Annotated in this window: 101 protein-coding genes, 4 tRNA genes, 2 rRNA genes and 3 pseudogenes (1 of these 110 only partly in view); 38 read left to right on the top strand and 72 right to left on the bottom strand. The window is 60.6% G+C overall.

From position 1 onward, the window contains the following. The 4 genes from fabD to ACZ89E_RS00555 form a co-directional block, all read right to left on the bottom strand. On the bottom strand, positions 1-931 hold the 5' portion of the coding sequence (gene fabD / locus ACZ89E_RS00570; RefSeq protein ID WP_476254632.1) for an ACP S-malonyltransferase. It extends 8 nt beyond the left edge of the window; only the first 931 of its 939 coding nucleotides appear in the window; the start codon lies at positions 929-931; its stop codon lies off the left edge, out of view. Between the two features lie 125 nt (positions 932-1056). Then, on the bottom strand, positions 1057-2067 hold the full coding sequence (plsX, locus tag ACZ89E_RS00565; protein WP_476254631.1) for a phosphate acyltransferase PlsX: 1011 nt from the start codon (positions 2065-2067) through the stop codon (positions 1057-1059). Positions 2068-2071: 4 nt separating this feature from the next. After that, positions 2072-2254, bottom strand: a complete 183-nt coding sequence (gene rpmF, locus ACZ89E_RS00560) for a 50S ribosomal protein L32 (RefSeq protein WP_008152339.1) — start codon at positions 2252-2254, stop codon at positions 2072-2074. 13 nt (positions 2255-2267) lie between these two features. Further along, complete coding sequence (locus ACZ89E_RS00555) at positions 2268-2795, bottom strand: YceD family protein (RefSeq protein WP_004371317.1); 528 nt, start codon at positions 2793-2795, stop codon at positions 2268-2270. A gap of 105 nt (positions 2796-2900) precedes the next feature. Between ACZ89E_RS00555 and ACZ89E_RS00550 the strand changes: the two genes are divergently transcribed. After that, entirely contained in the window at positions 2901-3479 is a 579-nt protein-coding gene (locus ACZ89E_RS00550) for a Maf family protein (RefSeq protein ID WP_149659991.1), read from the top strand. Between the two features lie 48 nt (positions 3480-3527). Here the strand turns inward: ACZ89E_RS00550 and sppA are convergent. From sppA to rluC, 3 genes and pseudogenes are all read right to left on the bottom strand, one after another. Next, a pseudogene (gene sppA / locus ACZ89E_RS00545) lies at positions 3528-4518 on the bottom strand (signal peptide peptidase SppA). Positions 4519-4542: 24 nt separating this feature from the next. Further along, positions 4543-5202, bottom strand: a complete 660-nt coding sequence (locus ACZ89E_RS00540) for an HAD-IA family hydrolase (protein ID WP_476254630.1) — start codon at positions 5200-5202, stop codon at positions 4543-4545. Then, complete coding sequence (rluC, locus tag ACZ89E_RS00535; protein ID WP_054051763.1) at positions 5189-6151, bottom strand: 23S rRNA pseudouridine(955/2504/2580) synthase RluC; 963 nt, start codon at positions 6149-6151, stop codon at positions 5189-5191. Before rluC ends, ACZ89E_RS00540 begins: the two co-directional genes overlap by 14 nt. A 699-nt stretch (positions 6152-6850) precedes the next feature. Between rluC and rne the strand changes: the two genes are divergently transcribed. After that, a complete protein-coding gene (gene rne / locus ACZ89E_RS00530; RefSeq protein WP_476254629.1) occupies positions 6851-10114 on the top strand; it encodes a ribonuclease E in 3264 nt (1087 codons plus the stop codon). 185 nt (positions 10115-10299) lie between these two features. Here the strand turns inward: rne and ACZ89E_RS00525 are convergent, their stop codons facing one another. From ACZ89E_RS00525 to ACZ89E_RS00470, 12 genes are all read right to left on the bottom strand, one after another. Then, positions 10300-10890 (bottom strand): nucleotidyltransferase family protein, encoded by a 591-nt coding sequence (locus tag ACZ89E_RS00525; RefSeq protein ID WP_476254628.1) that lies wholly within the window; start codon positions 10888-10890, stop codon positions 10300-10302. Continuing rightward, a complete protein-coding gene (locus ACZ89E_RS00520; protein ID WP_149659985.1) occupies positions 10887-11870 on the bottom strand; it encodes an XdhC family protein in 984 nt (327 codons plus the stop codon). The genes ACZ89E_RS00525 and ACZ89E_RS00520 overlap by 4 nt, the downstream gene beginning before the upstream one ends. After that, entirely contained in the window at positions 11870-14191 is a 2322-nt protein-coding gene (locus ACZ89E_RS00515) for a xanthine dehydrogenase family protein molybdopterin-binding subunit (protein WP_463258173.1), read from the bottom strand. Before ACZ89E_RS00515 ends, ACZ89E_RS00520 begins: the two co-directional genes overlap by 1 nt. After that, positions 14188-14658, bottom strand: a complete 471-nt coding sequence (locus ACZ89E_RS00510) for a (2Fe-2S)-binding protein (RefSeq protein WP_149659983.1) — start codon at positions 14656-14658, stop codon at positions 14188-14190. The genes ACZ89E_RS00515 and ACZ89E_RS00510 overlap by 4 nt, the downstream gene beginning before the upstream one ends. A gap of 305 nt (positions 14659-14963) precedes the next feature. After that, positions 14964-15983: a UDP-N-acetylmuramate dehydrogenase gene (gene murB, locus ACZ89E_RS00505; RefSeq protein ID WP_476254627.1), complete on the bottom strand. Its 1020-nt coding sequence runs from the start codon at positions 15981-15983 to the stop codon at positions 14964-14966. Next, entirely contained in the window at positions 15980-16444 is a 465-nt protein-coding gene (locus tag ACZ89E_RS00500) for a low molecular weight protein-tyrosine-phosphatase (RefSeq protein ID WP_149659981.1), read from the bottom strand. Before ACZ89E_RS00500 ends, murB begins: the two co-directional genes overlap by 4 nt. Then, positions 16444-17208: a 3-deoxy-manno-octulosonate cytidylyltransferase gene (kdsB, locus tag ACZ89E_RS00495; protein ID WP_476254626.1), complete on the bottom strand. Its 765-nt coding sequence runs from the start codon at positions 17206-17208 to the stop codon at positions 16444-16446. Before kdsB ends, ACZ89E_RS00500 begins: the two co-directional genes overlap by 1 nt. After that, complete coding sequence (locus ACZ89E_RS00490) at positions 17205-17390, bottom strand: Trm112 family protein (RefSeq protein ID WP_007945752.1); 186 nt, start codon at positions 17388-17390, stop codon at positions 17205-17207. The genes kdsB and ACZ89E_RS00490 overlap by 4 nt, the downstream gene beginning before the upstream one ends. Positions 17391-17414: 24 nt before the next feature. Beyond that, the gene (gene lpxK, locus ACZ89E_RS00485) at positions 17415-18425 is read right to left on the bottom strand and encodes a tetraacyldisaccharide 4'-kinase (RefSeq protein WP_476254625.1); all 1011 of its coding nucleotides are present in this window, start codon (positions 18423-18425) and stop codon (positions 17415-17417) included. Then, a complete protein-coding gene (locus ACZ89E_RS00480; protein WP_133838401.1) occupies positions 18425-18853 on the bottom strand; it encodes an ExbD/TolR family protein in 429 nt (142 codons plus the stop codon). Before ACZ89E_RS00480 ends, lpxK begins: the two co-directional genes overlap by 1 nt. Next, on the bottom strand, positions 18850-19488 hold the full coding sequence (locus tag ACZ89E_RS00475; RefSeq protein WP_178129169.1) for a MotA/TolQ/ExbB proton channel family protein: 639 nt from the start codon (positions 19486-19488) through the stop codon (positions 18850-18852). Before ACZ89E_RS00475 ends, ACZ89E_RS00480 begins: the two co-directional genes overlap by 4 nt. An 86-nt stretch (positions 19489-19574) precedes the next feature. Further along, positions 19575-21809, bottom strand: a complete 2235-nt coding sequence (locus tag ACZ89E_RS00470) for a DNA internalization-related competence protein ComEC/Rec2 (RefSeq protein WP_476254624.1) — start codon at positions 21807-21809, stop codon at positions 19575-19577. 136 nt (positions 21810-21945) lie between these two features. Here ACZ89E_RS00470 and ACZ89E_RS00465 point away from each other — a divergent pair, with 136 nt between their 5' ends. Continuing rightward, positions 21946-22461: a DUF2062 domain-containing protein gene (locus ACZ89E_RS00465; RefSeq protein ID WP_149659977.1), complete on the top strand. Its 516-nt coding sequence runs from the start codon at positions 21946-21948 to the stop codon at positions 22459-22461. A gap of 168 nt (positions 22462-22629) precedes the next feature. Here the strand turns inward: ACZ89E_RS00465 and ACZ89E_RS00460 are convergent, their stop codons facing one another. The 4 genes from ACZ89E_RS00460 to ACZ89E_RS00445 all read right to left on the bottom strand — a co-directional run bounded on the left by ACZ89E_RS00460 (position 22630) and on the right by ACZ89E_RS00445 (position 25797). Beyond that, positions 22630-23409, bottom strand: coding sequence for an ABC transporter permease (locus ACZ89E_RS00460; protein ID WP_123407003.1), 780 nt, complete (start codon positions 23407-23409; stop codon positions 22630-22632). After that, a complete protein-coding gene (locus ACZ89E_RS00455) occupies positions 23406-24338 on the bottom strand; it encodes an ABC transporter ATP-binding protein (RefSeq protein ID WP_149659976.1) in 933 nt (310 codons plus the stop codon). The genes ACZ89E_RS00460 and ACZ89E_RS00455 overlap by 4 nt, the downstream gene beginning before the upstream one ends. A gap of 132 nt (positions 24339-24470) precedes the next feature. After that, positions 24471-25094 carry a glutathione S-transferase family protein gene (locus ACZ89E_RS00450; protein ID WP_463258180.1) on the bottom strand — a complete coding sequence of 208 codons (624 nt, stop codon included), beginning with the start codon at positions 25092-25094 and terminating at the stop codon, positions 24471-24473. A gap of 43 nt (positions 25095-25137) precedes the next feature. Further along, entirely contained in the window at positions 25138-25797 is a 660-nt protein-coding gene (locus ACZ89E_RS00445) for a transglutaminase-like domain-containing protein (RefSeq protein ID WP_476254623.1), read from the bottom strand. Between the two features lie 249 nt (positions 25798-26046). Between ACZ89E_RS00445 and ACZ89E_RS00440 the strand changes: the two genes are divergently transcribed. Together ACZ89E_RS00440 and ACZ89E_RS00435 are read left to right on the top strand one after the other, a co-directional pair. Continuing rightward, the gene (locus ACZ89E_RS00440; RefSeq protein WP_463258182.1) at positions 26047-28494 is read left to right on the top strand and encodes an acyl-CoA dehydrogenase; all 2448 of its coding nucleotides are present in this window, start codon (positions 26047-26049) and stop codon (positions 28492-28494) included. Positions 28495-28559: 65 nt separating this feature from the next. Further along, entirely contained in the window at positions 28560-28967 is a 408-nt protein-coding gene (locus ACZ89E_RS00435) for a PA2817 family protein (RefSeq protein WP_149659972.1), read from the top strand. A 148-nt stretch (positions 28968-29115) separates the two neighbouring features. Here the strand turns inward: ACZ89E_RS00435 and ACZ89E_RS00430 are convergent, their stop codons facing one another. Next, positions 29116-30114 (bottom strand): LysR family transcriptional regulator, encoded by a 999-nt coding sequence (locus tag ACZ89E_RS00430; RefSeq protein WP_476254622.1) that lies wholly within the window; start codon positions 30112-30114, stop codon positions 29116-29118. Between the two features lie 90 nt (positions 30115-30204). Between ACZ89E_RS00430 and ACZ89E_RS00425 the strand changes: the two genes are divergently transcribed. The 4 genes from ACZ89E_RS00425 (at position 30205) to ACZ89E_RS00410 (ending at position 34279) form a co-directional block, all read left to right on the top strand. Then, a complete protein-coding gene (locus tag ACZ89E_RS00425) occupies positions 30205-30831 on the top strand; it encodes an alanyl-tRNA editing protein (RefSeq protein ID WP_149659969.1) in 627 nt (208 codons plus the stop codon). A 92-nt stretch (positions 30832-30923) separates the two neighbouring features. Further along, entirely contained in the window at positions 30924-31694 is a 771-nt protein-coding gene (locus ACZ89E_RS00420; RefSeq protein WP_149659968.1) for a 2OG-Fe(II) oxygenase, read from the top strand. 1 nt (position 31695) lies between these two features. Continuing rightward, positions 31696-32334, top strand: a complete 639-nt coding sequence (locus tag ACZ89E_RS00415) for a LysE family translocator (protein WP_463258184.1) — start codon at positions 31696-31698, stop codon at positions 32332-32334. A 196-nt stretch (positions 32335-32530) separates the two neighbouring features. After that, a complete protein-coding gene (locus ACZ89E_RS00410) occupies positions 32531-34279 on the top strand; it encodes a dipeptidase (protein WP_476254621.1) in 1749 nt (582 codons plus the stop codon). A 106-nt stretch (positions 34280-34385) separates the two neighbouring features. On the opposite strand, the gene ACZ89E_RS00405 is transcribed toward ACZ89E_RS00410, so the two are convergent. From ACZ89E_RS00405 to ACZ89E_RS00390, 4 genes are all read right to left on the bottom strand, one after another. Next, positions 34386-34461 (bottom strand) — tRNA-Gly (locus ACZ89E_RS00405). 3 nt (positions 34462-34464) lie between these two features. Then, positions 34465-34540: transfer RNA gene (locus ACZ89E_RS00400), tRNA-Glu, on the bottom strand. A gap of 105 nt (positions 34541-34645) precedes the next feature. Beyond that, a tRNA-Gly gene (locus tag ACZ89E_RS00395) sits at positions 34646-34721 on the bottom strand. A 3-nt stretch (positions 34722-34724) separates the two neighbouring features. After that, positions 34725-34800, bottom strand: a tRNA-Glu gene (locus ACZ89E_RS00390). A 393-nt stretch (positions 34801-35193) separates the two neighbouring features. On the opposite strand from ACZ89E_RS00390, the gene ACZ89E_RS00385 reads away from it, so the two are divergent. Continuing rightward, entirely contained in the window at positions 35194-35952 is a 759-nt protein-coding gene (locus tag ACZ89E_RS00385; RefSeq protein ID WP_476254620.1) for a hypothetical protein, read from the top strand. A 694-nt stretch (positions 35953-36646) separates the two neighbouring features. Here the strand turns inward: ACZ89E_RS00385 and ACZ89E_RS00380 are convergent. From ACZ89E_RS00380 to ACZ89E_RS00365, 4 genes and pseudogenes are all read right to left on the bottom strand, one after another. Next, a complete protein-coding gene (locus tag ACZ89E_RS00380; RefSeq protein WP_372242353.1) occupies positions 36647-37351 on the bottom strand; it encodes a methyl-accepting chemotaxis protein in 705 nt (234 codons plus the stop codon). Positions 37352-37555: 204 nt separating this feature from the next. Beyond that, positions 37556-37732: pseudogene (locus ACZ89E_RS00375) on the bottom strand (HAMP domain-containing protein); the annotation flags it as partial. 990 nt (positions 37733-38722) lie between these two features. Beyond that, a complete protein-coding gene (locus ACZ89E_RS00370; RefSeq protein ID WP_476254619.1) occupies positions 38723-40126 on the bottom strand; it encodes an aminotransferase-like domain-containing protein in 1404 nt (467 codons plus the stop codon). Positions 40127-40311: 185 nt separating this feature from the next. Further along, on the bottom strand, positions 40312-41073 hold the full coding sequence (locus tag ACZ89E_RS00365) for an SDR family oxidoreductase (RefSeq protein WP_123407028.1): 762 nt from the start codon (positions 41071-41073) through the stop codon (positions 40312-40314). Between the two features lie 236 nt (positions 41074-41309). On the opposite strand from ACZ89E_RS00365, the gene ACZ89E_RS00360 reads away from it, so the two are divergent. Beyond that, positions 41310-42314, top strand: a complete 1005-nt coding sequence (locus ACZ89E_RS00360; protein WP_149659962.1) for an NADP-dependent oxidoreductase — start codon at positions 41310-41312, stop codon at positions 42312-42314. Between the two features lie 78 nt (positions 42315-42392). On the opposite strand, the gene pyrF is transcribed toward ACZ89E_RS00360, so the two are convergent. Beyond that, a complete protein-coding gene (pyrF, locus tag ACZ89E_RS00355) occupies positions 42393-43091 on the bottom strand; it encodes an orotidine-5'-phosphate decarboxylase (protein WP_166656078.1) in 699 nt (232 codons plus the stop codon). A 293-nt stretch (positions 43092-43384) separates the two neighbouring features. Here pyrF and ACZ89E_RS00350 point away from each other — a divergent pair, with 293 nt between their 5' ends. The 3 genes from ACZ89E_RS00350 (at position 43385) to xopAW (ending at position 45959) form a co-directional block, all read left to right on the top strand. Beyond that, complete coding sequence (locus ACZ89E_RS00350) at positions 43385-44143, top strand: response regulator (RefSeq protein ID WP_133840472.1); 759 nt, start codon at positions 43385-43387, stop codon at positions 44141-44143. Beyond that, complete coding sequence (locus tag ACZ89E_RS00345; protein ID WP_149659961.1) at positions 44143-45192, top strand: sensor histidine kinase; 1050 nt, start codon at positions 44143-44145, stop codon at positions 45190-45192. The genes ACZ89E_RS00350 and ACZ89E_RS00345 overlap by 1 nt, the downstream gene beginning before the upstream one ends. Positions 45193-45323: 131 nt before the next feature. Further along, a complete protein-coding gene (xopAW, locus tag ACZ89E_RS00340; RefSeq protein WP_476254618.1) occupies positions 45324-45959 on the top strand; it encodes a XopAW family type III secretion system calcium-binding effector in 636 nt (211 codons plus the stop codon). 302 nt (positions 45960-46261) lie between these two features. Here xopAW and ACZ89E_RS00335 read toward each other — a convergent pair whose 3' ends face one another. The 9 genes from ACZ89E_RS00335 to ACZ89E_RS00295 form a co-directional block, all read right to left on the bottom strand. Continuing rightward, positions 46262-47314: an AI-2E family transporter gene (locus ACZ89E_RS00335; protein ID WP_149659959.1), complete on the bottom strand. Its 1053-nt coding sequence runs from the start codon at positions 47312-47314 to the stop codon at positions 46262-46264. Positions 47315-47383: 69 nt separating this feature from the next. Then, positions 47384-48202, bottom strand: coding sequence for a DUF4892 domain-containing protein (locus ACZ89E_RS00330; protein WP_149659958.1), 819 nt, complete (start codon positions 48200-48202; stop codon positions 47384-47386). Positions 48203-48317: 115 nt separating this feature from the next. Next, the gene (locus tag ACZ89E_RS00325; RefSeq protein WP_149659957.1) at positions 48318-49172 is read right to left on the bottom strand and encodes an alpha/beta hydrolase; all 855 of its coding nucleotides are present in this window, start codon (positions 49170-49172) and stop codon (positions 48318-48320) included. Beyond that, entirely contained in the window at positions 49169-49975 is an 807-nt protein-coding gene (locus tag ACZ89E_RS00320; RefSeq protein WP_149659956.1) for an alpha/beta fold hydrolase, read from the bottom strand. Before ACZ89E_RS00320 ends, ACZ89E_RS00325 begins: the two co-directional genes overlap by 4 nt. Positions 49976-50160: 185 nt before the next feature. Continuing rightward, the gene (locus ACZ89E_RS00315) at positions 50161-50604 is read right to left on the bottom strand and encodes a hotdog fold thioesterase (protein ID WP_476254617.1); all 444 of its coding nucleotides are present in this window, start codon (positions 50602-50604) and stop codon (positions 50161-50163) included. Positions 50605-50636: 32 nt separating this feature from the next. Next, complete coding sequence (locus tag ACZ89E_RS00310; RefSeq protein ID WP_476254616.1) at positions 50637-52304, bottom strand: AMP-binding protein; 1668 nt, start codon at positions 52302-52304, stop codon at positions 50637-50639. A gap of 183 nt (positions 52305-52487) precedes the next feature. Next, positions 52488-52940, bottom strand: a complete 453-nt coding sequence (sixA, locus tag ACZ89E_RS00305) for a phosphohistidine phosphatase SixA (RefSeq protein ID WP_133840463.1) — start codon at positions 52938-52940, stop codon at positions 52488-52490. After that, the gene (locus ACZ89E_RS00300; protein WP_123510001.1) at positions 52937-53284 is read right to left on the bottom strand and encodes a DUF4389 domain-containing protein; all 348 of its coding nucleotides are present in this window, start codon (positions 53282-53284) and stop codon (positions 52937-52939) included. Before ACZ89E_RS00300 ends, sixA begins: the two co-directional genes overlap by 4 nt. A 29-nt stretch (positions 53285-53313) precedes the next feature. Further along, the gene (locus ACZ89E_RS00295) at positions 53314-54339 is read right to left on the bottom strand and encodes an NAD(P)H-dependent glycerol-3-phosphate dehydrogenase (protein ID WP_149662114.1); all 1026 of its coding nucleotides are present in this window, start codon (positions 54337-54339) and stop codon (positions 53314-53316) included. 196 nt (positions 54340-54535) lie between these two features. Between ACZ89E_RS00295 and ACZ89E_RS00290 the strand changes: the two genes are divergently transcribed. From ACZ89E_RS00290 to ACZ89E_RS00265, 6 genes are all read left to right on the top strand, one after another. Further along, positions 54536-56659: a TonB-dependent receptor plug domain-containing protein gene (locus tag ACZ89E_RS00290; RefSeq protein ID WP_476254615.1), complete on the top strand. Its 2124-nt coding sequence runs from the start codon at positions 54536-54538 to the stop codon at positions 56657-56659. Continuing rightward, complete coding sequence (locus ACZ89E_RS00285) at positions 56660-57589, top strand: ABC transporter substrate-binding protein (RefSeq protein ID WP_463258195.1); 930 nt, start codon at positions 56660-56662, stop codon at positions 57587-57589. After that, complete coding sequence (locus ACZ89E_RS00280) at positions 57586-59490, top strand: ATP-binding protein (protein ID WP_149662111.1); 1905 nt, start codon at positions 57586-57588, stop codon at positions 59488-59490. The genes ACZ89E_RS00285 and ACZ89E_RS00280 overlap by 4 nt, the downstream gene beginning before the upstream one ends. A 248-nt stretch (positions 59491-59738) precedes the next feature. Then, positions 59739-60254 (top strand): 3-hydroxyacyl-[acyl-carrier-protein] dehydratase FabA, encoded by a 516-nt coding sequence (gene fabA, locus ACZ89E_RS00275; RefSeq protein WP_042560484.1) that lies wholly within the window; start codon positions 59739-59741, stop codon positions 60252-60254. Between the two features lie 11 nt (positions 60255-60265). Continuing rightward, entirely contained in the window at positions 60266-61486 is a 1221-nt protein-coding gene (fabB, locus tag ACZ89E_RS00270; protein ID WP_476254614.1) for a beta-ketoacyl-ACP synthase I, read from the top strand. A gap of 331 nt (positions 61487-61817) precedes the next feature. Beyond that, positions 61818-62012, top strand: a complete 195-nt coding sequence (locus ACZ89E_RS00265) for a hypothetical protein (protein WP_133840456.1) — start codon at positions 61818-61820, stop codon at positions 62010-62012. Between the two features lie 71 nt (positions 62013-62083). On the opposite strand, the gene ACZ89E_RS00260 is transcribed toward ACZ89E_RS00265, so the two are convergent. From ACZ89E_RS00260 to ACZ89E_RS00230, 7 genes are all read right to left on the bottom strand, one after another. Continuing rightward, positions 62084-62626 (bottom strand): DUF2058 domain-containing protein, encoded by a 543-nt coding sequence (locus ACZ89E_RS00260; protein ID WP_149662109.1) that lies wholly within the window; start codon positions 62624-62626, stop codon positions 62084-62086. A gap of 28 nt (positions 62627-62654) precedes the next feature. Then, complete coding sequence (mazG, locus tag ACZ89E_RS00255; protein ID WP_463258198.1) at positions 62655-63488, bottom strand: nucleoside triphosphate pyrophosphohydrolase; 834 nt, start codon at positions 63486-63488, stop codon at positions 62655-62657. A gap of 153 nt (positions 63489-63641) precedes the next feature. Beyond that, a complete protein-coding gene (gene relA, locus ACZ89E_RS00250) occupies positions 63642-65885 on the bottom strand; it encodes a GTP diphosphokinase (protein ID WP_463258199.1) in 2244 nt (747 codons plus the stop codon). Between the two features lie 125 nt (positions 65886-66010). Then, positions 66011-67363 carry a 23S rRNA (uracil(1939)-C(5))-methyltransferase RlmD gene (rlmD, locus tag ACZ89E_RS00245; protein ID WP_476254613.1) on the bottom strand — a complete coding sequence of 451 codons (1353 nt, stop codon included), beginning with the start codon at positions 67361-67363 and terminating at the stop codon, positions 66011-66013. Next, positions 67363-68265, bottom strand: a complete 903-nt coding sequence (gene cysM / locus ACZ89E_RS00240; RefSeq protein WP_149662105.1) for a cysteine synthase CysM — start codon at positions 68263-68265, stop codon at positions 67363-67365. The genes rlmD and cysM overlap by 1 nt, the downstream gene beginning before the upstream one ends. Positions 68266-68511: 246 nt before the next feature. Beyond that, positions 68512-69948 (bottom strand): histidine kinase sensor domain-containing protein, encoded by a 1437-nt coding sequence (locus ACZ89E_RS00235; protein WP_476254612.1) that lies wholly within the window; start codon positions 69946-69948, stop codon positions 68512-68514. After that, complete coding sequence (locus tag ACZ89E_RS00230; RefSeq protein ID WP_476254611.1) at positions 69935-70657, bottom strand: response regulator transcription factor; 723 nt, start codon at positions 70655-70657, stop codon at positions 69935-69937. Before ACZ89E_RS00230 ends, ACZ89E_RS00235 begins: the two co-directional genes overlap by 14 nt. 215 nt (positions 70658-70872) lie before the next feature. Between ACZ89E_RS00230 and ACZ89E_RS00225 the strand changes: the two genes are divergently transcribed. Both ACZ89E_RS00225 and ACZ89E_RS00220 read left to right on the top strand, forming a co-directional pair. Next, positions 70873-73623 (top strand): response regulator, encoded by a 2751-nt coding sequence (locus tag ACZ89E_RS00225; RefSeq protein ID WP_476254610.1) that lies wholly within the window; start codon positions 70873-70875, stop codon positions 73621-73623. A gap of 63 nt (positions 73624-73686) precedes the next feature. Next, positions 73687-74676 carry a 2-hydroxyacid dehydrogenase gene (locus tag ACZ89E_RS00220; RefSeq protein ID WP_476254609.1) on the top strand — a complete coding sequence of 330 codons (990 nt, stop codon included), beginning with the start codon at positions 73687-73689 and terminating at the stop codon, positions 74674-74676. Between the two features lie 6 nt (positions 74677-74682). Here ACZ89E_RS00220 and ACZ89E_RS00215 read toward each other — a convergent pair whose 3' ends face one another. Further along, the gene (locus tag ACZ89E_RS00215) at positions 74683-75126 is read right to left on the bottom strand and encodes a hypothetical protein (protein ID WP_463258206.1); all 444 of its coding nucleotides are present in this window, start codon (positions 75124-75126) and stop codon (positions 74683-74685) included. A 134-nt stretch (positions 75127-75260) separates the two neighbouring features. Between ACZ89E_RS00215 and ACZ89E_RS00210 the strand changes: the two genes are divergently transcribed. Both ACZ89E_RS00210 and ACZ89E_RS00205 read left to right on the top strand, forming a co-directional pair. Then, complete coding sequence (locus tag ACZ89E_RS00210; RefSeq protein ID WP_149662099.1) at positions 75261-75695, top strand: hypothetical protein; 435 nt, start codon at positions 75261-75263, stop codon at positions 75693-75695. After that, the gene (locus ACZ89E_RS00205; protein WP_476254608.1) at positions 75695-76099 is read left to right on the top strand and encodes an META domain-containing protein; all 405 of its coding nucleotides are present in this window, start codon (positions 75695-75697) and stop codon (positions 76097-76099) included. Before ACZ89E_RS00210 ends, ACZ89E_RS00205 begins: the two co-directional genes overlap by 1 nt. A gap of 133 nt (positions 76100-76232) precedes the next feature. On the opposite strand, the gene ACZ89E_RS00200 is transcribed toward ACZ89E_RS00205, so the two are convergent. Beyond that, a complete protein-coding gene (locus ACZ89E_RS00200; protein ID WP_149662097.1) occupies positions 76233-76700 on the bottom strand; it encodes a TlpA family protein disulfide reductase in 468 nt (155 codons plus the stop codon). A gap of 114 nt (positions 76701-76814) precedes the next feature. Between ACZ89E_RS00200 and arsC the strand changes: the two genes are divergently transcribed. The 3 genes from arsC to ACZ89E_RS00185 are packed head-to-tail and all read left to right on the top strand — an operon-like array spanning position 76815 to position 78188. After that, a complete protein-coding gene (arsC, locus tag ACZ89E_RS00195) occupies positions 76815-77168 on the top strand; it encodes an arsenate reductase (glutaredoxin) (RefSeq protein ID WP_149662096.1) in 354 nt (117 codons plus the stop codon). Beyond that, a complete protein-coding gene (wrbA, locus tag ACZ89E_RS00190; protein WP_133840441.1) occupies positions 77165-77761 on the top strand; it encodes an NAD(P)H:quinone oxidoreductase in 597 nt (198 codons plus the stop codon). The genes arsC and wrbA overlap by 4 nt, the downstream gene beginning before the upstream one ends. 1 nt (position 77762) lies before the next feature. Further along, the gene (locus ACZ89E_RS00185) at positions 77763-78188 is read left to right on the top strand and encodes a DUF2069 domain-containing protein (protein WP_149662095.1); all 426 of its coding nucleotides are present in this window, start codon (positions 77763-77765) and stop codon (positions 78186-78188) included. A 121-nt stretch (positions 78189-78309) separates the two neighbouring features. Here ACZ89E_RS00185 and ACZ89E_RS00180 read toward each other — a convergent pair whose 3' ends face one another. Further along, positions 78310-78984 (bottom strand): DNA-3-methyladenine glycosylase I, encoded by a 675-nt coding sequence (locus ACZ89E_RS00180; RefSeq protein ID WP_123407098.1) that lies wholly within the window; start codon positions 78982-78984, stop codon positions 78310-78312. Positions 78985-79167: 183 nt separating this feature from the next. Continuing rightward, the gene (gene ttcA, locus ACZ89E_RS00175) at positions 79168-79992 is read right to left on the bottom strand and encodes a tRNA 2-thiocytidine(32) synthetase TtcA (RefSeq protein ID WP_463258208.1); all 825 of its coding nucleotides are present in this window, start codon (positions 79990-79992) and stop codon (positions 79168-79170) included. A gap of 361 nt (positions 79993-80353) precedes the next feature. Here ttcA and ACZ89E_RS00170 point away from each other — a divergent pair, with 361 nt between their 5' ends. Together ACZ89E_RS00170 and ACZ89E_RS00165 are read left to right on the top strand one after the other, a co-directional pair. Beyond that, positions 80354-80956 carry a Yip1 family protein gene (locus ACZ89E_RS00170; protein ID WP_133840438.1) on the top strand — a complete coding sequence of 201 codons (603 nt, stop codon included), beginning with the start codon at positions 80354-80356 and terminating at the stop codon, positions 80954-80956. 141 nt (positions 80957-81097) lie between these two features. Further along, positions 81098-81592, top strand: coding sequence for a SprT family zinc-dependent metalloprotease (locus ACZ89E_RS00165; RefSeq protein ID WP_008074985.1), 495 nt, complete (start codon positions 81098-81100; stop codon positions 81590-81592). A gap of 113 nt (positions 81593-81705) precedes the next feature. Here the strand turns inward: ACZ89E_RS00165 and ACZ89E_RS00160 are convergent. Beyond that, positions 81706-82896 (bottom strand): annotated as a pseudogene (locus ACZ89E_RS00160) (CaiB/BaiF CoA transferase family protein). A 144-nt stretch (positions 82897-83040) separates the two neighbouring features. Continuing rightward, the gene (locus ACZ89E_RS00155; RefSeq protein WP_476254607.1) at positions 83041-84375 is read right to left on the bottom strand and encodes a dicarboxylate/amino acid:cation symporter; all 1335 of its coding nucleotides are present in this window, start codon (positions 84373-84375) and stop codon (positions 83041-83043) included. A 340-nt stretch (positions 84376-84715) separates the two neighbouring features. On the opposite strand from ACZ89E_RS00155, the gene ACZ89E_RS00150 reads away from it, so the two are divergent. Further along, positions 84716-85714: an AraC family transcriptional regulator gene (locus ACZ89E_RS00150; RefSeq protein ID WP_149662091.1), complete on the top strand. Its 999-nt coding sequence runs from the start codon at positions 84716-84718 to the stop codon at positions 85712-85714. A 119-nt stretch (positions 85715-85833) separates the two neighbouring features. On the opposite strand, the gene ACZ89E_RS00145 is transcribed toward ACZ89E_RS00150, so the two are convergent. The 3 genes from ACZ89E_RS00145 to ACZ89E_RS00135 form a co-directional block, all read right to left on the bottom strand. Further along, on the bottom strand, positions 85834-87180 hold the full coding sequence (locus tag ACZ89E_RS00145; RefSeq protein ID WP_476254606.1) for an ATP-binding protein: 1347 nt from the start codon (positions 87178-87180) through the stop codon (positions 85834-85836). Continuing rightward, entirely contained in the window at positions 87177-87854 is a 678-nt protein-coding gene (locus ACZ89E_RS00140; protein ID WP_033055248.1) for a response regulator, read from the bottom strand. The genes ACZ89E_RS00145 and ACZ89E_RS00140 overlap by 4 nt, the downstream gene beginning before the upstream one ends. Before the next feature lie 120 nt (positions 87855-87974). Beyond that, a complete protein-coding gene (locus ACZ89E_RS00135; protein WP_149662089.1) occupies positions 87975-88577 on the bottom strand; it encodes an outer membrane beta-barrel protein in 603 nt (200 codons plus the stop codon). A gap of 146 nt (positions 88578-88723) precedes the next feature. Here ACZ89E_RS00135 and ACZ89E_RS00130 point away from each other — a divergent pair, with 146 nt between their 5' ends. Then, the gene (locus ACZ89E_RS00130; RefSeq protein ID WP_476254605.1) at positions 88724-89515 is read left to right on the top strand and encodes a dienelactone hydrolase family protein; all 792 of its coding nucleotides are present in this window, start codon (positions 88724-88726) and stop codon (positions 89513-89515) included. A 179-nt stretch (positions 89516-89694) separates the two neighbouring features. Beyond that, a complete protein-coding gene (locus ACZ89E_RS00125) occupies positions 89695-90420 on the top strand; it encodes a 4'-phosphopantetheinyl transferase family protein (protein ID WP_476257002.1) in 726 nt (241 codons plus the stop codon). 55 nt (positions 90421-90475) lie between these two features. On the opposite strand, the gene ACZ89E_RS00120 is transcribed toward ACZ89E_RS00125, so the two are convergent. Beyond that, the gene (locus ACZ89E_RS00120) at positions 90476-92086 is read right to left on the bottom strand and encodes an ATP-binding protein (RefSeq protein ID WP_149662086.1); all 1611 of its coding nucleotides are present in this window, start codon (positions 92084-92086) and stop codon (positions 90476-90478) included. Beyond that, complete coding sequence (locus ACZ89E_RS00115; RefSeq protein WP_149662085.1) at positions 92083-92796, bottom strand: response regulator; 714 nt, start codon at positions 92794-92796, stop codon at positions 92083-92085. Before ACZ89E_RS00115 ends, ACZ89E_RS00120 begins: the two co-directional genes overlap by 4 nt. 733 nt (positions 92797-93529) lie before the next feature. On the opposite strand from ACZ89E_RS00115, the gene ACZ89E_RS00110 reads away from it, so the two are divergent. Further along, positions 93530-96424 carry a ribonucleoside-diphosphate reductase subunit alpha gene (locus ACZ89E_RS00110; protein WP_476254604.1) on the top strand — a complete coding sequence of 965 codons (2895 nt, stop codon included), beginning with the start codon at positions 93530-93532 and terminating at the stop codon, positions 96422-96424. A 292-nt stretch (positions 96425-96716) separates the two neighbouring features. Here the strand turns inward: ACZ89E_RS00110 and flgE are convergent, their stop codons facing one another. From flgE to ACZ89E_RS00080, 6 genes are all read right to left on the bottom strand, one after another. Then, positions 96717-98057: a flagellar hook protein FlgE gene (gene flgE / locus ACZ89E_RS00105; protein ID WP_476254603.1), complete on the bottom strand. Its 1341-nt coding sequence runs from the start codon at positions 98055-98057 to the stop codon at positions 96717-96719. 31 nt (positions 98058-98088) lie between these two features. Further along, complete coding sequence (gene flgD / locus ACZ89E_RS00100) at positions 98089-98817, bottom strand: flagellar hook assembly protein FlgD (RefSeq protein WP_149662082.1); 729 nt, start codon at positions 98815-98817, stop codon at positions 98089-98091. A 15-nt stretch (positions 98818-98832) separates the two neighbouring features. After that, positions 98833-99276 (bottom strand): flagellar basal body rod protein FlgC, encoded by a 444-nt coding sequence (gene flgC, locus ACZ89E_RS00095; RefSeq protein ID WP_074879168.1) that lies wholly within the window; start codon positions 99274-99276, stop codon positions 98833-98835. 3 nt (positions 99277-99279) lie between these two features. Beyond that, a complete protein-coding gene (flgB, locus tag ACZ89E_RS00090) occupies positions 99280-99687 on the bottom strand; it encodes a flagellar basal body rod protein FlgB (protein ID WP_133840424.1) in 408 nt (135 codons plus the stop codon). A 347-nt stretch (positions 99688-100034) separates the two neighbouring features. After that, positions 100035-100862 (bottom strand): protein-glutamate O-methyltransferase CheR, encoded by an 828-nt coding sequence (gene cheR, locus ACZ89E_RS00085; protein ID WP_133840423.1) that lies wholly within the window; start codon positions 100860-100862, stop codon positions 100035-100037. 46 nt (positions 100863-100908) lie between these two features. Beyond that, on the bottom strand, positions 100909-101841 hold the full coding sequence (locus ACZ89E_RS00080) for a chemotaxis protein CheV (protein WP_123516618.1): 933 nt from the start codon (positions 101839-101841) through the stop codon (positions 100909-100911). Positions 101842-101926: 85 nt separating this feature from the next. Here ACZ89E_RS00080 and flgA point away from each other — a divergent pair, with 85 nt between their 5' ends. From flgA to ACZ89E_RS00060, 4 genes are all read left to right on the top strand, one after another. Beyond that, entirely contained in the window at positions 101927-102688 is a 762-nt protein-coding gene (gene flgA, locus ACZ89E_RS00075; RefSeq protein ID WP_149662267.1) for a flagellar basal body P-ring formation chaperone FlgA, read from the top strand. Between the two features lie 150 nt (positions 102689-102838). Next, positions 102839-103165 (top strand): flagellar biosynthesis anti-sigma factor FlgM, encoded by a 327-nt coding sequence (flgM, locus tag ACZ89E_RS00070; protein WP_476254602.1) that lies wholly within the window; start codon positions 102839-102841, stop codon positions 103163-103165. A 49-nt stretch (positions 103166-103214) separates the two neighbouring features. After that, the gene (locus ACZ89E_RS00065) at positions 103215-103682 is read left to right on the top strand and encodes a flagella synthesis protein FlgN (protein WP_149662260.1); all 468 of its coding nucleotides are present in this window, start codon (positions 103215-103217) and stop codon (positions 103680-103682) included. A 90-nt stretch (positions 103683-103772) separates the two neighbouring features. Continuing rightward, entirely contained in the window at positions 103773-104519 is a 747-nt protein-coding gene (locus ACZ89E_RS00060) for a flagellar brake protein (RefSeq protein WP_149662261.1), read from the top strand. Positions 104520-104586: 67 nt separating this feature from the next. Here ACZ89E_RS00060 and ACZ89E_RS00055 read toward each other — a convergent pair whose 3' ends face one another. The 4 genes from ACZ89E_RS00055 to ACZ89E_RS00040 all read right to left on the bottom strand — a co-directional run bounded on the left by ACZ89E_RS00055 (position 104587) and on the right by ACZ89E_RS00040 (position 109791). Continuing rightward, positions 104587-105972: an MFS transporter gene (locus ACZ89E_RS00055; protein WP_463258219.1), complete on the bottom strand. Its 1386-nt coding sequence runs from the start codon at positions 105970-105972 to the stop codon at positions 104587-104589. Positions 105973-106041: 69 nt separating this feature from the next. After that, positions 106042-107283 carry a glutamine synthetase family protein gene (locus ACZ89E_RS00050; RefSeq protein WP_178129318.1) on the bottom strand — a complete coding sequence of 414 codons (1242 nt, stop codon included), beginning with the start codon at positions 107281-107283 and terminating at the stop codon, positions 106042-106044. Between the two features lie 217 nt (positions 107284-107500). Then, positions 107501-108190, bottom strand: coding sequence for a sensor histidine kinase (locus tag ACZ89E_RS00045; protein WP_149662264.1), 690 nt, complete (start codon positions 108188-108190; stop codon positions 107501-107503). Then, positions 108187-109791: a tetratricopeptide repeat-containing response regulator gene (locus tag ACZ89E_RS00040; RefSeq protein WP_149662265.1), complete on the bottom strand. Its 1605-nt coding sequence runs from the start codon at positions 109789-109791 to the stop codon at positions 108187-108189. The genes ACZ89E_RS00045 and ACZ89E_RS00040 overlap by 4 nt, the downstream gene beginning before the upstream one ends. Positions 109792-110070: 279 nt before the next feature. Here ACZ89E_RS00040 and ACZ89E_RS00035 point away from each other — a divergent pair, with 279 nt between their 5' ends. Then, positions 110071-111435, top strand: coding sequence for a lysozyme inhibitor LprI family protein (locus tag ACZ89E_RS00035; protein WP_476254601.1), 1365 nt, complete (start codon positions 110071-110073; stop codon positions 111433-111435). 128 nt (positions 111436-111563) lie between these two features. Here the strand turns inward: ACZ89E_RS00035 and rrf are convergent. Both rrf and ACZ89E_RS00025 read right to left on the bottom strand, forming a co-directional pair. Next, a 5S ribosomal RNA gene (rrf, locus tag ACZ89E_RS00030) occupies positions 111564-111679 on the bottom strand. 153 nt (positions 111680-111832) lie between these two features. Next, positions 111833-114724: ribosomal RNA gene (locus ACZ89E_RS00025) — 23S ribosomal RNA — on the bottom strand. Positions 114725-114760 lie beyond the last annotated feature (36 nt).

Raw genomic sequence — 114760 nt, 5'->3', positions numbered from 1 at the left:
GCGCCGCGCGAGCGGCAGCGAAAGCGTCTGGGGTATTGAGGTTGGATGTCGCCACGCCTTCGGCGCAGCGTTTGTTCAGGCCGGCAAGCACCTTGCCCGGGCCGCACTCGACCAGTTGGGTCGCGCCCTTGGCCGCCAGTGCCTGGACCGATTCGACCCAGCGCACAGGCTTGTAGAGCTGCTCAAGCAGATCGCGCTTGAGGGTCTCCAGATCAGCCGGCACATTGGCGCTGACGTTCTGCACCACCGGGATCTGCGGGGCCTGCCAGTCAATGGCAGCGATGGACTCGGCAAAGCGCTCGGCCGCCGGACGCATCAGTTCGCAGTGGGACGGCACGCTGACCGGCAACGGCATGGCGCGCTTGGCACCACGGGCCTTGCAGCCTTCAATGGCACGTTCGACCGCCGCCTTGGCACCGGCGATCACCACTTGGCCAGGGGAGTTGAAGTTGACCGCACTGACCACTTCGCCTTGCGCTGCTTCGGCACAAGCCGCCAGCACATCGGCATCTTCCAGACCGAGGATAGCGGCCATGCCGCCCTGCCCGGCCGGAACGGCTTCCTGCATCAGCTTGCCACGGGTTTCGACCAGTTTCACCGCGTCGGCCAGGCTCAGGCTGCCCGCCGCCACCAGGGCGCTGTACTCGCCCAGGCTGTGACCGGCCACATAAGCCGGACGCGCGCCGCCTTGCGCCAGCCACAGACGCCACAAGGCGATCGAGGCGGTCAGAATGGCCGGCTGGGTTTTATCGGTTTGATTGAGTTGCTCTTCCGGCCCTTGCTGGGTCAGTGCCCACAGGTAGTAACCCAGAGCATCGGAAGCTTCTTTGAATGTTTCGAGGACCACTGGATGTTGCGCGCCCAACTCGGCCAGCATGCCGAGGGACTGCGAACCCTGTCCTGGAAAGACGAATGCGAGGGAAGCAGACATGTAACAAGCCCCTAATGATCTTGTCGTCGGAGAATTGACGTCCCGCTAGAGGGACACAAGAAACTGACAGTTGGATGGCCAATTGAACTGAGCGGTCACATTTAAGCATTGTCCGACGAAAACGCCTAAGGCAACAAATCCTCCAGACGACCGTGAAGCCGCTCAGGAAGATTTTCCTGGATCTCGATCAGGGCACGCTGGATCGCACTCTGGAAACCCTGCACACCGGCCGAACCGTGGCTTTTCACCACAATCCCCTGCAAGCCGAGAAAGCTCGCGCCGTTGTGCCGCGCCGGGGCCAGGTCCGCTTGCAAGCGCTTCATCAGCGGCAGCGCCAAGGCCCCCACCATGCGTGAGGCGACGCTTTTCTTGAACAAGGCCTCGATGCGCCCGGCGATCATGGTCGCCAGGCCTTCGCTGGACTTGAGCAGGATATTGCCGACAAAACCGTCACACACCACCACATCCGCCTCGCCCCGGTACAAACCGTCACCTTCGACAAAACCGATGTAGTTGATGCCCCGGGCGTTCTGCAACAAGGTCGCCGCCAGCTTGACCTGCTGGTTGCCCTTGATGTCTTCGGTACCGATGTTCAGCAGCGCTACTCGCGGGCGAACCACGCCGAGGGTTTCCGCCGCCACCGAGCCCATGATCGCGAACTGCAACAAGTGCTCGGCACTGCAATCGACGTTGGCACCGAGGTCGAGCAACTGGCAATAGCCCTTCTGGGTCGGAATGGCCGCGATCATCGCCGGACGATCAATGCCCGGCAACGTCTTGAGTACAAACCGCGACAACGCCATCAGCGCCCCGGTGTTGCCGGCGCTGACACAGGCCTGGACCTTGCCATCGCGCAACAACTCAAGGGCCACGCGCATTGACGAATCAGGCTTGCCGCGCAGGGCCTGGGCAGGCTTTTCGTCCATGTTGATGACTTCGGACGCCGGCGTAATCGACAGGCGCGCGCGATCCACAGCCGAATGGCCGGAGAGCAGCTCTTCCAAAAGGGTAGGTTGACCGACGAGGGTCAGGTGCAGCGAGGGTGTAGCAGACAGGCAAGCAAGGCTGGCCTGAACAATGCTGCGGGGACCGAAGTCCCCGCCCATTGCGTCAATCGCGATGACTTGAGCAGACAAGTGATTACTCGTCAGCGCCCTTGTCGATCACTTTACGGCCACGGTATACGCCTTCTGGCGATACGTGGTGACGCAGGTGAATTTCACCGGTGGTTTTTTCTACAGACAGAGTGCTCGCCGTCAGGGCGTCGTGCGAACGACGCATGTCACGGGCAGAGCGGGATTTTTTGTTCTGCTGAACAGCCATAATTGATTAACTCCTAAACGTTTGGGTCACGCTTTAACTGCGCCAATACACTGAACGGGTTGGACCGCGTTACCTCGTCCTCGCTCGGTTCGGGCTCATCGAGACCCGCCGGCTGCTGGCATTCTTCCGGATGATGAGCAGGCACAATGGGCAAGGCGAGCAAAAGCTCCTCCTCGATCAGTGACTGCAGATCCAATGGATCTTCGCCCAGTTCCAGCACGTCATAACCTTTCGGCAACGACTGGGTATTCGCACCCTCTTTCACCACAGCATAACTGCATTCGCTGTGGATCGGCAGGGTGACCAGCTCAAGACAACGCTGGCAAACCATTTTGACTTCGGTGTCGATAAAACTGTGGATTACCACAGACTTACGTTCATCTCGTTCAAAAACGAATTTAGCCTGCACCGTACCGACAGTGTCGGAAAGCGGGTCGCAGAGTCTCTCCAAATCGGCCAGCAGCAGTTCACCTTGAAGGGTGGTGCCACGATCAGCCAATTTGCGCGGGTCAACGTGAGGTGGAATCGGGTCATTCAACATAGGCGCAGCATTATAGGGATGCACCCAGCCATGTCAAAGGAAATTCAGCCCTGTCCGTCACTTGGAAGCCTCGCTAGAATTCGCCCCTGCCTTTTGGAGATGCCCATGCTGCCTTTATTACTCGCTTCAAGCTCGGTCTATCGCCGGGAATTGCTGGCCCGATTGCAGCTTGAGTTTACCTGCCGCTCGCCGGATATCGATGAAAGCCATCGCCCGGACGAGTCCGCGATTAATCTGGTCAAGCGCCTCGCCGAAGAGAAAGCCCGGGCACTGGCCGACAGCCACCCCGCGCATCTGATCATCGGTTCCGATCAGGTCGCGGTGCTCGGCGAGCGCATTATCGGCAAACCCCACACATTCGAAAAGGCCCGGGAACAATTGCTCGCTTCCAGCGGCGCCAGCGTGACCTTTCTGACCGGCCTGGCCGTGCTTAATAGCCAGACCGGTCACTGTCAGGTCGATTGCGTGCCCTTCACCGTGCACATGCGCACACTCGACCCGGCGCGCATTGAACGCTACCTGCACGCAGAACAGCCCTACGACTGCGCTGGCAGCTTCAAGGCCGAAGGTTTGGGGGTGAGCCTGTTTCAACGCACCGAAGGCCCTGACGCCACCAGCCTGATCGGCCTGCCGCTGATTCGCTTGATTGATATGTTGTTGGCCGAGGGCGTGCAAATCCCCTGAGCACAAAAAACCGGCCACGAAGGCCGGTTTTTTTATGCCGCAGCTGATTCAGCGCAACGACGGACCATGAAACCCCATCCACATCGCCAATTGTTCGGCCACGCTGGCGCCGAGCTTCTTCGAGAAGCGATCAAACGTCGATTCCTGAATGGTGAAGTCCACCAACTCTTTCTCGCCAATCACATCCCGGGCGACCGAGCTGGCATTGCCCAGGCCATCGATCAAGCCCAGCGGCAGCGCTTGCTCACCGGACCAGACCAGCCCGGAGAACAACTCCGGATGCTCTTTATCCTTGAGCCGATCGCCACGCCCTTTCTTCACGCTGTTGATGAACTGCTGGTGCGTAGTATCGAGCACGCCCTGCCAGAACTGAGTTTCCTCAGGCTTCTGCGGCTGGAACGGATCGAGGAACGACTTGTGTTCACCCGAGGTGTAGGTGCGACGTTCGACGCCGAGCTTCTCCATCGTCCCGACAAAGCCGTAGCCGGCCGCCGTCACACCGATGGAACCCACCAGGCTCGCCTTGTCGGCGTAGATCTGATCGGCCGCGCTGGCGATGTAATAAGCGCCGGAAGCGCCCAGGTCCGAAATCACGGCGTACACCTTGGTATCCGGATGCAAACCGCGCAGACGCTTGATTTCGTCGTACACGTAACCCGACTGCACCGGACTGCCGCCCGGGCTGTTGATGCGCAGGATCACGCCCTTGACCTTGGTGTCTTCAAAGGCTGCACGCAGACTGCCGACGATGTTGTCGGCGCTGGCAGACTCCTTGTCGGCGATCACGCCAATTGACGTCGATCAACGCGGTGTAGTTGGAACCGCGGGTCGCGCTTTTTTCCATGTCCATTAACGGCGTGAACAGCAGCAGCGCCGCAAACAGGTACACGAAGGTCAGCAGCTTGAAGAAAATCCCCCAGCGGCGCGAGCGGCGCTGTTCCTGCACGCTTGCCAGCAAGGTCTTTTCCAGCAGCTTCCAGCTCTTCTCTTCACCGCCATCCGCGCTTGCCTTGGCAGGCGCTTTCCATTCGTCGGTCATGCCATCTACCCCAGCAAAATCGTATTAAGCCTGACGAAGCCAGGCATGCAATTCGGAAAAACGATCAATGGACAGCCGCGGCCCGAACAGCTTCAGCGCCTCGATGGATTGGGCGCCGTAACTCACGGCAACCGAATCCATACCGGCGTTGCGCGCCATTTGCAGGTCAAAGGACGAATCCCCGACCATCAACGCCTGCTGCGCCGAAACGCCGCAATGCGCGAGGATCTCTTCCAGCATCAGAGGATGAGGCTTGCTGGCAGTTTCATCGGCGGCACGGGTGATATCGAAATAGTCTTCCCAGCCGTGCGCCTGGAGCACTCGATCCAGCCCACGACGGGCCTTGCCGGTCGCGACCGCCAGGTGATAACCCTCGTCACGAAAGGCGGCCATCGACTCGACAACACCTTCGAACAACGGCGAAGGCACGGCTTCGGCCGCGATGTAGTGATCGGCATAGTGCTGACGGAACGCTATCAGCTCGTCATCGCCGATCTGCGGGTACAACGTGCGAATCGCCTCGGGCAAGCCCAGGCCGATAATGCCTTTGACGGCAAAGTCGTCGCACAATTGAAAACCGGAGCGCTCGGACGCGACATGCATCGCCTCGACAATCCGACCAATGGAATCGGCCAGCGTGCCATCCCAATCAAAAATCAGCAGCTTGTAATCAGAGGGGTGCACTCAGGCGCTCCACGGTCTTGGCCCACATCTCGTCCACTGGCGCCTGCAACTTCAGCTCGCCGCCATCTGGCAACGGCACGGTCAGCATGTAGGCGTGGAGGAACAGGCGTTTGCCGCCCAGGTCACGAATTTCCTTGCTGAAATCGTCATCGCCGTACTTGGTGTCGCCAGCGATGCAGTGCCCGGCGTGCAACGTATGGACACGGATCTGGTGTGTCCGGCCGGTGATCGGCTTGGCTTCGATCAGGGTGGCAAAGTCGCCGAAACGGCGCAGGACCTTGAACACGGTCACAGACTCCTTGCCCTCCTCCTCGTCGACCTCGACCATTCGCTCGCCGGAGCGCAGGTTGCTCTTGCCCAGCGATGCACGGACCTGCTTGATCGAGGCCGCCCAGTTGCCGCGGACCAGCGCCATGTAGCGCTTGTCAACGCCATCGCCGCGCAATGCCGTGTGCAAGTGACGCAACATGCTGCGCTTCTTGGCGATCATCAGCAGGCCGGAGGTGTCACGGTCGAGCCGGTGAACCAGTTCGAGCTCCTTGCAATCGGGACGCAACTGACGAAAGGCTTCGATTACCCCGTAGGTCAAGCCGCTGCCGCCGTGAACCGCGATGCCGCAAGGCTTGTTGATCACGATCAACGCCTTGTCCTCGAAGATAATCGAGGCTTCGAGGCGCTGGAGCAGGCCTTGTGCCAGCGGTACCGGCTCGTCGCGCTCAGGCACGCGAACCGGCGGCACGCGCACGATATCGCCCGCCTGCAGCTTGTATTCGGGCTTGATCCGGCCTTTGTTCACTCGCACTTCGCCTTTGCGCAAAATGCGGTAAATCAAGGTCTTGGGCACGCCTTTGAGCCGAGCGAGAAGGAAGTTATCAATACGTTGGCCGGCATATTCCGGCGAGACCTCCAGCAGTTGTACGGCTGGGGTCGAAGGGGCTGTAGTCGTCATGGCGCGGATGATAACAATTTTTTATGGAATTGAAGCACTTAATCATTGCTGCTATAGTCGCGAACGCCGCCAAAAGCGGCCTGGACAGCGGACTAACGGTCAAAAACCGGCCCTGACCAACGCAATTCACCAGGACGCGAGGCCGTCCTACGGGGCTTTCGCTACGTAACGGTGGAGTTTGCAGGTGTTACGAGCGCAGGTGACATGAGGCCTGAATCAAGCCGCAAAGCAGAGTTTTCACTCGCCTTGCTCGCCAATATTCATGGCCAGTTCACAAAGTGCAGTCAGCTGCGAATGACCCCGAGCGAACGCTTCGGAAACAACGCCTAAATTAGCCATGATGCGTGACCTCCCCTTTCGGAGCTCACGGTAAATGCCAACCCGCTGCGGATTCTGCGCGCGGCAGCACCCGAATTATCAGGGATACGTGTAGGGTGGAGATGCACAACCGCTGGACTGTGTAGCAATAGGCTTTATCAAGACGCTTCATCTCGTCCACAGCCGCTGGTTGATTCCTCCTCCTGACTGAGTGCTTAGTAGCCACAGCAAGCAGGACGCGTACGTCGCGACGCCGGCCCACATTGGTCGCCATCGCTAGACACTGGAGTGTCCAACCACTCCTGACGCACCTGACACCGACCGTGAGAAGTCGTGTGTGCCGAACGCCGTTTCCGGCAGCCCGGAAACCGACGGTACTACATGAAAAGAATGCTGATTAACGCAACTCAACCCGAAGAGTTGCGTGTTGCACTGGTAGATGGCCAACGCCTCTACGACCTGGACATCGAATCCGGTGCACGCGAGCAGAAGAAGGCCAACATCTATAAAGGCCGGATTACTCGCATCGAACCAAGCCTAGAGGCTGCCTTTGTCGATTTCGGCTCCGAGCGCCACGGCTTCCTGCCCCTCAAAGAAATCTCCCGCGAATACTTCAAGAAAGCCCCCGAAGGCCGCGTCAACATCAAGGACGTCCTGACCGAAGGCCAGGAAGTCATCGTTCAGGTCGAAAAAGAAGAACGTGGCAACAAGGGCGCAGCCCTGACCACCTTCATCAGCCTGGCCGGTCGCTATCTCGTTCTGATGCCGAACAACCCGCGTGCCGGCGGTATCTCCCGTCGCATCGAAGGTGAAGAGCGCAACGAACTGCGTGAAGCCCTGAACGGCCTGGTTGCCCCGGCCGACATGGGTCTGATCGTGCGCACTGCCGGCCTGGGCCGCAGCAGCGAAGAAATGCAGTGGGACCTCGATTACCTGCTGCAACTGTGGACCGCTATCAAAGAAGCCTCGCTGGATCGCTCCGCGCCATTCCTGATCTACCAGGAAAGCAACGTGATCATCCGCGCCATCCGCGATTACCTGCGCCAGGACATCGGCGAAGTGCTGATCGACAGCGTTGAAGCCCAGGACGAAGCCCTGACCTTCATCCGCCAGGTGATGCCGCAGTACGCCAGCAAGATCAAGCTGTACGAAGACAGCGTTCCGCTGTTCAACCGTTTCCAGATCGAAAGCCAGATCGAGACCGCTTTCCAGCGCGTCGTCGAACTGCCTTCCGGCGGCTCCATCGTCATCGATCCGACCGAAGCCCTGGTGTCCATCGACATCAACTCGGCGCGCGCCACCAAAGGCAGCGACATCGAAGAAACCGCCCTGCAGACCAACCTTGAAGCCGCCGAAGAAATCGCCCGTCAGTTGCGCTTGCGCGACATCGGCGGCCTGATCGTCATCGACTTCATCGACATGACCCCTGCCAAGAACCAGCGCGCCGTGGAAGAGAAAGTCCGCGAATGCCTGGAAGCCGACCGCGCTCGCGTGCAAGTCGGTCGCATCTCGCGCTTCGGCCTGCTGGAAATGTCCCGTCAGCGCCTGCGTCCATCGCTGGGCGAAAGCAGCGGCATCGTTTGCCCGCGTTGCAACGGCACCGGCATCATCCGTGACGTTGAATCGCTGTCCCTGGCAATCCTGCGCCTGATCGAAGAAGAAGCCCTGAAAGACCGCACCGCCGAAGTTCGCGCCCAAGTGCCGATCCCGGTGGCCGCGTTCCTGCTCAACGAAAAACGCAACTCGATCACCAAGATCGAACTGCGCACCCGTGCCCGCATCGTCATTCTGCCGAACGACCACCTCGAAACGCCGCACTTCGAAGTTCAGCGTCTGCGTGATGACAGCCCGGAAGCCCACATCAACCAGTCCAGCTACGAAATCGCTGCTGCCGCTGCCGAAGTGGAAGAAGTCCAGCCCGCCGCTGCGACCCGCACCCTGGTTCGCCAGGAAGCCGCGGTCAAGACTGCACCGGCCCGCGCCAACGCTCCGGTCCCGACCGAAGTCGTCGCTGCCGCGCCTGTTGCAGCACCGGTTGCCGTGCCAGAGCCAAGCCTGTTCAAAGGCCTGGTGAAGTCGCTGGTCAGCCTGTTCGCGACCAAGGAAGAGCCTGCCGCTCCGGTTGTGGTTGAAAAACCAGCAGCCACCGAGCGTCCGGCCCGTAACGAAGAGCGTCGCAACGGTCGTCAGCAGAGCCGCAACCGTAACGGTCGCCGCGATGAAGAACGCAAGCCTCGTGAGGAACGTGCACCGCGTGAAGAACGCGCACCACGTGAGCCACGCGAAGAGCGTCAGCCACGCGAAGCCCGTGAAGAGACCACCGCTCCGGTCGTCGCTCGCGAAGAACGCGCACCACGCGCTCCTCGTGAAGAACGTGCACCGCGCGCTCCACGTGAAGACCGCAAGCCACGTGGCGACCGCGAAGAGCGTCCGGTACGTGAACTGCGTGAACCACTGGATGCCGCGCCTGCTGCGCCAGCCGCTGCCGCTGCCGTCGCTGCGACCGCTGAAGAGCGTCCAGCCCGTCAGCCACGCGAAGAACGCGCGCCACGCCCACCGCGTGAAGAGCGTCAACCACGTGCCGAGCAGGCTGCAGCCGCTGCCTCTGAAGAAGAAGTGCTGACCGGCGAAGAGCAACTGCAGGAAGAAGGGCAGGAAGGCGCCGAAGGCGATCGTCCACGCCGCCGCTCCCGTGGCCAGCGTCGTCGCAGCAACCGTCGCGAGCGTCAACGCGATGCCAACGGCAACGTGATCGAAGGTTCGGAAGAATCCGAGTCCGCCGAAGGCGAAGCCAACGAAACCAGCGAAGCACCAAGCGCTGCCGATCTGGCCGCCGGCCTGGCTGTTACCGCAGCCGTTGCCAGTACCGTGATCAGTGCTCCTGCCGAAGCCCAGGCTCACGAGCAAGCCGAACGCGCCACTGCTGCCGTGCAGGAAACTGCACCGGTAGAAGCGCCGGTCGTTGAAGCGACTACCCCGGTAGAAGCAACAACCGCTCCGGAAGTTGAAGTAGCGCCGGTTCGCGAAGCACAGCCTGAAGTTCAAGCTGCTGCCGAGCCTGCTTACGTTGCCGAGCCTGTGGTTGTCGCTGAATCGGTTGCCGAAACGTCGAGCGAAACCGTGACCGAAGCCGTTCGCGAAGTGCGTGAAGAGCAAACCGCGTTCAACTGGGTTGCCGAGCCGGTAGCCGCCGAGCCAGTCGTCGAAGCGCCAGCGCCAGTCGCTGAAGCCCCGGTCGCTGAAGCGAAGGTCTTCGAGCCAGTGGTTGCCACCGCCGAGCCTGCCCCGGTCGTCGAAGCCCCTGTTGCCGCCGAAGTGGCTGCACCGGTGGTCGAAGCCGCCCCTGTCAGCGCCCTGACCGAAAATGGCCGCGCGCCGAACGACCCGCGTGAAGTGCGTCGCCGCAAGCGTGAAGCCGAGCGTCTGCAGAAAGAAGCCGAACTGGCTGCCGCTGCTGCTCCGGCTGTCGCCGAGCCAGCACCGGTTGTTGCCGAAGTCGTCGAGGCAGCTCCTGCCCCGGTCGCTGAAGCCGCTGCCGAGCCGGTTGAATCCGTGATCGACGAAGCACCTCGCTCCGTTCAGGACGCGGTACAGCAACACGAACAAGCCCTGGAAAAAGAGCACGAGCCTAAACCCCTCGTCTGATTCCATCGGCCACTAAAAAGCCCCGCCTGGTGATCCAGGCGGGGCTTTTTTTATGCTGATTGCTTACCAGATTGCCGATCATTCCCACGCTCCGCGTGGGAATGCCTCTACGGACGCTCCGCGTTCGGCTTTGGATGGGACGCAGTGCGTCCCGGGCTGCATTCCCACGCAGAGCGTGGGAACGATCATCCAAACACTAACTTCTCAGGCACATCCACATCCCACAGCACACCGGGATCATCCACCGCGACTTCAACCACCCTGGCCTGCGCAAACAACGGCTTGGCCCCGCGATCACCGGCCAACGCCATCAATCCCGGCCCAAAGCGCCGGCCAAACCCCACCGGATGCCCAAACTCGCCCTCATGCACCGGCACGCTGATGCAATCCTCGGCAATCCCCGCCAGCACTTGCTCGATGCTCGACGGCAGGATAAACGGCATGTCCCCCAGCACAATCAACCAGCCACCCAGTTGCGCACAGGCCGCCACTCCAGCGGCAATGCTGTCGCCCATACCCGTGGACTCGATCAGCACAATCTCGAAGCCGTAAGCCTGAGCCATGCGAATCACCTGCGGGCGATCTGCGGTGGTCACCAGTACACGCCTCTCAAGGCTGACAGGCAGATTCACCAACACCTGCTCGATCACCGAACGCACAGCGCCATCGCGACCGGCACAGTCGGCCAGCAACTTGTCCTTTTCAGCCCCGGCGACCTGGCGAAACCGACTGCCCTGCCCCGCTGCCAGCACGATGACACCGATGGGCTCGCTCATACGCCCTCCCGCAACGGCTTCTTCTGCTTGAGTTCGACGCCGTTCTTGATCGCCACGATTTCGGCCAGCAGCGACAAGGCGATTTCCGCCGGGGTGTGGCTGCCGATGTGCAGGCCGATCGGGCCGTGCAGCCGCTCGATGGCCTGTTCTGACAAGCCTAGCTGAGCCAGGTTGTCCCGGCGCTTCAGGCTGTTGACCCGCGAACCCAGTGCGCCGACATAGAACGCCCTTGAATCCAGGGCGGTGAGCAGCGCCATGTCGTCCAGCCGTGGATCGTGGGTCAGGGCGACGATGGCGGTGCGTTCGTCGGTCTGAATGGCCAACACGGCGTCGTCGGGCATGCCCGGCACGAAACGACCGTGCTGTTCCTCCCAGCCGTAGACGAACTCGGTGCGCGGATCGCAGATCAGCACTTCGAAATCCAGCAGCCGCGCCATTTCCGCGACATAGCGCGACAGTTGCCCGGCGCCGATCAGCAACAAGCGCCAACGCGGACCGTAAATCGCGCGCAAGGTGCTGCCGTCAAAACTCAGCACGTCGGTCTTGTTCGCCGGCTGCAACACCACTTCACCGCTCGCCAGATCCAGCGAACGAGCGACGATTTCATGGGCTTCGCAGCGGGCCAGTAACTCGGCGACCCATGCCGGATCGCCGACGCGCTCTTCGGTCAGACGCAGTGTTCCGCCACACGGCAAACCAAACCGCGCCGCCTCCTCACGGGTAACGCCATAGGTGATCAACTGCACGGGCGGCCCGTCGGCCGGGATGCGGCCGTCGTGCAACCGGGCAATCAAATCGTCCTCGACACAACCGCCCGACACCGAGCCGATCACCACGCCGTCTTCACGCAAGGCCAACATGGCGCCAGGCGCCCGGGGCGCGGTGCCCCAGGTCTGGACCACGCTGTACAACACCACCCGCTGACCGGCGCGGCGCCATTCGAGCACGCTGCGCAAGACGTTCAGATCGACGCTGTCCATCAGGCGTCAGCCTTCTGCCAACCCTGCAACTGATAGCGAACCGGCAGGCTGCGGATGCGTTTGCCGGTGGCGGCAAAGATCGCGTTGCACAGCGCCGGCGCAATCGGCGGCACGCCCGGCTCACCGACCCCGCCCAACGGCACGTCGCCCGGTGGCGTGACCAGATGCACCGCAACTTCCTTCGGCGCCAGGGACATGCGCGCCACTTCGTACATGTGGAAGTTGTCCTGCTGGACCTTGCCGTCCTTGAAGCTGATTTCGCCAAGTACCGCGTTGCCCAGGCCCATGACGCAGGCGCCTTCGAACTGCGAACGAATGCGTTCGGGATTGATCTGCGGACCGCAATCCACGGCGATGTCAGCCTTGTGCACGATCAGGGTGCCGTCGTCTTTGACTTCGACCTCAATCACCGCCGCCACATAGGTGACGAAGCTGTAATGCACCGCCAATCCCAGGCCTCGACCCTTGGGCAGCGTGCGCCCCCAACCGGCAGCCTTGGCGGCGGTTTCGAGCACCGTGCGCAGCCGTGCGGTGTCGATCGGATAACGCTCGGGGGATTCGCCGTAGTTCCACTCTTCACTCAAAGTGCGCGGATCGATCTGACGGTCCGGGCCGAGCAATTTGATCTGGTACTTCAGCGGATCCTGCTTGGCCTTGTGGGCCAATTCATCAACGAAGGTCTGAATCGCGAAGCCGTGGGGAATGTTCGACACCGAGCGATACCAGCCGACCCGGGTGTGCACCGTCGCTTCGGGGTTTTCCAGGCGCACGTTGGGAATCGCGTAGGCCATGTTGGTGAAGCCCATGCCCAACTCGAACGCGGCCTCGTGGTTCATGCCCGGGGCGAACAACGCGGTGATGCTTGGCGCCACGGTGCGGTGCAACCAGCCGGAGGGCATGCCGTCCTTGTCGAGGCTGGCCTTCAGGTACTCGGCGGACACGGTGTGGAAGTACGAGCAATGGATGTCGTCTTCACGGGTCCATTGCACGCGCACGGCCTTGCCGGGGAATTCCTTGGCGAGGATCGCTGCTTCGACGACGAAATCCGGCTTCGATTTACGCCCGAAACCACCGCCCAACAAGGTGACATTGAAGGTGACGTTATCGAACGGCAGGCCGAGGCGTTCGCCAATCCTCTCGCGGGTGACTTGCGGTGCCTGGCTTGGCGCCCAGGCTTCGCACACGCCGTCTTTAAAGCGGGCGATGGCGACCATCGGCTCCATCGGCGCCTGGGCCAGGTGCGGCAGATAGTAGGACGCTTCGAGGGTGCTGCCAGCGCCGGCCAGGGCCTTGTCGATGTCTCCGGTATTGCGCACCACTTTGCCCGGTTTGAGCGAGGCGGCTTCCAGCTCCTTGCGATAGGCGACCGAGTCGTAACTGGCATTGGGGCCGTCGTCCCACTCGATTTTCAAGGCTTCGCGGCCCTTGATCGCGGCCCAGGTGTTGCTGGCGACCACGGCCACACCGCCCAATGGCTGGAACTCCGAGGGCAGCGGACGGCTTTCAATCTGCAAGACCTTGATCACACCAGGGACCTTCAGCGCCGCGCTGTCATCCACGGACTTGACCTTGCCGCCATATACCGCCGGACGGGCAATCGTGGCGTAGAGCATGCCGTCGAAATGCACATCGGCGCCGTAGATCGCACGACCGTTGACGATGTCGGCACCGTCGATGGCGCGTACGCCTTCCTTGCCGATGTAGCGAAATTCCGACGGTTGCTTGAGTCGCAGGCTGTCACGGGCCGGCACCGCCAGCGCACCGGCCGCGGCGGCCAATTCGCCATAACCGAGTTCGCGTTTAGTGGGTTGGTGAATGACCTTGTGCAACTGCGCATGGCATTCGCCAACCGGGACTTTCCACTGCTCGGCGGCGGCCTGTTCCAGCATGGTCCGCGCGGCAGCACCGCAGCGGCGCATCGGCTCGTACCAGTGACGCATGCTGCGCGAGCCGTCGGTGTCCTGGTTGCCGAAGCGCACTTCATCACCCGGCGCCTGTTGCACCTTGACCAGCGCCCAATCGGCGTCCAGTTCATCGGCCACCACCATGCTCAGACTGGTGCGCACGCCCTGGCCCATTTCCGACCGGTTGCACACCACAGTCACCGTGCCATCAGCGGCGATGCTGACGTAGACCTTCGGATCATCGATCCAGCCGTTGGGCATGCCGTCGGCGCCGAATTTCTTCGGCTTGTCTTCAGCGAAAGCATCCTGCCAGCCCCAACTGGCGGCGAGTACCAGCGCACTGGTGGCGCCGACGCCTTTGAGAAAGCCGCGACGGCTGAGGTTGCTCAGGGCGAAATCATTCGGGAGCTGGCTCATGCCTTGGCCTCCTTCAGATGAGTGGAGGCCTGACGAATGGCGGTCTTGATGCGGTTGTAGGTGCCGCAGCGGCAAATATTGCCGACCATCGCTTCTTCGATCTGCTCATCGCTGGGGTTGGGGTTGGTCTTGAGCAATGCCGTGGCCGACATGATCTGCCCGCCCTGGCAGAAACCGCACTGGGCCACGGCGGTGTCGAGCCAGGCTTGCTGGACGATTTGCCCGACCGGGTCGGCGTGCAGGTTGTCGATGGTGCGCACGTCCTGGCCCACGACCGAGCCAATCGGCGTGATGCAACTGCGCGCAGGCAAGCCGTCGATATGGATGGTGCAGGCACCGCACAGGCCCATGCCGCAGCCGAATTTGGTGCCGTTGTAACCGGCCACGTCGCGGATTGCCCAGAGCAGCGGCATATCCTCGGTCACATCGAGTGGATGGTCTTGGCCATTGAGTTTCAGGGTAATCATGGGCACGCCCGCATAGTGTCAGGGTTATGGGGTCGAGCAATCTGCCGCCGGGGGTTGGCGGTGGGTTCACGCAGATCGGCTCAGGCTAATGGGCTCTCTTATGCAGACGGTAGTGTCTGCATCGGGCCTTTGGTGGAGCAAATGCTTGCATCGTTAGGGGGCTAAGTTAACCCAGCATTAACAAAAAAGCCCTGCTGAGACAGGGCTTTTTTAGCTGCAGGTTTTAAGCTGCAAGCTTCAAGTCGAAGCAGAGCAGCACACGCTATTAGGATTGTAGCTTGCGGCTTGAAGCTTGAAGCTTGCCGCTAATAGCGGTTCGGCTCCATTTCCAGCTCGACGCGGAATCGTTGCCAAATGTCGGCCTGGATCCGTTGCGCCAGCGCCAGCAGTTGCAGGCCGGTCGCGCCGCCGTAGTTGACCAGCACCAGCGCCTGCAATTTATGCACGCCGGCATCAGCCTCGCGGAAACCTTTCCAACCGGCCTTCTCGATCAGCCAGCCCGCCGCCAGTTTCATCTGCCCGTCCGGTTGTGCGTAGGCCACCAGATCCGGGTATTCCACCTTGAGCCGGGTCACCAGCGCCGCCGGCACCAACGGGTTTTTGAAGAAGCTGCCGGCATTGCCGAGCACCGCCGGGTCCGGGAGCTTTTCGCCGCGGATGCTGCAAATCGCTTGGCTGACATCGGTTGGTGTCGGGTGGTCGATGCCTTGCTCGGTCAGGCGCTGACGCACCGGGCCGTATTCCAGATGCAGGTGCGCGGTGCGGTTCAGGGTGAACCGGACCCGCAGAATCAACCAACGCCCCGGCTGCTGTTTGAACAGGCTGTCGCGGTAGGCGAAGTTGCATTCTTGCAGGGTGAAGTCGCGCAGCTCGCCGGTCTGGCGATCGAGCGCAGTGAGGCCGGCGAACACGTCCTTGATCTCGACGCCGTAGGCGCCGATGTTCTGCATCGGTGCCGCGCCCACGGTGCCGGGGATCAGGCTGAGGTTCTCCAGCCCCGACAATCCCTGGGCCAAGGTGTGTTGCACAAACGGATGCCAAGGCTCGCCGGCCTCGGCTTCGATCACCACCTGGCTGCCGTCATCGCTGAGTACGCGAATGCCACGGGTGGCCATGCGCAGCACCAAGGCCTGGATATCCGCGGTCAGCAGCAAGTTGCTGCCACCGCCGATCACCAACAGCGGCAGGGCGTTCGAAGCGGCATAGGCCAGGGCTTCACGCACTTCGGCGTCGCTGTGGGCTTCGGCAAACCGCTGTGCCCGCACATCCACGCCAAAACTGTTGAACGGCTTGAGGGAAACCCCGGATTGGACCAGCAAACTCATAACCGCCCCTTCAGCTCGACCACCAGTAAATCACTGGCGCGCTCGATCAAATCCAATACTTGCTCGAAGCCCTGGTCGCCGTCGTAGTACGGGTCCGGCACCTCGTCGATCTCAGAGGCATAACGACGCAGGAACAGGTCCAGTTCGGCCTTGCCCTTGGCCGGTTGCAGGGCCTTGAGGTTGCGCAGGTTGCTGTTGTCCATCGCCAGGATCAGGTCGTACGTGGCGAAATCCGCACGGCTGACTTGCTGGGCGCGCTGGGCTGACAGGTCATAGCCGCGCAGTTTGGCCGCGGCCTGGCTGCGCTTGTCCGGGGCCTTGCCGACGTGCCAGTCACCGGTGCCGGCGGAGGCCACTTCGACTTGATCGGCCAGCCCGGCCTCGCGCAGCTTGTGCCGCAGCACCCCTTCAGCCGTGGGCGAACGGCAGATGTTGCCCAGGCAGACGAACAGAACCCGCATCAGGCCTCCAGCAGGCGACGAACGCGCTCAAGGTCTTCGACGGTGTCAACGCCGTGGGGCGGTGCAATCAACGCGTCGGCGACGTGAATCCGCACGCCGTGCCACAGGGCACGCAGTTGTTCCAGGGATTCGGTGTTTTCCAGCCAGCACGGGCCCCAGCTGACAAAGTCATGCAGGAAACCGGCGCGGTAGGCATAGATGCCAATGTGGCGGCGATACGGCACGCCTTCGGGCAGGTGCTCGCGGCTTTTGGCCAGTGCATCCCGGGCCCACGGCAAGGTGGCGCGACTGAAGGTCAGCGCCAGGCCATTGAGGTCGCTGACCACTTTGACCACGTTGGGATTGAACAGGCTTTCCACGTCTTCGATCGGCTCGGCCAACGTGGCCATGCGCGCTTCGGTGTGGGCAGCGAGGTTGGCGGCAACCTGATCGATCACGCTCGGCGGGATCAGCGGTTCGTCACCCTGGACATTGACCACGATCGCATCGGGGCCCAGGCCCAGTTTCGTCGCGACTTCGGCCAGACGGTCGGTGCCGGAATTGTGGTCTTCGCGGGTCAGCACCACTTCGGCGCCAAACCCCTTGCAGGCCTCGACGATGCGCGCATCGTCCGTCGCCACCACCACCCGTTGGGCGCTGCTTTTGCTCGCCTGTTCCCAGACGTGCTGGATCATCGGCTTGCCAGCGATCAGCAGCAGCGGTTTGCCCGGCAAACGGGTGGAGGCGTATCGCGATGGAATGACAACGGTAAAGGCTGTGGTCATTTATCCAGGCGCTCGTCGGTGGTCAGGGTGCGGGCTTCGGTTTCGAGCATCACCGGGATGCCGTCGCGAATCGGGTAGGCCAGGCCAGCGCCCTTGCTGATCAGTTCGGTCTTGTCGGCGCTGAGCTTGAGCGGGCCTTTGCAGACCGGGCAAGCGAGGATGTCGAGCAATTTGGTGTCCATGAGCATTCCCTGGATAAAACGGTTTTAAGGCAAAAGACGAGCCGGCAACAGGCGCATCAGCTGCGTATCGAACCAGGCCACGAAGGCCGGCGATGGCACAGCATCGACCGCCAGGTACCACCAATCGGCGGCGGCAAAGGCACGGCACTTCACCGCATCCTTTTCGGTCATCACCAACGGCAATGACGGTGTGAAATTCAAGGCCTGCACGCTGTACTCGGCGTGGTCGGCAAATGCGTGGGGTATTGGCCGCCAGTGTAGCGTTTCGAGGGTGGTGAAGAAACGCTGGGGATTGCCGATTCCGGCCACGGCGTGCAGGGCCTGGCCTTGGGCAAAGTGATCCAGTGGCTTGCGTTCGCCGCTTTTCAGATTGAGCAGCGCGGTGGGTTTTAGCTGGAAGGCAAAACCGTCGTCGCGATCAGTGGCGGCGCCGTTGTACAACACCGCGTCGACGCTTTGCAGGCGTTCGATCGGCTCACGCAACGGCCCGGCGGGCAGGCAGCGCTTGTTGCCCAGGCCACGGGCGGCGTCGATCAGCACCAGCTCGAGGTCGCGGGCCAATCGATAATGCTGCATGCCGTCGTCGGACAGGATCAGATCCAGCGGTTCACTGGCGAGCAAGGCTTTGACGGCGCTGCTGCGATCCGGGTCGATCATCAACGGCACACCGGTGCGCTGGACGATCAGCAAAGGCTCATCACCGGCGATGTCGGCACCTTGATCGGCCTCGACCCGCCATGGCAGTTGCGGCGGTTTGGCCCCGTACCCACGGCTGACCACGCCGACCCTCAATCCGTGGCGCTGGCAATGTTCGATCATCCACAGAATCAGCGGCGTCTTACCCGTACCGCCGACGGTGATATTACCCACGACGATCAGCGGCACCGGCGGCTGGTAAATCTCACCCTCGCCCGCCAGAAAACGCTTGCGCTTGCCCGTGACCACGCGCCGATACAGCCATTCCAGCGGCTGCAACAGCTTCAGGGCCGGATGACCGGCATACCACGCGGCGAGCAAACGATCGGACATGGCCATCAGGGCGCGGGCGCCGCCTCGACCGTAGTCATGCGCAAGTGGCTGAAACCGAGCTTGCCGGCGGCGTCCATGGCAGTGATAACGGATTGATGCTGGGTCTTGCCGTCGGCACTGATGGACAGCGGCAGGTTGGTGTCGCCGTTGGATTCTTTCTGCATCGCGTCCATCAGGCTGGCCAGGTCATTCTTCGGCAACAACTGATTGTTGACCGAAAACACGCCCTCGGCGCTGATGGCGACATCCAGTTGCTTGACCTGCTGGTCTTCAGCCGGCGAACCGCTGACCGCTTCCGGCAGTTCGACACGCAACTGGGTTTCCCGGGTAAAGGTGGTGGTCACCACGAAAAACAGCAGCAGGACAAACACCACGTCGATCAGCGACACGAGATTGATGTCTATGTTTTCCCGTTGCTTGCGGCGGAATTTCACGCTTTTTTGCCCTCGGACAGGTCCACGTCACGGTCGCCCTGCACCACTTCAACCAGCTTGATCGCTTCCTGCTCCATCTCCACCACCAGCTCATCGATGCGCCGTTGCAGGAACCGGTGGAAAAAGACCGACGGGATACCGACGATCAGGCCCGAAGCCGTGGTGATCAAGGCCTTGGAAATACCGCCGGCCAGCACGGCGGCGTTGGTGGTCATGCCCGTGCCCATGAACGAACTGAAGATATCGATCATGCCCAGCACCGTCCCCAGCAACCCGAGCAATGGGGCCATGGCGGCGATGGTGCCCAGCGCATTGATGTAGCGTTCCAGCTCGTGGATGACCCGGGCGGCAGCTTCTTCAATGCACTCTTTCATGATCTCGCGACCATGCTTGGAGTTGGCCAGGCCGGCGGCGAGGATTTCGCCCAGCGGCGAGTTGGCGCGCAGTTCCTTGAGCTTTTCTTTATTGAGTTGTTTGTCTTTGATCCAGACCCAGACCTGCCCGAGCAAATGCTCCGGGGTCACACGGCTGGCGCGCAGGGTCCACAGGCGTTCGGCAACGATCGCCATGGCCACGATGGAACTCAGGATGATCGGAATCATCATCCATCCGCCGGATTTAACCAATTCCCACACAGTGACAGTCCCCTCGAAAAAGTGCGCCACTCTAACATAGGGGGTCGGCGCACCGAAGACCGGGATGTCGCATCCCGTCTGGCGGGTCATTTGTTCATCGCCGGCGCATCGCGCCAGAAGCGCCGTTGTTGACGCATCGTTCGCGGGGGCTCGAAGTTTCCCAGCAGCAGACGGACGGCTCCATGCTCGACGCTGTCGTAGATGCGCAGGCCACGCTTGCGATAGCGCGCCATCACCGTGGGATGGGGGTGGCCGAAGGAATTGCCGTGACCTCGGGAAATCAGCACGGCGTTGGGTTGCAGTGCGCTGAGCAGCACCATGGAGGAGGAACTGCGGCTGCCGTGGTGCGGCGCCGCCAACCAATCGGTGGGCTGCGCCAAAGGGCTGTCGAGCAATGCCCGTTCGGCGTGGGTGTCGATATCACCGGTCAGCAGCAAGCGTTCGCCATGGGCTTCGATCTGCAGGACACAGGACTTCTGATTGCTCTCGCTGGCCGAGGACCATTGCCAGAGCTGAAACGTCACGCCATCCCAGGTCCATTGCCGGCCGCTCTCGCAGCCTTCGGCTTGTAATTCGACGGGCAGCGCCAATGGATCGCCACTGATCACCCGCGTGACTGGCAGCCCTTCGTTGATTGCACGAGCGCCGCCAGCATGGTCGGCGTCGGCATGACTGATCAACATCACGTCGAGGCCGCGTATGCCCAGTTTGCGTAATGACGGCAGTACCACGCGCTCGCCAAGGTCGAAATCACCGAAACGCGGGCCGGCGTCATACAGCAGCGTGTGCTGGCGAGTGCGCACAAGGATTGCCAGGCCCTGGCCGACATCCAGTTGCCAGATCTCGGCCAGGCCTTCGGGCACTTCCTCGCGCGGCGGGAAGACCAGCAGCAACAGCATCGGCCAACCCAACGGACGCAATGGCACGCCTCGGGGCATCAATAATAGAAAGGCGCCCAATACGCCGATGGCTCCGACCCATAACGGCACCGCCACCGGCACCCACGCGGGCAACTGATTCGCCATCAACGCCAGCCCCTTGAACAGCAAGTCGATCAGACCACCCGCCAGCCACAGCAACCCTTCCCCCACGTAGGGCACCGACAACAGCAAGGTCCCGAGCAACGCTGGCGGCAACACCAGCAGACTGATCCACGGCACCGCCAGCAGATTGACCAGCGGCCCGCTGACACTTATCGGTAATCCCAGCACCAGCAGCACCGGACAGAGGCCGATCGCGATCAACCATTGGGCGCGGGTCCAGGTTTGCCACCAGCGCCAGGGGCCGAGCCGGCCGCCAAAGGTAAAAATCAGCACCGCCACAGCGGCAAAGGACAACCAGAAACCCGGCTGTAGACTCGCCAGCGGATCCAGCAACAGAACGCCATCGAGCGCCAGCAACAGCGGCCACCAGGCACCTAGATGGCGAAAACGCAGGCGCCACAACAGCACCAGACCGATCATCACGCAGGCCCGTCGCACCGGCACTTCGAACCCGGCCAGCAGTCCGTAACCGAGGGCTGCCCCAAACGCCAGCCCACAGGCCCACGGCAGCCAGGGCCAGCGTCCGGGCCACAGGCCATAACGGGCCAGCCCGGCGATCAGCAAATATACGGAGCCAGCGAGCAAACCGATGTGTTGCCCGGAAATCACCAACAGGTGCACGGTGCCGGTGTCTTGCAACACCTGCCAGTCCTCGCGGCTCAACCCGGCGCCATCGCCCAGCACCAACGCCGCCAATGCCCCCGCTCGCCCTTGGGCATCGACACTGAGCAAACGCTGGCGGATACCGTCGCGCCAGGCCCAGCGGGCAGGTGAAAGGCGTTGGCCATCCTTGACCGTGCCAGTGGCGCCGATGCCCTGAGCCAGCAGCCAGGCGTCGTAGTCGAAGGCATGGGGATTGAGCAGCCCGGTCGGGCGCTTCAACTTCACCGCCAGGCGCCAGCGCTCGCCGCTGTTGACCGGCGGCCCGTCGTACCAGGCCAGGCGCATCAGCGACGGCACCTTGCCGTGTCGCGAGCGCGCGTCCGCCAATTCGAAACGCACGACCGCTTCATTGTTTTGCGGCAATCCGGTTATCCGACCTTCAACCCAGCGGGTTTCGCCGTCCAGTCCCGCCGACAATCGATCATTCAGTGCCAACTGCGCCTGACCACAGGCCCAACTGAAACCGAACAGGAAAAACGCCAACGGATACGTGCGAAACGGCAGCAGCATCAACGCCACCACCGGCAGCAACAGCCAAAACCAGACCGGCGGTAAAACCGGTAAAAAACGCAGCGCCAGCAACCCGAGCGCCAGCGCCACCATCCCTGTGCGCATAAGCCCGTCCTTGAGAGTCCCTTTTCAAGGCATAGCCGGTTGATCGCACGGCCGTCGTTATCAATTGTCACAAAGTCTGAATAGGCCACTCATAGAATCCAGACATACTTGCCGCCTTAACCGACCGAGAAGCCTTATGCCCCGGCGCTTATTCAAACGCTACATGCCAGACCCGACCAGCATCAGGGAACACAAATCCTTACGCTTTCTCGGCACGCTGCTGCATGACCCCAACCTCTGGCACCTCAATCGTCATTCGGTGGCCCGGGCGATGGCGGTCGGCCTGTTCGCAGCGTTCCTGCCGATTCCCCTGCAAATGCTATTGGCCGCGATCCTCGCGATCATGGTTCGCGGCAATATGCCGATTGCGGTCAGCCTGGTCTGGCTGACCAACCCGATCACCATGCCTGCGGTGTTTTTCTGCACGTACCAGACCGGTGCGTGGCTGATGGATGTGCCCGCCCGGCATCTGCCCGATGAGTTGACCTGGGAGTGGATCAGCAGCCAGCTCTCGACATTGTGGCAACCGTTTTTGCTCGGGTCGGTGGTGACGGGGTTGGTGCTGGGCGCCCTCGCCTATTGCCTGACGATGATGTATTGGCGGTGGTGGGTGGGACGGCAGTGGGCGCGGCGCAGGAAAAACCGGATGTGAGAATGCAAAACGGCCTCCGCTTGGGAGGCCGTTCTTTTTGTGGTGTCTGGACGGGCGCCTTCGCGGGCAAGCCGCGCTCCTACAGGGTTGCGTCGTTCGCGTATCGGCAAACGACACAAAACCTGCAGGAGCGAGGCTTGCCCGCGAAAGCCGCGACGCAGTCCTGGATCAGGTCCGCATCCCGCGCCCACTCACCAGCAACCGCGCACAACCGATGTACAAGGCCACGGTCGCGACCAGCATGAAGGTGATCGCCACGCTGATCTTGATGTCCGAAACACCGAGGATGCCGTAACGGAAGGCGTTGACCATGTGCAGCACCGGGTTGGCCAGGGACACGGTCTGCCAGAACGGCGGCAGCAAGGAGATCGAGTAGAACACCCCGCCCAGATACGTCAGTGGCGTGAGCACGAAAGTCGGGATGATAGAAATGTCATCGAAGTTGCGCGCAAACACCGCGTTGATAAAGCCCAGCAGCGAAAAGATCGTTGCGGTCAGTACCACCACCAGGATGGTCACGCCCAGGTGATGCACCTGCAAATCGGTGAAAAACAGCGACAGGATGGTCACGATAATCCCGACCATCAACCCGCGCAGTACGCCGCCCAGGGTGTAGCCGATCAGAATCGTGTGCGGCGACACCGGCGACACCATCAATTCCTCGATGGAGCGCTGGAACTTGCTGCCGAAGAAACTCGACACCACGTTGCCGTAGGAGTTGGTGATCACCGACATCATGATCAGCCCCGGCACGATGTACTCCATGTAGGTGAAGCCACCCATGCCGCCAATCTGCTTGCCGATCAGGTTACCGAAGATCACGAAGTACAGAACCATAGTGATCGCTGGCGGCAGCAAGGTCTGCGGCCAGATCCGGGTGAAGCGCTTTACCTCGCGGTAAACGATGGTATTGAGGGCAACGAGGTTGGGTTGCAGCTCGGAACTCATACCGCCACCTTCGACAGATTTTTCTCCACCAGGGACACGAACAACTCCTCAAGGCGATTGGTTTTGTTACGCAGGCTCAGCACTTCGATGTTCTGCTGCGCCAACTGGGTGAACAGCGCGGTGATGCCCATGGCTTTGTCGACCTGGACTTCCAGGGTATGACCGTCGAGCAGTTTGGTCGGGTAGCCGAGCAACTGCGGGACCACATTCAGGGTGTTCTTGATGTCGAGCAGGAAGGTTTCCACATGCAGCTGGCCAAGCAACTGCTTCATGCTGGTGTTCTCGACGATGGTGCCGTGGTCGATGATCCCGATGTTGCGACACAACTGCTCAGCCTCTTCCAGGTAATGGGTGGTGAGGATGATGGTGATGCCTTTCTGGTTAAGCTCGGTGAGGAAGGTCCACATCGAGCGACGCAATTCGATGTCCACCCCCGCCGTCGGTTCGTCGAGGATCAGCAGGCGCGGCTCGTGAACCAGGGCGCGGGCGATCATCAAGCGACGTTTCATGCCGCCAGACAGCGAACGCGACGGCACATCGCGTTTGTCCCACAGGCCCAGTTGCGTCAGGTATTGCTCGGCGCGTTCCTTGGCGATTTTCGGCGGGATGCCGTAGTAACCGGCCTGGGTCACGACGATGTCGAAAGTCTTTTCGAACTGGTTGAAGTTGAATTCCTGGGGCACCACGCCGATGGAGCGCTTGAGTTGCGCAGGATTCTTGTCCAGGTCGTGACCGAAGATATTCACCGTGCCCGTGGTCTTGTTCACCAGGGTCGAGAGAATGCCGATGGTCGTGGATTTGCCGGCGCCGTTAGGGCCGAGCAAGGCGAAAAAGTCACCTTCGGCGACGTCCAGATCGATACCACTCAAGGCCTGGAAACCGTTGCCGTAGGTTTTGGTTAGCTGCCGGATGGACAGAGCGGAACTCATATCGGGATACGCACCAAGAAGGGAGGAAAGGAATAAATAAGGGCGGGCGGCGATCAATACAACCACGGCGCACGAGCGCAATGGTGCTTGTCGCCGCCACACAAGTACAGTCAAGTGTGTCGATAGTGAGTATTAAGTCAACGCGGTCATGACGGCTTTCTGATACGCCGGGCGCTGTTTCAATCGTGCATACCAGGCTTCCAGATTCGGCTGTGGCGCCCGCTCGATCGGCATCTCGAACCAGGCATAAATGAAGCTGCCGAGGGGAATGTCGCCCATGCCGATTTCATCGCCGGACAGGTAGGGCTTGGCAGCCAGCGCCTGATCGGCCATCGCTAGCAGATCGTTGCATTCCTTGATCGCCGCGTTGATGGCGGACCAGTCCTGCTGCTCTTTCGGCGTGCGCAACACGCCCCAGAACACAGTGCGGAACGGGCCGGCGAAGCTCGACGTGGTCCAGTCCATCCATTTATCGGCGGATGCCCGGGCCTGGATATCTTGCGGATACCAGTGCGTTTCGTTGGCATGCCGCGCCATCAGGTAACGCACGATGGCGTTGGATTCCCACAGCACGAAACCGTCGTCCTGGATCACCGGCACCCGGCCATTGGGGTTCATCGCCCGGTACTGCGGCGTGTCCACCACACCGAACGCACCGCCGGCATCGATGGCTTCATAGGCCAGGCCAAGTTCCTCGGCGGCCCACAGTGGCTTCCTGACATTCGACGAGTTTTTCCGACCCCAGATCTTCAGCATGACCGCCTCTTTATGGATGAATGCGCTGGCAGCATACGCCGGATCAGGCGCGACTCAAATCACTCTGCATGTCCCCCAACAGCACCGGCAGTTGTTCGCCGAAGAGGTGCGGGTAGCACTTTTCCAGGTGCGCGAAAAAGAACGCTTCGGGCACATCAGGGAACTGGCCATGGTCCACCAGGTATTCCATCAACGGCGCGCCGTCGCGGTTGAAGGGATGGAAAACGCTGTCGTTGATGCCATCGAATTCCAGCGGCGCCACATTGAACAACTCGCACAATCCTTGATTGAACGCCGGCGTGGCTTTGACCCAGCGTCCGTTCAGGTACAGCTCGGTATAACCGTGCATGGCGAACACGTCGCTCTTAAGCAGTTCGAGCAGGCGCGGGGTCGACAGGTGATTACGCACGTCCGCCAGGCCAATGCGCGCCGGGATCCCGCAATGCCGGGCGCACCCGGCCAGCAACGTGGCCTTGGGCACGCAATAACTTTCGCCGGTCGCCAAGGCGTAACTGCCGCGCAAGGTGTCTGGGTCGCGGCTGAACGTGTAGGGGTTGTAGCGCACGGCCTCGCGCACGGCGTAATAGAGGCTGATCGCCTGCTCGCGCGGATCGCGACTGGCACCGCGATGTTTTTCAGCGAACTCCACCACCGCAGGGTGGTCACTATCGATGAAGCGGCCGGGACGCAGATACTCGTGCATGAGGTCGATCTCCTGGGGGAGCCTCGAGTCTAACGACACCTTCAGCACAGAGATAACGACGATTCGGCCAAACATGGGCGCTTTGCCGCTCACCTTGCGAACGATTTCCGAGGCCGGTTGCCAACAGGTCTTACAAAACCCATCCAAGGTTTCCCACGATTTCAATCACATTGCTCTGACCACCCGAAATGGCGGATGCCGTCTAAGCTCTGAACGTTGGTTTTGCCCTGGTTTCACGGAGGATTAAATATGCTGTTGTTGTGGATACTGGTTCTGATCGTCGGCATCGCCTATTTGGCCCACCGCCGCATCTCCCCGCTGCCGGCCTTGTGCATCGTTGCGGTCTATGTCGTTGCGATGGGCGCCTTCAGCCATGCACCGGGCTGGCTGCTGCTGGTGCTCTGGGTGCTGATCGCCGCCGTTGCGGCACCGCTATTGCTGCCTGACCTGCGCCGCAAATACTTCAGCGCGCCGCTGTTCAGCTGGTTCCAGAAAACCCTGCCGCCGATGTCGCAAACCGAGCGCGACGCCATCGATGCCGGCACGGTCTGGTGGGACGGTGAGCTGTTCAGCGGCCGTCCGGACTGGGACAAATTGCTGTCCTATCCCAAAGCGCAACTGAGCGAAGAGGAACAGGCCTTTATCGATGGCCCGACCGAAGAACTCTGCGCCATGGTCAGCGACTGGCAGATCGGCCAGGACATGGACCTGCCGCCGGAAGCCTGGGCCCATATCAAGGAAAACGGCTTCTTTGCGCTGATCATTCCCAAGGAATTCGGTGGCAAAGGCTTCTCCGCCTACGCCCACTCCCAGGTGGCGATGAAACTGGCGACCCGCAGCGGCGACCTCGCCTCCACCGTGATGGTGCCCAACTCCCTCGGCCCTGCCGAACTGCTGCTGCATTACGGCACCGACGAACAGCGCAACCATTACCTGCCGCGACTGGCTCGCGGCGATGACATTCCGTGTTTCGCCTTGACCGGTCCGCTGGCCGGCTCCGACGCCGGAGCGATGCCCGACACCGGGGTAATCTGCAAAGGCGAATGGGAAGGCCAGGAAACCCTGGGCCTGCGCCTGAACTGGGAAAAGCGCTACATCACGCTCGGCCCGGTGGCCACCCTGCTCGGCCTCGCGTTCAAGGCCTACGACCCGGATCATCTGCTAGGTGACAAGGAAGACCTGGGCATCAGCCTGGCGCTGATTCCGACTGACACCGCCGGCGTTGAAATCGGCCGCCGTCACCTGCCCCTCGGCGCCGCGTTCATGAACGGCCCGAACTCGGGCAAGGATGTGTTCATTCCCTTGGACTTCCTCATCGGTGGCCAGGAAATGCTCGGCAAAGGCTGGATGATGCTGATGAACTGCCTGTCGGTGGGGCGTTCGATTTCCCTGCCGGCGGTGGGCACGGGCGCGGCGAAGTTCACCAGCCTGGTGACCGGCCAATATGCCCAGGTGCGTGAGCAATTCAATGTGCCGCTGTCTGCCTTCGAAGGCATTCAGGAAGCCATGGCCCGTATCGGCGGTAACGCCTGGATGATGGACGCCGCGCGCATGCTCACCGCCAACGCGGTGGACCTGGGCGAGAAGCCGTCGGTGCTGTCGGCGATTCTCAAGTATCACCTGACCGAACGCGGCCGCGAGTGCATCAGCCACGCCATGGATGTGCATGGCGGCAAGGCGATCATCATGGGGCCGAACAACTACCTGGGTCGCAGCTGGAATGGCGCGCCGATCTTCATCACCGTAGAAGGCGCGAACATCCTTTCGCGCAACCTGATGATCTTCGGCCAGGGCGCGATTCGCTGCCATCCGTTCGTCCTCAAAGAAATGGCCCTCGCCGGCCGTGAAGACAAGGATCAAGCGCTTACCGAGTTCGATGGCCTGCTGCTCAAACACATCGGTTTTGCGGTGAGCAACGCCGCCAGCACCCTGGTGCTGAACCTCGGTTTCGGTCATTTCGAACGGGCGCCGGGCAACTCCCTTAGCCAAGGTTACTTCCGCGCCCTCAACCGTCAGGCCGCCGCCTTCGCCATGCTCGCTGACTTGAGCATGATGCTGCTCGGTGGCGAACTGAAACGTCGCGAACGCCTGTCGGCACGCCTGGGGGATGTGCTCAGCAACATGTATCTCGCCTCCGCTGCACTCAAGCGTTATCACGACCTCGATTCGCCAGACCATATGGCGCCGCTGTTTATCTGGGCCATGGAAGAAAGCCTGGGCCAGTCCGAGCGCGCATTGGATGAACTGCTGAGCAACTTCCCGAACAAGGTGTTGGGTTGCCTGCTGCGGGTGATCGTGTTCCCGTTCGGTCGTCGGCACAAAGGACCATCGGACAAACTTGGCGCCGAAGTGGCAGCGGTTATCGGCCGGGCCAAGGGTGATCCGACCCTCGAAGAGTTGCTCGGCGGTTGCTACCGTCCGCAATCCGCCGATGACGCCGTCGGTGCCCTGCAACACGCCTGCAACCTGTTGAGCGCGGCGCAACCGTTGCAGAAAAAACTGCACGTGGCGCTCAAGAGTGGCCAGGTCAAACCGGCTGCCGGGGAGCACGCCATCGATGCGGCACTGGAAGCCGGGGTTTTGCAACCGGGCGAGGCGCAGTCCCTGCGTGACGCCGAAGTGGCGCGACGCAAGGTGATCGATGTCGATGATTTCGACAAGGATGAACTGGCGCTGGCCGACGGAAAGGTCCGCTGATCCTGTAAAAACAGGCGTGGGAGCTTTATACTCCCGCGCCCGTTTTGCTCTTGAGGACTTATCTCGTGTCCAATGTCGTTGCCGATCATCTCGTCTTGCTGGACCACTTGCGCAGCATCCTGGTCGCCGTAGGTGAGGCCGAACAGGTTCCCGAAGAAAGCCATGCCTTGTTCCTGGAGCGCTTCGACGAATTGCGTGCGTTGCTGCCGGTCGATCCGATCGAAAGCCAGTACCTGGGCCAGGACATTCTTTGCCAGGTCATCACCCGCTACCCGCAAATCGCCCACTTGGTGCCGCGCGACCTGCTGTGGTACTTCGCCGGCGACTGCCTGCACTACATGCCTGATGATGAAATCGAGTTGTATCAGGCGCTGGAAGAACGTCGTTTCGAAGCGGAACAGAACGACGAACCGTTCGACTGGAACCAGGAAAAGCAGCTGCTGGCGATGTCGCAGGACGACAGCAAGCACTGATCCCGGATCAGGAACGCAAAAGGCCCGCATGGTGATTCATGCGGGCCTTTTTTTGTGGCATTTGTGAGGACGCCTTCGCGGGCAAGCCTCGCTCCTGCACGGGACCGCGTTCTCCTGTAGAAGCGAGGCTTGCCCGCGAAGAGGCCCGTCAAAGCAACCCATCACTCTCCGGCAACTCATACTCCGCCGCGACCGTGTTCAAGGCACCCGGTTTACCCGGCTTGCTCAAGGTTGGCTCCTTCTCCAGACACTCCACCAGATAATCGATAAACACCCGCAGCTTGGGCGGCAAGTAGCGCGTCGGTGAATGCAGCAACCACGCACCGCCATGGTAGGACGCCAGAAACGTCCAGTCCGGCAACACCTGCACGATCAACCCCTGCTCCAGCGCATACCGGGCGGTGAAGTACGGCAAGCTGCCAATCCCGATGTGCTGCAACACCGCGCCCAGTCGCACGCCAGTGTGATTGGCCGCGTAACGCCCGCGCACGCCGACAGTCACGGCTTTGCTGCCTTTCTTGAATTTCCAGCGTGCATCGCTCGGGGTTTCGCCCAGGTAGATGCAACTGTGATTGAGCAAGTCGTGGGGATGGGCCGGCGTTCCGTGTTCGGCCAGGTATTGCGGGGTTGCGCAGAGCAAGTGGTCGATGGTCAGCAACTGTCGCCCGACCAGTCCTGCGGGCGGGCAATTGGTAATGCGGATCGCCAGGTCGACGTTGTCATCGATCAAATCCACCTGCCGGTCTTCGAGCAGCAACTCCACATCCAATTTGGGATAACGCCGCAGAAATTCCGGCATATGCGGGTGAATCACAAATCGGCCCACGGCCTTGGGCACGCTGACCCGCACCAGTCCTTCGGCCTCGTGGGTGAACTGGCCGCTGATTTCCATCACCGACTTGGCCGCGCTGACCATCTCCTGGCAACGCTTGAACACCTCTTCGCCACCATCGCTCAGGCGCAGCTTGCGCGTGGTGCGTTGCAGCAAGCGGGTGGCCAGGGCTTTTTCCAGGCGCGAGATGCTGCGGCTGACCGCCGAGGGCGATGAACCCAGCTGACGTGCCGCTTCGGAAAAGCTGCCGGTCTCGACAACCTTGACGAAAATCGCCATCTCACCCAAAAGCGGCAGCGGTAGATTTATGCTCACAGCGCAACAGTCCTTTGATGATTGAACGGATTATCACGCAATTCCACGCTTCATATAATAAAAATAGAAACTTTAATAAGGGCATGGAATATGACGCTTCGCCTCTTTTTCCATAGTGATGACCTCAAGGCCAATGTGGAAGTCCTGGATTGCACGCCCCACGAGCATGAATTCGCGGTCGTTTTGCGCGCCACACTGTTCCACCCCCAGGGCGGTGGACAGCCTTGTGATACCGGCTGGATCGGTGAAAGCCAGGTACTGCGGGTCGTCCAGGATCCAGACCGGATCGTCCATTACGTCGACCACCCGGTACAACCCGGCATGACACAGATCCGGGTCGATGAACAACGCCGCCAATTCAATACCCGCATGCACTCTGCCGGACACCTGATCGGCCACTTTGTTCAGGTCCTGGGCTGGATGCCGATCAAGGCCCACCATTGGCCGGGCGAAGGCCGTGTGCAGTTCAAACCGGCGGATTCGGCTGAAGAGATCGAGGCCCAGCCCCTTCAGGACGGTATCGCGCAGTGGATCGCCGATGACCTGCCGCGCCTGACCTCGCTGCGCGAAGGCGCCCGGGAAATCGGCTTCGGCGAACTGCCGGCCTACGGCTGTGGCGGCACCCATGTACGTAGCCTGAAGGATTTAGGCACGGTCACGATCGACTCCCTTTCACTGAAAAAGGGCACGCTTTCGGTCCACTACCACGTGGATTGAGCTTGTTGGCGATGTCGGCACCTTCATCGCCTGACGCCGGGGGAGCGTGCATTCGCAGGCTCCGTTGACTAATCGATAGATGGACCTAAACCATGATGCTTGACGTCGAGCGTCTCGATGAGACGTGCATAAAAAAACTGGCCAACGAAGAAGTCCTCGCCATTCGCGTCAAAGGCTTCTTGCCTCAACCGCTGGCGGTGCAGATTGGCGACAAGATCCTTGCGCCGGGCTTTGAGGGTTACATCAACGCGCCGAGCATCGGTCGCATCGGCATGGCGTTTTACGAAGCGGAAAACCAGCCGCTGCTGATCGAAGACTATTTCGAACGCGCCACCAGCAACATCGAGGAACTGCGCAATCGCTGTGCGCCCTACTCGTCCCCGGTCGACACCCTGCGCTGCATGCTCGACGAGTCCTGGCCGGCGGGTGCACATCTGGAGAATCTTTACGGACGCAAAATGTATGTGGGCCTGTCCCGGGTGGTGAAACCCGGCGTGTGCTTTCTCGCCCATCACGACATTTTTGCCAAGGACGCCCCGGACAGTTTTCAGGCCCGCAGCCTGGAGGCGCAGTTCGCCTGCAATGTCTACCTGAACATGCCCGCCGAGGGCGGCGCGTTGCAGATGTGGGACCACGACATTTCCCCCGACCGGTTCGACGAAATGCGTGGCGACAGCTACGGCATCGACCCGGCCCTGCTTGGCCCTCCGACCCTGGAAATTCGCCCTGATCCGGGGGATTTCATCATGTTCAATTCGCGCTGCATGCACTCGGTGACCCCGGGCGTGGCCGATCCGCGCTTGAGCCTTTCGTTCTTTGTCGGTTATCGCGGCAATGCTTCACCCCTGACTTTCTGGAGTTGAAATGCTTTCCAATTACCTGGGCGAGTTTCTGGCGCTGGCGACCATCCACTTTCTGGCCGTAGTCGCACCCGGACCGGACTTCGCCGTGACCATTCGCCAGAGCGTACGCTTCGGTCGACTGGTGGGCATCTGTACCGCGCTGGGCATCGGCGCGGGCATTTCCGTGCACGTGCTTTACACCTTGCTCGGCGTCGGCGCGTTGATGCACACCACGCCATGGCTGCTGACGGTGGCCAAGGTCGTGGGCGGTGCCTACATTCTGTACCTCGGCGTCAGCCTGCTGCGCAGCAAACCCAAGACCGCCCTGGAAGGCGACAAAGTCGCGGACGAGCCGATGGTGGAACAGACCTTGTTGAAGGCGTTTACCACCGGTTTCCTGACTAACGCGACCAACCCGAAAGCCACGCTGTTTTTCCTGGCGATCTTCACCACCATCATCAGCGCCACGACACCGCTACAGATCCAGGCGCTGTATGGCGTGTGGATGTGCTTCGTCAACGCGCTGTGGTTTGTGATCGTCGCGTTGTTCTTTTCCAGTGCCCGGATTCGGCTGCTGTTCATGCGCATGGGGCACTGGTTCGAACGCACCATGGGGGTGATTCTGATCCTGTTCGCCGGGCGCCTGATCCTGTCGATGTAACCCCGCGCCCCTGCAAAAGGCCCGCTCAGTCAGACTGGCGGGCCTTTTGCATTTCTGCGTCGCTTTTGCCGTTCTGTGCGACAGTTCCCACTTCAGGGGCTCCCCTGTCACTCCCTCGCGGTGTTAGTTTGGAAACCTTTCTGATTATTCGATCAGATATTTCCCACTCACAACCTGCGAAGGAATGCCCCCAGCAATGGATTTTTCTCTCAAGCAACTGGCCGCGACCACCCTGATTCTGGCGAGCCTTTCGTCGTTCACCACACTGGCCCAGGCCAACATCACCCCGCAACAGAGCGCGACCCTTCTCAAGTCTTTCAGTGAAACTTCGGTCACGGATTTCAGGCAGTTCCTGGGTGGCGTGGCCAAGAGCGACCTGGCGAAGACCGCCAACCTCGGCCCGGCCATCAGCGCCTTCCTCGACAACAAAACCCTTTCTGCCGAACAGCAAAACGAGATCACTCGCCTGCTGGGGATTTATGCGCGGGTGAAATACGGCAGCGCGGCCACCGAGACCCTGCGTGAACTGGTGGCAATTCCGACCTTCCAGGTTGAAGGCGTCGCCCAGCACGACAATCCTGAATTCATCAAGATCGCCGACAAGATCAAGAGCCTGGCCCAGGCCTTCAACCTGAATTTCCGCAACATCGATAATCGCGTCTATGAAATCTCCCTCGAAGGCAGCGGCGATGAAGTCGTGGGCATTCACGCCCATGCCGACGTGGTGCCCGTGACGCCGGAGAACTGGGTCCTGAAGGACGGCACCAAACTCGATCCGTTCAAAGTCACCCTGATCGGCGACCGCATGTATGGCCGGGGTACCGAGGATGACAAGAACGGCATCGTGGTGGCGATGTACGCGATGAAGGTCATCAAGGAAGAAAAGCTGCCGCTGGCCAGGAATTTCAAGCTGCTAGTGGACACCACCGAAGAAACCACCGGCGACGCCATTCCTTATTACTTCGAACACAACCCGACGCCCAACTACAACCTGGCGCTGGATGGCGGCTACCCGGTGGTGATTGCCGAGAAAGGCTACGGCACCGTCATGGCCAAGTTCGCCGTACGCAAGGGCGAAGGTAAAGGCGCCGAAATCATCTCGATGACCGGCGGCATGGCCACTAACCAGATTCCATCGGCTTCCGTTGCGACCCTGGTCACTGACAAACCCGCCGAACTGGCCGCCAGCCTGCAGAAGGCCGGGGCTGATTATGCCAAGCGCAACAGCGGCAACGGCGGCAACTTCGAAGTGAACGCCAAGGTCGACGGCAAGAACGTCAAGCTGACGGTCACCGGCGTTTCTGCCCACTCCTCCGAGCCCGAATCCGGTGTGAACCCGGTGGCCAGGATGCTCGACTTCATCCATAGCCTGGATGGCAAAGTCGCGCTCAAGCACAACCACATCACCGACGCCGCCCGCTATGCCGCCGACAACTGGGGCCTGGATTACCTGGGTGGCAAATTGGGCGTTGGCTTCTCCGATGCCTTCATGGGTCCGCTGACCACGTCCCTGACCTTTGTCGGAATGGATGACAAAACCTTCAAGCTCGCCGTCAACCTGCGTGTACCGAAGGGCGAGTCCCCGGAAGCGCTCAAGGCAAAAATTGCTGAAAAGATTGGTGCCTGGAGCAAGAAAACCCACGTAGCGGCGACCTTCGACTACTCGATCGCCGAGCCGATGTACCGCAATCCTGAGGGTGAATGGGTCAAGGCGTTGTTGGCGGTGTCCACGGAAAACCTGGGCATGGAACACAAGTTCGGCTCCTCTGCCGGCGCCACTTCGGTCCATGAACTGCCCAATGGCGTGCAATTCGGCCTGGCCCGACCCGAGGTCAAGTACACCGGCCACACCGACAACGAGTTCAAGACTGTCGACCAGTTCCTGCTGGACCTGCAGATCGTGACCGAGATGATGGGCCGCGTCGGGCAGTTGCCGAAGCTCTGATGCACTTTTGGACCCGCTGCTGTGGCGGGTCCGACTTCTGGAGCTTTCAGCAAAAAACGCACAAACAAAAACGCCGCTCATTGCTGAGCGGCGTTTTTGTTGAATATGGAGCGGGAAACGAGACTCGAACTCGCGACCCCGACCTTGGCAAGGTCGTGCTCTACCAACTGAGCTATTCCCGCAAATGGCGTCCCCTAGGGGACTCGAACCCCTGTTACCGCCGTGAAAGGGCGGTGTCCTAGGCCACTAGACGAAGGGGACACGCTAACTGAAACACATGGTGTGTATTCCAGTGCCCAAATCCGCATCCGAAGATGTCGGTTCTGGTTTCACTCAGCCCTGCCCGAAAGCAACGCTGTTTAAAATTGGAGCGGGAAACGAGACTCGAACTCGCGACCCCGACCTTGGCAAGGTCGTGCTCTACCAACTGAGCTATTCCCGCATATGGCGTCCCCTAGGGGACTCGAACCCCTGTTACCGCCGTGAAAGGGCGGTGTCCTAGGCCACTAGACGAAGGGGACACACGTACAACATTCACTCCCTACCGCGTTTCGCTGTGTGCTTTACGCTGTAAGTGGCGCGCATTCTATGGATGGATTGATGGGTCGTCAACCCCCTGATATAAATTTATTTAAATCAATGACTTCGCCGTGCTTTTGGAGGCGAATCGGGGTTTTCCGTCGCCCGCCGTTTGACGCCTATATTCTGGCACCCGCCAAGGCGCTATAGTCCACCCACTCAACGAATGATGGCAATGTGCACTGCGCACGCTATTACTTATATAAGCAGGATGACTGCCGATATAAGTAGAGTCGTGGCCGATTCAACTCGTCGAGCGGCCCTATGCGCTCCCACGCCAAGCCACTACACTCGCACGCGAACCCTATAAAGAGGTCTTACCGGTGACACCACTCATGATCACCCTGCTAGTCGTAGCCGGGATCGCACTATTGATCGCCATTGGCTACATGAACCATGTGGTGGAAAACAATAAGCTGGAAAAGGCCCGTACCAAGGTCGAACTCAACGACCGCCTGCGTCGCTGCGGCGAAATCACCGAGACCTTCCCCGGCCAGTTGATGACACCCGCGCTCAAGCTGTTGTTGACTCGCCTGGAGCTGAACGTCTGCCAGCGCCTGCTGCACCTTGATAAAACCAATGCCACGGCCAAGGCTCGCATCGCCGAACTGAACACCCTGGTCGCCCAGGGCGAATCGATCCCGGTCAACAACCCGCTGGCACCGATCCAGACCGAAGCCAAGGCCAAGGATGTGCGCTTCTTGCTCGAAGCCTTGCACGGCCAGATCACCCGCGCCGCACAGGACGGCTTCCTGCCGACCAACGAAGCCAAGCGCTGGATCCGCGAAGTCCGCCACATCCTGGTCCTGCTGCACATCGAGTTCTTCAACAACCTCGGCCAGCACTCCCTGCAACAAAACCAGCCTGGCCAGGCCCGCCTGGCATTCGAACGCGGCGTGCAATACCTGCGCAAGCAACAGGAACCGCAGCTCTACGCCGAACAACTCGAATACCTGGAAAAACTCCTGGCCCGCGCCAACGCCCAAGTCATGGACCAGACCGCCCCGGCTGAAGGCGAAGTCAACCAATTGACCGAAGGGTTGAAAGACGTCGAGGCTGATGCCGACTGGAAAAAGAAAGCGATTTACGACTGATCGAACCAGTCAGGGAAGAAAGCCACCAGGAGGTGGCTTTTTTTTGCTTTGGATTTGGTGGGGGGAAGATCCAAAGATCGCAGCCTTCGGCGGCGTCTACGGGGATTGGTACATCCGATGGTAATGGGGTGGCTGTCAGGCCGCCTTCGCGGGCAAGCCTTGCTCCTACAGGGCTTGGTACATCCGATGGTAATGGGTCGGCTGTCAGGCCGCCTTCGCGGGCAAGCCTCGCTCCTACAGGGCTTGGTACATCCGACGGTAATGGGTCGGCTGTCAGGCCGTCTTCGCGGGCAAGCCTTGCTCCTACAAAAAGCAGAAGCAGAGCGGTGTACACCGCCCGCTTTTCACCACTCATTAGGCCGAGCGTTAGCTCGCCTGCTTTTGATCTTGCTCTACCCGCCCCTTCGGGAGGCCGAGTGGAGGTTCTGCGTAGTGGGCAGCCCGGCATGGATGCCGGGCTAGCCGCCCCCGGCCATGGATGGCCGATGGCGGCGGGCCCACGGAGCAGGACCGGAGCGAGGGAACGCCGAGCCTCAGCGAGGGGCCGGACGCTGGGGCGAGACCTTTTGGTTCCTTTTGGGGCGTTTGCCAAAAGGGACTCGCCGTAAGGGCGAAACCATAAGTGGCCGTTACCGCAGAAATGGATATGTACACAACAACCACCAAGAACCTGGTCGACCCAAAGGTCGCCAAGTCAAAGCCGAAAGTGCCCAACCATCCCCTTGAGCTCGATCCCCAACTGCGCCAACTCAATACTGGAAGCCGCATTCCCCTGCATCGCCAACGAAGACTGATCCGCACTGGCCCGAATACTCGTCACACTGCGATTAATCTCCTCAGCCACCGAACTCTGCTCCTCAGCCGCCGCCGCAATCTGCTGATTCATCTGCTGAATCAACGACACCGCCGCCGCAATACTCCCCAGCGCACTCTCAGTCTGCAACGCATCACTCACCGCCAGCTTCACCAACTCACCACTGTTCTGAATCTGCTGCACCGACGACTGCGCCGCCGAGCGCAAGGCACTGACCAGCCGCTCAATCTCCTCAGTCGATTGCTGAGTCCGCTTGGCCAACGCCCGCACCTCATCAGCCACCACCGCAAACCCCCTGCCCTGCTCACCCGCCCGCGCCGCTTCGATAGCTGCGTTGAGCGCCAACAAATTAGTCTGCTCAGCCACGCTTTTGATCACGCTAAGCACCGTGCCAATGTTCTGGATCTCCGCACTCAAGCTCTCGATGCTGGAACTGGCCGAAGTCGCCGAATCCGCCAACTGCTCGATCCGCGCCATGCTCTGGCGCACCACCTGTTGCCCGCTCTCGACCTTGTCGTCCGCCGTCTGCGCCGCCGTAGCGGCCTCTTCGGCATTGCGCGCCACGTCATGCACCGTGGCGGTCATCTGATTCATCGCCGTGGCGACTTGCTCGGTTTCTTCCTTCTGGCTGCTGACTTCCAGGTTGGTCTGCTCAGTCACCGCCGACAGCGACTGCGCGGAACTGGCCAACTGCTCGATGCCCGCCTGCAAACCACTGACAATACTGCTCAGACCTGCACCCATCTGTTGCATCGCCAGCATCAACTGGCCGATTTCATCACGACGGGTCACTTCCACCGTCGCACTCAAATCACCCGCCGCAATCTGCTGGGCCACACGGATCACACTGCGCAACGGCGCCACGATCAACCGAGTAATCACCCACGCCGCGATCAACCCGACCAACAACGCCAGCGCCGAAGAGCCAATGATCAACAGCGAATTCTTTTTCAGTTCGGCCTGCATCGCCCCGTCTTCGGCCCCATAGGCCTGGTCCACACGCTCCACCACTTGGCCGGCCCGCTGGTGCAGTTGTTCGTAGACGGTTTTTTCCTGGGCCAGCAGCCCGGTGTATTCGGCGAGCTTCTCGCTGAAACTGGCGATATGGCCGGTCACTTCATTGAGGACGGTCTGGTAGCCCTCATCCTTGACCGTGGTTTTCAGCTGTTCGGCCTGGGTCAGAGCCTGATCGGCCTGCTCGATCTTGCCCTTGCCGGCGCTGTCGTCGTCACCCTTGCGACTCTGGTCGAGGCGCACGCGGGCCTCGTTCATGGCCTGCAACATCAACCGCGAGACCTGGCTGACCTGATTGGCCTGTTCGATGAATTGTGCGCCGTCCTTGCCCTCGGACTCTTTCAAGCCATAGGCGCCGTCGTCGGCGAGGCCGGCTTGCAGCACGTCGAGGTTATTGGCCACGCTGGACACCGACCAACTGGCCATTTCCAGGGCCAGGTCCTTGGCCTGGGTCAGCGAGACAAATTCGTCAAAGGCCTTGCGGTAGGCGCCAAGCGACTGCTCGACATCGTTCATGACCGGCACGTTGGCCGCCGATTGCGCCTTCAACTGAGTTGACAGGGCAATCAGCCCATCAACCCCCTGGCGCAGGGCATCGGCGGTTTTCGGGTTGCCATGCAAGGCGTATTCCTGCTCCAGCAAACGCACTTTGAGCAAGCCGCTGTTGAGCGACGACATTTGCTTGAGCCCGTCGAAGCGATGACTGATGGTTTGCAGGGACCATACGCCAATGGCTGCCACCAAGGCAGTCAACAACAGCACCAGGACAAACCCGATGCCCAGTTTCTTTGCCATACCGAGGTTGGCAAAACGTCCTTGCACGGCCGAAATCATTGCTCGTAGTCCCCTGCCATAGTCTGTAGATGGAGATTCGCAACGGGCCTGTGCCAGCACAAGTCTCTGGCGTCGGAATAATGGCAAAAAGCTACGCCCACGTCGTTTTCAGAACGCTTTAGGTCGATCCGAAGCGGTGGCCTGGAAAAACCGCCGGGCTCGTGGATCGCAGGCATATGCCACATTGATCCGCTGCCAGTCATGGGCCGCACCGGTCGGGCTGAAGGCCGTCGGGGAAGACAGCAGCACGCCAAAACGTCGTGCCTGTGCCCGCAGCTGAGCGTAGTCGCACATTGGCGATCGCGCCCAGATGAACAAGCCACCGCAAGGCTTGCCGAACACCTCCCATTCGGCGTCTTCAAGCAGCTGCAATGCTGCCGTCCTGTCCACGCTCAGGCGCTGACGCTGGCGCTGTACCAGCTTGCGATAGGCGCCGGTGGCCAACAGACTGGCCAGCACCGACTCGCAGAACCGTGATCCGCCCATGCTGCTGATCATCTTGACCTCGGCCAGCCGTGCAATGAGCCCGGCGCTGGCCACCACAAACCCCACACGCAATGAGCTGCTGAGGGTTTTCGAGAAACTGCCGACGTAAATCACCCGGCCCTCGTCATCCAGCGCGGCGAGGCGCGTGCCGGGCCCCTTGTGCATATCGGCATACACGTCGTCTTCGATCACCAGCACATCATAAACCTTGCTCAGGTGCAGGACCTGCTGCGCCACCTCCGGTGTCACGCAGCTTCCCGTGGGGTTGTGGTGGTAGCTGTTGATAAACAGCGCACGCGGGCGGTGCTGGATCAACAAATGCTCCAGCACCTGCGTGTCGGGACCTTGCGCGGTACGTGGCACCTCAAGCATGCGCAGCCCGTGCAACCTGAGCAGATCGAACAGCTGAGAAAACCCGGGGCTTTCCACCACCACGCAATCGCCTGGCTTTAGCAGCGTGCGCACGATCAGGTCCAGCCCCTGACTGGCGCCGGTCGTGGTCAGGACGCGACTTTCGTGCGCCTCGATATTGAGTGCTTTGAGGCGTTTGAGGATCTGCTGGCGCAAGGCGAGCAAGCCCAGCGGCGTGCTGTAGTTGAACAGGCCGGCCATGTCGGTGCGGGCCACCTGGCGGATCGCGTAGCTGAGGTCGTCCGTCTCGCGCCAGCTTTCGGGCAAACCGCCACACCCCAGCATCAATTCACCCGACGGGTTCTCGGCGAGCCCCATGTGCATCGACTCCGCGCCTTCGAACCGGGGTAGATCACGCGCATCGGACACCACCGGTGCCGACGCGGCGACAAAGAACCCTGAACCGGGACGTGATGCCAGAACCCCCTGGGCCACCAGGCGTTCACAGGCTTCAACGACACTGGACTGACTGAGTAGATTGAGCCTCGCGATGTGCCGCACGGAAGGCAAGCGCGTCTCGGGCGGCACTTCGCCTTGACGGATCCAGCTCACCATTGCGTCGACGATTTGCTGTACGACCGGCACCATTGCCTGTCGGTCAATTCTCAATTCCATGAGCAAGCAAACTCCTGTCCATTTTGCTGCGCGCAGTTAATCACAGGAGCGCACGCCAGGCTGTGCGACAACGCCGACAAAACCGGCGGTTCTAACCATTTGAAACACATTCCCCGGCGCGGTCACGGAACCCTAAAAAAACCCCGCAAACGTGCGGGTCTTTTCCTACAAGGACGTTCCGGATTTCAAAAGGCGGTGACCCCGCCATCCACCGCCAGGGAATGCCCGGTAGTGAAGGCTGCACCGTCACTGCACAGGTACAACACCGCGCTGGCGATTTCCTCGACCTTGCCGATGCGACCGACCGGGTGCATCGCATTGGCGAACTCAGCCTTCTTCGGGTCGGCCTCATAGGCACGACGGAACATGTCGGTGTCGATCACCGCCGGGCACACCGCATTCACGCGGATCTTTTTCTTCGCGTATTCGATGGCGGCGGATTTGGTCAGGCCGATCACCGCGTGCTTGGAGGCGGCGTAGATGCTCATCTTCGGTGCCGCGCCAAGACCGGCCACCGACGCGGTGTTGACGATCGCACCGCCGCCCTGGGCCAACAGCAGCGGCAACTGATACTTCATGCACAGCCAGACGCCTTTGACGTTGACGCCCATGATCGCGTCGAACTCATCCATCGTGCCGTCGGGCAGTTTGCCTTTTTCGATTTCGATGCCGGCGTTGTTGAAGGCATAGTCGAGACGGCCGTAGGTATTGATCACCTCGTCCATCAGATGTTTTACCTCGCTCTCGACGGTGACGTTGCAACGCACGAAAGTCGCTTCGCCCCCCGCTGTACGAATCAGCGCCACGGTGCCCTCGCCCCCCGCCGTGTCCAGATCGGCGACCACCACCTTCAAGCCTTCGGCCGCAAAGGCCTGGGCGGTGGCGCGGCCAATGCCATTGGCTGCACCGGTCACAACAGCCACCTGGCCGGAAAACGTCATGCTCATTGTTATGTCCTCGAAGAGAAGGATGCGGGGGATCGCGTGTTTGCAGTCTAGCCACGGCACCTTGCGCACGGCAGCACTATCAGAAGGCCGGTTAAGTGCCCATGCGTCACAGTGATAGAGGCGCCCGACTCACTATCACTGCACTGGATCGGCGTGCATTCGCCGCATCAGCCAACCTTGCGGCATCTGCCCTGAGGGTCTATCAACAAAGCTTCCATTCAGCTTGAGTGCCTGTCATGACTACCCAGACCAATCGCCAATTTCTGCTCGCCAAACGCCCGGTGGGTCCGGCGACCCGCGAAACGTTCACCTATCAAGAAGTACCGGTCGGCGAACCGGCGGCGGGTCAGATCCTGGTCAAGAACGAATTCCTGTCCCTGGATCCGGCCATGCGTGGCTGGATGAACGAGGGCAAGTCCTACATCCCGCCGGTCGGCCTCGGTGAAGTCATGCGCGCTTTGGGCGTAGGCAAAGTCGTCGCATCGAACAATCCGGGATTCGCGGTCGGGGACTACGTCAACGGTGCCCTGGGGGTGCAGGATTATTTCGTCGGCGAGCCACGAGGTTTCTACAAGGTCGATCCAAAACTGGCGCCACTGCCGCGCTACTTGTCCGCACTGGGCATGACCGGGATGACCGCTTACTTCGCCCTGCTCGACGTGGGCGCACCGAAGGCCGGTGACACCGTGGTGTTGTCCGGCGCGGCTGGCGCGGTGGGCAGCATTGCCGGGCAGATTGCCAAGATCAAAGGCTGCCGCGTGATCGGCATCGCCGGCGGCGTGGACAAGTGCAAATTCCTGATCGATGAACTGGGCTTCGATGGCGTCATCGACTACAAAAACGAAGACGTGCTGGCCGGGCTCAAGCGCGAATGCCCGAAAGGCGTGGACGTGTATTTCGATAACGTCGGCGGCGATATCCTCGACGCGGTGTTGAGTCGCCTGGCCCTGAAGGCGCGGGTGGTGATCTGCGGCGCGATCAGCCAGTACAACAACAAGGAAGCGGTCAAAGGCCCGGCCAACTACCTGTCGCTGCTGGTCAATCGCGCGCGGATGGAAGGCTTTGTGGTGATGGACTACGCCGCGCAATTCGCCGCTGCCGGGCAGGAAATGGCCGGCTGGATGGCCAAGGGGCAGTTGCAGAGTCGCGAAGATATCGTCGAAGGACTGGAGACGTTCCCGGAGACGCTGATGAAATTGTTCAGCGGCGAGAATTTCGGGAAGTTGGTGTTGAAGGTTTAACGCGGTAGATCAACAGATCGCAGCCTTCGGCAGCGCCTACAGGGGGATCGCATTTCCCTGTAGGCGCCTGCGTTCGTATTAGGCGATTTCGGCTACCACAGCCGCCAACGCCTTGGCCGGATCCGCCGCCTGGCTGATCGGACGGCCGATCACCAGATAGTCGGAACCGGCGTCCAGCGCCTGACGCGGGGTCAGGATGCGGCGTTGATCGTCCTGGGCGCTGCCCGCCGGACGAATGCCCGGGGTTACCAGTTGCAGCGACGGGTGCGCCGTTTTCAAGGCCTGGGCTTCAAGGGCCGAACACACCAGGCCGTCCATCCCGGCTTTTTCCGCCAATGCGGCCAGGCGCAGCACTTGCTCCTGGGGCTCGATGTCCAGACCAATGCCCGCCAGATCTTCACGTTCCATGCTGGTCAGCACGGTCACGCCAATCAATAACGGCTTGGGGCCGGTGCGCTGGTCGAGCACTTCACGGCACGCCGCCATCATGCGCAGGCCACCGGAACAGTGCACGTTGACCATCCACACGCCCATTTCCGCCGCAGCCTTGACGGCCATGGCGGTGGTGTTCGGAATGTCGTGGAACTTGAGGTCCAGGAACACTTCGAAACCCTTGTCACGCAGGGTGCCGACGATTTCCGCGGCGCAACTGGTGAACAGTTCCTTGCCGACTTTGACCCGGCACAGTTTCGGGTCCAACTGGTCGGCCAGCTTCAGTGCGGCGTCACGGGTGGGGAAATCCAGGGCGACGATGATAGGAGTCTGGCAGACGGACATGTGCGGGCTCTCAGGCAGGACGAAATCGGCGCGCATTGTAGCGGAACCAGCGCCGCTGCGGGACCCGATGATCGGTAAATCGTCCCGCAACCTCCAGCAAGCCTAGCCTGCGCGGCAATTGTGTCGAGCCCGATACACACAAGACACGCCCCCAACAAAGGTCGACGCTACCCTCGGCAGCCGCAACACGCCCTTACAGCACTTCCCGCCTTCGGGCCGGACGCCTATGCTGAAGCCACAACCTCGCAGCCCATCTTTGTGGTTGGCAGCCTACCTGGCAGATGAACCCACGCATGCACAGCACTCAAGCCCCTGTGAACGACGATCAAAAAGCGCCCGGCGATGACAAACGCTGGAGCATTCGCGCCCTGATCGTCGACGATGACGTCCCGATCCGCGAACTGATGATCGACTACCTGGCCCGGTTCAATATCCACGCCAGCGGCGTCACCGATGGCGCCGCGATGCGCCTGGCGCTGCAGGCGGAACATTTCGACGTGGTGGTGCTCGACCTGATGCTGCCCGGCGAAGACGGTTTGTCCCTGTGCCGCTGGCTGCGCGCCGAGTCGGACATCCCGATCCTGATGCTCACCGCGCGCTGCGAACCCACCGACCGGATCATCGGCCTGGAATTGGGCGCCGACGACTACATGGCCAAGCCGTTCGAGCCACGGGAACTGGTGGCGCGGATTCAGACAATTCTGCGGCGGGTGCGCGACGATCGCACCGAACAGCGGGCGAACATTCGCTTCGACAACTGGCGCCTGAACAGTGTGTTGCGCCAGTTGATCGCCGCCGATGGGCTGGTGGTGCCGCTGTCCAATGCGGAATTCCGCCTGCTTTGGGTGTTTATCGAACGTCCGCGCCGGGTGCTCAGCCGTGAACAGTTGCTGGATGCCGCCCGGGGTCGCTCGATCGAAGCCTTTGATCGCAGCATCGACCTGCTGGTATCGCGCCTGCGCCAGAAACTCGGGGACGATCCGAAAAACCCGCAGTTGATCAAAACCGTGCGCGGTGAGGGTTACCTGTTCGACGCCCGGGACATCGGCTGATGCGGGCGCGCTTCGATACGCTGTTCGGCCGCCTGTTTGGCGTGCTGCTGATCGCGATCATCCTGGCGCACCTGTTGGCGTTTTTCTGGTTTCACCATTACGGCCCGCCTCCCCCGCCACCGCCGCCAGGGTTTTCCGAGGACTTTGACGGGCGGCGTCCGCCGATGGACCCGCGCTTCGCCAATCGACCGCCGCGACCATGGTTCGGCGGGCCGTTGGTGCCGCTGACCTTTCAGTTTGTCTCGCTGATCATCGCCGCCTGGTACGGCGCCAAACTGCTGAGCCGGCCGATCCAGCGCCTGAGCGATGCTGCCGAGCGCTTGAGCGAAAACCTCGACAGCCCGCCGCTGGACGAGTCCGGGCCACGGGAAGCGCGGCAAGCGGCCCATACGTTCAATAAGATGCAGCGCCGGATTATCGAACAAGTGCAGCAGCGCTCGCGGATGCTCGGCGCAGTGTCCCACGACCTGCGCACGCCACTGTCGCGCCTCAAGCTGCGCCTGGAGCAGATCGACGACCACAAACTGCAAGGCCAGATGCGTCAGGATCTGGACGACATGATTCACATGCTCGACGCCACGCTCACCTACCTGCACGAACATCGCACCAGTGAAGCCCCGCAATGGATGGACGTGCAGGCGCTGGTGGAATCCCTGAGTGAAAACGCCCAGGACCAGGGCGCCAACGTCCAGGCCAGCGGGCATTGCGCGCCGCTGCAAGTGCAGCCGATGGCCTTGCGCTCGTGCATCAACAACCTGATCGACAATGCCCTGCGTTATGCCGGGGAAGCCCTGATTACCCTGGAAGACAGCCGAGGACATCTGGTGATCCGGGTGATCGATCACGGGCCGGGGATTGCGGCGGACAAGCGTGAAGCGGTGTTCGAACCGTTCTTCCGGCTGGAGGGTTCGCGCAACCGTAACTCCGGCGGGGTTGGCCTGGGCATGACCATTGCCCGGGAGGCTGCGGAGCGCCTGGGTGGGCGGTTGAGCCTGGAAGAGACGCCTGGTGGTGGTCTCACGGCGGTCATTAACCTGCCGCGCGTTTGAAAAGATCGGTCGGTCGCTGAAACCCTCTGTGTACCAATCGGTACAAACGCCACATACCCACGACAACTTGCCCCTTGAGAGCTGCATAAGCCGGTGCACTCACCGGTTTTCCGTCCAAAGGAGTGAGCCCAATGATCGGTAGCGTCAGCAGCAACTACACGAGCTATACCAGCACGAGCACCAGCAGCACGACGGCCAACGCCGCCCGCCGTGCGCAATTCCAGAAAGAGCTGTTCACCAAGCTCGACAGCAATGGCGATGGCTCTGTGAGCCAGGACGAGCTGAAAACCGCCCAGGCGGATAAACCCGACAATCGCCTGTTGGCGGACCTGAGCAAGCACTTCACCGACCTCGACAGCGATGACAACGGCAGCCTGAGCAGCGAGGAAATGGCCGCGATGGCCCCACCCGCACCGCCTCAGGGCCAGGCACCGAATACCGACCTGGCCGACGCGTTGCTGGGCGCCCTGGACGCCGACGGCGACGGCAACCTCAGCACCGATGAACTGAGCAACGGCCTGAGCGCCGCCGGCAGCACGGCCGACAGCAAGGAAATCTTCACGGCCCTGGACAAAAACGAGGACGGCACCGTCAGCAGCGACGAACTCAAAGCGGCCCTGCAGGCGGGTCGCGAGCAAAACAGCGACAGCGCCACCGTCCATTCGAACGTCAGCGAAGCCATCAACAAAATGATCGCCAACCTGACCAAGCAATATTCGCTCGATAACGTGGCGAGCACCGGTAAGTACTTGAACCTCTCGACCTGACCCAAAAGCTTCGCGGGCAAGTCGGATCGCAGCACCGCTCTCTCCTACAGGGTTTGCGTCAGGTCGCGATGTTCGAGCGACGCGGACCTGTAGGAGCAAGGCTTGCCCGCGAAGAGGCCATCACAGCCACAAAAAAACCCACTGACCTTCACAGGTTCAGTGGGCTTTGAAGATCAAAAGATCGCAGCCTTCGGCAGCTCCAGGGTTTGCGTCAGGTCGCGATGTTCGAACGACGCGGACCTGTAGGAGCGAGCGGTGCGGCGATCCGACTTGCCCGCGAAGAGGCCATCACAGACACAAAATCAGCGTCGGTCTTCGACGCGCGCCTGGCTTTTGCTCCAGTCAGTCAACAGGCTGTACGCCACCGCCAACAATGTCGGCCCGATGAACAACCCGATAAACCCGAACGCAATCAACCCGCCAAACACCCCCAGCAGCACGATCACCAACGGCAGGTTCCCGCCGCGGCTGATCAGGTACGGTTTCAGTACGTTGTCCACGCCGCTGATGATGAACGTGCCCCAGATGCCGAGGAACACCGCCATCCCGTATTCACCCTTCCACGCCAGCCACGCCGTGGCCGGGATCCAGATCAGTGGTGGGCCCATCGGAATCAGGCTCAACATGAACGTCACGATCCCCAGCACCAGCGCCCCGGGCACCCCGGCAATCAGGAAGCCGATCAACGCCAGGACTGCCTGGGCTGCCGCTGTGCCGATCACGCCATTGACCACTCTTTGCACAGTGCCGGCGACAAGTTCGATGTAATACCCGGCGCGGTCACCGATCAGGCGTGACAGCAAGCTATGGACAAACGCCGCCAATCGCGGCCCGTCCCGGTAGAAAAAGAACACAAAGACAATGCTCAACGTCAGTTCGAGAATGCCGCCGCCGATCTGCGCACTGCGCGCCAGCAACCAGTTGCCGACCTGCCCGAGATAAGGCTTGATCGCCAGCATCATCGCTGCGCCCTGCTCGTCAATGCTGTTCCAGATTCCCACCAGCCGCTCACCGACCAAGGGAATGCTGCCCAGCCAGACCGGTGCTTCCGGCAGGCCATCGACCTGCACATCCTTGATGAACACCGTGGCATCGCGCACGTGATCCGCCAGGTTGAAACCCAGCCACACCAATGGCACCGCCACCAGCAACATCCAGCCCAGGGTCAGCAAGGCCGCCGCCAGGGATTCTCGCCCGTTGAGCCAACGGGTCAGCAAGCGCATCAGCGGCCAACTGGCAAACGCCAGCACCGCGCCCCAGAACAGAGCCGACCAGAACGGCGCCATCACCCAGAAGCTCGCGCCAAACAGCACCAGGAGCAGAATCTGCACCAATAGCCGATCGTTATTGATCATCGAAATCTCGAAAAAAGTCAGACAGCCAAAGAGTAGGCGAACGTGAGGATCACGTTCGCCTGATGCAGCTTATCGCAACAGTTCGACGTGCAGGCCAGAGCCATCGACACTGCCGGTTTCCATGCGCGCCGCCCGCACGCCCTGGGCGATCAGCGCCTGGCGCCAGGCTTCGGCCTTGGCCCCGGAAACACTGACCCGCAACGTGGTGTCGAGGTTCAGGCCACGGGAAATCAAGCGCAGCCAGGTGTCATCGGGATCGGCATTCAGTTTCGGGAAGTCGAGCTCGCCGGTGCTTTTGAGCTGGCGCAGCAACGTTGCAGAGGTGGGCAACAAATCCCCCAGCGGCGCCGCCGATTCAAACTGTTCGACGTGCAGGTACGCTTTGCGATTGCCCCGGGTGATGCTGTAGAGCGCCACCAGCGAATTGTCCTTGGGGGCCGCCAGCCGCAACAGCAGATACGCCTGTTGCTCGTCCGCGCCATAGAGCTTGGAGTTGCCAAAGACTTCATTGGCCCACAGGCTGCTTTCGCCGCAATCCCGGGCCTGGCACCAGAACAGCAGTTCCGCGCCCTGCTTCTGCAAGGCTTCGCGGGCGACGGTAAAGGCTTCGGTGGAGGCATGCTCCGGCGGCAATTCGTAAGTTACCGAAGTGGTTTGCCCTCGGGCGCTGACCTGACCATCGAAGCGCAACTGACCGCTGATCTTGCGAATCGAGCCCAGCGGATAGATCCGCTCAAGCTCCATCGGCGGGCGATAGTCGACGATCTGCGCATCGGCCAGGCGCGGCACGATCGGCAGGTCCTGGCTGCCCGGAACATCGGCTGCAAATAACATCGGACTGAAACAACACAATGCCAACAGGCTGAGTGAACGCTTAGGCAGGCTCATTGGATAAGCATGGCCTGGGCGACCGCGAGGCCATTCGGGGTCGCTGCGGTGTAGAGATCGATCATGGTTGTCTCCCTTTTCAACCCGCCCAGCCTCGGCAGTTGCCCGTCGCAAGTCAAGGAACGGCGAAGAACCGATTGAAACAGTCTGCGACAAGATCGGCGCCAGGCTCGTCATTCAGGTGCAAATGATGGCCACCTGGCAGCTGTTCTCGGCTAAAGGGTAGACGCTCCAGCAACTCCGGATGTTTGGCGAGCATGCCGTCGGCCGCCACCACCAGCCGCGTAGGACAAGTGATGCGCTGCACGAAGGCCATCGCCTGTTCCTGGGTCAGGCGCAGCGGCGACGGTAGCGTCAGGCGGCTGTCGGTACGCCAGGTGTAGCCGCCCGGCACCGGCATCAGGCCCCGTTGCGCCAGCAGTTCGGCGGCTTCGCGACTGACCGCCACCAGGCCTTTCATCCGGGCTTCGACAGCGCGATCAAGGGTGGTGTAGACCGGTTTGCGCTTCTCCCGCAGATCCAGTTGCGCTTGCAGGGCCATGCCCATGCGTTCGGCAGCGTTTTCGCCTTTGTCTGTAGGAGGAATGACGCCATCGATCAGGGCCAGATGGGTGACACGCTCCGGCATCGACCCGGCGACGATCAACGAAGCGATCGCGCCCATGGAGTGGCCCAGCAGCGCAAATTTCTTGAGTCCAAGCTGTTCGGCGACTTGCAGTACATCGTGGGCGTAATCCCACATCGCGTAGCCAGCGCCTATCGGCCGATGCCCGGAGTGACCGTGGCCGGCCATGTCCAGGGCAATAATCCGCAAGCCTTTGAGCCTGGGTGCCAACCGGGCAAAGCTGTTGGCGTTGTCCAGCCAGCCGTGCAAGGCGATCACCGGCAAGCCATCCTCGGGCCCCGACAAGTGCGCCGCCAACTCGATGTGCGGCAGGCTCAGACGCACTTCTTCGACGACGCTGCTCATGCGCAATCCTGCTGGCGGCGACCTTCCCAGCGGCTGAACAGGTTCTTCAGCAACGTGGCGGTGTCCTGGGGACGTTCGAGGGGAAACATGTGGCCGCCAGGCATGGTCAAGGACTCGCCGAACGGCATACGCCCGACGGAGCTGGCGTGATGGCGCATGACCACGCGGCTGTTATTGCCGCGCACCACCGCCAGCGGCACTTTCAACTGCCGGGCGCGGCCGGGGCTGGTGTGGGGTACGCCGCGGTAGATGCTGATTTCCGTGGCGGGGTCGAAGCGCAGGCGCAGCTTGTCGCCGACTTTGTGCAAACCGTGTTGCAGGTAGGCGTCGAAGCATTCCGGGTCGAAACCGCGAAACAGGGTTTTGCCGGCGAAATAGCGGCGGGCGCTGTCCAGGTCGGCGAACTCTTCACGCCGGCCCAGGGTGCGCCCGGCGGGCGTCAGGCGATCAATGAAACCGAAACGCTTGGCAGCGAGGATCACCCATTGATCGGCGCGGGTCAGCACCGGCGAATCGAGCATCACCACCCCGCGATACAACTCGGGGCAACGCAGCGCCGCGTGCAAGTGCAGCACACCGCCGAAGGAATGGCCGACGCCCCAGACCGGTTCCGGCTGTCGCTTCAGGTGATGGATCAACTCGTCCACCAGGTTGCGCCAGTTGTCATCGGCCGGGAAACGCGGGTCATGGGCGTGCTGCTCCAGATGCGTCACCTGATATTCAGGTGCCAACGCCGCGAACAACTTGCCGTAGGTCCCCGAAGGAAAGCCATTGGCGTGGGCGAAAAAGATCTGCTGCGACATACCGGTCAATCCATGGGCGAGAAACGTGGGGTTGATTGTCCGTAAGACAGTGGACTACAGCAATGACCGTAACTGACAGGAATGATGACAGTCTGGCCATGGCTATGGTCAATCCGGCATTGCCCCCCTGTGGCGAGAGAGCTTGCTCCCTCGCCACAGGTATTGCTCGGCCGATAGAACGTCGTTTAACGGGAAGGAGGATTCTCCCCCAACGGCACCACCGCCATGGTCAACCGCGACACACAACTGGCCTTGCCCTCATCACTGGTCAAACGGATATCCCACACATGGGTGGTGCGGCCGATATGGATCGCCTTGGCCACCGCCGTCACCCGCCCGCTGCGCAAGCCGCGCAAGTGGTTGGCGTTGATTTCCAGGCCCACGCAATAGAACTTGCTGGCATCGATGCACAGGTAACTGGCCATCGAGCCTACGGTTTCGGCCAGCACCACCGAGGCGCCGCCGTGCAGCAACCCGTAAGGCTGATGAGTGCGATGGTCGATGACCATGCTGGCGGTCAGGGACTCGTCGTCGAAGGCTTCGAAGCGAATATCCAGCACTTCGCCGATGGTGTTTTTCTGGATCGCGTTCAATTGTTCAATGTTGGGAGCGGTACGCCACAGACTCATCGCTGACTTCCTTTATTGAGGGTGTTCGTCGCTCAATCCTGCCACAGCACCGCTTCATTGCGCTCGCTCCATTCTTCGAAGCGCGCCCCGTACGCGGCTTCGATCACGTTGCGCTTGATCTTCAGGGTCGGGGTCAGGAAGCCGTTTTCCACCGCCCAGCTGTCCTTGACCACCACCAGGCGGCGCAAGCGTTCATGTTTATCGAGGGCGCCGTTGACCTCTTCCAGGAGTTTTTCCAGGCTCGAATGCAAAGCATTGCGCGCTGAACTGGCGGCATCCTGCAAACCCACCGCCGACAGCACGCACAATCCCATCGGCGCGCTCAAGCCATCGCCCACCACGCAGACCTGTTCGATCCGCGAATGCACCGCCAGGCGATTTTCGATCGGTGCCGGGGCCACGTATTTGCCTTTGCTGGTCTTGAAGATTTCCTTCAGGCGCCCGGTCAGGCGCAAGTGGCCTTCGGCGTCCTGCTCGCCCTTGTCACCGGTGCGCAGGAAGCCGTCCTCGGTGATCGTATCGGCGGTTTTTTCCGGCTCCTTGAAATAGCCGAGCATGGTCGCGCCGCTGCGCACCAAGACCTCCCCGGTCTCGGCGATCCGCACTTCAACCTCCGGACACGGCTTGCCGATCCAGCCCGGCTTGTCGTCTCCCGGCCGGCCGATGTGCGAGTACCCGCAACTTTCGGTCATGCCGTATACCTCCAGCACGTCCAGCCCGAGTTTGCGGTACCACAGCAGCAAGGTCTGCGGCACTGGCGCGGCGCCGGACAGGGCCACGCGCAGCGCATCAAGCCCCAGCCCGGCGAGGACTTTGTGCCCGACCCGCTTGCCGATAAAGGGCAGGCCGAGCAGGAAATCCAGGCGTTTTGCCGGGATCTTGCTGTACACGCCCATCTGGAATTTGGTCCAGATGCGCGGCACGCCGAACATCGCGGTCGGGCGCGCGCGCTGCAGATCGGTGAGGAAGGTGTCGAGGCTCTCGGCAAAGAACACGGTTTGTCCGGTGTAGATCGACGCCAGCTCGACGAACATCCGCTCGGCGACATGGCACAGCGGCAGATAGGACAGCAACCGGTCCGACTCGCTGAGGCCGAACAACTGCGTGCCACGGGTGGTGGCGAAGCCGAGGTTGCCGAAGCTGTGCATCACGCCTTTGGGCAGGCCGGTGGTGCCGGAGGTATAGATGATGGTCGCCAATTGCTCGGCGGCGGGTTTCGGGTCGTCCTGGATCGGCGAGCTTTTCTGCAGGTCGTCCCAGCTGAAATTGAAGACGCCCGGCGGATGCAGCGGCAAGCTGATGGTCGGCAGGTCCGGGCTGACGCCGCGAGACATGCCGGGCCAATCATCCAGTTTGCCGACAAACGCCAGCGCCGCCTCGGAGTGTTCCAGCACTTGGGCCACGGATTCAGCAGTGAGGTTGGGGTAAAGCGGCACTGACACATGCCCGGCCATCCAGATCGCCAGATCGGCGATGATCCAGTGGGCGCAGTTTTTCGAGATCAGGGCGATGTGGCTGCCTTGGGGCAGTTCCCGGGCGCGCAACCAATGAGCGGCGCAGCGGGCTTGATGGCCGACATCGGCCCAGCTCAGTGTCTCGACCTGGCCGCCGCCCAGTGGCTGGACCAGAAAGCGCTGGCGGGGATGGCGGGCTTCACGTTCGTAGAACACGTCCAGCGGCAAACGAAAAGCAGCAGGCATGCGACTTGCTCCTTTGTTTTTGGTCTGGAGCAAGCGTAGTCAACCGAGCAAGTGCTTGGTCAACTATTTCACACGAACCTGTAGGAGCCAGGCTTGCCCGCGAAGGCGTCGTGTCAGTCGACATCGTTGTTGAATGACACGACGTCTTCGCGGGCAAGCCTCGCTCCTACGCAAGTGTGCGGGTCAGGGGTGTTTGATGCCGTTGAGCTTCATGCCGCCGGCCAGCGGCAAGTCGCCTTCCAGCTCCGCCAGGCCGGCGGTTTTCACCGCTTCCGGGTCTTGCACATGACCGTGCTGCAGGTAGCCCAGCAAGTTGCCCACCAACGGGTTATGGCTGACCAGCAACGCGTGATCGACCGACACCAACTGCTCGGCCACCGCTTGCGGGCGGTTGTCCGGGGTCAGCCACTCGACGGTGCGGATCTCGGGGGCGAACCCCAGCGCTTCACGGACCAGTTGCGCGGTCTCCTGCGCACGCAGGTAAGGACTGGCGTAAATGGCCGTAATCGGCCGGCCGATCAACTCGGCAGCCGTGCGCAGCACTTCTTCACGACCGTGGGCGGTCAATGCCCGTTCGGAGTCTGGACGCGTGCCGTGTGGCTCGGCTTCACCATGACGCAATACCCAGAGTTTCATAGCTTAGGCTCCTCATCTCGGGCCGGATGCGGTGCAGGCGCTACAACGTGCGGCGCTTCACCTTCCGGGGTACGCGGCGTCGGCCAATCGGCGAACGGCCAAGGCTTCTGGTCGCTGTGAAACGTGCCGAAACGACCGATCTGCGCCAGGAACTGGCTCAGGCTGTCGCCGAAGTTCATCAGGCTGGCGCTCGGGGCGCCATAGATCAAACGATAGATCAACTGCACCAGCACTACCGCGCCGAGGATAAATTGCGCCACTTGCCAGACCAGCAAGAAGACGATCATCCACAACACTCGCAGCAGAATGGATTCGTACTTGGCTTCTGTTTTCGGATCGTTCATGTGCCGCTCCCTGCCCGTAGATAAAGCAATCAGTTGAAACCGCTGGTGGAGATAAAGTCGACGTCGGTCTTCGGCTCGGCCCGCATTAACAGTTCGATCACCTGCTCAAGCGTGCGCCCTTCAAACAAAATCGCGTGCAGCCCGGCGACCAGCGGCATGTACACGCCCGCTTCCTGGGACTTGGCCTTGAGCACTTTGAGGGTGTTCACGCCTTCGGCGACTTCGCCCAGGCGCGTCACTGCGTCTTCCAGGCTCAGGCCCTGGCCGAGGGCGAACCCGACCTGATAGTTGCGGCTTTTCGGCGACGAGCACGTGACGATCAAGTCACCAACGCCCGCCAGACCGAGGAAGGTCATCGGGTTAGCCCCCTGATTCACCGCGAAGCGGGTCATTTCCGCCAAGGCCCGGGTAATCAGCATGCTCTTGGTGTTTTCGCCCATGCCCAGCGCCACGGCCATGCCGGCGATGATGGCGTAGACGTTTTTCAACGCCCCGCCCAACTCCACGCCAAAACGGTCGGCGCTGGCGTAGACGCGGAAGGTGCGGCCGTGCAGGGCTTCCTGGACCCGCGCGCAGAGTTCTTCGTCTTCGCTGGCGACCACCGTGGCGGTCAAGGCGTGTTCGGCGATTTCACGGGCCAGGTTCGGCCCGGACAGCACACCGATGCGCGCTTGCGGGGCGATCTCTTCGAGAATCTCGCTCATCAGCTTGAACGTGTGGGCTTCGATGCCCTTGGTCAGGCTGACCAGCAATTTGCCGCTCAAGCGTTCGGCATACGGCACCAGCACCGCGCGCAACGCGCTGGACGGCAGCGCGACGAAGCACAGGTCGCAGGCGTCGAGGGTGGCAGGCAGGTCGGTGACCGCCGTAACACCCGGCAGAATCTTGATGCCTTTGAGGTAACGCGGGTTCTCGCGATTGACCCGGATGGCCTCGGCCTGTTCGGGGTCACGCATCCACTGCAGAACCTGATGGCCGTTCTCGGCCAGCAGGTTTGCCACGGCGGTACCAAAACTTCCGCCTCCCAGGACCGCAATTGGGCGCTGTTCAGTCATATGTAATCCGTTAATCCATACCAGTGGCGATGCCGGCATTATACGGAGCGGCCCAGTGGCGGCCAGCCCCCGCGTCAATTACCGACACGTGTAGGAAGAAGACCAACAAATCCGAGGAAAATGCCCATAACGTGACTGGAAAAGTGACCGTGCTCGGTTAACATGCGCGCCACTTAATCGCTACCAAGGCTGTGTCGTGTCTTTTGGCCCCTCCTCACCTCGCTCGTCGCTGCTGCTGGCGCTGTTCTTCAGCCCGGTTTTGCTGGCCGACGACCTGTTCCTCGACAGCGATCCGTTGCCGCAAGTACTGACGGCGACGCGACTCAAGCAGTCGCCGGCCGCCGTGCCGGGGAGCATGACGGTGATCGACAGCGAACTCATCAACGCCAGCGGCGCCCGGGACATCAGCGAATTGCTGCGCCTGGTGCCGGGGATGATGGTCGGCAACATCAATGGCAATCAGGCGGCGGTGAACTATCACGGCACCAATGCCAGCGAAGCCCGGCGCATGCAGGTGTTGATCGATGGCCGTTCGGTGTACCGCGCCGGCCTGGCCACCGTGGACTGGAGCGATATTCCGGTGGCGATGGAAGACATCGAGCGCATCGAAATCTTTCGCGGCCCCAACACCGTCAGCTACGGCGCCAACGCGCTGATGGCGGTGGTCAACATCATCACCCGCAACCCGGCGGACAGCCATGGCACGCGCCTGAAAGTCACCCGGGGCCAGCGCGGCATCAACGATTTCTACGCCAGCCAGGGCACCGGTTGGGACGGCGGCGATCTGCGCCTGTCGCTCTCCGGCCAGCAAGACGACGGCTTTGACTCGGACCGCACCGGCGCCGATTACCGCGACAGTCGGCGCTTGAACCGCTTCAACCTCGCGGTCAGCCAATCGCTCAATGAAAGCCAAAGCATCGATTGGCAATTGAATGCCAAGGACGGCAGCAACCAGCGACCGTATACCTACCGCCCGGTGTTCTCGGGGATTACCGCTGCCGGGAACAATTCCGACGTAATCGCCAAGGATTACGCCGGCTCCCTGCGCTGGAACCTGGACATCAATCCCGATCACAGCCTGTATATCCAGGGCTCGGCGCAACATTGGGATCGCCAGCAGACCTGGCGCGCCTGTGATGCCGAAGTGTCGTTCAGCCCCGAGCTGACCGACCTGTGGCAACTCAACCCGAACTACGCCGAACGCCTGGCGCGCAACATGGAGCGCTACACCGGCCCCGGCGCCCCGGCAGGTACTGCGGCGGAACAAGCGTTGGGCAATCAGGTGCTGGCGCAATGGAAAAACGGCGCCCGGCAAACCCTGTGTGGCGACATCGACCAGAGCGCCCGGGAATCGCGCTACGACCTCGAACTGCAAGACACCCTGAGCCTGTCCGATAGTCTGCGGCTGGTCAGCGGCATGAACTATCGTTACGACCGGGCAGACTCCGAGACCTACTTCAATGGCACCCTCGACGACACCACCTGGCGCACGTTCGGCCAACTTGAGTGGCGCGCCAGCGAACACTGGTTGCTACAGGGCGGCGCGATGTTCGAAGACACGCAACTGACCGGCAGTTCGCTGACCCCGCGGGTGGCGGTCAATTACCTGATCAACCCGCGCCACGGCTTGCGCGCGGTGTATTCCGAAGCCATCCGCTCACCGGACATGTTCGAGAACAACGTGAACTGGAGCTATCAGGTGACCAATCTGCGGCCCAGCGCCTATGGCCAGTCCAGCGCCCGCTATTTCGTGAAGACCCGTGGGCCCGGCGACCTCGACAAGGAACGCATGCGTTCCCGGGAACTGGGCTACAACGGTTTCTTCGCCGAGCTGGGCCTGGCGGTGGATGTGAAGCTGTTCTACGACGAAATCACCGGCATGATCAGTGAGCCGTTGCGCAACAACCAGTACATCGCCAGCAACGCCAACAACTCACGCTTCACCGGCACTGAAACCCAACTCGACTGGCACGTCAGCCGTGCCGATCGCCTGCGCCTGACCTATGCCTACGTCGATGCCAAGGCCAGCAACCCGCTGGACCAACAGCAGACGGCACGCAACAGCGGTTCCGCCGGTTGGCTGCGCAACTGGGGCCAAGGCTGGAACAGCGCGCTCTTCTACTATGGGGACGACGCCCTCAACGGTTACCGCTTCGAACGGCTCGACACGCGCATCGCCAAACGCATCGGCCTGGGCAAGGCAAACCTGGAACTGGCCGGCGTGCTGCAACAGCGCCTCGATAACCAGCCCACCACCTTCATCGACAACAATTACGACGAGCGCCGGGTGCTCTACTTCAGCGCGGAGCTGGCGTTTTAGATGCAACCTCAGTCACGGAAGACGCCAAGCCTTGGCCATTTGTTGGCCGTGCTGTGGCTGGCGTTCGGCGGGCTGCTTTGCAGTCTGTCGGCTTGTGCCATGGAGATTCTGCTGACCGGTGCCGAAGACAGTCCCGGCGTGCAATCTTTCACCCAGGCCCTGAATGAGCTGCGCCCCACCGACAGCGTGCGTTTCCAGCCGCTGGCCAGCCTGCCGGCACCGAGTCAATTGCCCGGCGGTACGCGCCTGATTTTGCTTGACCTGCCGAGCCTCGACTGGCGCCTGCAAGACAGCCAGGGCCCGGCAACATTGGTGCTGCGCATCAGCCGCCTGCAAGCGCGGCAACGCCTGAATAATCTGCTGCCCCCCCACCTCAGCCTCTTGTGGAGCGATCCGCCTCTGGACCGGCAATTGCGCCTGACCCGATTGGTGCTGCCCCAGGTGCGCCGGGTCGGTGTGCTCTATGACCGGCACAGCGAATTCCTCTTGAAAGAACTGCGCCAGGCCGCCCTGCCCCTGGGCCTGGAGATCGTCGCCGAACGTTGGGACAACACCAACGACAGTCGCCCGTTGCTGACACTGCTGAAAAACAGCGATGTGCTGCTCGGGCTCGATGACCCCGATTTGTACAACCCGAAAACCGCGAAAAACCTGCTGCTCAGCAGCTATGCACGACAGATGGCGCTGATCGGCCCCAATGCCGGTTTCGTCAAGGCTGGCAGCCTGGCCAGCACCTACAGCGACCAAAGCGACTGGCTGGCGATTCTCGACGAGTTGCTCGACCGGCCACCAGCCACCTGGCCGCGTACGCTCTACCCCAGGCACTTCAAAGTCTTAAGCAATCCACAAGTGGCTCGTTCATTAGGTATTGAACAGATGAATGAAGCATCTGTTGCCGCACAGTTGGCTGAAGGAGAAAGCCGCCCATGACCTTCCGACGCCGTTGGGACATCAACACCCGAACCCAGATCATCAGCCTCGGCCCTGCCCTGCTGCTGACCTTGCTGCTGATCAGTTTCTTCACCTTCGTGCGGATCCAGGACTTGCGCCAGGAGCTCAACCACACCGGTCAACTGATCGCCAACCAGTTGGCACCGGCTACCGAATACGGTGTGATCTCCGGCAACAACGACGTGTTGGAAAGCCTGCTCAAGGCCACGCTGGCCACGCCCAATGTGCGCTTTCTGGAAGTGCAGGACAGCGCCAACCGGATTCTGGTGTACGTCGAGCAACCGTCGGAATCCCACAACCGCTCGCAACAGGTCGAAGTGTTCCAGGCGCCGGTGCGGTTGCAACGGATCGCGCTGAACAATGACTTCTTCCAGAACACCAAGACCTCGGTCAGTGCGCCGAGCGAGGACTATCTGGGGCGGGTGATCGTCGGCCTGTCCAACGACGCCTTCAGCCAGCGCCAGCAGGAGATCCTGTTCAAGGCCGGGATCCTCGCGTTGTTCGCCTTGCTGTTCACCTTTCTTTTGGCCCGGCGCCTGGCCGGCAGTCTGTCGCAACCGATCCGCGACATCGGTAACGCGGTCAAGGCGATCCAGAAAGGCGACTACAGCACGCCGCTGCCGATCGTCGACGACACCGAGCTGGGGGCCTTGTCGCAACACATCAACAACCTCGCCGAAGGTCTGGAAAAGGCCAGCCGCGAACAGCAGCAAGCGATGTCGCAGCTGATCCAGACCCGCGAGGAAGCGGAAAAGGCCAACAACGCCAAATCCGACTTCCTGGCGATGATGAGCCACGAACTGCGCACTCCGATGAATGGCGTGCTGGGCATGCTGCAATTGCTCGAAACCACCGACATGACCGAGGAGCAGGTCGAATACGCGGCGCTGGCGTCGGAGTCCACCGAACACTTGCTCAAGGTGATCAACGACATCCTCGACTTCTCGCGCATCGAGCGTTCTGAACTGGAGCTGGAGCACATTCCGTTCAACCTCGCCGACCTGATCGGCAGCTGCGCCCAGTCGTTCCAGCACAGCGCGGTGCAACGCAAGCTCGACCTTGAGCTGCTGATTCCCGACGACATGCGCGCCTTGCAGGTTCAGGGCGATCCGACGCGGATCCGGCAGATCCTGGTCAACCTGATCGGCAACGCTCTGAAGTTCACCGAACAGGGCCGCGTGACCATCGAGCCGCAGTGGCAATCCCTGGATCACGAATTGCTGTGGTTCACCTGCACCGTGCGCGACAGTGGCATCGGGATTTCCCCCGAAAGCCTGGAATTGATGTTCAACGCGTTCCAGCAGGCCGACAGTTCCATTTCAAGACGTTACGGCGGCACCGGGCTCGGTTTGCCGATTGCCCGCACCCTCGCCGAACGCATGGGCGGTACGTTGCGGGCGCAGAGCGAGGAAGGTCGCGGGTCGGTGTTCACCCTGGAAATCCCCCTCGCGCTTTATAAGCAGGCTTTGCCGGAACTGCCGGCGCCACGGGTGCCGACCGGCAATGGCAACGGTGAAGGACGCAATGTGTTGCTGGTGGAGGACAATCCGGTCAACCAGACGGTTATCGAAGCCATGTTGCGCAGCCTGGGCTTTACGGTCAGCGTCGCCACCGACGGCGCCCAGGCGGTACGCAGTGCCGAGAGTCTGATTTTCGAGGCGATCCTGATGGACTGCCGGTTGCCGATCATCGACGGCTATGAAGCGACCCGCCAGATTCGCCAATTGCCCGGTTGCCTGGACTTGCCGATCATCGCGCTGACGGCCAACGCCTTGCAGGGTGACCGCGAAGCGTGCCTGGCGGCGGGCATGAACGATTACCTGGCCAAGCCCTTCAAACGCACTGATCTGCAGCAAATTCTGCAGCGTTGGGTGCAGTAGTGCTGTCCTTTCGGCTATCTGCGACTGGCGTGAAAGGCGAAAGTGCGGCAGTCTTAGGCACCCGAACAGGCCCGAAAAGGGGCTTGAATAATAATTTCAGTGCACAAGTGTACATTCATGTCCTTGGTGCTGTGACTTTCACCACAACGCAATAGTCTATGAGTAGGCTGTCGACTCGAGGCATGAACGCTTCGATCGGCCGGGAAGATTTGCCCCACCCTGCCGCACGGGACTATTGAGGAGCTCGCATGACCAAACAAAACGCCTTTACTCGGGAAGACCTGCTGCGCTGCAGTCGCGGTGAGCTGTTCGGCCCAGGTAACGCGCAACTGCCCGCCCCGAACATGCTGATGGTGGATCGCATCACCCATATCAGCGAAGAAGGTGGCAAGTACGGCAAAGGTGAATTGGTCGCCGAGCTGGATATCACTCCAGACCTGTGGTTCTTCGCCTGCCACTTCGAAGGTGATCCGGTGATGCCGGGCTGCCTGGGCCTCGACGCCATGTGGCAACTGGTCGGCTTCTTCCTGGGCTGGCAAGGCCTGCCGGGCCGCGGTCGTGCACTGGGTTCGGGCGAAGTGAAGTTCTTTGGTCAGGTCCTGCCGACTGCCAAGAAAGTTACGTATAACATTCAGATCAAGCGCGTCCTCAAAGGCAAGCTGAACCTCGCTATCGCCGATGGTTCGGTCAGTGTCGACGGCCGCGAAATCTACACCGCCGAAGGCCTCCGGGTCGGCGTGTTCACCTCCACTGAAAACTTCTAAGGGTTATCCGCATGCGCCGCGTCGTTATCACTGGTCTGGGCATCGTTTCGTGCCTGGGCAATGACAAAGAGACCGTCTCCGCTAACCTGCGTGCAAGTCGCCCGGGCATCCGGTTCAACCCGGAATATGCCGAAATGGGTCTGCGTAGCCAGGTTTCCGGCTCCATTGACCTGCCGCTTAAAGAGCTGATTGATCGCAAGACCTTTCGCTTCGTCGGTGACGCAGCGGCTTACGCTTATGTAGCGATGAAAAGCGCCATCGAAGACTCGGGCCTGACCGAAGAGCAGGTATCCAACCCGCGTACCGGCCTGATCGCCGGTTCCGGCGGTGCTTCCACGCTGAACCAGATGGAAGCGCTGGACACCCTGCGTGAAAAAGGCATCAAGAAGGTTCTGCCGTACTACGTCACGCGGACCATGAGCAGCACCGTTTCCGCTTGCCTGGCCACACCGTTCAAGATCAAGGGCCTGAACTACTCCATCGCATCTGCCTGCGCCACCAGTGCTCACTGCATCGGTACCGCCATGGAACAGATCCAGATGGGCAAGCAGGACATCGTGTTCGCCGGCGGCGGTGAAGAAGAGCATTGGAGCCAATCGTTCCTGTTCGACGCCATGGGCGCACTGTCCAGCAAGCGCAACGACACGCCGGAAAAAGCCTCCCGCGCCTACGACGCTGACCGTGACGGTTTCGTCATCGCCGGCGGTGGCGGCATGGTCGTGGTCGAAGAGCTGGAACACGCTCTGGCCCGTGGCGCGAAGATCTACGCGGAAGTCGTTGGCTACGGCGCGACCTCCGACGGCTATGACATGGTCGCACCAAGCGGCGAAGGCGCCATCCGCTGCATGCAGATGGCCATGTCCACCGTCGACACCCCGATCGACTACCTGAACACCCACGGCACCTCGACTCCGGTCGGCGACCTCGCGGAAATGAAAGGTGTGCGTGCGGTGTTCGGCGACAAGGCACCGGCCATCAGCTCCACCAAGAGCCTGTCGGGTCACTCCCTGGGCGCCGCCGGCGTTCACGAAGCGATCTACTGCATGCTGATGATGGAAGGCAACTTCATGGCGGGCTCCGCCAACATCGACGAACTGGACCCGGAAGTGGCTGACATGCCGATCCTGACCAAGACGCGCGAAGACGCCACCATCAACACCGTGATGAGCAACAGCTTCGGCTTCGGTGGCACTAACGCTACGCTGGTACTGAAGCGCTGGGTCGGCAAGTAATACCCCGCCGCCTCGCCGCACAGAAAAACGCCCCGACTGGTTCGGGGCGTTTTTTTTGCACTTGGAAAAAGCCATCGCAATGCTTTTGCAGGAGCCAGGCTCCTACAGGTACGGCGTTCAAGCAGCGGATTTGTTCATCGCGAACATGAAACTTTTGTCATCTAACTCAGCCACCTGCGACCGAATGTCGCGTGTTTAGCGGGCTGCGGGACTTTTGCAGTTTTCGCAATTATTCGTTGCCGAACGAAAGCGTTTACTTAGGAAGCTAACAAAACATATAACAGAGGCCTGCACACGCCTTGGTGCAGGTAACTGAGATTGGAGCTAGCAGATGACTGTAAAAGTAACTGAACGCGACGATTCACATAAATCCCATGAAGGCATCGCCGCCGGTATCCGTATCTGGGATGTACATCAACAAGACATGCTGGTCGGCATGTTCCATTCCGAGACCGATGCGCATAACTACAAGTCTGAACTGGAAACACTGGAGCAGCAGCGCGAACTGCGATCCGCCCAGGCGTGAAGCAACTACAGCATTGAAAACGACAAACCCCGCCATGAGCGGGGTTTGTCGTTGTAGCGGGCCCTAAAGGCTTACCACATCAGATCATCAGGAATCTGATAGGCCGCGTACGGATCGTCCTCGGCCGCGACTTCTTCTTTCTTGACGTTGAGCTGCACGATCCGCTGCGGATCGCGCTCCTGGATCTTCAGGGCCGCCTCACGGGGGATCACTTCGTAACCGCCGGCGTGATGCACGATCGCCAGGAAGCCGTTGCTGAGCTGGTTGCGCATCAGCGGGTTGACCGAGAGACGCTTGACCTTCTTGTCATCGACGAAGTTGTAGTAGTCCTCGGTGGTCAGCTTCGGCAGGCGCGAGACTTCGATCAATTGCTTGACCTGGGCGGCGCGGGCCTTGGCCTCGGCCTTCTCCTGCTGCTGGCGATTCAGTTCCTGGTCGCGCTTGACCTTCTCGGCCAGCGCTTCCTTGGCCAGGCGTTGCTGGGTGTCATCCTGTTCGACCTGGCCTTTATGGACCAGGCGTTGCTGCTTCTGCTTCTCTTTGCCGACCTGTTTGGCCTGCTTTTGGTTGACCAGCCCTGCTTTGAGCAACTGGTCGCGAAGGGAAATGCTCATGGTGCTTATTTCTCACTTAGGCAACTGCTCAACCGCAGCTGGGCAAATTCTTTTCCTGACGTTTGGCTTCGCCCCACAGGGCGTCCAACTCTTCGAGGGTGCAATCTTCTATGGGACGGTGGGTGTCGCGCAATGCCTGTTCGATAAATCGGAAGCGTCTTTCGAATTTGCTGTTGGCGCCACGCAGGGCCGTTTCCGGGTCGACCTTCAGATGTCGCGCCAGATTGACCACCGAAAACAGCAGGTCACCGACTTCATCGGCAATCGCGGCCGAGTCGTTATCGGCCATGGCTTCGAGCACTTCATCGAGTTCTTCGCGGACCTTGTCCAGCACCGGCAGCGCATCCGGCCAGTCGAAACCGACCTGCCCGGCACGCTTCTGCAACTTGGCCGAGCGGGACAGCGCGGGCAGTGCCGCAGGCACATCATCGAGCAAGGACAGCTGTTCAGGCGCGCACGATTTCTCGGCGCGTTCCTCGGCCTTGATCTCTTCCCAGCGCTGTTTGACCTGTTCCTCATTCAGACGCGGGACGTCCAGCGGCGCGTACAGATCGCCGGTGGGGAACACGTGGGGATGACGCCGAATCAATTTTCGGGTGATGCCGTCGATGACCCCGGCGAATTCGAAACGCCCTTCTTCCCGGGCCAGTTGGCTGTAATAAACCACCTGGAACAGCAGATCGCCCAACTCGCCCTGCAAGTGATCGAAGTCACCGCGCTCGATGGCGTCGGCGACTTCGTAGGCTTCTTCCAGGGTGTGCGGAACGATCGTGGCGTAGGTTTGCTTGATGTCCCACGGGCAACCGAACTGCGGGTCGCGCAGGCGGTTCATCAGGTGCAATAAGTCTTCAAGTGAATACATCTTTTTTAATCTCTACATCGTCAACGCGATGTGTCGGCCAACCGGGAACCTGTAGGAGCGAGGCTTGCCCGCGAAGGCGTCGTGTCAGTCGAGATCTTTATTGGCTGACACGACGCCTTCGCGGGCAAGCCTCGCTCCTACAGGGGGACCGCTTCACGGTGTACGGTTACGCCGGGTTTCGATGATGTTCGGCAATTGGGAAATTCTTCCCAGCAACCGCCCCAATGCATCCAGCCCCGGAATCTCGATGGTCAGGGACATCAACGCGGTGTTGTCCTCTTTGTTCGAGCGGGTGTTGACCGCCAGCACGTTGATCCGCTCGTTGAGCAGTACTTGCGACACGTCACGCAGCAGGCCGGAACGGTCGTAGGCACGGATGATGATGTCCACCGGGTAGGTGAGCACCGGCACCGGGCCCCAGCTGACCTGGATGATCCGCTCCGGCTCGCGCCCGCCCAGTTGCAGCACCGAGGCGCAGTCCTGGCGGTGAATGCTCACACCGCGGCCCTGGGTGATGTAACCGACGATCGCATCCCCCGGCAGCGGCTGGCAGCAGCCGGCCATTTGGGTCATCAGGTTGCCGACGCCCTGGATCTGGATATCGCCGCGTTTGCCAGGCTTGTAACCGGTGGCTTTGCGCGGGATCAGTTCCAGCTGTTCGTTGCCGCGTTCCGGCTCGACCAGTTGCTGCGCCAGATTCACCAACTGCGCCAGGCGCAGATCGCCGGCGCCGAGGGCGGCGAACATGTCCTCGGCAGTTTTCATGTTGGCCTTTTCGGCCAACTTGTCGAAATCCACTGCCGGCAAGCCGAGGCGTGTGAGTTCACGTTCGAGCAAGGTTTTACCGGCCGCGACGTTCTGATCACGGGCCTGCAATTTGAACCAGTGAACGATCTTCGCCCGCGCCCGGGAGGTGGTGACGTAACCCAGGTTCGAGTTCAGCCAGTCACGACTTGGAGTGCCGTGTTTGCTGGTGATGATCTCGACCTGCTCACCGGTTTGCAGGCTGTAGTTGAGCGGTACGATGCGCCCGTTGATCTTGGCGCCACGGCAGTTGTGGCCGATCTCGGTGTGCACACGGTAGGCGAAGTCCAGCGGCGTCGAGCCTTTCGGCAAGTCGATGGCGTGACCGTCCGGGGTGAAGATGTAGACCCGGTCCGGCTCGATATCGACCCGCAACTGATCCGCCAGGCCGCCGATGTCGCCGAGTTCTTCGTGCCACTCAAGCACCTGCCGCAGCCAGGAGATTTTCTCTTCGTACTGGTTGGAACCCGCCTTGACGTCGGTGCCCTTGTAGCGCCAGTGCGCGCAAACCCCGAGCTCGGCTTCTTCGTGCATGGCATGAGTGCGGATCTGCACTTCCAGCACCTTGCCTTCGGGGCCGATCACTGCGGTGTGCAGCGAGCGGTAGCCGTTCTCTTTCGGGTTGGCGATGTAGTCGTCGAATTCTTTCGGGATGTGTCGCCACAGGGTGTGGACGATGCCGAGCGCGGTGTAGCAGTCGCGCATTTCCGGCACCAGCACGCGAACGGCGCGCACGTCGTAGATCTGGCTGAACTCCAGACCCTTGCGCTGCATTTTGCGCCAGATCGAATAGATGTGTTTGGCCCGGCCGCTGATGTCGGCATCGACGCCCGTGGCGGTCAGCTCATTCTTCAGCTGGTTCATCACGTCGGCGATGAAACGCTCGCGATCCAGGCGTCGCTCATGCAGCAACTTGGCGATCTGTTTGTACTGGTCGGGCTCAAGGTAACGGAAGGACAAGTCCTCCAGCTCCCACTTGATATGACCGATCCCCAGGCGATGGGCGAGCGGCGCGTAGATGTCGAAGACTTCACGGGCGACGCGATTGCGCTTCTCGTCGTCGGCGGTTTTCACCGCACGGATCGCGCAGGTGCGTTCGGCCAGTTTGATCAGCGCGACGCGCACGTCGTCGACCATGGCCACCAGCATCTTGCGCAGGTTTTCCACCTGGCCCTGAGTGCCCAGCACCAGGGATTGACGGGGGCTCAGGCTGGCGCTGATCGCCGCCATGCGCAACACGCCGTCGATGAGTTTGGCGACCACCGGACCGAAGCGCTGGCTGACCGCCGGCAGTTCAATCTGGCCTTCGCGCACGCCGCGATACAGGATCGCGGCAACCAACGAATCCTGATCAAGTTTGAGGTCGGCGAGAATCTCGGCGATCTCAAGGCCCGTGCGGAAACTCGAGGTCCCTTCGGACCAGAGGTTTTTCGCCGCATTGGCTTGCTGTTCAGACGCACGAGCGAACTCGCACGCTTCTTTCAAGGCTTCGCGATCCAGTGCCTGATCGACAGTGACCGCGTGATCGAGCCAAGCCTCGAGATTGATACTGCCGTCGGTGTTGATCGGCTGGTGTGCTCTCACCTGTACCATCTTGCTTTACCTTCCCTACGACGCAGATTCAATGCGTCAAATCGCTGACCTTCATTGCCCGTTAGCCCGCGCCGGGCGAGTGCGCGGCGGCTGCACGGGCGGCCAGTCGGACCAGACGAGCCATCCTAGCTCGCTTCAAATAACGCCATGGCCTCGACATGTGCCGTCTGAGGAAACATATCGAGAATCCCGGCACGTTTTAACCGGTAGCCCTGCTTGATCAATTCGACCGTATCGCGCGCCAGCGTTGCCGGGTTGCACGACACATACACCAACCGTTCGGCGCCCAGGGACTTGAGCTTGCGCACCACCTCAAAAGCACCGTCACGCGGTGGGTCCAAGAGTACCGCACAAAAGCCTTCCCGCGCCCATTCGGCATCAGCCAAAGGCTGGGATAAATCGGCCTGAAAAAACTTCGCATTATGCAGATTGTTGCTAGCGGCGTTCGCAGCGGCGCGCTCGACCATCGCCTGCACGCCTTCGACCGCCACCACTTCGCGTACGGTCTTGGCCAGCGGCAAGGCAAAGTTGCCCAGGCCGCAGAACAGATCGAGGACGCGTTGATCGGCTTCAGGTTTCAGCCAATCCAACGCCTGGGCCACCATCGCTTCATTAACCCCGGCGTTGACCTGGATGAAATCCCCCGGCCGATACGCCAAGTTCAGGTCCCACTGTTCCAGGCGATAACCCAGCGCTTGATCGGCCTGAACCGGTTGCGGTTCACCGTCGCCATGCAGCCACAACTGGGCTTCATGGAACGCGCAGAAATCCTTGAGGATGGTCAGGTCGGCCTCGGACAACGGCGCCATGTGCCGCAGCAATACCGCCAGCGACGAGCCACTGAACAATTCCACATGCCCCAGCGCCTGAGGTTTGCTCAAGCGTCGGAGCATCTCCGGCAAGCGGGTCATGATCGGCTGCAAGGGCTGTACCAGCACCGTGCATTCGCTGATCGCGATGATGTCCTGGCTGCCAGCAGCCCGGAAACCGACTTCGAGTTTTTTCGCTTTCATGTCCCAGCGCACCGCCACGCGGGCGCGGCGGCGGTAACCGAATTCCGGACCGCTCAAAGGCGCTGCCCACTCTTGGGGTTCGACACCGGCGACCTTGGATAATTGCTCGGCGAGCATGCGCTGTTTCAGGGCGAGTTGTTCGCTGTGGGGCAGGTGCTGCACGCTGCAACCGCCGCAGCGACCGGCATGGGGGCACGGTGCCGGGCGACGCAGTTCGCTGGCCTGGAATACGCGTTCGGTACGGGCCTCGACCACTTTGCCGTGGGCATTGAGCACCCGCGCCTCGACGTCCTCACCGGCCAACGCGCCGATGACGAACCAGGTGCGACCTTCGAAAAATGCGATACCGCGACCGTCATTGGCCAGGCGCTCGATGCTCAAGCGCTGCTTTTTGCCGGTCGGGATTTGTGGGGCCTTGCTGCCGCCCGTGGGTTGGAAGCGCAGGCTTCTCTCTTGCTTGGCCATCAGTTGGCCGCGTCGAAAATGCCGGTCGACAAGTAACGGTCGCCACGGTCGCAGATGATCGCGACGATCACCGCGTTTTCAACTTCCTGGGACAGGCGCAGCATCGCTGCCACCGCACCACCCGAGGACACGCCACAGAAGATGCCTTCTTCGCGGGCCAGGCGACGGGTCACGTCTTCGGCTTCGCTTTGGGCCATGTCGACGATGCGGTCAACGCGGTCGGCCTGGTAAATCTTCGGCAGGTATTCCTGCGGCCAGCGACGGATACCCGGGATCGCCGAGCCTTCCATCGGTTGCAGGCCGATGATCTGCACGTTGTCACTCTGCTCTTTCAAGTAGCGTGACACACCCATGATCGTTCCGGTGGTGCCCATCGAGCTGACGAAATGCGTGATGGTTCCCTCGGTCTGGCGCCAGATTTCCGGGCCGGTGGTGGTGTAGTGCGCCTCGGGGTTATCCCCATTGGCGAACTGGTCCAGCACCTTGCCACGGCCTTCGGCTTCCATCCGTTGGGCGAGATCGCGAGCGCCTTCCATGCCTTCTTCCTGGGTCACCAGGATCAGCTCGGCGCCATAGGCCGTCATCGCGGCTTTGCGTTCGGCGCTGGAGTTGTCCGGCATGATCAGGATCATCTTGTAACCCTTGATCGCGGCGGCCATGGCCAACGCAATCCCGGTATTACCCGAGGTCGCTTCGATCAGCGTATCGCCGGCGTGGATCTGCCCACGCAACTCGGCGCGGGTGATCATCGACAGCGCCGGCCGATCCTTGACCGAACCCGCCGGGTTATTCCCTTCGAGCTTGAGCAAAAGGGTATTGCTGGTGGCACCAGGCAGGCGCTGCAAACGGACCAGCGGAGTGTTGCCGACGCAATCGGCGATGGTTGGGTACTGCAAGGTCATGGCGTATTCGCAATCCAGACTGCGGGGGCGCCTATCATACCGGCAAACGTTCGCAGGCCATATCACGCAAAGTGTGGTGCTTATGGCTTATGGGAATAAGGGGCTGACGCACAGCTCAACGGCTTCACCCAGGTTGCTTTTGCAATCAGGGTAAATGAGAGATTTGTGTCAGCACTGCTGACACTTTTGTCGGTTGGTAAATATTGAGCTGGAACGGTGCGACTTTGAGCTTACGGTCCATGAAGGCTAGGAAAATTGTCGCGCCAGTGGTGCGACTTTTTCTTCAGCTTGGGAGACAGTGATGGCTAGTAACGTCTCTTCGCTGGCGACACCGCTATCAGCCAATAACCGCATATTCAACCGCAACCCGGTCTCCGTGTTCTGCGCCCAAAGCGTCCCCCCCTGACGCTGCACCGCATTCCTGGCAATGCTCAACCCCAACCCGAACCCGCCATCCCCCGGCCGCGAACCGTCGAGGCGAATAAAGGGCGAGAAGATCCGCTCCAGATCGTCTTCGGCCACCCCGCCACCCTGATCCTCCAGCCACAAATGCCAGAAGTCGCCATCACGCTGTCCACCGAGGCTGACCACGCCGCCGTTGGGGGAATGCCGAATGGCGTTGCGCAGGATGTTTTCCAGGGCTTGGGCCAAGGTATTCAGATGACCGCGCACCCAGCAGGACGAATCCACTGCGCAGTGCAGCCGACTCGCTGGCCAGCCACTTTCATAGCAGGCGTTTTCCGTGAGCATGTCCCACAGCGCCTGGATCTGGATCGATTCGTCGGGCAACCGTGTGCGTTCGGTGTCGAGCCAGGCCAGTTGCAGGGTGTCGTCCACCAGGCGCTGCATGCCATCGACTTCGCGGCCGATACGTTCGCGCAGTTGCACCAAGCCCTGCTCGCTTTCGCTGGCCACTCGCAGACGACTCAGGGGGGTGCGCAGTTCGTGGGACAGGTCGCGCAGCAGTTGTTGTTGCAGGGCGACGGTGCTTTGCAGGCGCTCGGCCATGTGGTCGAAGGCGCGGCCCAGTTCACCCAGCTCATCCGAGCGATTGGTGGTGTGGCTCGACAGGCGCACGTTCAATTGGTCGGCACGCCAGGCGTTGGCCTGCTCGCGCAGGCTGTTCAACGGCACTACCAACAATCGATACAAGCCGACGCACAGCAGCAAAGTGAACAATCCGGGAATGACCCCGTTGGTAATCACCCGCCAGAACACCCGGTACTGTCCGGGCATGAAACGCGGTGGCAGTTCGATTACCAAATTGCCAACGTGGGGGTCGCCGGGAAACGGCAAACGCAGCCACGGCAGGTTTTTCTTGTGGATGGGCCAGTCCAGGCCGCGCAGAAAAGTCAGCCGCTCGATCTCCTTGTCCGTCAGCGGTCGGCTGCTCAGCGACTGCAAATCACCACCCACGACGCCAACCCAGCCCGCTTCACGCTGTTGCATGCCTTGTAGCCATGCATCGATGCCCGCCCGCTGGCGCTGCTGCCACGCCTGCTCGGCTTCGGCGGCGTAGCGGGTCAGCGCGCCGCGGGCGTCATCGGACAGGAACTGGTTGCGCTCCTCCATGTAGCGACCCCAGGACCAGCTCAACCAGATCATCAACAGACAAAACGCCACCAACAAACACGCCAGTTTCCAGAACAGCGAGTGCCGGCCCGGCAGGTCAGACCATTTCATCGACGGCACTCAGCACGTAACCCTTGCCCCAGACCGTGCGCACTTCCCGCTCGGTATAGCCGATGGCCTTGAGCTTGCGCCGGATCTGGCTGATGTGCATGTCGAGGCTGCGGTCGTGGGCCGCGTAGCCCCGTTGCAGCACCTGCTGATACAGGAAGGCCTTGCTCAGTACTTCGTCATTGTTGCGATTGAGGATTTCCAGCAGCCGATATTCGCTACGGGTCAGGCCGGCGGCGTGTTCACGATAGAAGACTTCGCACCGGTCCTCGTCAAACAACAGGCTATGAACCGGATTGACCACCGCGAAGGGCTCAGGCCGACGGTCGAGTGCCACCCGGCGCAGGATGGCTTCGATGCGCACCCGCAACTCGGCCATGCTGAAGGGTTTGGGCAGGTAGTCGTCGGCGCCCAGGCGAAAACCACTGATGCGATCGGCCTCGGCGCCCAGTGCCGACATCAGCACCACCGGGGTGGAGTGGCTCTGGCGCAATTGGGTCAGCACGTTCAACCCGTCCAGCCCCGGCAGCAGAATGTCCATCAGCACCACATCGAACGGTTGCCCCCGGGCGATGGCCAGGCCTTCCTGGCCGTTCTGGCACCAGGTCACCTGAAAACCGCAACGCCCCAGGTGTTCGTGGACATAAGCGCCGAGCACGAGGTCGTCTTCTATAGACAGGATACGAGGATGGCCAGCAGTGATGGGAGTCATGACTATCTGCAAATAATTCTCAGTTGGCGATTATTCAAGATTGCCTCGCCAGGGGCAACCCAAGGTTTGCCCAGGCGGCAAAAGCGCCGCTCCAGCCGACGGATGACGACATCAATTTTACGAAGATTGCCCGCCAGCAAATCGCTACACTGCGCAGGTGGTGCGTGCCGGATGCACGCGCGGGTCCAATAAATAGCGGGATGCAGGAGAAATGCGTGCTTAAGAAACTGGGAATTAAAGGCCGCGTGCTGTTGCTGACCTTGCTGCCCACCAGCCTGATGGCGTTGGTGCTGGGCGGCTATTTCACCTGGATGCAGCAAGCGGACCTGCAAGCCCAACTCATGCAGCGCGGCGAGATGATCGCCGAACAACTTGCGCCGCTGGTCGCCCCGGCCATGGGCCACAAGAACACCGACCTGCTGGAACGGATCGCCACCCAATCCCTGGAACAGACCGACGTGCGCGCCGTGACCTTCCTCGCCCCCGACCGCACACCGCTGGCCCACGCCGGCCCGACCATGCTCAACGCGGCACCGATCGGCAACAGCTCGCAGATGCTGCGCCGCAGCGGCAATGACGCGACCCGCTACTTGCTGCCGGTGTTCGGCAAGCATCGCAACCTGGCCGGCGACCTGATCCCCGACGAAGCCGACCGCCTGCTCGGCTGGGTCGAACTCGAACTGTCCCACAACGGCATGCTGCTGCGCGGTTACCGCAGCCTGTTCGCCAGCCTGCTGCTGATTGGTGCCGGTCTGGCCGGCGCGGCGCTGCTGGCGTTGCGCATGGGCCGCACGATCAACCGGCCGATCAGCCAGATCAAACTGGCGGTGGCGCAACTCAAGGACGGTCATCTGGAAACCCGCTTGCCACCGCTTGGCAGCCAGGAACTGGATGAACTGGCGTCGGGCATCAACCGCATGGCCGGCACCCTGCAAAACGCCCAGGAAGAATTGCAGCACAGCGTCGACCAAGCCACCGAAGACGTGCGCCAGAACCTGGAAACCATCGAGATCCAGAACATCGAACTGGACCTGGCGCGCAAGGAAGCCCTGGAAGCGAGCCGGATCAAATCCGAATTCCTGGCCAACATGAGCCATGAAATCCGCACGCCGCTCAACGGCATTCTCGGCTTCACCCACCTGCTGCAAAAAAGCGAACTGACCCCGCGCCAGCTCGACTACCTGGGCACCATCGAAAAATCCGCCGACAGCCTGCTGGGGATCATCAACGAGATCCTCGACTTCTCGAAAATCGAGGCCGGCAAACTGGTGCTGGACAACATTCCGTTCAACCTGCGCGACCTGCTGCAAGACACCCTGACCATCCTCGCCCCCGCCGCCCACGCCAAACAGCTGGAACTGGTGAGCTTGGTGTACCGCGACACGCCGTTGTCGCTGGTCGGCGATCCGTTGCGCCTGAAACAGATCCTGACCAACCTGGTCAGCAACGCGATCAAGTTCACCCGCGAAGGCACCATCGTCGCCCGGGCCATGCTTGAGGAGGAACACGAAGACAGCGTGCAACTGCGCATCAGCATTCAGGACACCGGCATCGGCCTGTCGAACCAGGACGTGCGCGCCCTGTTCCAGGCGTTCAGCCAGGCGGATAACTCGCTGTCGCGCCAGCCCGGCGGCACCGGTCTGGGGCTGGTGATTTCCAAGCGCCTGATCGAGCAGATGGGCGGCGAGATTGGCGTCGACAGTACGCCGGGGGAAGGCTCGGAATTCTGGATCAGCCTGAGCCTGCCAAAAACCCGCGACGACGCCGAGGACCTGCCCGGCCCGCCGTTGCTCGGGCGTCGGGTGGCAGTGCTGGAAAACCACGAACTGGCCCGTCAGGCGTTGCAACATCAACTGGAAGACTGCGGCCTCGAAGTCACGCCGTTCAATACCCTGGAAAGTTTGACCAATGGCGTCACCGGCGCCCATCAGACCGACCAGGCGATTGAGCTGGCGGTGCTCGGCATCACCAGTAATGACATGCCGCCAGAGCGTCTTAACCAACACATCTGGGACCTTGAACACCTGGGCTGCAAGGTCCTGGTGTTGTGCCCGACCACCGAGCAGACCCTGTTCCACCTCTCGGTGCCCAATCCCCACAGTCAGCTCCAGTCCAAACCGGCGTGCACGCGCAAGTTGCGCCGGGCCCTGTCGGATCTGGTCAACCCGCGCCAACAACGCAGCGAGCCCGGCGAACCGGTGTCGAGCCGTGCGCCGAAAGTCCTTTGCGTGGACGACAACCCGGCCAACCTGCTGCTGGTACAAACCCTGCTCGAAGACATGGGCGCCAAGGTGCTCGCCGTGGAAAGCGGTTACGCCGCGGTCAAAGCGGTGCAGAACGAAACCTTCGACCTGGTGTTGATGGACGTGCAGATGCCCGGCATGGACGGACGCCAGAGCACCGAAGCGATTCGTCAGTGGGAAAGCGAGCGGCATTGCACGCCGCTGCCGATCGTGGCCCTCACCGCCCACGCCATGGCTAACGAAAAACGCGCCTTGTTGCAAAGCGGCATGGACGATTACCTGACCAAACCGATCAGCGAACGGCAACTGGCCCAGGTGGTGCTGAAGTGGACCGGCCTGGCCCTGCGCAATCTGGTGCCGGAACGTTCCAGCGACAGCCATGGCGGCGGTGAATTGCTGGTGCTCGATCACGAAGAAGGCCTGCGCCTGGCCGCCGGCAAAGCCGATCTGGCGGCGGACATGCTGGCGATGCTGCTGGCCTCGCTGGAAGCCGATCGCGAGGCGATTCGCGTCGCCCGCGAAGCCAACGACCAGAATGCCTTGATCGAACGGGTCCATCGCCTGCACGGGGCCACGCGTTACTGCGGCGTGCCGCAACTGCGCGCCGCCTGCCAACGCAGTGAAACCCTGCTCAAACAGCAAGACCCGAAAGCGACGGCGGCACTCGAAGAACTGGAACGCTCGATCAATCGCCTGGCGACGCAGGCGCGCATCAGCGCCTGATCCAGCGCAAAGGACACGGACGGAGAACGGGTTAAGGTCAGCGACATGACCCAGGAGAGCACGATGCGCACGATTCTGTTCAGCAGCCAGACCTACGACCGCGACAGCTTTCTCGCGGCAGACTTGCCCGCCGGCATCGAGTTGCAGTTTCAAGCGGCGCGCCTGAGCCTCGACACCGTGGCGCTCGCCGAGCAGCACGACGTGGTGTGCGCCTTTATCAACGATGACCTCAGCGCCCCGGTGCTCGAACACCTGGCCGCTGGCGGCACCCGGTTGATCGCCCTGCGTTCGGCCGGTTACAACCATGTCGACCTGGTCGCGGCGAAACGCCTGAACCTGGCCATCGTGCGCGTGCCGTCCTACTCGCCCCACGCCATTGCCGAGCACGCGGTGGCGTTGATCCTCGCGCTCAACCGGCGCCTGCACCGCGCCTACAATCGAACACGCGAAGGCGACTTCAGCCTGCACGGGCTGACCGGTTTCGACCTGGTGGGCAAGACCGTCGGCGTGGTCGGCACTGGGCAGATCGGTGCGACCTTCGCCAAGATCATGCACGGTTTTGGCTGCCAGTTGCTCGCCTACGATCCCTACCCCAATCCCCAGGTCGAAGCCCTCGGCGCGCGCTACTTGAGTTTGCCGCAGCTGTTGGCCGAGTCGCAGATCATCAGCCTGCACTGCCCGCTCAATGAGCAGAGCAAATACTTGATCAACCGCGAGTCACTGGCGCACATGCAACCGGGGGCGATGCTGATCAACACCGGGCGCGGCGGCCTGGTGGACACGCCGGCGCTGATCGACGCCTTGAAGGACGGGCAACTGGGCTATCTGGGGCTGGACGTGTATGAAGAAGAGGCGCAATTGTTTTTCGAGGATCGCTCGGACTTGCCGCTGCAAGACGATGTGCTGGCGCGGCTGCTGACCTTCCCGAACGTCATCATCACCGCGCACCAGGCCTTCCTGACCCGCGAAGCCCTCGGCGCGATTGCCGCGACCACCTTGCACAACATCGCGGCCTGGGCCGCCGGCGTGCCGCAGAATCAGGTCGAAGGCTGATCGGGATCAGGGCTTGGTGATCGAAGACGCCAGGATCATCAGCCCCAGCCAGCCGAAGCCGATCAGGCGCTGTTGCAGGGAATGCCCGGGACGCAGCAAAAACCAGACAAAAAACGGTGGTAACAAAAACACCATGACTTTCAGCCAACCTTCCACCGGACGTGGCCACGTGGCGGCGGGCGGCGTATTGGCTGCAACAACGCCCCGGCGACGGTGCCGCGAAACCGGCGCGGGTGGAATTTCGGGCGTTGGCTCGACCTTCGGTGCCGGTTCGGCAGGGGCAAACGAGACCTCGGGGACGTGCGCATCTCGCGGCAACTGACCGAAGGAGATCGGTGTAGCCCTGGAGGTCGTCGCTGGCTCCGCCGCTAAAGGTGCGCCGCAATGAATGCAGGTGTGTGCCGTAGAGCTGATGCTCTTTTTGCATTCAAAACATTCGATCCAGGCCATTTCCATTCCTTAGGGGTGTAAAAGCGGCAGTGTGCCATGAGTGCAGGGAGGATTTGAACCTGATCGAAGGTCACATGCCCGCGCCATGCTGCGCTGATGCCCGTGCTAGCATACCGCGCATATTTGGAGGACCCATGGTCGAACACGATTTCCGCTACACCCTGATGAACCCGCAGCACACCCTGACCGAATGCCGCGCCCTGGTGCCGGGGCGTTATCAAGTCACCGGCAATGGCGGCTCGATTCGCAATAATGACGTGCTGGTGGTCACCCTCAAAGGTGCCAAGGACTTGTCCATGCGCCTGACCGTCGAAACCGTTCGCCACCTGATCAACCCGCCCGGCCAATGGGTCGCGGTGGCCAGTGGTCCGGTGTTCGGTGAACTGGCGATCCATACCTGGAAGGTCAACTGCGACAGCTGCGCCAAAGAACTGAGCTTCGAGTTCGCGGTCGACGCCAAGCTGGGCAACAAGGCCGAAAAGCCTGCCGCCACCGCGCGGATTGCCGAGTTGGGTTGGACCACCGCCGGCGAGAAACACCTGTGCCCGACATGCCAGGAGCCTGCGTGATGAAACACCTTGCCCTGGCGACCGTGGTGGGCGCCAGTCTGATGGGCTGCGCCGCCGAACCGGTTCAACTGCAACAGAACCGCAGCTACATTCTGGAATGGATCGGCGAACGTCCGCTGATGGATTACAGCCACCTGACCATCACCCTGGGTGACGACGGTCGGGCCTACGGCAACGGCGGCTGCAACCATTGGTTCGCGCCGTACACCCTGGACGGCGACAAGCTGAGCTTTGGCAAAGTCGGCAGCACCCGCAAACTCTGTGCGCCGGCGTTGATGGAGCAGGAACAGCGTTTCCTGCAGGCGCTGGAAAATGTGCAGCGCTGGGACATTTCCCCGATCGACCAGATGCGTTTCTGGCCGGCCGAGGGCAAGCCGTTGCGTTGGTGGCTTGAAGAGGGTTGATCTCCTCCGCGATCGCTGATGATCGTTCCCACGCTCTGCGTGGGAATGCCGCCCGGGACGCTCCGCGTCCCTGTGACGCAGAGCGTCACTTGATGCATTCCCACGCAGAGCGCGGGAACGATCTGACACTGACTCAGTTCTGCGCCTTCAACGCCTCCAGCTTCGCCATCACCCCCGCCGCCGTCTGTTCACCCATCAACTGCTCCCGCACCTTGCCCTTGTTATCGATGATGTACGTCACCGGTAACGCTTCACTGCGTGGCAAATCGAAAAGCTCCGCCGGGTCCTGGGCCAGCACGGTGAACTTGATCCCCAGTTTTTCACTGGCGCTTTTCAGCTCTTCGCCCTGCACATTGTCGAAGTTGACCCCGAACACACCGATCTTCTTGCCCTTGAGTTCCTCGGCCAAGGCATTCAACTGTGGAATCTCGGTTCGGCACGGGCCGCACCACTCCGCCCAGTAATTGAGCACCAGCCATTGTTTATCGAGGCGCCCCGCCGCGACTTTGTGACCGTCCTGGTCAATGCCATAGTCGTTACCGCAGCCCCCCAGCATCAGCGCCCCGATGATCGCCAATGCCGCTGCCAATCGCCTAGTCATGTCGTGATCCTTGTTCAAAATTGAATGCACCTGCGACCCATCGCCTCTCGAGGTTCTGGATTGCGCGCTGCACAGTTAGAATAGCCGCCACCTTACGCAAGATGCGACCCGCACATGACCGATCTGACGCTTTATCACAACCCGCGCTGCTCGAAATCCCGCGGTGCGCTCGAACTCCTTGAGGCCCGTGGCCTGGCCCCGACCGTGGTGCGCTACCTCGAAACCCCGCTGGACGCCGCGCAACTCACGGGCCTGCTGAAAAAACTCGGCATCACCGCCCGGCAACTGCTGCGCACCGGCGAGGACGAGTACAAGACCCTCAACCTGGCCGACGCCAGCCTGAGCGAGGCGCAATTGATCGCCGCCATCGCCGCGCACCCGAAACTCATGGAACGACCGATCCTGGAGGTCGGCGACAAAGCGGTCATCGGCCGTCCGCCGGAGCAAATCCTGGAGCTGTTGCCGTGAGCGCGCCGTACATTCTGGTCCTGTATTACAGCCGCAGCGGCTCAACCAATGAAATGGCCCGGCAGATTGCCCGTGGCGTCGAGCAGTCGGGCATGGAAGCGCGCTTGCGCACCGTGCCGCCGATTTCCACCGAGTGCGAAGCGGTGTCGCCGGACATTCCGGACGAAGGCGCGCTGTACGCCAGCCTCGACGACCTGAAGAACTGCGCCGGCCTGGCCCTTGGCAGCCCGACTCGCTTCGGCAACATGGCGGCGCCGCTCAAGTACTTCCTCGACGGCACCAGTAACCTGTGGCTGACCGGCGCCCTCGTCGGCAAACCGGCGGGTGTGTTCACGTCCACCGCAAGCCTGCATGGCGGCCAGGAAACCACACTGTTGTCGATGATGTTGCCGTTGCTGCACCACGGCATGCTGATCACCGGCCTGCCCTACAGCGAATCGGCGCTGCTGGAAACCCGTGGCGGCGGCACGCCCTACGGCGCCAGCCATCACGCCGGGGCCGACGGTAAACAGGGTTTGAATGAGCATGAAGTCGCGCTGTGCCGAGCCCTGGGCCTGCGCCTGGGCAAGACCGCGCAGAAACTGGAGGGCTGACATGGCCAAGAAGCCGAAGATACTGCCCTCGATCGCATGGCTCGAACCGCGAGTCCGGGCGATGCGCGCGGTCAGCCTGCTGTGTTATTTCGGCCTGGTGGGGTTGCTCTGCGCTTACTACCTGCTGATCGCCGATCTGCATGGCGCGCGGCCGTGGGTGATTCTGCTGATCGAACTGGTGCCGCTGCTGTTGCTGGCGCCGGGGATGATTGTCGGCAGCGCCCGCGGGCATTCGTGGATGTGTTTTGTGGTGAATTTGTATTTCATCAAGGGCGCATTGGCCGCGTATGACCCCAACCGCCAACTGTTCGGGTTGCTGGAAATGGGCGCGAGCCTGGCGGTGTTTTGCTCGGCGTTGTTGTATGTGCGGTGGCGGTTTCAGTTGAATCGCAAGTTGGCGGGGGAAGGCGAGATTTCGGTTGCCTGACTGCCTACAGTGATCGTTCCCACGCTCTGCGTGGGAATGCATCAAATGACGCTCCGCGTCACAGGGACGCAGAGCGTCCCGGGCGGCATTCCCACGCGGAGCGTGGGAACGATCGTTAGCGTCAATGATTCACGGTGTACGCCAACATCATCGAAATCTGGCTCATCGCCCGCCCGCCACTTTGTTCATGCCACTGGTTGAACACGTCCTGCACCAACGCCAGGTCCCGCTGGCTGGTCGGCACCTTGTCGACGATCTTCTGCGCATTCAACCCCGCGACCACGTCATAGCTGGGCACAAACGTATCCTTGCCGACCATGCGCAGGAAGCGCGGCGCCGACAGCCCGCCCAGTTGATGACCGCGCTTTTTCAGGAAGGTCCACAAGCCGACGATATCGGTCACCGGCCACTCGGCGATCAGCTCACCGAAGCTGCCCTTTTCATGGGCCACGTCGAGGATGAATTGCGCATTGCGCGGCACGCTCTTGAGTTTGCCCAGGTGGCGGATGATCCGCGCGTCCTGCATCAGGCGCTCCAGGTGTTCGGCGCTCATCAGCACGACTTTTTCCGGGTCGAACTTGAAGAACACTTCCTCGAAGGCCGGCCACTTGGCGTCCACCAGGCTGTGCTTGAGCCCGGCGCGAAAGACCCGCAGGGCCATGGTCGAGAGATAACGGTCGTCGCTGATCTTGCGCAATTGCGCCGGGGTCTTGGGAACCGGCAGATGGGCTTCCAGTTCAGCCGCCGAACCGAAACGGTTCAGACAGTACTCGTGCAGCCACTTGTAATCGCGCATGCCCTCTCCTGAGGATTGAAACGAAAAACCTGTGGGGGCGCGCGAGCTGTGGCGAGGGGGCTTGCCCCCGTTTGAGTGCGTAGCACTCACAAAATCTCCAGCATGCCGACGATTTTGGGGCCGCTTCGCAGCCCAACGGGGGCAAGCCCCCTCGCCACAGGGCCCGCTCCCGAACAATGTTGTTTAGAGGTTGACTACGTTGACGAACCGCGAGGCGGCGGTTTCGTCGATGCGCAGGTTGGTGAAGTCGAACAGGTTGCGGTCCGCCAGTTGCGACGGCTGCACATTTTGCAGGCTGCGGAAAATGCTTTCGGTGCGGCCCGGGGTCTTGCGCTCCCACTCTTGCAACATGTCCTTGACCACCTGGCGTTGCAGGTTTTCCTGGGAGCCGCAGAGGTTGCACGGGATGATCGGGAATTGCTTGAAATCCGCATAGGCCTGGATGTCTTTTTCGTTGCAGTAGGCCAGCGGACGGATCACCACGTTGCGCCCGTCGTCAGACCGCAGCTTCGGCGGCATGGCCTTGAGCGAGCCGTTAAAGAACATGTTGAGGAAGAACGTTTCGACGATGTCATCGCGGTGGTGACCGAGGGCCATCTTCGTGGCGCCGATTTCGTCGGCGAAGGTGTACAGCGTGCCGCGACGCAGACGCGAGCACAGCGAGCACGTGGTTTTGCCTTCCGGGATCAGTTCCTTGACCACTGAATAGGTGTCTTTCTCGACGATGTGGTACTCGACGCCCAACGCTTTCAAATACGCCGGCAGTACGTGCTCGGGGAAACCGGGCTGCTTCTGGTCCATGTTCACGGCCACGATCTCGAACCGGATCGGGGCGACCTTCTGAAAGTGCATCAGCACGTCGAGCAGGGTGTAACTGTCCTTGCCACCGGACAGGCAGACCATGACCTTGTCGCCGTCTTCAATCATGTTGAAATCGGCAACAGCCTCACCGGCCTGGCGGCGAAGGCGCTTTTGCAGTTTGTTCTGGTTGACCGTAAGAGTGCCCATGACGCGAAATCCGTGAGGTGTGACGAAAGGCCGGCATTTTACGCAAATCGCCGATAGATCAAAAGATCGCCCCTGTAGGCGTTGCCGAAGGCTGCGATCTTTTGATCTTTGGCCATTTCAGTGTTGACCGAAGAACAAGATCAAAAGATCGCAGCCTGCGGCAGTTCCTACAAGTCGTAACCGCGATTAACCCCGGGGTTTACAGCGCGATTTGCTCTAACGCCCTGCAACCTGCGCCGGTAACTCCTTTCTATACTGCGACATAAGGTCGCACACATATTCAGACCTTTACTTACTTGGCCACTTTGGCCCGTAGGCGCTCCGCTGGGGGGCGATGGCAATAACAAGAGGAGTGACTGGCATGATCCATCACGTAGTGGGGCTCTTCACCCACCCCGACCAGGAATGGAAAGAAATTCGTGGCGACCAAGAGGAAAGCATCAGCCACATGTACCTCACTCACACGCTGATTCTCGCGGCGATCCCCGCCGTGTCGGCTTTTATCGGCACTACACAAGTTGGCTGGGTCATCGGTAGCCGGGCACCGGTGATGCTCACGACAGAAAGTGCGCTATGGATGACGATCATGTCGTACGTGGCGATGCTCGGCGGCGTGGCGGTCATGGGCGCGTTCGTGCACTGGATGGCCCGGACCTACGACGCCAACCCGAGCCTGGCCCGTTGCGTTGCGTTTGCCACTTACACCGCGACACCGCTGTTCGTGGGCGGGTTGGCGGCGCTGTATCCACACATGTGGCTGGGGATGGTCGTGGGCACGGCCGCCATCTGCTACACGGTGTACCTGCTGTACGTGGGTTTGCCGACCTTTATGAACATTCCATCGGACGAGGGATTCCTGTTTTCAAGCTCGGTGCTGGCTGTCGGCCTGGTGGTGCTGGTGGCCATCATGGCGTTTACCGTTATTGTCTGGGGACTCGGCGTGGGGCCGGTCTATACGAACTAGCTTTTGCCTATAAAACGATCTGCCAATACAGGCCGCCGCAAGGCGGCCTTCTAATGAGCGGGGCACGACCATTCGGCGCCTCACTGATTCGCAAGTCCCGAGGGTTGCGGCATACTCGACGTCTCTGGAGATCCATCAAGCATGCCCGAGCAACTCAATACCCGCGTCGAAGACTGTTTCCAACAAGCCGAATCCTTTTTCAAACGACCTTTCAAACGCCCCGTGGTGAGCCTCAAGCTGCGCGGGCAAAAAGCCGGTGTCGCGCACCTGCACGAGAACCTGCTGCGCTTCAACCCGCAGCTGTACCGGGAAAACACCGAAGACTTCCTCAAGCAGACCGTCGCCCACGAAGTCGCGCACCTGATCGCCCATCAACTGTTCGGCGACCGCATCCAGCCCCACGGCGAAGAATGGCAACTGATCATGCGCGGCGTGTACGAACTGCCGCCCAACCGCTGCCACACCTACGACGTCAAACGCCGCAGCGTGACCCGCTACATCTACAAATGCCCATGCCCCGACAGCGATTTCCCGTTTTCGGCGCAGCGCCATGGTTTGGTGCGGCAGGGGCGACGGTATTTGTGCCGGCGATGCCGCAGTACGTTGGTGTTCAGTGGGGAGATGCGGGTCGAGTAACCGCATGATCGTTCCCACGCTCCCGCGTTGGAATGCCGCCATGGACGCTCTGCGTCCACTGTGACGCGGAGCGTCACGGGATGCATTCCCACGCGGAGCGTGGGAACGATCAATCAGCTCACGACTTTCGCCGCGCGCAATTGCTCGATCCGCTGCGCGCTAAACCCCAATTCCCCCAACACCTGATCCGTATGCGCCCCCACCGCCGCACCGATATGCCGTGGTTCAGGCAACCCCTCGGAAAACTTCAACGGACAGGCCATCTGTGCCTGAGTCGATCCATCCCCCCGAGGCACCTCAGTCACCACACCCCGCGCCTGCAACTGCGGATGCCGTACCGCCTCGGCCACGCTCAATACCGGTTCGACACACGCATCGACCCCGGCGAACAGCGCGCACAACTCGGCAAAGTCATGCTTCTCGAATTCCATCTTCAACTCGTTTTTGAGCGCCTGTTGCTGCTCGGGCTGGGGCGACAAACCCTGGGCCGCCAGTTCCGGCCGGCCCAGTGCCGCGCACAGTTGCTGCATGAAGGGCGGCTCCAGGCTGCCCACCGATAACCAGCGGCCGTCGCGGGAGCGGTAATAGTCGTAGAAACTGCCACCATTGAGCATCTGCTCTTCGCGCCCCGGCTCCACGCCGCAAGCCAGATAGCCAGCGCCGAAGCGCCGGCCATGGCGTGCAGGCTGAAGGCGCAGTCGGTCATGCTCACGTCCAGATGCTGGCCCAGCCCTGTCGTCTGCCGGGCGATCACCGCCGCCAGCAAGCCGATCACCCCATGCAGCGAGCCACCGGCAATGTCTGCCGCCTGAATCCCCAACGGTAGCGGGCCGCTGTCGGCGCGGCCGGTGTAGCTCGCCAGCCCCGCCAGCGCCAGGTAGTTGATGTCGTGCCCGGCGCGATCCTTGTAGGGGCCGGTCTGGCCGTAGCCGGTGATCGAGACGTAAATCAGCTTCGGATTGATCGCCTTCAAGGCTTCATAGCCCAGACCCAGGCGCTCCATCACGCCGGGACGAAACTGTTCCAGCACGATGTCGTAAACCGCCAGCAACTGCTTGATCACCTCCAGCGCCTCGGGCTGCTTGAGGTCCAGGGCCAGGCTGCGCTTGTTGCGGTTCAGATAAGCATGGCTGGCGGAGACGCCCTGATCGTGGGGCGGCAGCACCCCGCAGCAGGTCCAGGCGGGTCGGCGATTCGATGCGCAGCACCTCGGCGCCCATGTCCGCCAGCAACAACGAGGCGAACGGCCCCGGCAGCAGTGTCGAGAAATCCAGAACCTTGAGTGATGCCAATGGACCGAGCATGGGTGATCTCCTTGAGCGATGCCTCCAGACTAGGCAGCCAAAGCCATTGCGGCAATCACCCGATGTGCCAGCAACGGTGACGGTTACGCTCAAACCCCGGGCATGAAAAAACCCGCCGAAGCGGGTTTTTCCTTGCAGCGAGGCTTACTTGACGTTGCTTGGGGTTGGGCCTTCGGCCACACCCAGGTCGTCTTCTGCGCGTTCGTCGGAGATGCCGCGACCGCCAGAAGCCAGCTCGGCGTGCATCACGTCGGTGTCCAGCTCCTTGACCCACTTGGCCACAACCAGGGTGGCAACCGCGTTACCCACCAGGTTAGTCAGGGCGCGGGCTTCGGACATGAAGCGGTCGATGCCGAGGATCAGCGCCAGACCGGCAACCGGCAAGTGGCCAACCGCCGACAGGGTGGCGGCCAGGACGATGAAGCCCGAACCGGTCACGCCAGCCGCGCCTTTGGAGGACAGCAGCAACACCACCAGCAGGGTGATCTGGTGCGTGATGTCCATGTGGGTGTCGGTCGCCTGAGCGATGAACACGGCCGCCATGGTCAGGTAGATCGCCGTACCGTCGAGGTTGAACGAGTAACCGGTCGGAATCACCAGGCCCACGACAGATTTCTTCGCGCCCAGACGCTCCATTTTGATCAGCATGCGTGGCAGTACCGATTCCGAAGAAGAAGTACCCAGCACGATCAGCAGTTCTTCACGGATGTAGCGAATCACTTTCAGCACGCTGAAGCCGTGGGCGCGAGCGATACCGCCCAGCACTACCAGCACGAACAGCAGGCACGTGATGTAGAAGCACGCCATCAACTGACCCAGTTGCACCAGCGAACCCACACCGTAGGCACCGATGGTGAAGGCCATGGCACCGAAGGCACCGACTGGCGCGAGCTTCATGATCATGTTGATGATGTTGAACATCACGTGGGCAAAACGATCGATGAAGTCCAGGATCGGCTTGCCGTAGGCACCCAGGCGATGCAGGGCGAAACCGAAGATCACCGAGAACATCAGCACTTGCAGGATATCGCCGGTGGCGAAGGCGCCGAAGATGGTGTTCGGGATCACGTTCAGCAGGAAGCCAACGACGCTTTGATCAGCACCGGCGGCGACGTATTGCGCGACTTTGGAGGCATCCAGCGTGGTCACGTCGATGTGCATGCCGGCACCCGGCTGGACGATGTTGACCACCACCAGACCGACCAGCAATGCGATGGTCGAAACGATTTCGAAGTAGAGCAGCGCGTAGCCGCCGGTCTTGCCCACCGATTTCATGCTCTGCATGCCAGCGATACCGCTGACGACGGTGCAGAAGATGATCGGGGCGATGATCATTTTGATCAGTTTGATGAACCCGTCACCCAGCGGCTTGAGGGCCACACCGGTCTGCGGATAGAAGTGACCGATCAGAATGCCGATGATGATGGCAACGATCACCTGGAAATACAGGGATTTGTACAGTGGCTGACGAGTCGTCATTGCAAAGTTCCTCAAGAGTGCCCCGTGACAACATCCATCTGTTGCCCAAGACACTTCATTTGCGAACCCTCCTGCACTGGAGGGATTTGTTTTGTCGAGCTGCGCAACGGCAAGCATCTGCCGGTTGTATCGCAAAGCCCGTGCCACCTTCGCCAAAATCCCTGCAAGCCTTTTGACATCAAGGGCTGCCGGGTTTTCTTCGTCACCAGTCAGTTACAGCAATGTGGCGGATTCCCGCCATTCCTACAAACCTCGTCCTACAATTTGGCGGATATCCGCCTTGTTCCTCGGCAAGCCCTGCCGCTACCATCGGCCGCTTAATGGACGGACCTGCCCTGCTATGCGCGAACGCACCATCGCCAGTCATTTCGCCCGTGCCGCCCTCGGCGGTGCACGCCGACGCGGCCTGGATTATTCTGGCCTGTTGTTACAACTGGGGATCAGCCCCGAGTTGCTCGACGAGCCGCGGGCACGCCTCGCGCCGGAGCAGTTCACCCGGCTTATCCAGAGCCTGTGGCAGGCGCTGGACGACGAATACCTGGGATTCGGGCCCGCACCGAGCAAACCCGGCAGTTTCGCCATGATGTGCCATGCCTTGATCCACTGCCGCAACCTCGATAAAGCACTGCAGCGCGGCTTATTGTTTTATAGCCTATTCCCGGAGGCTCCGCGCCTGACCCTGAGCCGCGAAGACGACATGATCCGCCTGAGCCTCGACGATTCGCAGGTGTGGGACCCGGACCACTTCCTCACGGAAAGCCTGCTGGTGATCTGGCATCGCCTGGGCAGTTGGCTGATTGGCCAGCGCATTCGCCTGGAGCAAGCGACGTTCAGCTACCCGAAACCCGAACATGGGGCCGAATACGATTTGCTGTTTCCCTGCCATTTGGAGTTCTCAACGCAGCAAAGCAGCCTGGTGTTTCACAGCCGCTACCTGAACATGCCGCTGTTGCAGGACGAACGAACCCTCAAGCATTTCCTCGAACGCTCCCCCGCCGACCTGCTGTCGCGCCCGGACGACGGCGACAGTTTGAGCAGCCAGTTGCGCCGCTTGCTCAGCCGCGACAGTTCACGCTGGCCGGACCTGGAAGCCGTCGCCGCGCACCTGCACATCAGCCCGCAGACCTTGCGCCGGCACTTGCGGGAAGAGGGCAGCAGTTTTCAGGAATTGAAGGATCAACTGCGCCGGGACATCGCGATTTATCACCTGGGGCGGGCGGATTTGTCGTTGCAACAGATTGCCGAGCAATTGGGGTTTTCCGAGCCTTCGGCGTTTCATCGGGCGTTCAAGAAGTGGACCGGGTTAACGCCGGGGGCTTATCGCGCCCAAGAGAATTGAGCACACGCCGATCGTTCCCACGCTCTGCGTGGGAATGCAGCCCGGGACGCTCTGCGTCCCAAAGAGCCGAATGCGGAGCGTCCGTTGAGGCATTCCCACGGGTCGCGTGGGAACGATCATTACATCACCGGGAAATGAATCCGGAACGCCGCCCCGCCCAACGCCGAATCCCCGAGGGTCAACTGGGCGCTGTAGCTCTCGATGATGTCCTTGACCACCGCCAACCCGATCCCCTGCCCCGGATGCTGGCGATCCAGGCGTTCGCCCCGTTGCAGGATCCGCGCGCGCTGGTCCGGCGGTACGCCCGGTCCGTCGTCTTCCACGCACAATTCAATCCCGCTCAACGTCTCGCGCACGCTAATGCGCACTTCGCCGAGGCACAGGCGGTAGGCGTTTTCCAGCAAGTTGCCCATCATTTCCAGCAAGGCACCCTGCTCGATCGGCACGTAACACTGTTCCGGCAAATCGAAAGCCACCCGCACGCGCTTGTCGCGGTAAACCTTGTCCAGCGTATCGCACAGGCTTTGCAGCACCGGGCGCAGGCGCACTTGATGGCGCACCAGGCCGCTTTTGCGCAGGCTGGCGCGTTGCAATTGGTAGCTGATCTGCTGGCTCATGCGTTCAATCTGCGATTGCAGGACCCAGGCCTGATCACGGTCCGCCGGGCGCTGGGCCATGTCCTCGCTGACGCTTTGCAACACGGTCAACGGGGTTTTCAGGCTGTGGGCCAGGTCGTCGAGGGAATCGCGATAACGGCTGCGTTGCTCGCGCTCACTGTGCAACAAGCGGTTGAGGGAGCCGGTCAGGCGCAGCAGTTCCCGGGGGTGTTCTTCGCTGAGGCTTTGGCGGGTGCCACTTTCGATTTCGTCCAGCTCCTGGCTCAAGCGACGCAACGCCTGCAAGCCCCAGGTCAGTCCGATCCAGAGCAACGCCAGCAGCACCAGCAATGCGGCGCCGAAGCCGAGGTAGAGGTTTTCCCGCAGGCCTTCAACGGTAACTTCGTACTCGCGCACCGGTTGCAGGGCGACGATGCTGAACGCCGCGCTTTTACCGCCGAGCAACTTGACCTCGACGTCGTAGACGAAGAATTCCTGGCCGTTGGCTTCACGGATCCGCGCAAATTCGTTGCCGCGCCCGTCATAGCGCGGCTTGTAGTTGATGTTCTCTTCCTGGGTGGCCTTCGAGCGCCAGACCAGATGCCCTTCGCGGTCGTAGATGTAGCCGAGCAAGCGGCTGTCGGTGAGGTTGAAACGCTCATCGGGCAACTGCAACGGCATCTGCAAGCGGTTGTTTTCCACCCGGGCGGCGGAGATCAACGTGGTGACGTCCGAGGCCAGGCGTTGCTCGATGGAATCCTGCAACGCCAGGCTGAACGCGCCCTGCATCGCCGGCAACAACGCCAGCATGAACAACACCGCCAACAGTGTGGCGGCGAGCATCAGGCGGACGCGAAGGGAACGAATCAAGTGCAGCGCTCATTGAACAGGTAGCCGAGGCCACGCACGGTATCGATCGGCTTGAACCCGGACGGGCCTTCGAGTTTGCGGCGCAAGCGGCCAACCAGCACTTCGATCACATTCGGATCGCGCTCGTCGTCGTCCGGGTAGAGCTGTTCCATCAAGCGGTCCTTGGCCACCACTTGCTGGTGATGGCGCATCAGGTATTCCAGGATCCGGTACTCGTAAGCGGTCAGCGCCAGCGGCTGTTCGTCGAGGGACGCCTGCTTGCGATTGAGGTCCAGCAGCAAGGGCCCGGCAACGATGGTCGACTGGGTGAAACCGCTGGAGCGACGCAACAAGGCATTGAGCCGGGCGTCCAGCTCTTCGAACTGGAACGGCTTGACCACGTAGTCGTCGGCCCCGGCGGCCAGGCCTTCAACCTTGTCCTGCCAGTTGCCACGGGCGGTGAGGATCAGGATCGGAAAGGTCTTGCCCCGGGAACGCAGCTGACGGATCAGGTCCAGTCCGCCCATGCCCGGCAGGCCGAGGTCGATCACCGCCAGGTCATGGTTGAACTGTTCGGTCTGGTACAACGCCTCTTCGGCATTGGCCACGGACTCGACCACGTGGCCGCTATCCGTCAGGCGGGTTTGCAGGTGATGGCGCAACAGCGCTTCATCTTCGACGACCAGCAGTTTCATAACGCTCTCCCGGGCAAAACAACCTCTCCAGAGGCACGCGCACATGCCTCAATGGTCAACATGGCAACGCCGGATCACCCGTTTTGGGTGACCCGGCGCAGGTCTGTCACGAACCGCTTATTAGAAAGCGTAGTTGGCAGACAGGTACGTCTGGGCGCTGCTGTTCAAGGCCAGCGACCCTTGTTTGCTACCACCGCGTTCGCTCATTTCGGTGCTGGCATTGGAGCGCAGGTAACGGTAACCCAGCTCGACCGAGGTGTTCTGGGAAACTTGCTGCAACACACCGACCTGGCCACCGAGGGCGTAGCCGATGTCGCTGTCGCGGCTGAAGCCCGGGGACTCCTGGGTCATCTTGGTGATACCGGCGGTGGCGCCGCCAAACAGTTGGGTGCTGCCGCCTACCGGGTAGAACAGATCGTAGCTGCCCAGCAGATTTTCCTGGCGCAGTTTAATGCCATTGTGCGAGCCCGACACGTTGTCGTACGTGGCGTAGTAACGGCCCTGGCTGTTTTGCTGGCCCAGACGCACACCCCAGGTGGTGTCTTTGCCGATCACGCCATCGGCGTTCGGGCTGTTGAGGTTGTCGTTCAGAGCGTGGGATTTATTGACCTTATCGCTGGTCTGGCCGAGGGTCAGGCCGGCGAAGTTGCCGTCGGTGGCGTTGGCCGCCGCACTGGCGCCAAAAACAGTGAAAGCCAGCAGCAGTTTTTTCAATCCAGTCATAGGAAATTTCCTTATGCGTTATCGCTTTTTGGGTACGGGGCAAGGTTACTCACCCGGCCCTGAACTCCCCCTGAACGCACTCTGAACCTGAGCTGAATCAAATCGACTAGGCTGTTTTGATCACTGTCTTAATAGGAGATCCGACCATGCGCATGTTTCTTGCCCTCGTCTTGCTGGCCTTGAGCGGGTTGACCCAGGCGGCGATCAAGACCGAAGAAATCCCGTACCAGAGCACCGACGGCACGAAAATGATTGGCTACTACGCCTATGACGACGCCATCAAAGGCCCGCGCCCAGGCGTGGTGGTGGTGCATGAGTTCTGGGGCCTCAACGATTACGCCAAGCGCCGGGCCCGGGATCTGGCCGGGTTGGGTTACAGCGCACTGGCCATCGATATGTATGGCGGCGGCAAGAACACCGAGCATCCGAAGGACGCCATGGCCTTCATGCAAGAGGCGCTGAAGGACAGCGCGGTGGCCAGCGCCCGCTTCCAGGCCGGGCTCGATTTGTTGAAAAAAAAGCCCCAGACCGACCCGAACAAACTCGCGGCCATCGGTTATTGCTTCGGTGGTGGCGTGGTATTGAATGCTGCGCGTCAGGGTCTGCCGTTGAAAGGTGTGGTGAGTTTCCACGGCGCACTGGCGACCAATACGCCGGCAACACCGGGCAGCGTGAAGGCGAAGATTCTGGTTGAGCATGGTGCCAAGGACAGCATGATCACTGCGGACAACGTGGCGGCGTTCAAGGCTGAGATGGACAAGGCTGGGGCTGACTACAAATTCGTCAGTCTGGCGCAGGCCAAGCATGGGTTCACCAATCCGGATGCGGACCGGTTGAGCCATGGCGATCACGGGGGGCCGGATATTGGCTACAACAAAGCGGCGGATGAGAGTTCGTGGGCGGACATGAAAGCCTTCTTCAAGAAAATATTTGGTTAATCAGGTAGACCGAGTCACGGCCTTCGCGGGCAAGCCTCGCTCCTACAGGATTTGTGTCGTGCCCAATCGCGCGATCAAACCAAAACCCGTAGGAGCGAGGCTTGCCCGCGAATGGCCGCGCCGCTGATCTGAACCTTTTGCACTACCCAGCCGCCGGACAACCCGGCAAAATGCCCGCCATGACCTCGACCCCCGCCCTACCCGCCTGCTGCACCCCACTCGATGCCCATTGGCCGCTGCCGTTCGTGCTGCCCGATACGGTCTTGCTGAGCACGCACTTCGACACCTCGCAACTGGCCAGTGATGACTTCCAGCGCAGTGCCATCGCGCCGCCAGCAAGTATTCAGCGGTCGGTGGCCAAGCGTCAGGCGGAGTTTCTCGCCGGACGCGTCTGTGCCCGGGCGGCGTTGCAACAATTGGAAGGGCTGAGTTTTGTCCCGGAAATCGGCGAAGACCGCGCGCCGGTATGGCCGGCGCACATCACCGGCTCGATCACCCACAGCACCGGCCGGGCCGCAGCGATTGTCGCGAACAAGGCGCACTGGCGCGGCCTGGGCATGGACCTGGAAAACCTGCTCAACGTCGAACGGGCCGAACGCCTGGCCGGGGAAATCCTCACGCCGCCGGAGTTGCAGCGCATGGCCGCCGGTGCGAAAGATCAACTGGCGATGCTGGTGACCCTGACCTTTTCGGTGAAGGAAAGTCTGTTCAAAGCGCTGTATCCGATCGTGCAGAAGCGTTTTTATTTCGAGCATGCCGAAGTGCTGGAATGGACGGCGGCGGGTCAGGTGCGGTTGCGGTTGCTCACTGATTTGTCCAGTGAGTGGCGTCACGGGACGGAATTGGAGGCGCAGTTTGGGGTGCGGGATGGGCAGTTGTTGAGTTTGGTCAGTATCAAGGCTTGAGGACGCCATCGCGGGCAAGCCTTGCTCCTACGGGGCAGTGTGGCCACCACATGCCTCACCGCTTCTCCTGATTGCGCGGCCAACTCAAACTGAAACACGCCCCACCCAGGCTTTTGCTCTTGCTGATCAGCGCCCGCCCGCCATGCCAATGGACGATGCGCCGCACAATCGACAGGCCGAGGCCATGCCCGCCGGACGCGCGGGTGCGGCTGTCATCGAGGCGCAGGAACGGCGTGAAGATTTTCTCCCAGGCGGTTTCCGGCACGCCCGGCCCGTCATCCTCGACGTCCACCCGACAGCGCAACTGGCCCACCTGATAACTGACGGTGACCCGCGACTGCGCGTGGCGCATGGCGTTGCTGACCAGGTTTTGCAGAGCACGGTGCAAATAGCGCGGTTCGGCTTCGACCCAGGCTGCGTCGCAATCGGCGGCGGACAGGCACAACCCGCGCTGCACCGTAACTTGCGCGCGCAGCGGCGCCAATTCTTCGATCACCTGATTGACCAGTGCATCCAGATCGACCCGCTGGAAATTCAGTGCCGGCGAGCCCTGCTCCAGCCGCGCGTAAGTCAGCATCTCGTCCACCAGTTTGTCGAGGTCCTCGATGTCGTGGTCCATGCCTTCGCGGTATTTTTCCAGGGCCTGGGGCGTGGTGGCCGAGCCGATCATCTCCAGGCCAAACCGCAGGCGCGCCACCGGGGTGCGCAGTTCGTGGGACACGGCGCGCACCAGTTCGCGCTGGATCGCTAGCAGTTGCTGCAAGTGTTCGGCCATGCCATTGAACGCCGAGGCCAGGCGCCCGACCGAATCCGCACCGCGCGCCGGGACACGGGTTTCCAGACTGCCCTTGGCGATGCGCGTGGCGGCGGCTTCGAGACCGCGTAGACGGCGCTCCAGTTGCCGCACCAACAGGTAGACGATCAGACCGATCAGCGTCAGGCCCAGCGCGGCGATCAGCACCAGCCACTCCGGCGGATACGGGTTCATCTGGAACAACGGGCCAATCTCCAGCACCCACGGCGTGCCGACCATCCCGGCAAACACCCGGATCGAATCGCCGCCCTTGCCCAGCGCCATCACCGTGTCGCCTTCGGACACCCGACGACTTTGATCCTCGTCCATGTCCGCCTGTTCGACCTTGACCAGTCGCAAGTCAAAACCAAAGCCTTTGTCTTCCTTCAATTGCGCCAGACGCTCGGGTTGCTCGGCGACCGGGTAGCGCACCAGTTCGTCGGCCAACAGGTAAATGGTCGCCCGGGCCAGTTGCTCACTGATCTGCTGCACTTCGCCGGTGAGCACCAGTTGTTCCTTGTCGCTGACCAAGCGATATACCTTCGCCGCATGCGGGCCGGTCTGTTCGACCAGCGCCTGGCCGCGCAGCACGCGGGTGCGCTGGGTCAGGTCGAGGTCGGTCTGGGAGAAGGTTTGCAACGCCAGCGGGATGCCCAGCAGGCGCTCCCACACCAGTAATGCACGGTGACGTTCGGTCTCGTTCATCGGTTGCAGGTTGTCGGCCATCAGCGAGAACGTGCCATGGGCCAGGCGTTCGCGGTACTGCTCGCTGCGCACCTGGTTGAGCAGGTGCAGCGCCAGCACGCCAAGCACCGCCACCAGGATCAGCGCCGCACACATGCCGCCGTAGATGCGCAGGAAGATCGAGTTCACAGCGTGCAGGCTTCCGGTACGAACAGATAACCTTTGCTACGCACGGTCTTGATCAGCCGTGGATGCTCCGGGTCATCGCCGATTTTCGGGCGAATGCGCGAGATGCGCACGTCGATGGAACGGTCCTGGCCGTCATAGCCGATGCCGCGCAGGGCGGTGAAGATTTCTTCCCGGGACAGGATGCGCCCGGCGTTGGCCACCAGCAGCCACAGCAGGTCGAACTCGGCGCTGGTCAGTTCGATGCCGTTGTCGTTGAGCCAGGCTTCGCGTAGCGCGTTGTCCACCACCAGCGGGCCGAATTGCAGACGCCGGAGTTTTTCCGGGGCCACTTCCGGCGCTTCGCTGCGGCGCAGCAACGCCTGGATGCGCGCCAGCAGCAAGCGCGGGCGCACCGGTTTGCACACGTAGTCGTCGGCGCCCAGGTCGAGGCCGAGGATCTGATCGGTGTCGTCGGTGCGGGCGGTGAGCATCAGGATCGGGCCGTCGTACTTGTCGCGCACCTTGCGGCAAATGCTCAGGCCGTCTTCGCCGGGCAGCATCAGGTCGAGAATCACCAGGTCCGGTTGTTCCTTGATGATCCGCGCCGCGGCCAGGGCGCCGTTGCCTTCGATCGATACGCGCAGGCCATTGGCTTCCAGGTAATCGCGGGTCAGTTCGGCCAGACGCTGGTCGTCCTCGACAATCAATACCTGCCAGGCTTCTTGCTCCACGGGTGACCTCTGCTTGCCAACAACACTAATAAGGAAGGATCCGCCCGTCTTTTTGTAATGATTGGGGAGGATAAGAATGCGTGTATACCGGCCGATTGTATAAACGCCACCCGCCGAGAAAACAAGTCGGCAAATGCGTTCGGACAACCGCGGATTTTGTGATAGGGTTCGCGCCCTTAAAAATCCAAATGGCTGTTTTCAATCATTGAAAATCGTTGAAAAACGGCTCGATCCAGCAGCGTCGCGGCTTACACGCTCGTTCCACCTTTCACCCACAATTTACGCACAGGTTTATCCACAGGTAGTACGTTGCAACACTCCCCGAAACGCACTATCTTGTACCCCGGCGCTAAAAAAACCCTACATGTAGGGTTTTTGCTTAAAAGCCCAACCACATTTCAGACCCGGAACTCAAGCGCTTTATTGCCTGTTTACGGTTGAACCAAGCGAGATTTTCAAAGACCAAACCACACAAGTGGATGGCACCGTTTTTTCAGGCCAGAGCGGCCAGAACGGTACGGGTGTTGCAGTCATAACTGGCACCCAGAAAGGAATCCGGTTTCGAGCCCAGGCTCGCAGCCAAGACTTCGGCAAGGAAGCTGCGTCATCAGCCTTTTTCCTACTGCCCTGAAGTCGTTATGCCCGACACCCGTCGGTTGTAGTGCTTCAGGACAGAACGGTGGGCACCGTGATGGTGCCCAAACAAACATAGAGAATGTGGAGACAACCCCCCATGCAAACCGACACAACTCGCGAGAACCCGCAGGGCACCTTGCCGCAGGCTGCTGATTCGTCTTCGGACCTGTCCGCCACCGCGCCTGGCCAACTGCGCGTGATCAAGCGTAACGGCACTGTCGTTCCTTACACCGATGACAAGATCACCGTCGCCATCACCAAAGCGTTTCTCGCAGTTGAGGGCGGCACCGCTGCCGCCTCGTCGCGAATCCACGACACCGTTGCCCGCCTGACTGAACAAGTCACCGCGACCTTCAAGCGTCGCATGCCTTCGGGCGGCACCATCCACATCGAAGAAATCCAGGACCAGGTCGAACTGGCCCTGATGCGTGCCGGCGAGCAGAAAGTGGCTCGCGACTACGTGATCTACCGTGACGGTCGTTCGAAAGAACGCGCCGCCCACGCACCGGTCGAGGAAGCGGTCAACGCTCACCCATCGATCCGCATCACCCGCGCCGATGGCACCTTTGCACCTCTGGACATGGGTCGCCTGAACACCATCGTCACCGAAGCGTGCGAAGGCCTGGAAGAAGTCGACGGCGACCTGATCCAGCGCGAAACCCTGAAGAACCTGTACGACGGCGTGGCCCTGACCGACGTCAACACCGCCCTGGTGATGACCGCCCGTACTTTGGTTGAGCGTGAGCCGAACTACTCGTTCGTGACCGCCCGCCTGCTGATGGACACCCTGCGTGCCGAAGGCCTGAGCTTCCTGGAAGTTGCCGAAAGCGCGACTCACCACGAAATGGTCGACCTGTACGCCAAGGCCCTGCCTTCGTACATCGCCAAGGGTATTGAATTCGAATTGCTGAACCCGATCCTGGCCACCTTTGACCTGGAAAAACTCGGCAAGGCCATCAACCACGAGCGCGATCAGCAGTTCACGTACCTGGGCCTGCAAACCCTGTACGACCGTTACTTCATCCACAAGGACGGTATCCGCTTCGAACTGCCGCAGATCTTCTTCATGCGCGTGGCCATGGGCCTGGCGATCGAAGAGAAGAACAAGGAAGACCGTGCGATCGAGTTCTACAACCTGTTGTCGTCCTTCGACTACATGTCCTCGACCCCGACCCTGTTCAACGCCGGTACTTTGCGTCCACAGCTGTCGAGCTGCTACCTGACCACCGTGCCGGATGACCTGTCGGGCATCTATCACGCGATCCACGACAACGCCATGTTGTCGAAATTTGCGGGCGGCCTGGGCAATGACTGGACGCCGGTTCGTGCCTTGGGTTCGTACATCAAGGGCACCAACGGCAAATCCCAGGGCGTGGTTCCGTTCCTGAAAGTGGTGAACGACACCGCCGTTGCCGTTAACCAGGGTGGCAAGCGCAAAGGCGCTGTGTGTGCCTACCTGGAAACCTGGCACATGGACATCGAAGAGTTCATCGAACTGCGCAAGAACACCGGTGATGATCGTCGTCGTACCCACGACATGAACACTGCCAACTGGATCCCTGACCTGTTCATGAAGCGCGTCTTCGATGACGGTCCGTGGACCCTGTTCTCGCCTTCCGAAGTTCCGGATCTGCACGACCTGACCGGCAAGGCCTTCGAAGAGCGTTACGAGTACTACGAAGCCCTGTCCCAGTACCCGGGCAAGATCAAACTGTTCAAGACCATCCAGGCCAAAGACCTGTGGCGCAAAATGTTGTCCATGCTGTTTGAAACCGGCCACCCATGGCTGACCTTCAAAGACCCGTGCAACCTGCGCAGCCCGCAGCAGCACGTGGGCGTGGTCCACAGCTCGAACCTGTGCACCGAGATCACCTTGAACACCAACAAGGACGAGATCGCCGTTTGCAACCTGGGCTCGATCAACCTGCCGAACCACATCACCAACGGCAAGCTGGACACCGCCAAGCTGGAACGCACCGTGAACACCGCCGTTCGCATGCTCGATAACGTTATCGACATCAACTACTACTCGGTGCCACAAGCGAAGAACTCCAACTTCAAGCACCGTCCGGTCGGCCTGGGCATCATGGGCTTCCAGGATGCGCTGTACCTGCAGCACATTCCGTACGGTTCCGATGCGGCCGTCGAGTTCGCCGACAAGTCCATGGAAGCGGTCAGCTACTACGCGATCCAGGCTTCCTGCGACCTGGCCGACGAGCGCGGCGCCTACGAGACGTTCCAGGGTTCGCTGTGGTCCAAAGGCATCCTGCCGCTGGATTCGCAACAAATCCTGATCGAGCAACGTGGCCAGAAGTACATCGACGTTGACCTGAACGAATCCCTGGATTGGGCACCGGTTCGTGCCCGTGTGCAGAAAGGCATTCGTAACTCCAACATCATGGCCATCGCGCCGACCGCGACCATCGCCAACATCACTGGCGTGTCGCAGTCGATCGAACCGACCTACCAGAACCTCTACGTGAAATCGAACCTGTCGGGCGAATTCACCGTGATCAACCCGTACCTGGTTCGCGACCTGAAGGCTCGCGGTCTGTGGGACTCGGTCATGATCAACGACCTGAAGTACTACGACGGTTCGGTGCAGCAGATCGAACGCATCCCGCAAGAACTCAAAGAGCTCTACGCCACCGCGTTCGAAGTGGACACCAAGTGGATCGTTGACGCGGCCAGCCGTCGTCAGAAGTGGATCGACCAGGCTCAGTCCCTGAACCTGTACATCGCCGGCGCTTCGGGCAAGAAGCTGGACGTGACCTACCGCATGGCCTGGTACCGTGGTCTGAAAACCACTTACTACCTCCGTGCCCTGGCCGCGACCAGCACCGAGAAGTCGACCATCAACACCGGCAAGCTGAACGCTGTTTCCAGCGGCGGCAACCACGGTGAAGATTCGGTCCTGGCCGCTCCGGCCGGTCCTGCTCCAGTGCCGAAGGCTTGCGCCATCGACGAGCCGGATTGCGAAGCTTGCCAATAAGCTGAGCCGGTAGGCGCTGCAAGGCGCCTTACCTGAAACCCCCGATCAGTCCTCTGGATTGTCGGGGGTTTTCTTTTGTCTGGCGCAAAGGGTTGTCTGGTCTGACGCCTTCGCGGGCAAGCCTCGCTCCTACAGGCTCTACGTCGTCCACGTGATCGACACAAAACCTGTAGGAGCGAGGCTTGCCCGCGAAGAGGCCTGCCCGATCACCACAGAATCCGCGCCCGGACAAAAACCCCGGGCATAAAAAAACCCCTCTTGCGAGGGGTTCTTTATGCCGCGCGTTCCAGCATCAGGTCATCTGAATGATGGTCTGCATGATGGTGCTCTGGGTGGAGATGGTCTTGGCGTTCGCCTGGTAGTTGCTTTGCGCCTTGATCAGGTTGACCAGCTCGTTGGTCAGGTTGACGTTGGACTCTTCCAGGGAGTTGGACTGGATCGAGCCCAGGGTGCCGGTTTCCGGAGCGTCGTAGCCCGGGATACCCGAGGCGAAGGTCTCTTTCCAGCTGGTGCCGCCGACCGCCTGCAAGCCTTGTTCGTTGGTGAAGCTGGCCAGCGCAACCTGGCCGATGGCCTTGTTCTGGTTGTTGCTGAAGTTGGCGAACAAGGTGCCGGTGCCGTCGATGGTCAGGTTGGTGATCTGGCCGGTAGCGTAACCATCCTGGGTCGGAATCGTGCGCGAGGTGTCCGCGTTGTACTGGGTGGTCTTGCCCATGGAAATGGTAATGCCAGCCGGGTTGGCACCGGCGCCGTTGGCCTTCCAGGTGCCGTTGGTCACGGTGCCTGGCACCCAGCCTGTCATTTTCAGGTCACTGCTGATAGTCGGGAGCGTAGCCGGCGGGACCGGCGGCGTGCTCACCTGCAGCAAATTGCCATTGGTGTCGAATGTCAGCGTCGAGGCGATCGGCGGGGTAGCAGGGTCGGTTGGATCACTGCCCGTCGCATCCGGGTTACGACCGTCCACCAGGGTGTAGACCTTCCAGGTATTGGCACCGGTTTTCACCACGTACTGATCCATCGGGTGCATGTTGCCCTGACTGTCATAGATCGGGGTGGTGAACTGCTTGGTGAAAGACGCCGATTTGGTCGGGTCGAATGGAACACCCGTGGCCGCTGTGTTATCGACCGGCAAGGACGTCGAGTTCAAGTTGATCGACGAAGTCACCACCGTCGTGGTCTTCGGTGCCAGGTTCGAGGTGTCGAGTTTCAGGTCAGTCAACACGCCGTTAATGATCTTGCCGTTGGCATCCACGCCATAGCCTTGCAGGCGGGACGTCTGGTCGCTGTTGGTGATGAAACCGTCCTTGTCGACCTTGAATGTACCGTTACGGGTGTACGACAACGAACCGCTATTGCTCAGGGTGAAGAAACCCGAGCCGTTGATGCCCATGTCCAGCACGTTGCCCGTGTTGTTGACGTCACCCTGGGTGAACTGCTGGGAAACGTTGGACAGGCGCACGCCGCTGCCAACCACCTTGGTGCCGCTGCCGAGCTTGGTCGCCGAGTAGACGTCTTCAAACTCTGCGCGAGAGGATTTGAAACCGGTGGTCGCCACGTTGGCGATGTTGTTACCGGTCACATCCAGTTGTTTGTTGGCTGCATAGAGACCGCTAAGGCCGATATTGAAAGACATATTCCACTCCTTTGTGCCGTGTTAGTCGGCTCTATATACCAATGGTTTGAACTTTGGACAGGGCGACCGGGCCCAGGCCTGCGAGGTTGAGCATCAGCTCGCCGCCCGTCTGGCTGAGGGTCACACTGTTGACGGTCGCCGGCAGGTAAACCGCCAGGTCCGTCGCCTTGCCGTCGATCGGCGTACTGGCCTTGATGGTGTAGGCGCCGACCGGAACGGCAGTGCCGCTCGAATCCTTGCCATCCCATGTGAAGCTGGAGTTGCCGACGGCTCGGGAGCCCAGGTCGATGGTTCTGACGGTCTTGCCGTCTTTGTCGGCAATGGTCACGGTGCCGCTGGCGATCGACGAGGTCAGGTTCACCGAGCCGGTCACAGGCTTGGTCGGATCATCGATCTGGATATTGTTGGTCTGCACGATCACGGAACGACCCACCAGGGACGAAGCCTGCAATGCCTGCGAAGAGTTGTAGTTGCCGGCAATCGAGCTGACCGTGTCGTTCAGCGTGGTGATGCCTTCCAGGCTGCTGAACTGCGCCAACTGCGCCACGAACGCACTGTTGTCCTGCGGATCCAGCGGGTTCTGGTTTTTGAGCTGGGTCACCAGCAATTGCAGGAACGCATCTTTGCCCAGCGTCTGGCTGCCGGTGGCGCTGTTGGTCGCCGAAGCAATGCCGCCCGCCGTGGAGTTGCTGGTCTTCACCGACGAGTTCGCCAGAATGTCGTTAATGCTCAGGCCGCTGGTGGAATCGGTAACACTCATCTGAGTCGCCCCTTATCACTGACCGAGGGTCAGGACCTTCTGCATCATGGTTTTGGCGGTGTTCATCATTTCGGCATTGGTCTGGAACGAACGGCTCGCGGAAATCATGTCGGCCATTTCTTCGACGACGTTGACGTTCGGGTAGTAGACGTAGCCCTTGGCGTCGGCCGCCGGATGGTTCGGCTCGTAGCGCGCGTCAAGGTTGCTCTGGTCTTCGACCACGCCCAGCACTTGCACGCCTTGGCCGGCGGCGTCCTGGTTCTGGAACAGCGAATCGCTGCCGCCGCTCTGGCCGCCCTGGAACATGGTGGCGAACACCGGGTGACGGGCGCGGTAAGTCTGGTCGATGCTCGACGAGACGGTTTCGGCGTTGGCGATGTTCGAAGCGACGGTGTTCAGACGAGTCGTCTGGGCACTCATGCCGCTACCGGCGATGTTGAAAACACTGGCGAGGGACATGACTTACTCTCCACGCAGGGCTGAAACCAGCCCTTTGAATTTGCTGTTGAGCAGGGTGAAGCTGGCCTGGAAGCCGACCGCGTTTTCCGCGTAGTTCGACTGTTCCAGTTGCGCGTCCACGGTGTTCTGGTCGATCGACGGTTGCATCGGCGTGCGATACAACAGCGACTCGTCGCCATTGCCCAGGCCTTGCGCTTCGATATGACGGCTGTTGGTCATGTTCAAGGCGAAAGAACCGCTCTTGGTTTTCTCGTTCTGTGCGGCAAGCACTTTGGAGAAGTCCAGATCCCGAGCCTTGTAGTTCGGGGTGTCGGCGTTAGCGATGTTGTTGGCCAGGACTTCAGCACGCTGGGCGCGGAAGCCCAGGGCTTGTTCGTGGATACCGAGCGCTTTATCGAAGCTGATGCTCATGTCGGGAAACCTTCGGGTGACCTGATTTTTCGTAACTTGAACATAGCAAGCGGCGTGCCAATTCAAAAAACCCCGTAAACCGGGGCTTTGCGGGCATCGGCAACGCGGCAATGCCAGAAAAGCGGCAACGGGTTTCCGCCGCCTGCCGCTTTTCTGCCGCTTTCCCACGGCCAACACCGATTCAATTGCAGGAGCGAGGCTTGCCCGCGAAAGCGTTGGATCAGTCAATGATGATGCTGTCTGGCACACCGCCTTCGCGGGCAAGCCTCACTCCTACGTGATGCAAAAGCAGCACGCATAAAAAAGGAGCCCCTGAGGACTCCGTTTTTATGCGCGCTGCTTCTGCATCACTTCGCCTGGTAAATGATCCCCGGGCTGCACTGGACCATCTGGTAATGATCCGGCAAACCGTTCAGCGCTTCAGAAGCGCCAAGAAACAGATAACCGCCCGGCTTCAACGTGCTGTGGATGCGCAACAGGATGTCCTTCTTCACCTCGGCGGAGAAGTAGATCAGCACGTTGCGGCAGAACACGATATCGAACTTGCCCAGGGCCGCGTAGCTGTCCAGCAGGTTGAACGAACGAAACTCAACCCGGCTCTTGATCGGCGCCTTGATCGCCCAGCGGCCCGGCCCTTTCGGGTCGAAGAAACGCTGCAGGCGTTCGGGCGACAGACCGCGGCCGATCGCCAGGCTGTCGTACTCGCCGGTCTTGCAGTTGGTCAACATGGTGCCGGACAAATCGGTGGCAACGATCTGCGCCCCCATCTTCAACTGGCCCATGTTGGTCCGCTCGAACTCGTCGATCGACATCGACAGCGAATACGGTTCCTGACCCGACGAACACGCCGCCGACCAGATCCGCAGGCGTTGGCCGGGAGCCGCCTTGATGGCTTCGGGCAGCACCTTGTTCTTCAAGACTTCAAACGGATAGGTGTCACGAAACCACAGGGTTTCGTTGGTCGTCATGGCATCCACCACCATTTCGCGCAAACCACTGCGCGGCTGGGTCTGGATGCGCTGGACCAGCTCACCCAGGGATTTGATGCCCTGCTGTTCCATCAGTTTGTTGAGACGGCTCGAAACCAGGTACTGCTTGTTTTCACCGAGCAAAATGCCACAGGCTTTCTCCAGGAAGACCCGGAACTGTTCGAAATCCAAATTACCTGTAGACAAAGATACCGCCTCTTAAATCGTGTTGACCGCCAGGGGCAGAAGGCCCCTAGCTGATATCTGCTGCTTTGATCCGGTCGACTACCCGGGATGCCAGGTCATCAGGACGGAATTTGGCAAGGAAGTCATCAGCACCGACTTTCTTGACCATCGCCTGATTGAACACACCCGACAACGAAGTATGCAGGATGATATGAAGCTTTTGCATGCGAGGGTCGCTGCGGATCTCGGCCGTCAGGGTGTACCCGTCCATCTCCGGCATCTCGATGTCGGAAATCATCATCAGGAACTCTTCTTCCGGCTTCTTGCCCTCATCGACCAGCTTGCGCAGGTAATCCAGCGCCTGTCGACCGTCGTTCAACGCCACCACTTCGACGCCGACCGTTTGCAGGCAACGCGAGACCTGCTTGCGCGCCACCGACGAGTCATCGACCGTCAACACCCGCAAGGACAACGCCTTGTGCTGGGTTTCGACATCGACCACACCCACCGAAATCGCTTCCGGAGTCGGCGCCACTTCCGCCAGGATCTTTTCGACGTCGATGATTTCGACTAACTGATTGTCGACCCGAGTCACAGCCGTGAGGTAATGATCGCGTCCAGTGCCCTTGGGTGGCGGATGAATCTCCTCCCAGTTCATGTTGACGATGCGCTCTACCGACCGGACCAGGAAACCCTGGGTCTTGGTGTTGTACTCCGTGATGATCACGAAGGGATTGCTTTGGTCGAGCAACCGACCGGAACCGGTGGCCATCGCCAGGTCCAGGATCGGAATGGTCGCCCCACGAATATTTGCCACACCGCACACGACGGGACTGGACTTGGGCATCAAGGTCAGTTTGGGGCATTGCAGCACCTCACGAACCTTGAACACGTTGATGCCATACAGCTGCTGACCGTCGAGACGGAACAACAACAGCTCCAGGCGATTCTGCCCTACCAGTTGCGTGCGCTGGTTTACCGAATCCATTACACCAGCCATGCCCAGACTCCTACACCAACAACGCTAAGTTGTGTTGCGACGCACATTCATCACTAAACGGCACGGCGCTTGCTTTTTAACCCGTATGAACGAACAAACGACATTTTTCCGACGCCTGACATCAACCTACCGCAATTTGCTGTGCGTGGTGTCGGCCGTTTGCTTATTTCCTGTTGGCAGCCCTGCCGTTGCTGACGCGGTTACCTTGCCTGATATGCTTATCGGCGTGACTCAGGGCTTTCTTGAATTCACCGTAGAAGACTATCTGGCCACCAGTCAAACGGAAGGCCGCTACGAAATCGAGGTCAAGCAGCTCGATCCACGCCTGCGCATGCCCATGTGCGACAAGGAATTGACAGCCACACTGGAGAGCCCGGCGACCCCGATTGGCCGGGTCACGGTCAAGGTTCGCTGTGAGGGTAGTTCCCCGTGGACTGTGTTCGTACCCGCTCAAGTGCGCCTGTTTCGGGACGTTGTGATCACCACCCGCCCCCTCAAGCGCGCCGGGATTATCGAACCCGGCGACGTTGCTATGCGCGAGCGGGACATCAGCCTGATCAACCAGGGCTATTTCACCTCGGTTGACCAGGCCATCGGGCAAAAACTTACCCGACCAACGGTCGGCGATCAGGTCATTACCCTGGTCCATCTGGAACAGGCTGAAGTGGTGCGCAAGGGCGACCAGGTGGTGATTACCGCCCGCAGTGGTACGCTCAGTGTGCGGATGCCGGGTGAAGCGCTGTCCAATGGCGGCCTGGCCGAGCAAATACGGGTCAAAAACCTCAACTCCATGCGGGTCATCAAGGCGCAAGTCACCGCGCCGGGCCAAGTGGAAGTGTCCATGTAGAGGTCAAGCTATGGCGCTCTGGCAGGTGGTTACCTAAACTGTGCCCATGCAGCGCTGGCGCATGCAGCTCATTGCACAAATGAGCCTAAAGTTTTCGCAGGTATTGCCGAAAACATGGCAAGCGTCCAAATACCCAGAGGTTTTTTTATCATGGTCATTGATTTCAGCCGTTTGAACAGCTCCTCGTCACTTACGGGCAGTACACGTACCAGCGTTGCCAAGGAAACCGACGACGCCGGCAAATCCGCGCCGCTGAATACCCCGGCCGAACAGGCCAGTACCGTCAAAAGCGGGGAATCGGTACATCTCAGCAATGAGGCTCAACAGTTGCAGAAGGTCACTGACAAGCTGCGCGATCAGCCTGCCGTCGACAACGCCCGTGTGGCCGAGTTGAAAGCAGCGATTGCCGATGGCAGCTATAAAGTCGACAGCAGCCGTGTAGCCAGCAAACTGCTCAACTTCGAAGCCCAGCGCTAGGCCCACCGCCTGCGCCAGGCTTTTGGACGCTTAAAACCCAAGGCCAGCCATGCACGACACTAATCTACTGCAACTGATCACCGACGACTTTGCTCCAGCGCAACGCTTGCTGGAGTTACTGCAAACCGAGTCCCTCGCCTTGCACGGTCGCGACATGCCACTGCTCGAAGAGATTCTGGCGCAGAAACAGGCATTGATCATTTTGCTCGAACAGCATGGCCGCAAGCGCAGCGAAATCCTCGCCAGCCTCAGCCTGCCCACCGATCGCAGTGGCCTGGAGCAACTTGCCAGCCATTCCAGCATCGGCGATGAGTTGCTGGCGCAGGGCGATGCACTGACCGATCTTCTGGCTCAATGCCAGGCGGCCAACGCCAAGAATGGCCAGTCGATCCTGATGCAACAGGCCGCCACGGCCAATCAGCTGAAAATCCTCACCGGTGGCGAACCTCCAGCGCTCTATGATGCACGCGGCGCAACCGCGAAGATGGCAAAGCCACGTCCGCTCAGTCAGGCCTGACCCCCGTCCATGAGCACGCCCTATCAAGACGCGAAACATACTGGCAGAATGCCCGCCAGTAGTCATATTTTGTCTGGAGATTGATGAACCGTGTTCAATGCCTCAAGCGCGGAAGACGCTCCGCAACCACCCAAGGTGCTCACCACACCCCTGGAAATCTCCGGCAACCTGCGCCAGCTGCAAGACAGCCATGATCCGCTGATCATCACGTTCCATGAGCGCAGCCAGCGCTTCCAGAGCTATCTGGTGGACATCGACCGTGACAGCAACATGATGGCGCTGGATGAAATGATTCCCCGCGATGGTGAACGCTTCCTGCTGGCCGGTGAACCGTTCAAGGTCGAAGGCTTTCATGACGGTGTACGCATTGCCTGGGACAGCAACGGTCCGCTGACCATCGACGAGTCCGGCGGTGGCCGCTGCTACCGTGGCGCGCTGCCGTCCGAAGTGGTTTACCACCAACGTCGCAACGCCTTCCGCGCCGCGTTGAAGCTGGCACAGTTGGTCAACGTCGAACTGGGTGGCGAAAAGCTCAAGTCGCCAATCAACGGCAAGTTGCTGGACATCTCCGCCACCGGCTGCAAGCTGCGCTTCGAAGGCGATATCACCTCCAGCCTGCAACTGGGCCAGGTCTACGACCGGTTCGTCGCTGCCCTGCCCTTTGGCAGCATGACCGCCCCGGTTGAACTGCGCTACCTGCACTTCGAAGAAAGAATCTCCACCACCTTCGCCGGCGTGCGCTTTCACAACATGAGCGGCCTGGTGCAACGGCAGGTCGAGCGCTTCGTCTACCAGCTGCAACGCGAAGCCCGGCGCTTCGACAAAGACGACATGTGATCACGCCGCGTCAATAAAAAACGGGCAGTCCCTTGCGGTGACTGCCCGTTTTTTTTATGCCTCGATGTTAAGGCCTGGCCTCGGTAAAGCTTTGCTCGCGACCAGCGTCCGGGTCTTCGGGATCGTGGGGATCTGTCGGATCTTCCGGGGTCGGATCGGGTTCAGGCTCTGGCTCTGGTTCCGGCTCGATCGGATTCTGCATCTGGTCTTGCACCACCTGCTCATCGACCCGAGGATCGAGGGCTGCCACCAGCGGCGAACTGGACATACTGTCGGGCATGGCCACGTGGTGCAGCGGTGCATCGTCGACCACATGCAGGTTAGTCACCGCTTTCGGGCGAATCCGCCACACCAGCACCAACGCGAAGAAACTGAAAAAGGCGTACAGCATGTGGCTGCCGAACAGCTTCATCAGCACCCCCGCCACCAGCGGCCCGATACTGGCGCCGACACCGTAGGTCACCAGCAGCATCGCCGTCAGCGACACCCGACGATCACCCTCGACGTGGTCATTGGAAAACGCCACCGCCAGCGGATACAGGCAGAACTGCACCAACGAACAAAGGAACCCGGCGATAAACAGCACCTCCAGCGGCACCTCCGTCATGATCGCCAGCGGCAACGCGGCCACGGCCAGGCACAAGGCGAAGCAGCGGATCAGCAGCGCCCGGTCGTACCGATCGGACAACCAGCCCAACGGCCACTGCACCACCAGCCCGGCAAAAATGCAGCTACCCATGAACAGACCGACCTGCTCAGTGGAAAGCCCCTGCTGCGAGGCATACAGCGGCGCCAGGCCGTAGAACGACCCGACGATCAACCCCGCGCCCAACACCGTGCTCAACGACTGTGGCACGCGCTTGATGAAGAACCGTGGCTCCATCGGTGCCGGATGCAAAGGCGCCGGGTGAATGCGTCGAGTCAGGGCCACCGGCACCAGGCACAACGCGAAACACAGGGCGACCAGCATCAGCAGTTCCAGACCGAGCGCCGGGTGCAGGACCAGGATCAACTGACCCAACACCAGCCCCAGGTACGAGGCAATCATGTAGCCACTGAACACCAGGCCGCGCTGCTTGGCCTCTGCCTGCTCGTTGAGCCAGCTTTCGATCACCATGTACTGGCACATCATGCCCAGGCCGACAATGACCCGCAGGAACAGCCAGGCGGGCAACCAGTCGATCAAGCCGTGACCCAACACCGCCGCGCCGACAATCCCGGCACACGCCGCGTAAGCGCGGATATGCCCGACCCGGGCAATCAATCGGTGACCGATCTTGCCGCCCAGCACCAGGCCGAAATAGTTGGCGGCCATCAACGCACCGACCCACAGACCATCCACATGGTCGGCGGCCAGGCGCAGGGCCAGATAAGTACTTAACAAGCCCGAGCCGATCAACATCATCAGCGAGGCGAAATACAGCGCTCGAAAGGATTTCCAGATTTGGCGCATCGGCGTTCCGAGCGGCTCCTTGCAGTGGGATCGGGCTATCGAAAACGATAGCCCGTAGACGACGGATCGTCAGGCCTGGGCTGCTAAAACACGCCGTTCCCAGGGAGTAATTTCATCAAAGAAGCTGGTCAACTCCATGGACTTCGAAGCGATGTAGCCTTCGATGAACTCCTTGCCGAACAGTTCCATCGCCAATTGACTACGTTTCAGACGTTCGAGGGCCGCATGCAAGGTACATGGCAACGAAAGATTATCCGGCACCACGAATTCACCCTGAATCGGCGCACTCGGTTCCAGCTCGTTTTCGATTCCGTACAACCCCGCAGCCAGGCTCGCAGCGATTGCCAGGTACGGATTGGCATCCGCGCCGGGCAAGCGATTCTCGACCCGTCGAGCCACCGGCGAACTGGCCGGAATGCGCAAACCCGCAGCCCGGTTGTCGTGGGACCAGCAGGCATTATTCGGCGAGGCAAACGGGTGGCACAAACGCTGGTACGAATTGACGTTGGGTGCAAACAACGCGGTGAAGTCTGCCATGCCGGCCTGCTGACCACCGATGAAATGACGGAAGGTTGCCGTCGGTTCACCCGCCTTGTCGCTGAACACGTTACGCCCGCTGCCGATCTCGACGATGCTCTGGTGAATATGCATCGAACTGCCCGGCGTGTGAGCCAATGGCTTGGCCATGCACACCACGGTCAGGCCGTGCTTGAGCGCGACTTCCTTGAGCAGGTGCTTGAACAAAAAGGTCTGGTCGGCCAGCAGCAGCGGATCGCCGTGTAGCAGGTTGATCTCGAACTGACTGACACCCATCTCATGCATGAAGGTGTCGCGGGGCAAGCCCAGGGCCGCCATGCCTTCGTAAACTTCACTGAAGAAGGGGCGCAAGCCGTTATTGGAACTGACGCTGAACGCCGAATGACCGTCCTCACGACGACCATCCAGGCCCAGCGGCGGCTGGAACGGTTGCGTCGGGTCGGGGTTGGGCGCGAAGACAAAGAACTCCAGCTCGGTCGCCACCACCGGCGCCAGGCCTCGCGCGGCATAACGGGCGATGACCGCTTTGAGCTGTCCGCGAGTCGATAGCGACGAGCTTTCTCCGGTCAGTTCGTCCGCATCACAAATAGCGAACGCCCGGGGTTGCTTGCTCCAGGGCAAGCGGTGGATCTGCGCAGGATCCGGCACCAACGCCAGGTCGCCATCATCGCTGCCGTAAAAGCGCGCTGGCGGATAGCCGCCCATGATGCATTGCAGCAGCACACCCCGCGCCATCTGCAACCGTCGCCCTTCGAGGAAACCCTCGGCGGTCATTACTTTGCCCCGTGGTACGCCGTTCAAATCCGGCGTGACACATTCAATCTCATCAATGCCCGTCAATCGCTGAGCGAGTGAACGCTGGCCATCGGTTGTCATGACGCAATCCTTGTTGTTGTGCGAGCCGCGAACGGCGACCCGTACAAAATAGGCTCCGCCCGTTCGGAATATCAAGCAGCGGGAAACAAAAATGCGTAATTGCGTAGAGGCGTGTTCAGGGCAGGTAGAGGCTGAATACGCCACCACCCAGCGGGCCGCCATTGCTGATTCGGGTATAACCACCGACGCCGTTGCGCTGATGCAGCGCAGCAATCCGCCCGGCGAAGTACAGGCCAAGGCCGGTGCTGCCGGAGCTGTGGTTGATCCCCTGCACATAATCTGCCTGGCGTTCGATCATCTCCGGCGGATACCCCTCACCGTCGTCGTTGATGGTGATCACCAACTGACCGGCTTCGTCGCTGACCGTGATCAACAGCGCATCCTTGGCATATCGAATTGCGTTGTTGATGCTGTTGGCCAGCACCGAAGCAACCAGCTCCCGGTCGAAGAACCCCAACGGGCTCAGCGGATCGACTTCGTACGTCGCCATGATGCCGCGACTGGCGAACACTTCTTGATGCGCCGCCAATTGCGCTTCAATAAAGTCGTCCAGCTCGTGGTAAGCCGGCTGCAACGGCATCTGGTTGACGCCGAGCTTATACAGCCCGAGCAACTGCACCAGCATGCCGTTGAGGTGGGCGAATTCGAAGTCGATAACGCCCTGCTCTTTGGAATGCTGCTGATCAGGCAAGCGCGCCAGCCATTGGCTGTGCGCCTGCATCAGCATGGCCAGGGAGTTCTTCATGTCGTGCACGGTAGAGGCAATCACCGTGGAGAAATCGAGTGCCTGTTCGCTGTCGCTCATTCGCCAAACGCCTTGCTTCGCAGCTTCTGATAACGGGAAAAACGCGGGTCAGTATCGGGCATCAGGCCGACCGTTTTCAGGCAGGCTCGACACTCTTCAAGTTCCACCGAAGGCGCACTGGCATCAGTGCCATGCAGCAGCGACTGTGCCATGTTCAGCGCAATACTGATGTTCTTCGGTTGCAGCGCGAGGGCTTTGCGGAACACGTCCCGCGCCTCCACCAGGTTGCCGGTCTTGTAGACCCGCACGCCTTGACGGTTGAGGTCGGCCGCCGCGTTACCGGCATTGAGGATGGTCGGGTCGTCGGTCAACTTGGCGATGCCTTGCATCACCGCCGGGTCGTCACCGTAGATCTCGGCACAGTTTTTCAGCATCGAAGCGCCGGCACTGGCCTGTCCGAGCATTTGCAGTTGCTTGGCCACCAGCAGCGCCGCTTCGGCGCTCATGAATTGCTCCATGCCATCGAGGCGCATCATCGCTTGTTCGGTGAGCTTCTCCGCCGTCTCTGCATCGTTGAGCAGCAGGCTGGTGGCTTTCATCAGCCGCGCACGAATCTGCAGGCCGGGGTCGGAGGGATTCTCCTTGGCCACCGCGCTGAGGGTCGTGTTGATTTCCAGTCGGGTGCGGGTGTCCAGACCTTTTTCACTGCCTTTACTGATCAAGGCGTGGGCCAGACCCAGATTGCTTTCCGCATCCTTGAAACGGGACTGCGCGCCCTGAGCCACCGCCTGACGATAGGCTTTGGAAGCGGTTTCAAAATCTTCGTTGGTCATTGCCAACTTACCCAGCAATGCTTGTCGGCGCACCGCCAATGGCGACAGGCGAATGGCTTCCTCCAACACACGCTGGGCGCCCTTGGTATCGCCTTCGGCGACCAACACATCGGCCATGCCGTCATACAGCGCCGGCATCATCGGAAACACCTTCAGCGCCTTCTCGTAGACGCCTTTGGCCTGGCTTACCTGTCCGCGCTTGAACAGCAATTTGCCGAGCCCGGCAAACGCCCAAGGCAAAGGCCGATCAGCAATGATGCTGTCGTAGAGCCGCTCCAGCGCCTCGTTCTGATTCAGGTCGCGCAGGGCATCGGCGCGGTAACGCAGGCACAGCGGCGAATAGCGGATATCCTGCTTGCACAGCGCGATGCAGGCGTTGAGCACCTCCACCGGTTTGTTACGGTCGAGCGCCTGCAGGATCGGCTTGAGCAAGGTCTTGCGCTGCACCAGCCGCTCCAGGCGCTGGGCCAGGCCGGAGCGGTTGAACGGTTTGGTCAGGTACGCGTCGGGTTCGTGCTCCAGGGCACTGAGCACCATCGCCTGACTGGTCTCGGCGGTGACCATGACGAATACACTTTCATGGCTGATCAGCTTCTCGATCATCAGGTCCTCGAGCACCTGCTGACCGTTCTTCTTGCCATCACCCAGGTGAAAATCCTGCAAGATGAAATCGTAGGACTTCTGCGCACACATGCGCAGCGCCTGTTCACCGGTATCAGCGGTGTCGACATCCTTGACGCCCAGTTCTCGCAGCATGGACCTGACGGAGCTGCGGAAATCCGAGAAATCATCGACGATCAGAAAACTCTTTTGGTGATACGACAGCATCGAAGATTTCCAGGCAATTTAAGAAGAACAACCCAAAGACAGATACACAGCTACGCCGCCCCTTCAGGCGCGCAGATGATAACGGCAGGCCAAAGGCTATCAAGCGATTTCTCTAGTTGCCGCAAGCAAAGAGAACAGCGACCCTTCGGGTTATCGGCCAGTAGTGGCGTTCCCTTGAAGCGGCGAGCGTATAAACGTGCATTTGGCTGCGTCGACGCGGGCCTTGATGCACACTTGGGTGGCGACGTACTTACTCTTTGAACTCAAGGTCTGATTACTGTGTACACCAAAGGACGCTGTATTTTGTCCGTTTGTGTTCTGCTGGCTACTGAGCATGCACTGGCGGCTGGAATGGACTGTACGAAAGCGGCGAGCGCCGTAGAGAAAACCATCTGCGCCCATACCGGGCTGTATGGACTGGATACTCAAATGGGATCGGCTTATCGGAGCCTGGTCAAAGTCCAGCCCGAACTGAAAACCGCTCAGCGTGCCTGGCTGAAAATCCGTGACCAGTGTGCTGAAAACGTGGAGTGCCTCGATCAGCGCTACCGTGAGCGCTTGCAGGTACTGCAAAAGCAATGGAGTGAAGCGGTCATCTACACACCTGATGACGTCGACAGGTTGGTCTCAGAGGACTTGCGGCAAGCCATACAAAAAGCAGGCACCGTCGATGCTGAGTTCCCGTTGGAAAAGATATTGGACTCACTTGCGGTCAAAACAGGTACCACTGACTTTTCAGACGTGGCGGATGACGACAACGCTGCCGACGAGTATCACTTTCCGAAGACGATCCCGGCGGGTGTGACGCCAGACGAGTGGAAGGCTTTGACCGCCTCTAAAATCAGGGGAGAAGACGGCAATAGTTCTTACACCTTGATAGACCTGGACGGCGATGGACTGCGAGACCTTGTCGTCGATAACTACACAGGCGGTACCGGGTTATTTTCTTTTATAGAAACGTTTCGCCGTTCCGGAGATGTATTTGTCAGAAGGACACTGGCATTCGACTCTGAAGCCAACTCCGACAGCGCTCTCCTCTCCCTTAATGATCGCGGTGCAAACCAGTCCGTCAGCTGGATAAAGGCTCGCGGCCGCATTTATGCAGCCTACCGGAACAGCTACTACGGTGTTGATCACCTCTATCTTCTTGCCCCATTGAAGCTTAACGGCGCAGTGCCTACTGTTAGCGTTAACTACCGCTATAAGCTGTCTATTCCCAAGACACAAAAAGATGAAACCAGCGGCGCCACTGTTTCGTTGGAAGCCGCGCTGCATAAAGCACTCACCCAAGCTTTGGGTAGCGTGAACAGAACCGAAGCAAAAGATATAGGCGACCAGAGTCACCCGCTCTGCCCTATTCCTCCAAGCGGCGAAGGTGACAGTACTTATTACAGCTATGGCCCTGGGCATTACAGCTTCGAAATAGTCGGTGACATGCCTGTGATGATTGATGGGCAGTGCTATATCGGGAGGATGATGGATTGGTTTGGAGGATATAACGTCGAGCATGGACTACACGCGCAACTGCTGCTTCGCAAACCAGATCCCGAGGTTACCGAACGTAGCTATCAGGTGAATGGGCGACGGCGTATGACCGATGTGATGACTTCGATCGACAAAGTCGAAGGGGACAATGGCAACTAGTTAGTACAACAGGCGCAAAAAAGCCCCACCAGAAGATCTCTGAGTGGGGCTTTTTTATTACAGCCACTTTTTCGAGGGCAAAAACAAAACCCCTACCTGCATACGCAGATAGGGGTTTCGGAATTTAATCTTGACGATGACCTACTCTCACATGGGGAAACCCCACACTACCATCGGCGATGCATCGTTTCACTGCTGAGTTCGGGATGGGATCAGGTGGTTCCAATGCTCTATGGTCGTCAAGAAATTCGGGTACTGAGTCGCGGCCAGCTGGCCTCGCTTCAGCAAATTGGGTATGTGATAGCTTTCGGTGTTTTGTGAGTCTTTCGAACTTTCGGTTCGTTTCGTCTTCACACACCGCAATCTGCTCTTTCGACGCAAATTGCTTGGGTGTTATATGGTCAAGCCTCACGGGCAATTAGTATTGGTTAGCTCAACGCCTCACAGCGCTTACACACCCAACCTATCAACGTCGTAGTCTTCGACGGCCCTTCAGGGGACTCAAGGTCCCAGTGAGATCTCATCTTGAGGCTAGTTTCCCGCTTAGATGCTTTCAGCGGTTATCTATTCCGAACATAGCTACCCGGCAATGCCACTGGCGTGACAACCGGAACACCAGAGGTTCGTCCACTCCGGTCCTCTCGTACTAGGAGCAGCCCCTCTCAAATCTCAAACGTCCACGGCAGATAGGGACCGAACTGTCTCACGACGTTCTAAACCCAGCTCGCGTACCACTTTAAATGGCGAACAGCCATACCCTTGGGACCGGCTTCAGCCCCAGGATGTGATGAGCCGACATCGAGGTGCCAAACACCGCCGTCGATATGAACTCTTGGGCGGTATCAGCCTGTTATCCCCGGAGTACCTTTTATCCGTTGAGCGATGGCCCTTCCATACAGAACCACCGGATCACTAAGACCTACTTTCGTACCTGCTCGACGTGTCTGTCTCGCAGTCAAGCGCGCTTTTGCCTTTATACTCTACGACCGATTTCCGACCGGTCTGAGCGCACCTTCGTACTCCTCCGTTACTCTTTAGGAGGAGACCGCCCCAGTCAAACTACCCACCATACACTGTCCTCGATCCGGATAACGGACCTGAGTTAGAACCTCAAAGTTGCCAGGGTGGTATTTCAAGGTTGGCTCCACGCGAACTGGCGTCCACGCTTCAAAGCCTCCCACCTATCCTACACAAGCAAATTCAAAGTCCAGTGCAAAGCTATAGTAAAGGTTCACGGGGTCTTTCCGTCTAGCCGCGGATACACTGCATCTTCACAGCGATTTCAATTTCACTGAGTCTCGGGTGGAGACAGCGCCGCCATCGTTACGCCATTCGTGCAGGTCGGAACTTACCCGACAAGGAATTTCGCTACCTTAGGACCGTTATAGTTACGGCCGCCGTTTACCGGGGCTTCGATCAAGAGCTTCGCGTTAGCTAACCCCATCAATTAACCTTCCGGCACCGGGCAGGCGTCACACCCTATACGTCCACTTTCGTGTTTGCAGAGTGCTGTGTTTTTAATAAACAGTCGCAGCGGCCTGGTATCTTCGACCGGCATGGGCTTACGCAGTAAATGCTTCACCCTCACCGGCGCACCTTCTCCCGAAGTTACGGTGCCATTTTGCCTAGTTCCTTCACCCGAGTTCTCTCAAGCGCCTTGGTATTCTCTACCCAACCACCTGTGTCGGTTTGGGGTACGGTTCCTGGTTACCTGAAGCTTAGAAGCTTTTCTTGGAAGCATGGCATCAACCACTTCGTGTTCTAAAAGAACACTCGTCATCAGCTCTCGGCCTTAGAATCCCGGATTTACCTAAGATTCCAGCCTACCACCTTAAACTTGGACAACCAACGCCAAGCTGGCCTAGCCTTCTCCGTCCCTCCATCGCAATAACCAGAAGTACAGGAATATTAACCTGTTTTCCATCGACTACGCTTTTCAGCCTCGCCTTAGGGACCGACTAACCCTGCGTCGATTAACGTTGCGCAGGAAACCTTGGTCTTTCGGCGTGGGTGTTTTTCACACCCATTGTCGTTACTCATGTCAGCATTCGCACTTCTGATACCTCCAGCAAGCTTCTCAACTCACCTTCACAGGCTTACAGAACGCTCCTCTACCGCATCACCTAAGTGATACCCGTAGCTTCGGTGTATGGTTTGAGCCCCGTTACATCTTCCGCGCAGGCCGACTCGACTAGTGAGCTATTACGCTTTCTTTAAAGGGTGGCTGCTTCTAAGCCAACCTCCTAGCTGTCTAAGCCTTCCCACATCGTTTCCCACTTAACCATAACTTTGGGACCTTAGCTGACGGTCTGGGTTGTTTCCCTTTTCACGACGGACGTTAGCACCCGCCGTGTGTCTCCCATGCTCGGCACTTGTAGGTATTCGGAGTTTGCATCGGTTTGGTAAGTCGGGATGACCCCCTAGCCGAAACAGTGCTCTACCCCCTACAGTGATACATGAGGCGCTACCTAAATAGCTTTCGAGGAGAACCAGCTATCTCCGAGCTTGATTAGCCTTTCACTCCGATCCACAGGTCATCCGCTAACTTTTCAACGGTAGTCGGTTCGGTCCTCCAGTTAGTGTTACCCAACCTTCAACCTGCCCATGGATAGATCGCCCGGTTTCGGGTCTATTCCCAGCGACTAGACGCCCTATTAAGACTCGCTTTCGCTACGCCTCCCCTATTCGGTTAAGCTCGCCACTGAAAATAAGTCGCTGACCCATTATACAAAAGGTACGCAGTCACCCAACAAAGTGGGCTCCCACTGCTTGTACGCATACGGTTTCAGGATCTATTTCACTCCCCTCTCCGGGGTTCTTTTCGCCTTTCCCTCACGGTACTAGTTCACTATCGGTCAGTCAGTAGTATTTAGCCTTGGAGGATGGTCCCCCCATATTCAGACAAAGTTTCTCGTGCTCCGTCCTACTCGATTTCATGACTAAGAGATTTTCGCGTACAGGGCTATCACCCACTATGGCCGCACTTTCCAGAGCGTTCCGCTAATCTCAAAGCCACTTAAGGGCTAGTCCCCGTTCGCTCGCCACTACTAAGGGAATCTCGGTTGATTTCTTTTCCTCAGGGTACTTAGATGTTTCAGTTCCCCTGGTTCGCTTCTTAAGCCTATGTATTCAGCTTAAGATACCTAACTTATGTTAGGTGGGTTCCCCCATTCAGACATCTCCGGATCAAAGTCTGTTTGCCGACTCCCCGAAGCTTTTCGCAGGCTACCACGTCTTTCATCGCCTCTGACTGCCAAGGCATCCACCGTATGCGCTTCTTCACTTGACCATATAACCCCAAGCAATCTGGTTATACTGTGAAGAC

The organism is Pseudomonas sp. TE3899 (assembly GCF_056279105.1).
The sequence above is the reverse complement of the archived record's forward strand: the minus strand, read 5'-3'. Positions and strand labels throughout refer to the sequence as shown.

Excerpts from the sequence above, each read along its gene's own strand:
- ACZ89E_RS00320 (WP_149659956.1), bottom strand. The coding sequence starts at position 49,975 with ATGTCGCAGCAGATCTTTTTCGCCCACGCCAATGGCTTTCCTTCGGGG.
- ACZ89E_RS00135 (WP_149662089.1), bottom strand. The coding sequence starts at position 88,577 with ATGACTGGATTGAAAAAACTGCTGCTGGCTTTCACTGTTTTTGGCGCC.
- lpxK (WP_476254625.1), bottom strand. The coding sequence starts at position 18,425 with ATGGCCATGTCCGATCGTTTGCTCGCCGCGTGGTATGCCGGTCATCCG.
- ACZ89E_RS00280 (WP_149662111.1), top strand. The coding sequence starts at position 57,586 with ATGACCTTCCGACGCCGTTGGGACATCAACACCCGAACCCAGATCATC.
- ACZ89E_RS00525 (WP_476254628.1), bottom strand. The coding sequence starts at position 10,890 with ATGAGCGAGCCCATCGGTGTCATCGTGCTGGCAGCGGGGCAGGGCAGT.
- ACZ89E_RS00140 (WP_033055248.1), bottom strand. The coding sequence starts at position 87,854 with ATGAAACTGCTGGTCGTCGAAGATGAAGCGCTGTTGCGCCATCACCTG.
- ACZ89E_RS00285 (WP_463258195.1), top strand. The coding sequence starts at position 56,660 with ATGCAACCTCAGTCACGGAAGACGCCAAGCCTTGGCCATTTGTTGGCC.
- rpmF (WP_008152339.1), bottom strand. The coding sequence starts at position 2,254 with ATGGCTGTTCAGCAGAACAAAAAATCCCGCTCTGCCCGTGACATGCGT.
- ACZ89E_RS00490 (WP_007945752.1), bottom strand. The coding sequence starts at position 17,390 with ATGGACACCAAATTGCTCGACATCCTCGCTTGCCCGGTCTGCAAAGGC.
- fabB (WP_476254614.1), top strand. The coding sequence starts at position 60,266 with ATGCGCCGCGTCGTTATCACTGGTCTGGGCATCGTTTCGTGCCTGGGC.
- ACZ89E_RS00065 (WP_149662260.1), top strand. The coding sequence starts at position 103,215 with ATGCACGACACTAATCTACTGCAACTGATCACCGACGACTTTGCTCCA.
- ACZ89E_RS00295 (WP_149662114.1), bottom strand. The coding sequence starts at position 54,339 with ATGACTGAACAGCGCCCAATTGCGGTCCTGGGAGGCGGAAGTTTTGGT.
- ACZ89E_RS00470 (WP_476254624.1), bottom strand. The coding sequence starts at position 21,809 with ATGCGCACAGGGATGGTGGCGCTGGCGCTCGGGTTGCTGGCGCTGCGT.
- flgB (WP_133840424.1), bottom strand. The coding sequence starts at position 99,687 with ATGAGCATCAGCTTCGATAAAGCGCTCGGTATCCACGAACAAGCCCTG.
- xopAW (WP_476254618.1), top strand. The coding sequence starts at position 45,324 with ATGATCGGTAGCGTCAGCAGCAACTACACGAGCTATACCAGCACGAGC.
- ACZ89E_RS00205 (WP_476254608.1), top strand. The coding sequence starts at position 75,695 with ATGAAACACCTTGCCCTGGCGACCGTGGTGGGCGCCAGTCTGATGGGC.
- ACZ89E_RS00500 (WP_149659981.1), bottom strand. The coding sequence starts at position 16,444 with ATGCGGGTTCTGTTCGTCTGCCTGGGCAACATCTGCCGTTCGCCCACG.
- ACZ89E_RS00365 (WP_123407028.1), bottom strand. The coding sequence starts at position 41,073 with ATGAGCATGACGTTTTCCGGCCAGGTGGCTGTTGTGACCGGTGCAGCC.
- ACZ89E_RS00360 (WP_149659962.1), top strand. The coding sequence starts at position 41,310 with ATGACTACCCAGACCAATCGCCAATTTCTGCTCGCCAAACGCCCGGTG.
- ACZ89E_RS00440 (WP_463258182.1), top strand. The coding sequence starts at position 26,047 with ATGCTGTTGTTGTGGATACTGGTTCTGATCGTCGGCATCGCCTATTTG.
- ACZ89E_RS00150 (WP_149662091.1), top strand. The coding sequence starts at position 84,716 with ATGCGCGAACGCACCATCGCCAGTCATTTCGCCCGTGCCGCCCTCGGC.
- ttcA (WP_463258208.1), bottom strand. The coding sequence starts at position 79,992 with ATGGGCACTCTTACGGTCAACCAGAACAAACTGCAAAAGCGCCTTCGC.
- ACZ89E_RS00210 (WP_149662099.1), top strand. The coding sequence starts at position 75,261 with ATGGTCGAACACGATTTCCGCTACACCCTGATGAACCCGCAGCACACC.
- flgE (WP_476254603.1), bottom strand. The coding sequence starts at position 98,057 with ATGTCTTTCAATATCGGCCTTAGCGGTCTCTATGCAGCCAACAAACAA.
- ACZ89E_RS00450 (WP_463258180.1), bottom strand. The coding sequence starts at position 25,094 with ATGCTGAAGATCTGGGGTCGGAAAAACTCGTCGAATGTCAGGAAGCCA.
- ACZ89E_RS00220 (WP_476254609.1), top strand. The coding sequence starts at position 73,687 with ATGCGCACGATTCTGTTCAGCAGCCAGACCTACGACCGCGACAGCTTT.
- flgC (WP_074879168.1), bottom strand. The coding sequence starts at position 99,276 with ATGTCCCTCGCCAGTGTTTTCAACATCGCCGGTAGCGGCATGAGTGCC.
- ACZ89E_RS00350 (WP_133840472.1), top strand. The coding sequence starts at position 43,385 with ATGCACAGCACTCAAGCCCCTGTGAACGACGATCAAAAAGCGCCCGGC.
- ACZ89E_RS00550 (WP_149659991.1), top strand. The coding sequence starts at position 2,901 with ATGCTGCCTTTATTACTCGCTTCAAGCTCGGTCTATCGCCGGGAATTG.
- ACZ89E_RS00215 (WP_463258206.1), bottom strand. The coding sequence starts at position 75,126 with ATGGCCTGGATCGAATGTTTTGAATGCAAAAAGAGCATCAGCTCTACG.
- pyrF (WP_166656078.1), bottom strand. The coding sequence starts at position 43,091 with ATGTCCGTCTGCCAGACTCCTATCATCGTCGCCCTGGATTTCCCCACC.
- ACZ89E_RS00260 (WP_149662109.1), bottom strand. The coding sequence starts at position 62,626 with ATGAGCATTTCCCTTCGCGACCAGTTGCTCAAAGCAGGGCTGGTCAAC.
- ACZ89E_RS00425 (WP_149659969.1), top strand. The coding sequence starts at position 30,205 with ATGACGCTTCGCCTCTTTTTCCATAGTGATGACCTCAAGGCCAATGTG.
- ACZ89E_RS00555 (WP_004371317.1), bottom strand. The coding sequence starts at position 2,795 with ATGTTGAATGACCCGATTCCACCTCACGTTGACCCGCGCAAATTGGCT.
- ACZ89E_RS00155 (WP_476254607.1), bottom strand. The coding sequence starts at position 84,375 with ATGACGACTCGTCAGCCACTGTACAAATCCCTGTATTTCCAGGTGATC.
- murB (WP_476254627.1), bottom strand. The coding sequence starts at position 15,983 with ATGAGTTTGCTGGTCCAATCCGGGGTTTCCCTCAAGCCGTTCAACAGT.
- ACZ89E_RS00445 (WP_476254623.1), bottom strand. The coding sequence starts at position 25,797 with ATGCACGAGTATCTGCGTCCCGGCCGCTTCATCGATAGTGACCACCCT.
- fabA (WP_042560484.1), top strand. The coding sequence starts at position 59,739 with ATGACCAAACAAAACGCCTTTACTCGGGAAGACCTGCTGCGCTGCAGT.
- ACZ89E_RS00410 (WP_476254621.1), top strand. The coding sequence starts at position 32,531 with ATGGATTTTTCTCTCAAGCAACTGGCCGCGACCACCCTGATTCTGGCG.
- ACZ89E_RS00335 (WP_149659959.1), bottom strand. The coding sequence starts at position 47,314 with ATGATCAATAACGATCGGCTATTGGTGCAGATTCTGCTCCTGGTGCTG.
- ACZ89E_RS00230 (WP_476254611.1), bottom strand. The coding sequence starts at position 70,657 with ATGACTCCCATCACTGCTGGCCATCCTCGTATCCTGTCTATAGAAGAC.
- ACZ89E_RS00235 (WP_476254612.1), bottom strand. The coding sequence starts at position 69,948 with ATGAAATGGTCTGACCTGCCGGGCCGGCACTCGCTGTTCTGGAAACTG.
- ACZ89E_RS00370 (WP_476254619.1), bottom strand. The coding sequence starts at position 40,126 with ATGGAATTGAGAATTGACCGACAGGCAATGGTGCCGGTCGTACAGCAA.
- rne (WP_476254629.1), top strand. The coding sequence starts at position 6,851 with ATGAAAAGAATGCTGATTAACGCAACTCAACCCGAAGAGTTGCGTGTT.
- ACZ89E_RS00380 (WP_372242353.1), bottom strand. The coding sequence starts at position 37,351 with ATGACCGCCACGGTGCATGACGTGGCGCGCAATGCCGAAGAGGCCGCT.
- rlmD (WP_476254613.1), bottom strand. The coding sequence starts at position 67,363 with ATGGCCAAGCAAGAGAGAAGCCTGCGCTTCCAACCCACGGGCGGCAGC.
- ACZ89E_RS00300 (WP_123510001.1), bottom strand. The coding sequence starts at position 53,284 with ATGAACGATCCGAAAACAGAAGCCAAGTACGAATCCATTCTGCTGCGA.
- ACZ89E_RS00185 (WP_149662095.1), top strand. The coding sequence starts at position 77,763 with ATGGCCAAGAAGCCGAAGATACTGCCCTCGATCGCATGGCTCGAACCG.
- ACZ89E_RS00050 (WP_178129318.1), bottom strand. The coding sequence starts at position 107,283 with ATGACCGCCGAGGGTTTCCTCGAAGGGCGACGGTTGCAGATGGCGCGG.
- ACZ89E_RS00125 (WP_476257002.1), top strand. The coding sequence starts at position 89,695 with ATGACCTCGACCCCCGCCCTACCCGCCTGCTGCACCCCACTCGATGCC.
- ACZ89E_RS00460 (WP_123407003.1), bottom strand. The coding sequence starts at position 23,409 with ATGAGTTCCGAGCTGCAACCCAACCTCGTTGCCCTCAATACCATCGTT.
- ACZ89E_RS00330 (WP_149659958.1), bottom strand. The coding sequence starts at position 48,202 with ATGAGCCTGCCTAAGCGTTCACTCAGCCTGTTGGCATTGTGTTGTTTC.
- sixA (WP_133840463.1), bottom strand. The coding sequence starts at position 52,940 with ATGAAACTCTGGGTATTGCGTCATGGTGAAGCCGAGCCACACGGCACG.
- ACZ89E_RS00045 (WP_149662264.1), bottom strand. The coding sequence starts at position 108,190 with ATGAGCGACAGCGAACAGGCACTCGATTTCTCCACGGTGATTGCCTCT.
- ACZ89E_RS00510 (WP_149659983.1), bottom strand. The coding sequence starts at position 14,658 with ATGATTACCCTGAAACTCAATGGCCAAGACCATCCACTCGATGTGACC.
- ACZ89E_RS00415 (WP_463258184.1), top strand. The coding sequence starts at position 31,696 with ATGCTTTCCAATTACCTGGGCGAGTTTCTGGCGCTGGCGACCATCCAC.
- ACZ89E_RS00465 (WP_149659977.1), top strand. The coding sequence starts at position 21,946 with ATGCCCCGGCGCTTATTCAAACGCTACATGCCAGACCCGACCAGCATC.
- ACZ89E_RS00325 (WP_149659957.1), bottom strand. The coding sequence starts at position 49,172 with ATGAGCAGCGTCGTCGAAGAAGTGCGTCTGAGCCTGCCGCACATCGAG.
- ACZ89E_RS00180 (WP_123407098.1), bottom strand. The coding sequence starts at position 78,984 with ATGCGCGATTACAAGTGGCTGCACGAGTACTGTCTGAACCGTTTCGGT.
- arsC (WP_149662096.1), top strand. The coding sequence starts at position 76,815 with ATGACCGATCTGACGCTTTATCACAACCCGCGCTGCTCGAAATCCCGC.
- ACZ89E_RS00170 (WP_133840438.1), top strand. The coding sequence starts at position 80,354 with ATGATCCATCACGTAGTGGGGCTCTTCACCCACCCCGACCAGGAATGG.
- cysM (WP_149662105.1), bottom strand. The coding sequence starts at position 68,265 with ATGACCTTGCAGTACCCAACCATCGCCGATTGCGTCGGCAACACTCCG.
- ACZ89E_RS00055 (WP_463258219.1), bottom strand. The coding sequence starts at position 105,972 with ATGCGCCAAATCTGGAAATCCTTTCGAGCGCTGTATTTCGCCTCGCTG.
- ACZ89E_RS00200 (WP_149662097.1), bottom strand. The coding sequence starts at position 76,700 with ATGACTAGGCGATTGGCAGCGGCATTGGCGATCATCGGGGCGCTGATG.
- ACZ89E_RS00420 (WP_149659968.1), top strand. The coding sequence starts at position 30,924 with ATGATGCTTGACGTCGAGCGTCTCGATGAGACGTGCATAAAAAAACTG.
- ACZ89E_RS00515 (WP_463258173.1), bottom strand. The coding sequence starts at position 14,191 with ATGAGCCAGCTCCCGAATGATTTCGCCCTGAGCAACCTCAGCCGTCGC.
- ACZ89E_RS00520 (WP_149659985.1), bottom strand. The coding sequence starts at position 11,870 with ATGGACAGCGTCGATCTGAACGTCTTGCGCAGCGTGCTCGAATGGCGC.
- ACZ89E_RS00080 (WP_123516618.1), bottom strand. The coding sequence starts at position 101,841 with ATGGCTGGTGTAATGGATTCGGTAAACCAGCGCACGCAACTGGTAGGG.
- rluC (WP_054051763.1), bottom strand. The coding sequence starts at position 6,151 with ATGACGACTACAGCCCCTTCGACCCCAGCCGTACAACTGCTGGAGGTC.
- ACZ89E_RS00315 (WP_476254617.1), bottom strand. The coding sequence starts at position 50,604 with ATGAGTCTGTGGCGTACCGCTCCCAACATTGAACAATTGAACGCGATC.
- flgA (WP_149662267.1), top strand. The coding sequence starts at position 101,927 with ATGAACGAACAAACGACATTTTTCCGACGCCTGACATCAACCTACCGC.
- ACZ89E_RS00130 (WP_476254605.1), top strand. The coding sequence starts at position 88,724 with ATGCGCATGTTTCTTGCCCTCGTCTTGCTGGCCTTGAGCGGGTTGACC.
- ACZ89E_RS00455 (WP_149659976.1), bottom strand. The coding sequence starts at position 24,338 with ATGAGTTCCGCTCTGTCCATCCGGCAGCTAACCAAAACCTACGGCAAC.
- ACZ89E_RS00345 (WP_149659961.1), top strand. The coding sequence starts at position 44,143 with ATGCGGGCGCGCTTCGATACGCTGTTCGGCCGCCTGTTTGGCGTGCTG.
- flgM (WP_476254602.1), top strand. The coding sequence starts at position 102,839 with ATGGTCATTGATTTCAGCCGTTTGAACAGCTCCTCGTCACTTACGGGC.
- mazG (WP_463258198.1), bottom strand. The coding sequence starts at position 63,488 with ATGTATTCACTTGAAGACTTATTGCACCTGATGAACCGCCTGCGCGAC.
- kdsB (WP_476254626.1), bottom strand. The coding sequence starts at position 17,208 with ATGACCACAGCCTTTACCGTTGTCATTCCATCGCGATACGCCTCCACC.
- ACZ89E_RS00310 (WP_476254616.1), bottom strand. The coding sequence starts at position 52,304 with ATGCCTGCTGCTTTTCGTTTGCCGCTGGACGTGTTCTACGAACGTGAA.
- ACZ89E_RS00265 (WP_133840456.1), top strand. The coding sequence starts at position 61,818 with ATGACTGTAAAAGTAACTGAACGCGACGATTCACATAAATCCCATGAA.
- ACZ89E_RS00110 (WP_476254604.1), top strand. The coding sequence starts at position 93,530 with ATGCAAACCGACACAACTCGCGAGAACCCGCAGGGCACCTTGCCGCAG.
- ACZ89E_RS00165 (WP_008074985.1), top strand. The coding sequence starts at position 81,098 with ATGCCCGAGCAACTCAATACCCGCGTCGAAGACTGTTTCCAACAAGCC.
- ACZ89E_RS00385 (WP_476254620.1), top strand. The coding sequence starts at position 35,194 with ATGATCACCCTGCTAGTCGTAGCCGGGATCGCACTATTGATCGCCATT.
- ACZ89E_RS00040 (WP_149662265.1), bottom strand. The coding sequence starts at position 109,791 with ATGCTGTCGTATCACCAAAAGAGTTTTCTGATCGTCGATGATTTCTCG.
- flgD (WP_149662082.1), bottom strand. The coding sequence starts at position 98,817 with ATGAGTGTTACCGATTCCACCAGCGGCCTGAGCATTAACGACATTCTG.
- relA (WP_463258199.1), bottom strand. The coding sequence starts at position 65,885 with ATGGTACAGGTGAGAGCACACCAGCCGATCAACACCGACGGCAGTATC.